Origin of the sequence: Mycobacteroides saopaulense (assembly GCF_001456355.1) — a bacterium.
GTDB classification, from domain to species: Bacteria; Actinomycetota; Actinomycetes; order Mycobacteriales; family Mycobacteriaceae; genus Mycobacterium; species Mycobacterium saopaulense.
On record NZ_CP010271.1, the window covers coordinates 4145771 to 4258838 of the forward strand.

The 113068-nt window shown below is 65.2% G+C and carries 111 protein-coding genes and 1 pseudogene (2 of these 112 cut by a window edge); 62 read left to right on the plus strand and 50 right to left on the minus strand.

Going from position 1 to position 113068, the window contains the following annotated elements:
* Together MYCSP_RS20640 and MYCSP_RS20645 are read left to right on the plus strand one after the other, a co-directional pair.
* Positions 1–143: the 3' portion of an acyl-CoA dehydrogenase gene (locus tag MYCSP_RS20640; RefSeq protein WP_088414967.1), read on the plus strand. Its footprint begins 2053 nt before the window's first position; the window shows 143 of its 2196 coding nt (coding positions 2054–2196); the start codon falls outside the window, past its left edge; the stop codon is at positions 141–143.
* Positions 133–1074 carry an alpha/beta fold hydrolase gene (locus MYCSP_RS20645; RefSeq protein WP_088414969.1) on the plus strand — a complete coding sequence of 314 codons (942 nt, stop codon included), beginning with the start codon at positions 133–135 and terminating at the stop codon, positions 1072–1074. The genes MYCSP_RS20640 and MYCSP_RS20645 overlap by 11 nt, the downstream gene beginning before the upstream one ends.
* On the opposite strand, the gene MYCSP_RS20650 is transcribed toward MYCSP_RS20645, so the two are convergent.
* The 3 genes from MYCSP_RS20650 to fadD2 are packed head-to-tail and all read right to left on the minus strand — an operon-like array spanning position 1071 to position 4518.
* Positions 1071–1535, minus strand: a complete 465-nt coding sequence (locus tag MYCSP_RS20650; protein WP_088414971.1) for an SRPBCC family protein — start codon at positions 1533–1535, stop codon at positions 1071–1073. The genes MYCSP_RS20645 and MYCSP_RS20650 overlap by 4 nt on opposite strands.
* A gap of 28 nt (positions 1536–1563) precedes the next feature.
* Positions 1564–2844, minus strand: a complete 1281-nt coding sequence (locus MYCSP_RS20655) for a saccharopine dehydrogenase family protein (RefSeq protein WP_083014375.1) — start codon at positions 2842–2844, stop codon at positions 1564–1566.
* A gap of 3 nt (positions 2845–2847) precedes the next feature.
* Positions 2848–4518, minus strand: a complete 1671-nt coding sequence (fadD2, locus tag MYCSP_RS20660; RefSeq protein WP_083014373.1) for a long-chain-fatty-acid--CoA ligase FadD2 — start codon at positions 4516–4518, stop codon at positions 2848–2850.
* Positions 4519–4639: 121 nt separating this feature from the next.
* Here fadD2 and ligD point away from each other — a divergent pair, with 121 nt between their 5' ends.
* Complete coding sequence (ligD, locus tag MYCSP_RS20665; protein WP_162266387.1) at positions 4640–5836, plus strand: non-homologous end-joining DNA ligase; 1197 nt, start codon at positions 4640–4642, stop codon at positions 5834–5836.
* Here the strand turns inward: ligD and MYCSP_RS20670 are convergent.
* The 5 genes from MYCSP_RS20670 to MYCSP_RS20690 all read right to left on the minus strand — a co-directional run bounded on the left by MYCSP_RS20670 (position 5833) and on the right by MYCSP_RS20690 (position 10474).
* Positions 5833–6228: a hypothetical protein gene (locus tag MYCSP_RS20670; RefSeq protein ID WP_088414975.1), complete on the minus strand. Its 396-nt coding sequence runs from the start codon at positions 6226–6228 to the stop codon at positions 5833–5835. The genes ligD and MYCSP_RS20670 overlap by 4 nt on opposite strands.
* Before the next feature lie 138 nt (positions 6229–6366).
* Entirely contained in the window at positions 6367–7125 is a 759-nt protein-coding gene (locus MYCSP_RS20675) for a MerR family transcriptional regulator (RefSeq protein ID WP_083014368.1), read from the minus strand.
* Entirely contained in the window at positions 7122–8621 is a 1500-nt protein-coding gene (locus tag MYCSP_RS20680; protein WP_088414977.1) for a flavin-containing monooxygenase, read from the minus strand. The genes MYCSP_RS20675 and MYCSP_RS20680 overlap by 4 nt, the downstream gene beginning before the upstream one ends.
* Positions 8622–8632: 11 nt before the next feature.
* On the minus strand, positions 8633–9553 hold the full coding sequence (locus MYCSP_RS20685) for a reductase (RefSeq protein WP_016887021.1): 921 nt from the start codon (positions 9551–9553) through the stop codon (positions 8633–8635).
* 36 nt (positions 9554–9589) lie between these two features.
* Positions 9590–10474, minus strand: coding sequence for an SDR family NAD(P)-dependent oxidoreductase (locus MYCSP_RS20690; protein ID WP_088414979.1), 885 nt, complete (start codon positions 10472–10474; stop codon positions 9590–9592).
* 59 nt (positions 10475–10533) lie between these two features.
* Here MYCSP_RS20690 and MYCSP_RS20695 point away from each other — a divergent pair, with 59 nt between their 5' ends.
* Positions 10534–11595 (plus strand): ferredoxin--NADP reductase, encoded by a 1062-nt coding sequence (locus MYCSP_RS20695; RefSeq protein WP_088415694.1) that lies wholly within the window; start codon positions 10534–10536, stop codon positions 11593–11595.
* A 6-nt stretch (positions 11596–11601) separates the two neighbouring features.
* Here the strand turns inward: MYCSP_RS20695 and MYCSP_RS20700 are convergent, their stop codons facing one another.
* From MYCSP_RS20700 to MYCSP_RS20715, 4 genes are all read right to left on the minus strand, one after another.
* Entirely contained in the window at positions 11602–13485 is a 1884-nt protein-coding gene (locus tag MYCSP_RS20700) for an acetoacetate--CoA ligase (protein WP_083014358.1), read from the minus strand.
* Positions 13475–15115, minus strand: coding sequence for an AMP-binding protein (locus MYCSP_RS20705; RefSeq protein ID WP_088415695.1), 1641 nt, complete (start codon positions 15113–15115; stop codon positions 13475–13477). The genes MYCSP_RS20700 and MYCSP_RS20705 overlap by 11 nt, the downstream gene beginning before the upstream one ends.
* A 90-nt stretch (positions 15116–15205) precedes the next feature.
* Positions 15206–16033: an HpcH/HpaI aldolase/citrate lyase family protein gene (locus MYCSP_RS20710; protein ID WP_088414981.1), complete on the minus strand. Its 828-nt coding sequence runs from the start codon at positions 16031–16033 to the stop codon at positions 15206–15208.
* Positions 16030–16533 (minus strand): MaoC family dehydratase, encoded by a 504-nt coding sequence (locus tag MYCSP_RS20715; protein WP_083014354.1) that lies wholly within the window; start codon positions 16531–16533, stop codon positions 16030–16032. Before MYCSP_RS20715 ends, MYCSP_RS20710 begins: the two co-directional genes overlap by 4 nt.
* A gap of 142 nt (positions 16534–16675) precedes the next feature.
* Here MYCSP_RS20715 and MYCSP_RS20720 point away from each other — a divergent pair, with 142 nt between their 5' ends.
* Positions 16676–17434 carry an IclR family transcriptional regulator gene (locus tag MYCSP_RS20720; protein ID WP_083014352.1) on the plus strand — a complete coding sequence of 253 codons (759 nt, stop codon included), beginning with the start codon at positions 16676–16678 and terminating at the stop codon, positions 17432–17434.
* On the opposite strand, the gene MYCSP_RS20725 is transcribed toward MYCSP_RS20720, so the two are convergent.
* Positions 17431–18306 (minus strand): LysR family transcriptional regulator ArgP, encoded by an 876-nt coding sequence (locus MYCSP_RS20725; RefSeq protein WP_083014350.1) that lies wholly within the window; start codon positions 18304–18306, stop codon positions 17431–17433. The two genes, MYCSP_RS20720 and MYCSP_RS20725, sit on opposite strands and share 4 nt — an antisense overlap.
* Positions 18307–18377: 71 nt before the next feature.
* Between MYCSP_RS20725 and MYCSP_RS20730 the strand changes: the two genes are divergently transcribed.
* From MYCSP_RS20730 to MYCSP_RS20775, 10 genes are all read left to right on the plus strand, one after another.
* Entirely contained in the window at positions 18378–18971 is a 594-nt protein-coding gene (locus MYCSP_RS20730; RefSeq protein ID WP_083014425.1) for a LysE/ArgO family amino acid transporter, read from the plus strand.
* A 66-nt stretch (positions 18972–19037) separates the two neighbouring features.
* A complete protein-coding gene (locus tag MYCSP_RS20735) occupies positions 19038–19514 on the plus strand; it encodes a DUF4334 domain-containing protein (RefSeq protein WP_083014348.1) in 477 nt (158 codons plus the stop codon).
* Positions 19511–20578, plus strand: a complete 1068-nt coding sequence (locus tag MYCSP_RS20740) for an NAD(P)-dependent alcohol dehydrogenase (RefSeq protein ID WP_083014345.1) — start codon at positions 19511–19513, stop codon at positions 20576–20578. The genes MYCSP_RS20735 and MYCSP_RS20740 overlap by 4 nt, the downstream gene beginning before the upstream one ends.
* 41 nt (positions 20579–20619) lie before the next feature.
* Entirely contained in the window at positions 20620–21165 is a 546-nt protein-coding gene (locus MYCSP_RS20745; RefSeq protein ID WP_165609602.1) for a TetR family transcriptional regulator, read from the plus strand.
* Positions 21166–21235: 70 nt separating this feature from the next.
* Entirely contained in the window at positions 21236–22216 is a 981-nt protein-coding gene (locus MYCSP_RS20750) for an ABC transporter substrate-binding protein (RefSeq protein WP_070911891.1), read from the plus strand.
* Positions 22216–22608 (plus strand): hypothetical protein, encoded by a 393-nt coding sequence (locus MYCSP_RS20755; RefSeq protein WP_083014343.1) that lies wholly within the window; start codon positions 22216–22218, stop codon positions 22606–22608. Before MYCSP_RS20750 ends, MYCSP_RS20755 begins: the two co-directional genes overlap by 1 nt.
* A 10-nt stretch (positions 22609–22618) precedes the next feature.
* Entirely contained in the window at positions 22619–23332 is a 714-nt protein-coding gene (locus MYCSP_RS20760; RefSeq protein WP_070911889.1) for a queuosine precursor transporter, read from the plus strand.
* A gap of 39 nt (positions 23333–23371) precedes the next feature.
* Positions 23372–24007: a 5-oxoprolinase subunit B family protein gene (locus MYCSP_RS20765; protein WP_088414983.1), complete on the plus strand. Its 636-nt coding sequence runs from the start codon at positions 23372–23374 to the stop codon at positions 24005–24007.
* Entirely contained in the window at positions 24004–24879 is an 876-nt protein-coding gene (locus tag MYCSP_RS20770; RefSeq protein WP_083014338.1) for a 5-oxoprolinase subunit C family protein, read from the plus strand. The genes MYCSP_RS20765 and MYCSP_RS20770 overlap by 4 nt, the downstream gene beginning before the upstream one ends.
* Positions 24880–24897: 18 nt before the next feature.
* The gene (locus MYCSP_RS20775) at positions 24898–25449 is read left to right on the plus strand and encodes a GNAT family N-acetyltransferase (protein ID WP_070911886.1); all 552 of its coding nucleotides are present in this window, start codon (positions 24898–24900) and stop codon (positions 25447–25449) included.
* Positions 25450–25514: 65 nt separating this feature from the next.
* On the opposite strand, the pseudogene MYCSP_RS23660 reads toward MYCSP_RS20775, so the two are convergent.
* From MYCSP_RS23660 to MYCSP_RS20790, 3 genes and pseudogenes are all read right to left on the minus strand, one after another.
* A pseudogene (locus MYCSP_RS23660) lies at positions 25515–26066 on the minus strand (VC0807 family protein); the annotation flags it as partial.
* A 131-nt stretch (positions 26067–26197) separates the two neighbouring features.
* Positions 26198–26869 (minus strand): VC0807 family protein, encoded by a 672-nt coding sequence (locus MYCSP_RS20785; protein WP_083014334.1) that lies wholly within the window; start codon positions 26867–26869, stop codon positions 26198–26200.
* A 20-nt stretch (positions 26870–26889) separates the two neighbouring features.
* Complete coding sequence (locus tag MYCSP_RS20790; protein WP_070911884.1) at positions 26890–27549, minus strand: VC0807 family protein; 660 nt, start codon at positions 27547–27549, stop codon at positions 26890–26892.
* Between the two features lie 218 nt (positions 27550–27767).
* On the opposite strand from MYCSP_RS20790, the gene MYCSP_RS20795 reads away from it, so the two are divergent.
* Positions 27768–28196: an Hsp20/alpha crystallin family protein gene (locus MYCSP_RS20795; RefSeq protein WP_083014423.1), complete on the plus strand. Its 429-nt coding sequence runs from the start codon at positions 27768–27770 to the stop codon at positions 28194–28196.
* Positions 28197–28218: 22 nt separating this feature from the next.
* On the opposite strand, the gene MYCSP_RS20800 is transcribed toward MYCSP_RS20795, so the two are convergent.
* Together MYCSP_RS20800 and MYCSP_RS20805 are read right to left on the minus strand one after the other, a co-directional pair.
* On the minus strand, positions 28219–29187 hold the full coding sequence (locus tag MYCSP_RS20800) for an acyl-ACP desaturase (RefSeq protein WP_083014331.1): 969 nt from the start codon (positions 29185–29187) through the stop codon (positions 28219–28221).
* Between the two features lie 256 nt (positions 29188–29443).
* The gene (locus MYCSP_RS20805) at positions 29444–30121 is read right to left on the minus strand and encodes a TetR/AcrR family transcriptional regulator (RefSeq protein ID WP_234809123.1); all 678 of its coding nucleotides are present in this window, start codon (positions 30119–30121) and stop codon (positions 29444–29446) included.
* Between the two features lie 93 nt (positions 30122–30214).
* Here MYCSP_RS20805 and MYCSP_RS20810 point away from each other — a divergent pair, with 93 nt between their 5' ends.
* The 4 genes from MYCSP_RS20810 to MYCSP_RS20825 all read left to right on the plus strand — a co-directional run bounded on the left by MYCSP_RS20810 (position 30215) and on the right by MYCSP_RS20825 (position 35650).
* Entirely contained in the window at positions 30215–30688 is a 474-nt protein-coding gene (locus MYCSP_RS20810) for a DUF4383 domain-containing protein (protein WP_133054121.1), read from the plus strand.
* Positions 30689–30739: 51 nt separating this feature from the next.
* Entirely contained in the window at positions 30740–31489 is a 750-nt protein-coding gene (locus tag MYCSP_RS20815) for a cutinase family protein (RefSeq protein WP_083014327.1), read from the plus strand.
* Between the two features lie 171 nt (positions 31490–31660).
* Entirely contained in the window at positions 31661–34846 is a 3186-nt protein-coding gene (locus MYCSP_RS20820) for a bifunctional cytochrome P450/NADPH--P450 reductase (protein ID WP_088414987.1), read from the plus strand.
* 75 nt (positions 34847–34921) lie between these two features.
* Positions 34922–35650, plus strand: a complete 729-nt coding sequence (locus MYCSP_RS20825; protein WP_083014321.1) for an isochorismatase family protein — start codon at positions 34922–34924, stop codon at positions 35648–35650.
* Positions 35651–35712: 62 nt separating this feature from the next.
* On the opposite strand, the gene MYCSP_RS20830 is transcribed toward MYCSP_RS20825, so the two are convergent.
* The gene (locus MYCSP_RS20830) at positions 35713–36240 is read right to left on the minus strand and encodes an alkyl hydroperoxide reductase (RefSeq protein WP_083014318.1); all 528 of its coding nucleotides are present in this window, start codon (positions 36238–36240) and stop codon (positions 35713–35715) included.
* A gap of 15 nt (positions 36241–36255) precedes the next feature.
* The gene (locus MYCSP_RS20835) at positions 36256–36843 is read right to left on the minus strand and encodes a peroxiredoxin (RefSeq protein ID WP_070911878.1); all 588 of its coding nucleotides are present in this window, start codon (positions 36841–36843) and stop codon (positions 36256–36258) included.
* A gap of 99 nt (positions 36844–36942) precedes the next feature.
* On the opposite strand from MYCSP_RS20835, the gene MYCSP_RS20840 reads away from it, so the two are divergent.
* Positions 36943–37881, plus strand: coding sequence for a hydrogen peroxide-inducible genes activator (locus MYCSP_RS20840; protein ID WP_083014315.1), 939 nt, complete (start codon positions 36943–36945; stop codon positions 37879–37881).
* Here MYCSP_RS20840 and MYCSP_RS20845 read toward each other — a convergent pair.
* From MYCSP_RS20845 to MYCSP_RS20860, 4 genes are read right to left on the minus strand one after another with little or no spacing between them, the layout of a single operon-like run.
* Complete coding sequence (locus MYCSP_RS20845; protein WP_070911876.1) at positions 37878–38630, minus strand: isocitrate lyase/PEP mutase family protein; 753 nt, start codon at positions 38628–38630, stop codon at positions 37878–37880. The two genes, MYCSP_RS20840 and MYCSP_RS20845, sit on opposite strands and share 4 nt — an antisense overlap.
* Before the next feature lie 29 nt (positions 38631–38659).
* The gene (locus MYCSP_RS20850) at positions 38660–39352 is read right to left on the minus strand and encodes a GntR family transcriptional regulator (RefSeq protein ID WP_083014313.1); all 693 of its coding nucleotides are present in this window, start codon (positions 39350–39352) and stop codon (positions 38660–38662) included.
* Entirely contained in the window at positions 39333–40082 is a 750-nt protein-coding gene (locus tag MYCSP_RS20855; RefSeq protein WP_083014310.1) for a maleate cis-trans isomerase family protein, read from the minus strand. Before MYCSP_RS20855 ends, MYCSP_RS20850 begins: the two co-directional genes overlap by 20 nt.
* Positions 40082–40837, minus strand: a complete 756-nt coding sequence (locus MYCSP_RS20860) for a maleate cis-trans isomerase family protein (protein WP_070911873.1) — start codon at positions 40835–40837, stop codon at positions 40082–40084. Before MYCSP_RS20860 ends, MYCSP_RS20855 begins: the two co-directional genes overlap by 1 nt.
* Before the next feature lie 91 nt (positions 40838–40928).
* On the opposite strand from MYCSP_RS20860, the gene MYCSP_RS20865 reads away from it, so the two are divergent.
* Together MYCSP_RS20865 and MYCSP_RS20870 are read left to right on the plus strand one after the other, a co-directional pair.
* Positions 40929–41861, plus strand: a complete 933-nt coding sequence (locus MYCSP_RS20865) for a D-2-hydroxyacid dehydrogenase (RefSeq protein WP_083336078.1) — start codon at positions 40929–40931, stop codon at positions 41859–41861.
* The gene (locus MYCSP_RS20870) at positions 41854–43245 is read left to right on the plus strand and encodes an amidase (RefSeq protein WP_070911872.1); all 1392 of its coding nucleotides are present in this window, start codon (positions 41854–41856) and stop codon (positions 43243–43245) included. Before MYCSP_RS20865 ends, MYCSP_RS20870 begins: the two co-directional genes overlap by 8 nt.
* Here MYCSP_RS20870 and MYCSP_RS20875 read toward each other — a convergent pair.
* Both MYCSP_RS20875 and MYCSP_RS20880 read right to left on the minus strand, forming a co-directional pair.
* The gene (locus MYCSP_RS20875) at positions 43242–43736 is read right to left on the minus strand and encodes a DUF3830 family protein (RefSeq protein ID WP_088414989.1); all 495 of its coding nucleotides are present in this window, start codon (positions 43734–43736) and stop codon (positions 43242–43244) included. The two genes, MYCSP_RS20870 and MYCSP_RS20875, sit on opposite strands and share 4 nt — an antisense overlap.
* Positions 43736–45013, minus strand: coding sequence for an aspartate aminotransferase family protein (locus MYCSP_RS20880; protein ID WP_162266277.1), 1278 nt, complete (start codon positions 45011–45013; stop codon positions 43736–43738). The genes MYCSP_RS20875 and MYCSP_RS20880 overlap by 1 nt, the downstream gene beginning before the upstream one ends.
* A gap of 110 nt (positions 45014–45123) precedes the next feature.
* Between MYCSP_RS20880 and MYCSP_RS20885 the strand changes: the two genes are divergently transcribed.
* The 9 genes from MYCSP_RS20885 to MYCSP_RS20925 all read left to right on the plus strand — a co-directional run bounded on the left by MYCSP_RS20885 (position 45124) and on the right by MYCSP_RS20925 (position 52691).
* Positions 45124–46545 (plus strand): NAD-dependent succinate-semialdehyde dehydrogenase, encoded by a 1422-nt coding sequence (locus MYCSP_RS20885; protein ID WP_207565760.1) that lies wholly within the window; start codon positions 45124–45126, stop codon positions 46543–46545.
* The gene (locus MYCSP_RS20890; protein WP_070911869.1) at positions 46542–47594 is read left to right on the plus strand and encodes an isocitrate/isopropylmalate dehydrogenase family protein; all 1053 of its coding nucleotides are present in this window, start codon (positions 46542–46544) and stop codon (positions 47592–47594) included. Before MYCSP_RS20885 ends, MYCSP_RS20890 begins: the two co-directional genes overlap by 4 nt.
* 110 nt (positions 47595–47704) lie before the next feature.
* Entirely contained in the window at positions 47705–47977 is a 273-nt protein-coding gene (locus tag MYCSP_RS20895; RefSeq protein ID WP_043076317.1) for a hypothetical protein, read from the plus strand.
* On the plus strand, positions 47974–48783 hold the full coding sequence (locus tag MYCSP_RS20900; protein WP_088414993.1) for a hypothetical protein: 810 nt from the start codon (positions 47974–47976) through the stop codon (positions 48781–48783). Before MYCSP_RS20895 ends, MYCSP_RS20900 begins: the two co-directional genes overlap by 4 nt.
* 46 nt (positions 48784–48829) lie before the next feature.
* The gene (locus MYCSP_RS20905; RefSeq protein WP_083014297.1) at positions 48830–50743 is read left to right on the plus strand and encodes a fumarate reductase/succinate dehydrogenase flavoprotein subunit; all 1914 of its coding nucleotides are present in this window, start codon (positions 48830–48832) and stop codon (positions 50741–50743) included.
* A gap of 1 nt (position 50744) precedes the next feature.
* Complete coding sequence (locus tag MYCSP_RS20910; RefSeq protein ID WP_070911866.1) at positions 50745–51491, plus strand: succinate dehydrogenase/fumarate reductase iron-sulfur subunit; 747 nt, start codon at positions 50745–50747, stop codon at positions 51489–51491.
* A 13-nt stretch (positions 51492–51504) separates the two neighbouring features.
* The gene (locus tag MYCSP_RS20915) at positions 51505–52113 is read left to right on the plus strand and encodes an SRPBCC family protein (protein ID WP_083014295.1); all 609 of its coding nucleotides are present in this window, start codon (positions 51505–51507) and stop codon (positions 52111–52113) included.
* A 74-nt stretch (positions 52114–52187) separates the two neighbouring features.
* Positions 52188–52343, plus strand: coding sequence for a hypothetical protein (locus MYCSP_RS23365; protein ID WP_070911864.1), 156 nt, complete (start codon positions 52188–52190; stop codon positions 52341–52343).
* Positions 52344–52424: 81 nt separating this feature from the next.
* Positions 52425–52691, plus strand: coding sequence for an ArsR/SmtB family transcription factor (locus MYCSP_RS20925; RefSeq protein ID WP_070911863.1), 267 nt, complete (start codon positions 52425–52427; stop codon positions 52689–52691).
* 8 nt (positions 52692–52699) lie between these two features.
* Here the strand turns inward: MYCSP_RS20925 and MYCSP_RS20930 are convergent, their stop codons facing one another.
* Complete coding sequence (locus MYCSP_RS20930; protein ID WP_088414995.1) at positions 52700–53176, minus strand: winged helix-turn-helix transcriptional regulator; 477 nt, start codon at positions 53174–53176, stop codon at positions 52700–52702.
* Positions 53177–53265: 89 nt separating this feature from the next.
* Between MYCSP_RS20930 and MYCSP_RS20935 the strand changes: the two genes are divergently transcribed.
* Positions 53266–53961: an SDR family oxidoreductase gene (locus MYCSP_RS20935; protein WP_088414997.1), complete on the plus strand. Its 696-nt coding sequence runs from the start codon at positions 53266–53268 to the stop codon at positions 53959–53961.
* A gap of 34 nt (positions 53962–53995) precedes the next feature.
* Positions 53996–54430, plus strand: coding sequence for a tautomerase family protein (locus tag MYCSP_RS20940; RefSeq protein WP_083014291.1), 435 nt, complete (start codon positions 53996–53998; stop codon positions 54428–54430).
* On the opposite strand, the gene MYCSP_RS20945 is transcribed toward MYCSP_RS20940, so the two are convergent.
* Positions 54427–54915 carry a flavin reductase family protein gene (locus MYCSP_RS20945; protein WP_070911860.1) on the minus strand — a complete coding sequence of 163 codons (489 nt, stop codon included), beginning with the start codon at positions 54913–54915 and terminating at the stop codon, positions 54427–54429. The genes MYCSP_RS20940 and MYCSP_RS20945 overlap by 4 nt on opposite strands.
* Before the next feature lie 28 nt (positions 54916–54943).
* Here MYCSP_RS20945 and MYCSP_RS20950 point away from each other — a divergent pair, with 28 nt between their 5' ends.
* A complete protein-coding gene (locus MYCSP_RS20950) occupies positions 54944–55741 on the plus strand; it encodes a crotonase/enoyl-CoA hydratase family protein (protein WP_070911859.1) in 798 nt (265 codons plus the stop codon).
* Positions 55742–55811: 70 nt separating this feature from the next.
* Here the strand turns inward: MYCSP_RS20950 and MYCSP_RS20955 are convergent, their stop codons facing one another.
* Complete coding sequence (locus tag MYCSP_RS20955; protein WP_070911858.1) at positions 55812–56123, minus strand: hypothetical protein; 312 nt, start codon at positions 56121–56123, stop codon at positions 55812–55814.
* An 87-nt stretch (positions 56124–56210) separates the two neighbouring features.
* Entirely contained in the window at positions 56211–57176 is a 966-nt protein-coding gene (locus MYCSP_RS20960; RefSeq protein WP_162266389.1) for an isopenicillin N synthase family dioxygenase, read from the minus strand.
* A gap of 108 nt (positions 57177–57284) precedes the next feature.
* On the opposite strand from MYCSP_RS20960, the gene MYCSP_RS20965 reads away from it, so the two are divergent.
* Positions 57285–59048, plus strand: a complete 1764-nt coding sequence (locus tag MYCSP_RS20965) for a serine/threonine-protein kinase (RefSeq protein WP_088415001.1) — start codon at positions 57285–57287, stop codon at positions 59046–59048.
* On the opposite strand, the gene MYCSP_RS20970 is transcribed toward MYCSP_RS20965, so the two are convergent.
* Positions 59045–59614 carry a DinB family protein gene (locus tag MYCSP_RS20970; protein ID WP_083014287.1) on the minus strand — a complete coding sequence of 190 codons (570 nt, stop codon included), beginning with the start codon at positions 59612–59614 and terminating at the stop codon, positions 59045–59047. The genes MYCSP_RS20965 and MYCSP_RS20970 overlap by 4 nt on opposite strands.
* Before the next feature lie 249 nt (positions 59615–59863).
* Here MYCSP_RS20970 and MYCSP_RS20975 point away from each other — a divergent pair, with 249 nt between their 5' ends.
* The 3 genes from MYCSP_RS20975 (at position 59864) to MYCSP_RS20985 (ending at position 63466) form a co-directional block, all read left to right on the plus strand.
* Positions 59864–61699, plus strand: a complete 1836-nt coding sequence (locus tag MYCSP_RS20975) for an acyl-CoA dehydrogenase (RefSeq protein ID WP_070912046.1) — start codon at positions 59864–59866, stop codon at positions 61697–61699.
* Positions 61700–61796: 97 nt separating this feature from the next.
* Positions 61797–62750: an alpha/beta hydrolase gene (locus tag MYCSP_RS20980; protein WP_083014285.1), complete on the plus strand. Its 954-nt coding sequence runs from the start codon at positions 61797–61799 to the stop codon at positions 62748–62750.
* A gap of 32 nt (positions 62751–62782) precedes the next feature.
* Positions 62783–63466 (plus strand): DUF1361 domain-containing protein, encoded by a 684-nt coding sequence (locus MYCSP_RS20985; protein WP_083014283.1) that lies wholly within the window; start codon positions 62783–62785, stop codon positions 63464–63466.
* 17 nt (positions 63467–63483) lie between these two features.
* Here MYCSP_RS20985 and MYCSP_RS20990 read toward each other — a convergent pair whose 3' ends face one another.
* Complete coding sequence (locus MYCSP_RS20990) at positions 63484–63927, minus strand: AAA family ATPase (protein WP_083014281.1); 444 nt, start codon at positions 63925–63927, stop codon at positions 63484–63486.
* A gap of 38 nt (positions 63928–63965) precedes the next feature.
* Here MYCSP_RS20990 and MYCSP_RS20995 point away from each other — a divergent pair, with 38 nt between their 5' ends.
* Complete coding sequence (locus MYCSP_RS20995) at positions 63966–65459, plus strand: molybdopterin-dependent oxidoreductase (RefSeq protein ID WP_088415002.1); 1494 nt, start codon at positions 63966–63968, stop codon at positions 65457–65459.
* Here the strand turns inward: MYCSP_RS20995 and MYCSP_RS21000 are convergent, their stop codons facing one another.
* Together MYCSP_RS21000 and MYCSP_RS21005 are read right to left on the minus strand one after the other, a co-directional pair.
* Positions 65460–66590: an NDMA-dependent alcohol dehydrogenase gene (locus MYCSP_RS21000; protein WP_088415004.1), complete on the minus strand. Its 1131-nt coding sequence runs from the start codon at positions 66588–66590 to the stop codon at positions 65460–65462.
* On the minus strand, positions 66591–67616 hold the full coding sequence (locus MYCSP_RS21005) for an oxygenase MpaB family protein (protein WP_088415006.1): 1026 nt from the start codon (positions 67614–67616) through the stop codon (positions 66591–66593). It lies immediately after the preceding gene.
* Positions 67617–67693: 77 nt separating this feature from the next.
* Here MYCSP_RS21005 and MYCSP_RS21010 point away from each other — a divergent pair, with 77 nt between their 5' ends.
* The gene (locus tag MYCSP_RS21010) at positions 67694–68317 is read left to right on the plus strand and encodes a TetR/AcrR family transcriptional regulator (RefSeq protein WP_234809122.1); all 624 of its coding nucleotides are present in this window, start codon (positions 67694–67696) and stop codon (positions 68315–68317) included.
* 218 nt (positions 68318–68535) lie between these two features.
* Here MYCSP_RS21010 and MYCSP_RS21015 read toward each other — a convergent pair whose 3' ends face one another.
* On the minus strand, positions 68536–69861 hold the full coding sequence (locus MYCSP_RS21015; RefSeq protein ID WP_088415008.1) for an acetyl-CoA C-acetyltransferase: 1326 nt from the start codon (positions 69859–69861) through the stop codon (positions 68536–68538).
* Between the two features lie 110 nt (positions 69862–69971).
* Here MYCSP_RS21015 and MYCSP_RS21020 point away from each other — a divergent pair, with 110 nt between their 5' ends.
* From MYCSP_RS21020 to MYCSP_RS21040, 5 genes are all read left to right on the plus strand, one after another.
* Positions 69972–71330, plus strand: coding sequence for a 3-oxoacyl-ACP reductase (locus MYCSP_RS21020; RefSeq protein WP_070911847.1), 1359 nt, complete (start codon positions 69972–69974; stop codon positions 71328–71330).
* A 2-nt stretch (positions 71331–71332) separates the two neighbouring features.
* Positions 71333–72175, plus strand: coding sequence for a MaoC/PaaZ C-terminal domain-containing protein (locus tag MYCSP_RS21025; RefSeq protein ID WP_070911846.1), 843 nt, complete (start codon positions 71333–71335; stop codon positions 72173–72175).
* A gap of 250 nt (positions 72176–72425) precedes the next feature.
* Positions 72426–72992 (plus strand): TIGR03086 family metal-binding protein, encoded by a 567-nt coding sequence (locus tag MYCSP_RS21030; protein WP_083014269.1) that lies wholly within the window; start codon positions 72426–72428, stop codon positions 72990–72992.
* A 97-nt stretch (positions 72993–73089) separates the two neighbouring features.
* Entirely contained in the window at positions 73090–74208 is a 1119-nt protein-coding gene (locus MYCSP_RS21035; protein ID WP_083014267.1) for a sulfate ABC transporter substrate-binding protein, read from the plus strand.
* Entirely contained in the window at positions 74209–75969 is a 1761-nt protein-coding gene (locus MYCSP_RS21040; RefSeq protein WP_088415010.1) for a SulP family inorganic anion transporter, read from the plus strand.
* 4 nt (positions 75970–75973) lie between these two features.
* On the opposite strand, the gene MYCSP_RS21045 is transcribed toward MYCSP_RS21040, so the two are convergent.
* Positions 75974–76591, minus strand: a complete 618-nt coding sequence (locus tag MYCSP_RS21045; RefSeq protein WP_005063985.1) for a TetR/AcrR family transcriptional regulator — start codon at positions 76589–76591, stop codon at positions 75974–75976.
* A 185-nt stretch (positions 76592–76776) separates the two neighbouring features.
* Between MYCSP_RS21045 and MYCSP_RS21050 the strand changes: the two genes are divergently transcribed.
* Positions 76777–77664, plus strand: coding sequence for a TerC family protein (locus MYCSP_RS21050; RefSeq protein ID WP_070912044.1), 888 nt, complete (start codon positions 76777–76779; stop codon positions 77662–77664).
* Here MYCSP_RS21050 and MYCSP_RS21055 read toward each other — a convergent pair.
* Positions 77661–78956 (minus strand): cytochrome P450, encoded by a 1296-nt coding sequence (locus tag MYCSP_RS21055; protein WP_235629504.1) that lies wholly within the window; start codon positions 78954–78956, stop codon positions 77661–77663. The genes MYCSP_RS21050 and MYCSP_RS21055 overlap by 4 nt on opposite strands.
* Positions 78953–79843: a metal-dependent hydrolase gene (locus tag MYCSP_RS21060; RefSeq protein WP_083014263.1), complete on the minus strand. Its 891-nt coding sequence runs from the start codon at positions 79841–79843 to the stop codon at positions 78953–78955. Before MYCSP_RS21060 ends, MYCSP_RS21055 begins: the two co-directional genes overlap by 4 nt.
* A gap of 79 nt (positions 79844–79922) precedes the next feature.
* Here MYCSP_RS21060 and MYCSP_RS21065 point away from each other — a divergent pair, with 79 nt between their 5' ends.
* Complete coding sequence (locus MYCSP_RS21065; protein ID WP_083014261.1) at positions 79923–80663, plus strand: MerR family transcriptional regulator; 741 nt, start codon at positions 79923–79925, stop codon at positions 80661–80663.
* Between the two features lie 2 nt (positions 80664–80665).
* Here MYCSP_RS21065 and MYCSP_RS21070 read toward each other — a convergent pair whose 3' ends face one another.
* The 3 genes from MYCSP_RS21070 to MYCSP_RS21080 form a co-directional block, all read right to left on the minus strand.
* Positions 80666–81028 carry a YciI family protein gene (locus MYCSP_RS21070; RefSeq protein ID WP_083014259.1) on the minus strand — a complete coding sequence of 121 codons (363 nt, stop codon included), beginning with the start codon at positions 81026–81028 and terminating at the stop codon, positions 80666–80668.
* A 1-nt stretch (position 81029) separates the two neighbouring features.
* Positions 81030–81386: a YciI family protein gene (locus tag MYCSP_RS21075; RefSeq protein ID WP_070911838.1), complete on the minus strand. Its 357-nt coding sequence runs from the start codon at positions 81384–81386 to the stop codon at positions 81030–81032.
* A gap of 126 nt (positions 81387–81512) precedes the next feature.
* Positions 81513–83348: a fatty acyl-AMP ligase gene (locus MYCSP_RS21080; RefSeq protein ID WP_088415012.1), complete on the minus strand. Its 1836-nt coding sequence runs from the start codon at positions 83346–83348 to the stop codon at positions 81513–81515.
* A 294-nt stretch (positions 83349–83642) separates the two neighbouring features.
* Between MYCSP_RS21080 and MYCSP_RS21085 the strand changes: the two genes are divergently transcribed.
* Both MYCSP_RS21085 and MYCSP_RS21090 read left to right on the plus strand, forming a co-directional pair.
* Positions 83643–84983 carry a cytochrome P450 gene (locus MYCSP_RS21085; protein ID WP_083014253.1) on the plus strand — a complete coding sequence of 447 codons (1341 nt, stop codon included), beginning with the start codon at positions 83643–83645 and terminating at the stop codon, positions 84981–84983.
* 57 nt (positions 84984–85040) lie between these two features.
* Positions 85041–86330, plus strand: a complete 1290-nt coding sequence (locus MYCSP_RS21090; RefSeq protein ID WP_083014251.1) for a cytochrome P450 — start codon at positions 85041–85043, stop codon at positions 86328–86330.
* Here MYCSP_RS21090 and MYCSP_RS21095 read toward each other — a convergent pair.
* On the minus strand, positions 86327–87454 hold the full coding sequence (locus MYCSP_RS21095; protein WP_088415014.1) for a glycoside hydrolase family 3 N-terminal domain-containing protein: 1128 nt from the start codon (positions 87452–87454) through the stop codon (positions 86327–86329). The genes MYCSP_RS21090 and MYCSP_RS21095 overlap by 4 nt on opposite strands.
* 18 nt (positions 87455–87472) lie before the next feature.
* The gene (locus MYCSP_RS21100) at positions 87473–88699 is read right to left on the minus strand and encodes an RNA polymerase sigma factor (RefSeq protein WP_088415016.1); all 1227 of its coding nucleotides are present in this window, start codon (positions 88697–88699) and stop codon (positions 87473–87475) included.
* Between the two features lie 87 nt (positions 88700–88786).
* On the opposite strand from MYCSP_RS21100, the gene MYCSP_RS21105 reads away from it, so the two are divergent.
* Positions 88787–89119 carry a TfoX/Sxy family protein gene (locus tag MYCSP_RS21105; protein ID WP_070911832.1) on the plus strand — a complete coding sequence of 111 codons (333 nt, stop codon included), beginning with the start codon at positions 88787–88789 and terminating at the stop codon, positions 89117–89119.
* 15 nt (positions 89120–89134) lie between these two features.
* On the opposite strand, the gene MYCSP_RS21110 is transcribed toward MYCSP_RS21105, so the two are convergent.
* Both MYCSP_RS21110 and MYCSP_RS21115 read right to left on the minus strand, forming a co-directional pair.
* The gene (locus MYCSP_RS21110) at positions 89135–90811 is read right to left on the minus strand and encodes a sulfatase-like hydrolase/transferase (RefSeq protein ID WP_083014245.1); all 1677 of its coding nucleotides are present in this window, start codon (positions 90809–90811) and stop codon (positions 89135–89137) included.
* A 69-nt stretch (positions 90812–90880) separates the two neighbouring features.
* On the minus strand, positions 90881–91936 hold the full coding sequence (locus MYCSP_RS21115) for an NADase-type glycan-binding domain-containing protein (protein WP_070911830.1): 1056 nt from the start codon (positions 91934–91936) through the stop codon (positions 90881–90883).
* A 266-nt stretch (positions 91937–92202) separates the two neighbouring features.
* Here MYCSP_RS21115 and MYCSP_RS21120 point away from each other — a divergent pair, with 266 nt between their 5' ends.
* Both MYCSP_RS21120 and MYCSP_RS21125 read left to right on the plus strand, forming a co-directional pair.
* The gene (locus MYCSP_RS21120; protein ID WP_005063958.1) at positions 92203–92376 is read left to right on the plus strand and encodes a DUF2613 domain-containing protein; all 174 of its coding nucleotides are present in this window, start codon (positions 92203–92205) and stop codon (positions 92374–92376) included.
* A 43-nt stretch (positions 92377–92419) separates the two neighbouring features.
* On the plus strand, positions 92420–96652 hold the full coding sequence (locus MYCSP_RS21125; protein ID WP_157886205.1) for a DUF3367 domain-containing protein: 4233 nt from the start codon (positions 92420–92422) through the stop codon (positions 96650–96652).
* On the opposite strand, the gene MYCSP_RS21130 is transcribed toward MYCSP_RS21125, so the two are convergent.
* A complete protein-coding gene (locus tag MYCSP_RS21130; RefSeq protein ID WP_083336075.1) occupies positions 96535–97722 on the minus strand; it encodes an acyltransferase family protein in 1188 nt (395 codons plus the stop codon). The two genes, MYCSP_RS21125 and MYCSP_RS21130, sit on opposite strands and share 118 nt — an antisense overlap.
* Before the next feature lie 212 nt (positions 97723–97934).
* Here MYCSP_RS21130 and MYCSP_RS21135 point away from each other — a divergent pair, with 212 nt between their 5' ends.
* Complete coding sequence (locus MYCSP_RS21135) at positions 97935–99116, plus strand: DUF3068 domain-containing protein (RefSeq protein ID WP_088415018.1); 1182 nt, start codon at positions 97935–97937, stop codon at positions 99114–99116.
* A 52-nt stretch (positions 99117–99168) separates the two neighbouring features.
* On the plus strand, positions 99169–100806 hold the full coding sequence (locus MYCSP_RS21140) for a hypothetical protein (RefSeq protein ID WP_162266390.1): 1638 nt from the start codon (positions 99169–99171) through the stop codon (positions 100804–100806).
* A gap of 74 nt (positions 100807–100880) precedes the next feature.
* Here MYCSP_RS21140 and MYCSP_RS21145 read toward each other — a convergent pair whose 3' ends face one another.
* Positions 100881–102110: a glycosyltransferase family 4 protein gene (locus MYCSP_RS21145; protein ID WP_088415022.1), complete on the minus strand. Its 1230-nt coding sequence runs from the start codon at positions 102108–102110 to the stop codon at positions 100881–100883.
* An 81-nt stretch (positions 102111–102191) separates the two neighbouring features.
* Between MYCSP_RS21145 and MYCSP_RS21150 the strand changes: the two genes are divergently transcribed.
* The 6 genes from MYCSP_RS21150 to mmsB all read left to right on the plus strand — a co-directional run bounded on the left by MYCSP_RS21150 (position 102192) and on the right by mmsB (position 109179).
* Positions 102192–102962: a class I SAM-dependent methyltransferase gene (locus MYCSP_RS21150; protein WP_083014234.1), complete on the plus strand. Its 771-nt coding sequence runs from the start codon at positions 102192–102194 to the stop codon at positions 102960–102962.
* Between the two features lie 95 nt (positions 102963–103057).
* Positions 103058–104218: a phosphotransferase family protein gene (locus MYCSP_RS21155; RefSeq protein WP_083014231.1), complete on the plus strand. Its 1161-nt coding sequence runs from the start codon at positions 103058–103060 to the stop codon at positions 104216–104218.
* Positions 104215–105342: a hypothetical protein gene (locus MYCSP_RS21160; protein WP_088415024.1), complete on the plus strand. Its 1128-nt coding sequence runs from the start codon at positions 104215–104217 to the stop codon at positions 105340–105342. The genes MYCSP_RS21155 and MYCSP_RS21160 overlap by 4 nt, the downstream gene beginning before the upstream one ends.
* Complete coding sequence (locus tag MYCSP_RS21165; RefSeq protein WP_088415026.1) at positions 105339–106796, plus strand: aldehyde dehydrogenase; 1458 nt, start codon at positions 105339–105341, stop codon at positions 106794–106796. Before MYCSP_RS21160 ends, MYCSP_RS21165 begins: the two co-directional genes overlap by 4 nt.
* A gap of 81 nt (positions 106797–106877) precedes the next feature.
* On the plus strand, positions 106878–108230 hold the full coding sequence (locus MYCSP_RS21170) for an MFS transporter (protein WP_088415028.1): 1353 nt from the start codon (positions 106878–106880) through the stop codon (positions 108228–108230).
* A gap of 4 nt (positions 108231–108234) precedes the next feature.
* Positions 108235–109179 carry a 3-hydroxyisobutyrate dehydrogenase gene (mmsB, locus tag MYCSP_RS21175; protein ID WP_088415030.1) on the plus strand — a complete coding sequence of 315 codons (945 nt, stop codon included), beginning with the start codon at positions 108235–108237 and terminating at the stop codon, positions 109177–109179.
* On the opposite strand, the gene MYCSP_RS21180 is transcribed toward mmsB, so the two are convergent.
* Positions 109167–110135 carry a cytochrome c oxidase assembly protein gene (locus MYCSP_RS21180; protein ID WP_083014221.1) on the minus strand — a complete coding sequence of 323 codons (969 nt, stop codon included), beginning with the start codon at positions 110133–110135 and terminating at the stop codon, positions 109167–109169. The genes mmsB and MYCSP_RS21180 overlap by 13 nt on opposite strands.
* Positions 110136–110288: 153 nt before the next feature.
* Between MYCSP_RS21180 and MYCSP_RS21185 the strand changes: the two genes are divergently transcribed.
* Positions 110289–110513, plus strand: coding sequence for a hypothetical protein (locus MYCSP_RS21185; protein WP_070911819.1), 225 nt, complete (start codon positions 110289–110291; stop codon positions 110511–110513).
* A 57-nt stretch (positions 110514–110570) separates the two neighbouring features.
* Here the strand turns inward: MYCSP_RS21185 and MYCSP_RS21190 are convergent, their stop codons facing one another.
* Together MYCSP_RS21190 and MYCSP_RS21195 are read right to left on the minus strand one after the other, a co-directional pair.
* Entirely contained in the window at positions 110571–111404 is an 834-nt protein-coding gene (locus MYCSP_RS21190) for an LLM class F420-dependent oxidoreductase (protein ID WP_070911818.1), read from the minus strand.
* A 56-nt stretch (positions 111405–111460) separates the two neighbouring features.
* Positions 111461–113068, minus strand: partial view of a phosphoenolpyruvate carboxykinase (GTP) gene (locus MYCSP_RS21195; RefSeq protein WP_088415699.1) — the 3' portion only. The gene runs 213 nt beyond the window's last position; only the last 1608 of its 1821 coding nucleotides appear in the window; its start codon lies beyond the right edge, outside the window — the gene reads right to left on this strand; it ends in the stop codon at positions 111461–111463.

Genomic DNA, 113068 nt, shown 5'->3' on the forward strand with positions numbered 1-113068 from the left:
CCATCGGCGATTCCGAACAGGAGCAGGGCCGCTGGGCGGACTATCTTCTAGCTAGCCGTGCCACCACCATCTACGGCGGCACCTCCGAGGTGCAGCTGAACATCATTGCCGAGCGACTGTTAGGACTGCCGCGTGACCCGTAATACCGCTACCGAGACCGCGTGGCGCCAGCGCGAGGACTTCTTCACCGCCCTCGACGGCACCCGAATCGGGTTCTCCGACACCGGAAACCGCTCAGCCCTCGTCACCGTGCTGTTCCTGCATGGCTGGACCCAGAACCGCGAGGCGTGGGATGACGTCGCGGGTCCCCTGCATGAGCGCCATCCCGAACTGCGCATCGTCGCGCTCGACCACCGGGGCCACGGCAAGTCCGATCCAGCCCCGGGCGGAACCGTGAACGTGCCGCAGCTCGCCACGGACGCCGCCGACTTCATCAAGGCCGAGATACCCACCGGCCACATCGTGATCGTCGGCCACTCGATGGGCGGCATGACCATGATGGGTCTCGGGGAGTATCACGCCGACCTGGTGGCGCAGCGGATCTCCGGCGCCGTATTCGTGGCGACCTCCGCGGGCCGGCTCCTGCATCGGTTGCGGGTCGTGCCGCCGGTTTTCGAGGTCGTCAAGGCGGTGATTCTCGGTGTGGTGGCGCAGGGCTGGTTCCTGCAGCAGGGCTACCTCATGCGCCCCATCATCTCGACACTAGTCTTCGGCCGTGACCCACGGCCCTACGACGTGAGCCGGGTCTGGGACCAGATCCGCTCGGGTACGCCACGCAGTTACAAAGACGCCGCCGAGAGCATGGTGCTGCACGAGGACCTGACCGAGGGCCTCAGCGCCTACCGCGGTAAGCCCGCCGCGGTGCTCGCAGGCTCTCGCGACTTCCTCACTCCGGCAGGCGACTCCCGCATCATCGCGGCGGCGCTGGAGACCAACGAACTGCGCACCTACCCGGGCTCGGGACACATGTTGCCCAACGAGCGCGCCAGTGAGGTCGTCAACGAGATCGTGACGGTGCTCGAGGCCCTGGGTGCCGAGCAGGAGACCCGGGCTACCCGAGAATCCACCGGCTAGCTGTACCGGTCTTGAAGTCGCTGCAAGGTGGCCTCAATTCCCTTGGCGTTAGCCTTGATGAAGCCGGGTAGCTTGTAGTTCAGCAGGTTTCGGATGGCCCCAGCGCTGCGGAAGTCGAAAGTCTCGGTGACACGGGTGCTCGTCGGTGACAGCGCGACAAACTCCCAGCGCCACCGGTGCCCCAGGGGATGGCGCCATTCGACGACCGCGTCGGGATCGAACTTGGTGACGGTGCTGGTGATGCGGTACGGAAGTCCGAACATCCGCATCCCGGTGGAAAAGCGCGAGCCGACCTCCAGATGGTCGGGCGTACGGATGTTCTGGCCGACCGTGCCCGACCCGTCCAGTTCGTGATGACGGCGCGGGTCCGCCACGATGCCGAACAATTCCGTTGCCGGAGCAGATACCTCGACCGAGCGACTGACCTGCTGAGGTCCCGCGTCAATTACCGATACAGCCATACCTACCCCTTTCCTCTGGCGGAGAAACCTAGAGCCGTTCGACCTCGACCGTCACACCCTGAGCGGCGCGCAGCCGTTTCAACAACGGATCGCCCATCGCGGCCGCGGGTGTCAAAACCCCCAGCCGGTCCGGCAATTCGGCGCGGTCGAGCGCGAGTGTCAATCCGCTCTCCCCGAGCAGTACCGCGGTGGCCTTGTATCCGGGATCGCCTTCTTGGGCGATGACCGCGCGATACCGCACGCCCTCGGTTGTGGTGGTGTAGGTCTCGACGCGGTAATGGCCCCGCTCGCGGGTGCGTTCACTCGGCCCGGTGCCCGGCTTCGGAAGTAGCCGCTGGGAAATGAATTTGGGCATCGGCACGCGTGTGCCCAATCCGAAGCCAACCGCCAGCGCACCGGTCACGGCCGCCGCCGCCACCGGGGCGACCACCGAACTGCCCAGGCTCATCGCCTCGCGGTACCGCATCCGGGTGCCATACGCCCAGTCGAGCAGTGCGTTGCTGCGCCGCACGATGCGGGTGTTGACCGGCCCCATGAAGAACGCGCCCAGCCACTTGCCCGCCAGTTCGGGTGCGACGGATTCTCCTCGGAGCGTTTGAAACTCGCGCTGTCGCCCTATTTCGGGTTCGGCGGGACGATCCGGGCTCAGCGAGTAGGGATCCTGGGAGTTGCGCCGCACCTCCGGATCCTCGGCACTGGCCTCCATCACCTCGACCATCGACGCGGCAGTGCCGCCGCTGACGCCGCCGCGGAACTTGCTCAACACATAGGTGGTCTCCAGCAGTTCGCCGGTGCCGTCCTCCTGCGCCTGCCGGTACAGCGCATACACACTCAAATCCGATGGAATGGAGTCGAACCCGCAGCAATGCACGATCCGGGCGCCGGTGTCGGCGGCCTGCTTGCCGTACACGTCAATGCTCTCCCGGACGAAGTTGACCTCACCGGTCAGGTCCGCGTAATCGGTGCCCGCCTCGGCACACGCCGCCACCAGCGGCAGCCCATACTTGGTGTACGGCCCCACCGTGGTGAGAACCACCTGCGTGGACGCCGCCATTGCCGCCAACGTCGCAGGCCGCGTCGTGTCTGCTTCGATCAGCGGCCAGTCTCGTGCCGCTGGGCCGCACGCATCACGCACTGCGGCAAGCTTTTCGGTGCTGCGGCCGGCCAGCGCGATCCGCGCGCCGGTGGCCTCCACCCGCCCGGCCAGATACAACGCCGTCAACTTCCCGACGTATCCCGTCGCCCCGTACAGCACGATGTCATGGTCCCGGGGCGTAGACGAGCCACTGGGGCGAAGACCGTCAGACACGCCCTATACCTCCAGCTCGCGCAGCTGGCGCTTGAGGATCTTTCCGGATGGATTGCGCGGCAAGATATCCAGGAAGATGACGTCGCGCGGGACCTTGTACCTGGCCAGGTTCTCGCGCACGTAGGCGCGGATCCCGTCGGCATCCACCGACGACTCGGGATGACGGACCACGAACGCGCGCAAGCGCGCTCCCCACTCGGGGTCGTCGACACCCAGGGCGGTGGCCTCGACCACCTCGGGATGGCCGCTGATCAGGTCCTCGACCTCAGCCGGAAAGACGTTCTCGCCGCCCGAGACGATCATCTCGTCGTCACGGCCCGAGACATACAGCAGCCCGTGCTCGTCGAAGTAGCCGACGTCACCGCTGGACATCAGTCCGTCGATGATCTGCTTGTGTCCACCACCGGTGTAGCCGTCGAACGGGATGGCATTGCTGACGAAGATCCGACCGACGGTGCCCTGCGAGACCGGCTTGCCTTCGTCATCAAGGATTTTCACGGTCGCGCCCTTGACGACGGGGCCCACCGTGGAGGGGTTGATGGCCAAGTCCTGCGGGCGGGCGATGGTGGCGAAGGCGACCTCGGTGGATCCGTACAGGTTGTAGATCACCGGCCCCAGCGTGTCCAGCGCGCGAGCGGCGAGCTCGCCGCCGAGTTGCGATCCCGACACGAAAACGATGCGCAGCGAGGACAAGTCGGGCCGCGTGGGCAACTCGTCCAATGTGTTCAACAGGCGGTTGAGCATCACCGGCACCACCACGATCGCCGTTACCTTGAACTTCTCGATATCGGTAAGCACGTTCTCGGGCTTGAACTTCCGGTGCAGGATGAGCGTGCACCCCAGCGTCAGCGCCAGGCTCTGGTGCAGGTACCCCAGCGCGTGGAACATCGGGGCCGGCACCGATGTCACCTCTCCCGAGCGGAACGGCACGTGCGAGAACATGCCCCCGACGGGAGCCAGGGTCAACGCCAGCTTGCGCGGGGCGCCCTTCGGCGTGCCGGTGGTGCCGCTCGTCAGGATCACCAGCGACGAGTACTTCGACGGGCGGGGCGCCGGTGAGGTGCTGTTGCGCTTGATGACCGACGCGATGGTCTCGTCGGTGGATGCGGGCTGATCGGGACTGTCCGGGTTGGTCGGCAAGGCCATGATCCGGCCCAGCTCGGGGCTGTACCCGTCCAGGAACTCGGCGTACTCGGCGTCGTAGATGAGCACGCGCGCGCCCTCGCGTTCGGCGACCTCCTTGGTCTGCGGTCCCGAGAAGTCGGTGTTGAGCAGAATCACCCGGGCACCGGCCCGGTGAGCGGCGTAGTTCGCGATGATGAACCAGCGGTGGTTGCGCGCCAGGATCGCGACCCCATCACCGCCCTTGATGCCGAGTCGGCTCAGGCCGTGCGCTAGGGCGTTGACACTGTCGTTGAGCTCGGCGTAGGTGAGCGAACCCTCGTCGTCGATGATCGCGGTCCGCGACGGGCTGCGGTGCGCACCGAACGCGGGCACCGCGCCGATCTCGCCGAACCGATAGAAGTCGCGGACTATCCCCGCAAGCACGTTCGGCGGGTCCAGTTTGAGCATGCCCGCCTCGATGACCTTGCGGAGATAATGCAGCTCAGCGCCACCGCGCTTCGCAAGAGTCTGAAGTTTCGAGAAGAGCGGCCGTTCGGCGGTGATCGACATGTTCGACAGCCTATGTGACCTCCCTCTCAGCGGCACAGCCAACCGGTCGGTCGGGGGCAGGTCACCAAGTACACCCGGGAAAGTCGGTCTACAGCCCTACGATGGCGCCATGCCAGACCTCGTGCTGCAGGTCGCGGGGCGTGACGTCACCATCACGCACCCCGACAAGGTCGTCTTTCCTCCGGGAGACGGCACAGCGGGCATCACCAAGGCTGATCTGGTCCAGTACTACCTCGATGTCGCCGACGGGGCGCTGCGCGGAGTGCGTGACAGGCCGATGATCCTGAAGCGATTCGTCAAGGGAATCTCGCAGGAGGCGGTGTTCCAGAAGCGCGTCCCCGAGAAACGCCCCGACTGGATCGCCTCCGCCGAGTTGCACTACGCACGCGGCACCTCGGCCCGGGAAGCCGTGGTCACCGATGCCGCATCGCTGGCGTGGGTGGTCAACCTGGGTTGCGTGGACCTCAATCCGCACCCGGTGCGCGCCGACGATCTGGACCATCCCGATGAGCTGCGTATCGACCTCGATCCGGTGCCCGGGGTGCCGTGGAGCCAGATCCTCGACGTTGCGTTCGTGGTGCGCGAGGTTCTGGAAGACCACGGACTGACGGCGTGGCCCAAAACAAGCGGGTCCCGGGGTTTTCACATCTACTGCCCTGTCGCGGCGCGATGGACGTTCCGGGAGCTGCGACTGGCCGCGGAAACAGTGGCTCGCGAGGTGGAGCGCCGCGCCCCGGAGCTGGCCACCAGCCGATGGTGGAAGGAGGAACGCCACGGGGTCTTCGTCGACTTCAATCAGAACGCCAAGGACCGCACGGTGGCCTCCGCCTATTCGGTGCGTGCCACCCCGGACGCGCGGGTATCGACGCCACTGCGCTGGGATGAGGTGGCCCGCTGTCGTCCCGAGTCCTTCACCTTGTCGACGGTCCGGGAGCGCTTCGCCGACATCGGCGATCCGTGGCAGGGCATGGACGAGGCCACCGGCGGGCTGGATCGGCTGCTGGAGTTGGCGGCCGAGCTGGGGCCCGCCGAGAAAGCGCCGAAAGGCGCGACGCGAGATGGGCGCCGACAGTCGACGATGCCGTTGATCGAGATCGCTCGGACCAAGACCAAGCCCGAGGCACAGTCGGCGTTGGAACAGTGGACCTCCCGGTATCCCGACACAGCGAAACTCCTTGAACCGCAGGATGTTCTGATCGACGGCATGCGCGGCCCCAGCTCGGTCTGGTACCGGGTGCGGATCAATCTCGTGCACGTTCCCGAAGCGCAGCGGCCCGCACAAGAAGAGCTGATCGCCGATTACTCGCCGTGGGGTTAGCCTTCTTGCGGAGGCAGGGCAGCCAGTGAGATGGCGCCCATCGCGACAGCGGCGAGCGCCACCCCGGTACCGAGCGTCGAGCTGAGCTTGCTGATTTCCCCTCGACGGCCCGCCGCCGCCAGCGCCACCGCGTCGACCGCATCGGTCAGTACGTTCAGTTTCAGGAACGTCCTGGGCGCTGCAAATGCGTCGAGGCGGGCCAGGCCGAGCGCCAGCAGTGCGTTGCGGATGCCGAACATGCGGCCCATGGGCACGGTGGCCGTCCCAGCGACCTGTATCCCGAAGACCCGAAAGAACACGTGCGGCGTCAGCAGGCTGCTCGAAGCGACGACGCTTCGTCCCACGATGAACATTTTCAGGGGGGTTGAGCGGCGGGGCTGCTGTGCGGGCATGAATCCTCCTCGTCGAGTTCTGCCGATAAGGCGCTGCCGTACAAGGCAATCAGCGCATCGAACAGATGTATACCGATTGGTATACTAGGCGGAGCTTTCGGCACCTGCAAGACCGGAGAAGAAAGGGGCGTCCGGCTCTTACGAAGGATCGGTGGGCAGCTGCGCCTGCTCTCGGTACAGATCCATCTCCGCGCGCAACGCATCGTCAAGCGCGCGGTTCATGGCGGAATGCGAGGTATGCGTCGCCGCGCGCCGCATCGTCGCGATAAGTTCTGTTGCCCAAGCGAGTTCGTCGTCGGTGGAGGGCACCCAGCCGGGCCCACGCTGGCGTGCGACCTCGTCGCGCGCGGCACCGATGAGCACCCGCGCGGCGTCGTCGAGCTTCTCGTTGGTTCTCACGTGGATGTCGGCGAGGTCGGTCACCCTCATTCCCAGGGAGATCAGTGCCGCGAAGTTGTCGATGGTGTCCAGATCGGTGACGAGATAGAGATCCGAGCCATCGACAGGCTGAATCAGCCCGGCTTCGACAAGGCGCGTCTGAGCCGCCGCGTCGATCGGGCCCAGTGTCTCCTCGAGCTCTGCCAACGAGAGTTTTCCCTGAGCCGCATTCGAGAACCGCTTCTCCAGCAGGCCCTCAAGATCCGACAGATCGAGTACATCGGCGAGCTGGGCACCTCGCTGCAGTCCACTGAGGAATTTCGTGATGTGTTTGAGCGTGAAACCCTCGCTGAGTAGCCGATTGATCGCCTTCAGCTGCCGCAGATGCCAATCGTTGTAGATGGCTGTCCTGCCCCGACGCAACGGCCGGGGCAGGAGGCCCCGTTCTTGATACCCACGAATGTTCCGGGTCGTCGTCCCCGATGCCCGCGCGAGGTCGTCGATCCGGTACTCGGTCATGGTTTCGAAGCTGGCCCTGTCAGTATCGGTTCGTCACTGGCGGTCGAGACAGTGATTTTATAGTCCTGCAGGTCGAATCTCTTGAGTTGGTTGACATACTGCGTGGCGAATCCAGGGAACATGGTCGCGTTGAAGCCGTCGTCGGTGAGATACCAGCTTTGGCACCCCGAGTTCCACGTGGTGGATTGCAGGCGCCGCTGGATGTCCTGGTTGTAGTCCTCCTGGATTTCGGGACGAGGCTCCACCGATTTCCACCCGTTGCTGATCAACGCCGCGATCGCGTCGGTGATGTAGTTGATCTGCGCCTCCATGTACACCAGCGCCGAGCTGTGCCCAGGCCCCGAATTGGGGCCGAAGGTGAGGAACAGGTTGGGATAGCCCGCTACCGCCACGCTGCGGAAGGCATAGGCCCCGCCCGCCCACTCGGTGGCCAGGTCCCGTCCGCCGATGCCGGCAACCGGGAAGGGCGTGCCGGCCTTGCACACGTCGAAACCCGTTGCGAACACGATGCAGTCGAAATGGTGCTCGATACCCTCGACGGTGCGGATACCTTTCGGCGCCAGTTTGGCGATGGGCCAGGTGACCAACTTGCAGTTCTCTGCCTGCAGTGCGGGGTAGTAGTCGCTGGTCATCAGCAGGCGCTTGCAGCCGGCCGAGAAATCGGGCTTCAGCTGACGACGCAGCCACGGATCCTTCACCTGCATACGGCGGTGCGCGGAGCTGACCGCCTCGACAATGCGGGTGAAGGGGGTGTCCCAGACGACGCCCATCGCCACCGACTCATGTCCCCAGAACCACGCGGCCCGTGCCAGCCGCTGGCTCAACGGCCACTTGCGGTACAGCTCCTTGAGCCGCCCACCCGTCGTGCGATTGACGCGCGGCAGCACCCAGCCGGGCGTGCGCTGGAACACCTTCACCATCTCGGCGTACTTCACCAGCTCCGGGATGATCTGGACGGCGCTGGCCCCCGTACCGACCACAGCCACCCGCTTTCCGGTGAAGTCATAGTCGTGATCCCAACGGGCACTGTGGATCTTGTGACCCTCGTAGCTCTCAAGGCCCGGGATGGCGGGGAAGCTCACATTCGCCAACGGACCGGAGGCCATGATGACGGTGCGGGCGCGCACCGGCTCCCGGCCCTCGAACTCGACGGTCCACTCCCCCGCGGCCTCGTCGTAGGTGAGCCCGATGACGTTGTGGCCGAAGCGGATATACGGTGCAAGTGCCGACGACTCGACCATCTGGTCGATGTAGCCCAGGATTTCGCCGCTGCCGGAATATGTGTGCGACCACTCGGCATTCGGGGCGAAGCTGTAGGAGTACAGCCGGGAAGGGATGTCGCACGCCGCCCCGGGGTAGGTGTTGTCGCGCCAGGTGCCACCCACCCGGTCGCCGCGCTCGAAGATCGCGAAGTCGTTGATTCCCTTGCCTTTCAGGCGGATCGCTGCACCGATACCGGCAAACCCGGCACCGATGATGGCTACGGAGATGTTCATGCTGGCTGCTTTCAGGCGACGGGTTCGTAGGTGAGTTCCTGGGACCAGGTGGGCTTGTTCTCCACCAACCGCATGGGAATCCTGCTGGTCAACTTGACGAGCAGGTCAGCGGTGATGTGGTACTTGGACTTGCGGTTGATCACCTTCATCGCATGCCAGGAGATGACGCGGTAGTTCGGGAGCCGCCGGACCTTCTCGTTGCGCTCGCCGACACTCTTGTACCGTTTCATCGCGCCGTAGAGGCGCTCCTCGTCGACACCCATCGCCACGATGTTGTCGCGCATCTTGTTGAGCAGCGGCACATAGCTCAGCACGCCGATCAGCAGGCTGGGCTTGAGCCAGCCACCGACGAACTCGATGAGCATCTTGCGCATCTTGGCATGGCCGAGGATGTCCATGACCTCGAAATCCACCGCAAGGTGCCGTGATTCGTCAGAGTTGATCCGCTTGAACGCTTCCTGCGCGATCGGGTCCTTGACCTCGTCGGTGATGAATTTGATGAGCGCACCGTCCAGGGCCACCTCCAGCATCGGGATGACCGTCCCGAGGAAAGACAGCGACATCCCGTCGGAGTATTTGTCAAGCCAGTTGATCACCAGCTGAACATTGATGCTCGGGGAAGGGATCTCGTCATTCTCGAGCATCCCCCACCGGCGCATCAAGGCGAGCTCGGCGTTGGCGTGCTTCTGCTCCTCGGCGTGGAAGTGCTCGTAGATGCTCTTCAGAGTCGGGGTCGGCGCCTTCTTGGCCAGGGCCGCGAATCCGCGTGCCCCGACATTCTCGATCCACATCAGATCCGCGATGAACGGCTTGAGCTTCGCGTGCAGCTCGGGCTCGATCAGCTCGGCACCGGGCGCTTCCCAGTCGATGTCGGCCAGCGCCCACTGCTTGTCTTTGATCATCTGCAGCATGTTGTCGAGATCCATTGCCATGGAATGTCTTTCCTTTCGGTGAGGTAGATACGACGCTCAGTCGGCGGGAAGGAGCCGGCCCAGCAGGCCGGCTCCGCGGGTATAGGGGGTCGGAAAATGCCGCTTGAGATGCCAGATGACATTCGCGTCGAACTGCGGCAACACATAGAGACGGCCGCGATCGTGCGCGTCGAGGGTCCGGACAGCGACCTTCTCCGGCGAGAAGCCGGTGAGCTCGATGATCCGGTCCAAGAGCCCCGATGCGCCGACCTCCACCCCCGTGAGTCGGCCGTCCTTGAAGATGTTCGTCTTGACAACGGTGGGGCACAGCACGGTCACGTTGATGCCGGTGCCACTCAGCTCGGCGGCGAGCGTCTCCGACAGCGACATCACCCCAGCCTTCGAGACGTTGTACGAGGCCATCGAGGGGCCTGCCGCGAACCCGGCCGCCGAGGCGACGTTGATGATCCCGCCACGCCCGGCGCCACGGAGCAAGGGCGTGAACAGCTCGCATCCATGGATGACGCCCCACAGGTTGATGCCCAGCGCCCAGTTCCAATCGTCCAGGCCGATCTCACCGACCGGCTTGCCGCCGATGCCGACGCCCGCGTTGTTGATCACCAGAGTGGGCGGCCCGGAGAAGAAGTCCTGCGCCTCGAGCACCAGTGCCTCGACCTGACTCCGCGACGCGACATCGCAGGTCACGGCGCGTGCACAGCCCGCAGAAAGCCGGTTGATCTCGGCAACGGTCTCCGCGGCCCGCTCGGCGTTGATGTCCGCGCACAAGACGAGGCCCCCGCGGCGAGCCAGTTCGACGGCGAACGCACGCCCGATACCACTGCCCGCGCCGGTGACCACGGCTTTTGCTTTCACCGAGATCGGTGGGCGTCGGAAGACGTCAAGGAGCCCCATGACGAAATAGGACAACAGCAACTGTGCCATTTGTCAATGGCACAGTTGATGATGACAATGAGGTGTTCACCACTCCGGAAGGAACGCGTATGCCGACGCAGGCCGCCAGCGCCCCCAGTGCCTACGCATTGGAAGTGCTCGACGTCATCACCGAGACTCCCGATGCGGTATCGATCGTGTTCGCACCCCCGCCGGATGCCCGGGCGGACTTCGCCTACAAGCCCGGGCAGTTTCTGACCCTGCGCGTGCCGGCCGGCGCGGATGCCGAGGCTGTGTCACGGTGCTACTCGCTCTCCAGCGCACCGGATATCGACGAGCACCTCAAGGTCACCGTCAAACGCACCACCGGAGGCCAAGCCTCGAACTGGCTCTGCGATAACGCACACGCTGGCATGGTGCTCGAATCATTGCGCCCCGCCGGAACATTCACAATGCGTGACGGCGCGGCGATTCCCTTGTTCGTCGCGGCCGGCAGTGGAATCACGCCGATCATGTCCATGATCCGCACGGTGCTCTCCACCGCCGCGCAGGATGCCGTCCTCGTCTACGCCAACCGGGATCGCGATTCGGTGATCTTCGATGCCGAGCTGGCGGCGTTGCAGTCAGCGCACGGGAGCCGGCTGACCGTCGTGCACTGGATCGAGGCCGAGGTGGGGGTGCCCACCGCTGACGGTCTGCGCGCACTCCTGCCCTCCCCCGGTACCGGAACAGTTGCATATCTCTGCGGCCCAGCCGCTTTCATGGATGTGGCGTCGGTCGCGCTCGGTGATATCGGCCTGGCACGCGAGGACATCCACCGCGAGGTCTTCGTGTCGCTGAGCGCCGATGCGTTCGCCGCCGCGCCCGCATCCGTGGACGACCCAATCGATTCGGACGCGGTGAGCGCCACCGTGGAGATCGACGGCGACACCCACCAGATCTGCTGGCCGAGATCGCAGATCCTTTTGGATGTCCTTCTGGGACTGGGCATCGATGCGCCCTACGTATGCCGCGAAGGCAATTGCGGTGGCTGCTCCTACACCCTGCGCGACGGTGAGGTGACGATGCAGGTCAACGACATTCTCGACGACCACGAGCTGCGCCACGGCGTGCGGCTGGCGTGCCAGTCCCTGCCTCAGACGGGCAAACTCACCATCGCCTTCGACCGCTAGGCCCCACTACCAGTGGTGGCCGCGCCCCCGATCGCGGTACCACTCAACAAGATCAGGATGGTCGATCGACCGCGGATCCAGGGACACATCGGTGCGACCGGCCAGCACGCCGCAGATGGGGACCTCGAGCTTCTTGCCGGTTCGGGTGTGTGGGATTCCGGGTGCCTCGATCACTTCGTCGGGCACGTGCCGGGGTGAGAGTCGCGCGCGAATCTCCCCGGCGATTCGGGCACCCAGGTCGGCGTCGAAGGTGTGACCCGGTGCCATGGTGACGAACAGCGGCATCCAATAGGCCCCGTCGGGACCGTCGACGCCCAAGACGAATCCCTCGGCGATCTCGTCCATCGACTCCACCACCTCGTAGATGTCCGCCGAGCCCATCCGGATTCCATTACGGTTCAAGGTCGCATCGCTGCGGCCGTGGATGATCAGCGACCCACGTTCGGTGACGGTGACCCAATCGCCGTGGCGCCAGACTCCCTCTGCACGACCATCTGCCCATTCATGCTCGAAATAGGCAGCCCGATAACGCGATCCATCGAGATCGTCCCAGAATCGGATCGGCATGCACGGCATGGGTTTCAGGATCACCATCTCGCCCACCTCTCCGATGAGTGCGCGGCGATCGGGCGACCAGCTCTGCAGGTCCACACCCAGATAGCGGGCGGGCAATTCACCGGGGTACGCAGGAACTCCCGGAGTGCCACCGGCGAAGGCGGTACAGACGTCGGTGCCGCCCGACAGTGAGGACACCACCGCCCCGACATGTGTACCCACCCATTCGAACAGATCGGCAGACAAGGGAGATCCGCTGCTACCCAACGTTGTCAGCCTGCTCAGGTCATGTTCGGCAGCCGGTTCCAGCCTTGCCTTCTTGGCGGCTTGCAGATGCCCGGGGCTGGTGCCGAAATAGCTCACCTTCTCCGATTCCAGCAGTGCCCACAGCCGATCCGCATTGGGGTACAAGGGATGTCCGCTGTAGCAGACCACGGTGGCGCCGACCAGCAGCCCGCTCAGCCGAAAGTTCCACATCATCCACGACAACGCGGTCTGCCAGAAGAACACGTCACCCGGCCCCAGGTCACAGTGCAGCCCGACACCCTTGAGGTGCTCCAGCAGCATGCCGCCGTGGCCGTGCACGATGCCCTTGGGTTTGCCTGTCGTACCCGAGCTGAACAGCACCCAGATCGGATGATCGAAGGGCACCATCTCGATGGCGGGGTCTTCTCTGCCGGCGGGTAATTCGACCAGCAACGCGGGGTTTCCGGGCAGCAGACCATGCAACTCGGCGGTGTCGGCGGTCTTGTCCACCCAGCGACCGTTGTACCGATACCCGGGGCAGGAGATGAGCACCTTGGGGTTGAGCTGACCCAACCGGGCGGCCGCTCCCTCGGGGGCATAGTCCTGGCCGCATCCCGACCAGATGGCGCCCACGGAGGCGGTGGCCAGGAAGGCCACCATCGCGTCGGGCACGTCCGGCAGGTACGCGACCACGCAGTCACCGCGACCGACCCCGAGACGACGCAGCTCCGCAGCCACCGCCGCGATCCGACCCGGAAGTTCACGCCAGGTGATCTCGGTGCGCTTCCCCTCCTCGTCGACGCCCACGATGGCGGCACCGTCTTGATGTGCGTGACGCAGGACGGGGCTGACGTAGTTGAGCTCTGTGCCCGGAAACCATTGCGCTCCAGGCATCACCGGGTTGACCAGTACTCCCGTGTCACCGTCGCGCAGGCCTCGACCGGGAACCTCGAAAAACTCCCAGAGCGCGCGCCAGAACTGGGGAACAGCGTCGACGGACCAGCGCCACATGTCCGTATAGCCGTCCGGCGAGAGCGCATGGCGCTGCGATACATGGTCGACGAATCGCTCGTAGGTGCTATTTCCCATGCGACTGTCCCGGCTCCCGCAGTCCAAGCAGTTCCATGGCTTGCGCGCGCATGTCTACCTTGCGCACCTTGCCCGTCACGGTCATCGGAAAGCTCTCGACCACGTGGACGTAACGCGGAATCTTGTAGTGGGCAAGGCGGCCGGAGGCGAAGGCGCGGACGGCGGCCACATCGAGGGCCACTCGGTCCGCCCTCATCCGGACCCACGCGCACAGCTCCTCGCCGTACTTCTCATCGGGCACCCCGACCACCTGGACGTCCTCGATGTCGGGATGGGTGAGCAGGAATTCCTCGATCTCACGCGGGTAGATGTTCTCGCCGCCGCGAATCACCATGTCCTTGATGCGCCCGATAATCGCGCAGTAGCCGTCTTCACGCATCACGGCAAGATCCCCGGTGTGCATCCACCCCTCGGCATCAAGCACCTCACGGGTGTGATCCTCGTCGTTCCAGTAGCCGAGCATCACCGAGTAGCCGCGCGTGCACAGCTCTCCAGAATGTCCACGTTCCACCGCTTCTCCCGAGCCCGGATCCACGATCTTGACCTCGATGTGCGGGTGGACCCTGCCGACGGTCGTGGTGCGACGATCCAGGTCGTCGTCGAAGAGCGTCTGACAAGAGACCGGTGAGGTCTCTGTCATGCCATACGCGATCGCGACTCCCGTCATGTGCATGTCGTCGATGCACCGCTTCATCACCTCCACCGGGCACACCGATCCCGCCATGATTCCCGTGCGCAGCGACGACAGGTCGCGCCGCGCGAAATCGGGGTCCGCGAGCATGGCGATGAACATGGTGGGCACCCCGTAGACCCCCACGCAACGCTCATGCTCGATCGCCTCCAGCGTGCGCACGGGATCGAACCCCGGCGCCGGTACCACGATGGTGGCGCCGTGCGTCGTACATCCGAGATTGCCCATCACCATTCCGAAGCAGTGATAGAAGGGCACCGGAAGACACAGCCGGTCACCGGCTTCGAGGTGGATCGACTCCGTCACGAAGTAGCCGTTGTTGAGCACGTTGCGGTGTGACAGCGTCGCAGCCTTCGGATAACCCGTTGTCCCCGAGGTGTATTGGATATTGATGGGGTCGGTGTTCGACAGCTGCGACATCCGCTCGCGCAACGCGACCTCGGTAACCTGCTGGGCTCCCGCCACCAACTCGTCCCAGTCGGCGGTACCGATGAACACCACGTGCCGCAGTGCGGGGACCTCCGGCCGTACCAGGTCCACCATCGCCACGTAGTCGGAGGACTTGAACGCCGTGGCACAGATCAGCGTGCTGACTCCCGAGTGATTGAGCGCATAGGCCAGCTCGTGCGTGCGGTACGCCGGATTGATGTTGACCAGTATCGCGCCGATCTTCGCGGTGGCGTACTGCACCAGAACCCATTCGGCACAGTTCGGCGCCCAGATCCCGACCCGATCGCCCGCCGCGATCCCCCGCGACATGAGACCGCGCGCAACGCGATTGACCTCGGCGTCGAGCTCGCGGTAGGTCCACCTGCGGCCGCCCGCGACATCCACGAGGGCATCGACATCGGGATGGGTGCGGGCCACGCGCTCGAAGTTCTCCCCGATCGTCTCCTCGATGATCGGGGAGACCGTCGGCCCGGCGTCATAAGACTTCATCGTCTCGCTTTCACCACGTACACCGAACACGAATGTATCGACTCGTCCGGTCCGGCACCCGGATTCCGGTCCGTTGTAACCGAACGTTTCTCATCCGCTCTGCCCGTCGGGCATGACGCTCAATTGGACGATCCGCTCAGCGCGCCGGAGCACGGGCGCGTCAATCATCGCCCCTTCGAACTGGAAGGCGCCACGTTCCTGCCCGGCCTGCTCAAGCACCCCGTGTGCCCACCGCAGCTGCTGCGGGGTCGGGCGGTATGACGCGCGAATGACGTTCACCTGGGTGGGATGGATGGCCACCTTGGCATCGAACCCGACGGCCACCGCATCGTCTGCCTCCGCACGCAGTCCATCGAGATCCTCGATATCCAGGTACACCGAGTCCAGCGCCGACCGGCCGAATGCCTTTGCCGCCAGCAGTGTTTGAGACCGCACGTGCTGTGCCACATCGCGATAGCCGCCGTCGGGCCACCGGTTCGCGGTACCCCACATGGCGGCGAACAGATCTTCGGCACCCCACATCGCCGCCACGACGTTATCGGGCCGCACCAGCTCCACGACGTTGAGCGCTCCCAGCGGGGTTTCCACGAGCACCACCACGTCCAGCGGCGTCAGTGCCGCGACCTGATCCGCATGCTCGCTCTTGGCCAACATCACGGTGGTGTACCCGGTCCGCGCCAACGCTTCCACATCGAGCGCGTGATCAGCGGTGCAGGCGGGGCTGAGACGAACCACCGTGCGCGCGGGATCGAGCGGGGTGCTGACGAGCGCCTCGCGGGCGGCGGGGCGATCGGTGGCGGCGACACCGTCCTCGAGGTCCAGGATCACCACATCGGCTGCCGCGGCAGCCTTTCCGAAACGCTCGGGGCGATCTGCCGGACAGAACAGCCAACCGGGCCCGGCGGTCAGCGGCGTCATGACAGCGACCCGTTGGGCCGCTTGCGCACCAAGGTTTTCCGTGACGCTGTGGCCACTACATCGCCGTGCTGATTCCTGCCGGTGTGCGCGAAGGTGACAATGCCTTCTCCGGGGCGGCTCTTGGATTCGCGCTTATCGAGCACCTCGGACTCCGCGTAGAGGGTGTCACCGTGGAACAGCGGCTTGGGAAAGGCGATTTCGGCGAATCCCAGATTCCCGACGATGGTGCCCTGGGTCAATTGCGCCACCGACAACCCGACGAGCGTCGACAGGGTGAACATCGAATTCACCAGGCGCTGGTTGAACGGCGGGAGCGCATCGGAGAACGCCGCGTCCAGATGTAAGGCCTGGGTGTTCATGGTCAAGGTGGTGAACAGGACGTTGTCGGCCTCGGTGATCGTCCGGCCGGGCCGGTGCAGATACCGCACCTCGGTCTCGAACTCCTCGAACCACAGACCGCGCTGCTCGACGATCCGCTTGCCGCTCACAATCACCTCCATACCAGGCCTGGCGTCCACTTGCCGGCGCACCGACACCATGGCTGAAAGCGATGTTGCACGGCAAGGATGCTGTACAAACCTCTCGCCGGGTGAACAACATGCGAGCCAAACGTCCATTCAGTGGACGCGTACTCTGAGCCGGGTGAGCGAGGCGCCGAGCGTGGTACATCGCACCGCGGCGCTGTTGCGCGCGGTCTCGGCCGACACCGGCACCGGCGTCAGTACCACCGAACTCGCCCGCCGCACCGACATCCCGCGAGCCACCGCGCACCGCCTGTTGGAATCACTGGCCGGCGAGGGGCTGGTGGAACGCGATGCCCGCTCCGGTCAATGGTTCCTGGGTCCAGAGATCTATGTACTCGGTGCCGCGTCTGCCCCTCGGTACAACATCACCGAGAAGGCGTCCGCCGATGTGGCGGCGCTGGCTCGGGAGACCGGTGAAAGCGCGTTCTTCTCACTGCGCCGTGGCGATCACACGGTGGTACTGCTGGGTGAGGACGGCGACTTTCCGATCCGCTCGCATGTGCTCTTCGAGGGCGCACGCTTTCCACTCGGGGTCGTCTCCTCCGGAATGGCAGTGCTGGCCCACCTGCCCGATGAGGCGATTCACGCATACCTGGACAGGGCCGACCTGTCATCGGAGTGGGGCAAGGGCTTTCGGACCGAGGCCGTGTGGGAGCGCATCGGTGCCACCCGGCAGACCGGCTGGGCCGTCAATCCCGGCCAGGTGGTCGAGGGTTCCTGGGGCATGGCCGCCGCGGTGTTCGACGCCAACCACAGTCCCATCGGCGCACTCACCCTCACCGGGATCGAATCCAGGTTCAACGCCGAACGCCAGCCCGTCCTGGGGCAACTGCTCCTACGCCACGCGCACCGGCTCAGCCGCACCGTGCATCGTTAGCGGCCGCGGCGCAGGACCGACGCGGCTTCGTGCACCGCCGAGGTGATTGCATGCAATGTCACGGACTCGAATTTCCAATGCTGCCAGTACAACGGCACATCGAGATACCGCCCCGGCGCCAGGTCGACAAGACCGTCCCGATCCAACTGCTCGGGCATCATTCCCCAGCCCAGTCCCACCCGAAGTGCCTCAGTGTTCCCCACGGTGGTCGGCACATAATGTTCGGGGATGACCAGATCTCGCCGAAAAAGCTTGCGCAGAAACTGATCCTGCAGGGCATCACGCCGATCCCACCGGATCATCGGAGCCCTCCGAACCTGGTCTATGCCCGCGCCGAGTAACCCGCCGGGCAGGTGGCGCTCGACGTACTGCGATGATGCCATCCCGAAATAGCGCATGGCGCCCAGCGATTCGGAGCGGCATCCCGCGATGGGTTTGGGCTCGGTGGTCACCGCGGCCATCACGACCCCCGCACGCAGCAGCTCGGCCGAATGATCCTGGTCCTCGATCCGGATATCGATGAGCACGCCATCGGGAATCCGCGACAACACCGAGCGCATCCAGGTGCCGAACGAGTCGGCATTCACGGCGATCGCGATGCGGATCGCGGTGTCGTCGACGCCCATGTCTCGCAGCGCCTCGCGCTCCAGGGTGCCGATCTGCGCTGCGAGCCGCATCAACGAGGAACCCGCATCGGTTGCCACACAGGGCTTTTCCCGACGAATCAGCACCTGCCCCACCGACTGCTCCAGCGCCTTGACACGCTGACTCACCGCCGAGGGGGTGATGACCAGCCGCCGGGCGGCAGCGTCGAAGCTGCCCTCCTCGACGACAGCGGCGAAGGCAACGAGCTGCTGCGAGTCCAGACTCACATTAGAGATTCTAATGCACCGTAAGAATCATTAGCTGGACTACATAACTGCACGTCCCTAGCGTCAGCATGGTGACCGTCCTCTTCCTCGGCTTCTTGACCGGAATGTCCCTGATCGCCGCCATCGGCGCCCAGAACGCCTTCGTGCTGCGCCAGGGCATCCGCAGTGAGCACGTCCTGCCGGTGATCGCGGTGTGCATCACCGGTGACTTCCTGCTCATCGCGGCGGGAATCGGCGGACTCGGCGGCCTGATCACCGCCACACCGAGCCTGCTCACCGTGGCCAAGGTGGGCGGTGCCGCATTCCTGATCGGCTACGGACTGATGGCCGCCCGTCGCGCACTGCGCCCCGGAGTTCTGGTGCCGGCCGAGTCCAACCCGGCCCGACTCGGTGCGGTGTTGTTGACCGCGTTGGCCATCACCTTCCTGAACCCACACGTCTACCTCGACACCGTGGTCTTGCTGGGCTCACTCGCCAACGCACACCAGGACGCCCGCTGGCTGTTCGGAGCGGGCGCCTTGACGGCGAGCGTCACCTGGTTCGTCGGGCTCGGATATGGCGCCCGGTATCTCGCCGGAGTGTTTCAGCGCCCGGGAACGTGGCGGGTGCTCGACGCCGTCATCGCCGTCGTGATGATCGCGTTGGGCCTCTCACTGGTCGTCTGATCACCCTTGCCGAACCATTTGGTTCGGTGTTAGCGTCCTTCCCAAACCAACTGACTTGGGAGAGACATGGACACATCGGATGTCGACAAGGCCCGTGCCCGCTTCGCCGAACTTCGTGACCAGAAGGACGTCAGCCCCGCCGACCTCGACGAGATCTGGGCCGTGTTCGACACCGTCCGTCCCGAGGACATGTTGGGCAATTGGAAGGGCGATGAGTTCCACACCGGGCACAAGATGAACGGTCAGCTGGCCGCCGCTCGCTGGTACGGCAAGATCTTCACATCCATCAACGACGTCGAACCCATCGTCTGTTACGACGAGGACGGAAAGCTGTTCTCCAACAACCAGTTGAGCCTGGGCGGGGCGACCCTCTGGGATATCGAGTTCCGCGGCGAGGTCACCGCGACCATGGTGTACGACGGCCAGCCCACCTTCGATCACTTCAAGTGGGTGGACGAGAACACGCTGATGGGGATCATGAACGGCAAGCGGCAGCGTGCCAGCGGCAACTACCTCTACTTCATCCTCGAACGCGATCAGTGAAAGTCACTGCAGCGCTCAGCCGCTCGGCGCAGTCGCCATTCACGCTGGAGGAAATCGAGCTCGACGGGCCACGGCCCGATGAGGTGCTCGTCAAGGTCCATGCCACCGGCCTCTGCCACACCGATCTGACATTCAAGTCGCAGGTTCCGGTACCTGCGGTGCTGGGCCACGAGGGCGCGGGAGTCGTTGAAGCGGTGGGTGATCAGGTGCATGGCGTCAAGCCGGGCGATCACGTGGTGTTGAGCTACCGCAGCTGTGGCGACTGCCGCCAGTGTGATGCGGGCGATCGGGCGTACTGCTCGCGTGCGGCCCGGCTCAATCTATCCGGCACTCGTCTCGACGGCTCATCGACGCTGTCTCAGAACGGAACCAGTCTGTTCGGCTCGTTCTTCGGTCAGTCCAGCTTCGCCCAGTACGCGCTCGCGGCCGCGGACAACACCGTCGTGGTGGACCCGTCCACCGATCTCACCACGGCGGCACCATTGGGTTGTGGTCTGCAGACCGGCGCCGGCTCGGTCCTCAATGTGCTCGCGCCCGAGCCGGATTCGCATCTGGTGATATTCGGTGCGGGCGGAGTCGGGCTGGCCGCGGTGATGGCCGCCAAGGCGATCGGTGTTCAGCGGATCATCGCCGTGGATCCGGTCGCCTCGCGCCGCGACAAGGCGGCCGAGCTCGGAGCGACCCAGACCGTCGACCCCACCGTCGAAGACGTGGCCGCGGTGGCGCGCGGCGCCACCCATGCACTGGACACCACCGCGAATCCCGACGTCATCGCCGCGGCACTTGGGCTGCTGCGACAGCGCGGCATGTTGGTTCTGGTGGGGCTCGGTGCCGCCCGCGGCACGATCGACCTCACCGATCTCATGTTCGGAGGCAAGGTCATCCGTGGGTGCATCGAGGGAGACGCCAACCCTCAGGAATTCATCCCGGAACTACTGAGGATGCACGCGCAGGGGCGCTTTCCGATCGAGTCGCTGATCAGCACCTACCAGGCACGCGATATCGGTCAAGCCGTCGCCGATGCGCGATCCGGCAGCGCGATCAAACCGGTGCTGCTCTGGTGAGCGCCATGCGCGCCGCGGGCCAGGCCACACACGACCGGATCATGGTGGCGGCCAAAGCGGAGTTCACCGAATACGGCTTTGCCGGAGCCCGGTTGAACCGGATTGCCACCAGCGCGAATGCGAGCAAGGAACGGCTGTACAGCTACTTCGAGAGCAAGGAGCAGCTGTTCGAAGCCGTTGTGACGCAATGGATCAATGATGCGCCGTACAAGGTGCCCTTCAGCGCCGAGGACGTGCCGGGCTATGTCGCGGGGCTGTTCGACAACATCATCGCCGACCCTCAGGGTGCCCGGCTGCAACGCTGGATCGAATTGGAAGCTCCCGACGGGATGTTCGACAACCACGTGCTGCGTCGCATCTTCCGGGCGAAGCTCGACGAGATAGGCCGCGGGCAACGCTCCGGCCTCATCGACCCCATGTGGGACCCGATGAGCCTGCTCATGATGCTGATCGACATCGCCTACTCGATGGCCGCGAGCGGGTTCGGTATCGACCGGATTGTCGGTGAACCACTGCGCGACGAGATGCTCGCCGACCGTCGGGCCGCTGCCGCGGAGGCGGCACGCCGACTGGTACGCCCTACCTAAGGCGCCCGCCGCGAATCGCAAAGCCCCCTGGCTTGCTCACGCCAGCTACTCTCGATGTGTGCCACCTGGGATGATCACTCGCCGCGGACTTCTTGCCGCCGGCGCCGCTCTCGCTGCGGGCACCGCACTGGCAGCCTGCTCGAAGAACACGCCCCCGACGTCGGAACGCGACGGCACCGCCTTCATCAAGCATGCGTTCGGCACGACCGAGGTCAAGGCGCCGCCGACGCGCATCGTCAGCGCCGGGTACACCGGGCACGACTATCTGCTGGCGCTGGGCATCATCCCGATCGCGGTCACCGAGTGGTACGGCGGCTTCCCCTTCGCGACCTGGCCCTGGGCCACCGACCGGCTCGGCGCTGCCACACCCGAGGTACTCACCCTCACCGACGGTCTGATGGTCGACAAGATCGCCTCCCTGAAACCCGACCTCATCCTGGCGACCGATGCCGGGCTGGACAAGGACACCTACACCCAGCTGTCGGGCATCGCCCCGACCATTGCCCAGTCGGGTAGGTACGCGTTCTTCGAACCGTGGAAGGACCAGGCCAAGGCCATCGGCCAGGCGGTGTTCAAGCCGTCGGAGATGGACGCCGTGGTTCAGGGCGTTGACGGCAGGTTCAGCGCTGCGGTGTCCGCACACACGGGCTTGAAGGACAAGAAGGTCATCTACCTGCAGGGCGAACTGCTGGACGGGCAGGCCATCGCGTACCGATCCGGACCGCGCACCGGTTTCCTCGCCTCGCTGGGGCTGACCATTCCCGCCGAGTTGGACAGCTACGCCAAGGGCGATCAGCTTGCGTATATCCCGTCCGAGCAGCTCTCCAGCGTGCTGGGCCAAGCCGATGTACTGCTGTGGGGCACCGAATCTGACGAGCAGAGCGCCGCGCTGCGCGCCGATCCCGCGATCACCAAGCTGGGCTCCACCCTGCAGAACCGCAGCATTTTCACCAGCAAGGAGTTGGCCGGCGCCATCAACTTCAGCTCGCCGCTGAGCCTGACCTATGTGGTGGACAACCTGGTCCCCGCGCTGGCCCGGATATTGGGGTGATGAACTACCCACCCGCCCGACCGGCCCAGCCGTATTGGGCTGACGTTGTGATTCGCGTGGTCGGCGGCATCGTCGGGGCGACCGCTCTCGGCGTCTTCGGACTGGCGGCGTACATGGTGCTGTCGTCTCGGTTCTCCTCGAATCCCCTCACCGACCCGCATGGCTATGGGCTGATCATCGGGATGGTGCTCGCCATCCCCTTCGGACTACTGGCCGCCGGCACCTTGCCGCTGGCGCTTCCCCGCGGGCAACGGCTTCGCGCCTTCACCATCGGATTCGTCGTGTGCCTCGCGGCGGTGGTGGCGTTGATCTACTCGGCCGCCACCATGCCGACCCGCATCCCGCCCTGCGCGACGAATCCACCCGCACCCTTCTGCAAGAACGCACCCTAGACTTCGCGGAATGGCGACAAGCGAGGTCGAGACAAGTTCCCAGGATCAGGTGGTCTTCGCCCAAGTGGGTCGCAGCTACTATCCGCTGCTGTCCGCTGTCTTCGTCGGCGTCGTCCTCATCTCTAACGTGGCCGCCACCAAAGCAATTGGTTTCGGCCCGGTCGTCGGCGACTGGTCGCTGATCACCGACGGTGCGTTCGTGCTGTTTCCGCTGAGTTATGTGATCGGCGATGTCCTCAGTGAGGTCTACGGCTACCGCGCCACCAATCGGGTGATCCTGCTCGGCTTCGCCATGGAAGCACTTGCGTGCCTGGTCTTGTGGACGGCCAAGATACTGCCGCCGGCAGAGTTCTACCCCAACCAGGAAGCCTTCGCCACCATCGTCGAGAGCATCACCACACTCATGGTGGCCGGACTCGCGGGATACCTTGTCGGGCAGACGCTTAACGCTCTGGTCGTGGTTCGGATGAAGAAGCGATCCAAGGAACGACACCTTTGGGCGCGACTCATCGGCTCGACGGTCGTCGGTGAGTTCGCCGATTCACTGGTCTTCTGCTCCATCGCAGCCACCGCACTGGGCATCCACACCTTCGGCCAATTGGCCACGTACACGGCACTGGGCTGGATCTTCAAGTCGGTGGTGGAGATCGTGATGCTGCCGGTTACCTATCGGGTGATCGCCCACATCAAGAAGCACGAACCGACTTATACACAAGCGGGATAAATGCACCCCTGGGCACAGCCACGGGGGTACCGTCGAAGTATGAGTACCGCAACGGATTTGAAGGTGCGGGATCACGGGGATCGGGCGTTGCTGCTCGAATGCACATCCGTGCACGAAGTGCTGGCGTGGACGTCAGCACTGAATGCCGACCCAATCGACGGCGTCACCGATATCGTTCCCGCCTCCCGCACCATCCTGCTCAAGCTCCGCAGCCCGGCCGACCAGGCCATGGTGCGGCACCGGCTGACACAGCGCGGCGTGTCACCGGGCACACGCGAGGGCACCGCGGCGCCGCCGGTGATCATCCCGGTCCGGTATGACGGCCTCGATCTCGAAGAGGTCGCCGAGCACACCGGCCTAGGCGTAGACGGTGTCATCGCGGCGCACACCGGCACCGTCTGGACGGTCGGATTCTGCGGATTCGCACCGGGATTCGCATACCTCGTGGAGGGCGACCCACGTCTGGCGATCCCACGGCGTGCCGATCCCCGCACCAAGGTGCCGGCCGGTGCGGTGGCCCTCGCCGGCGAGTTCAGCGGGATCTACCCCCGTGAATCACCCGGCGGCTGGCAGCTGATCGGCACCACCGACGCCGTCGTCTGGGATCTCGACCGCAATCCCCCTGCGCTGCTCACGCCCGGCACGCGGGTCCAGTTCGAGGAGGTGAGCGCATGAGGCCCACTCTGGAAGTCATGCGCACCGGTCCCCTTGCGCTGGTTCAGGACCTCGGACGCGTCGGCAAGGCCGCCATGGGTGTCGGACGCTCGGGCGCCGCGGACCGCAGATCACACTCCCTGGCCAACCGGCTGGTGGCCAACCCCGACAACCTGGCCACCATCGAGGTGACCCTGGGTGGCATGTCGTTCCGGGTGACCGGCGGCGACGTGGTGGTAGCCGTCACTGGCGCCGACACCGACCCGTCGGTCAATGGAATCCCCTTCGGCACCAATAGTATTGCCCAGGTCCAGGAGGGTGATGTGGTGTCGCTCGGCGCCCCTCGCAGCGGGTTGCGCAGCTACGTGGCGGTACGCGGCGGGGTCAGCGTAGCGCCGGTGATGGGATCGCGCAGCTTCGACATCATGTCCGGTATCGGACCCAAGCCGCTCCAGGCCGGAGACAGACTGCCCGTCGGACCGCGGTCGCCCTCCTTCCCCGCCGTCGAACAGGCGCCGGTGGCCACCATCTCCGATGACATCGTGGAGCTCAAGGTGGTACCCGGTCCGCGCGACGAATGGTTCACCGATCCCGATGCGTTGATCCACGGCGACTGGATTGTCTCCGACCGCAGCGACCGGGTGGGTACTCGTCTGATCGGCAAGCCGCTGGAACTGCGCGATCCCGCCCGACAGCTGCCCAGCGAGGGTGTGGTTCGTGGCGCCATTCAGGTGCCACCGGGCGGCCAGCCCGTTATTCTGGGACCTGATCATCCTGTCACCGGGGGCTATCCGGTGATCGGGGTGATCACGGATTACGACGTCGATCTGGCCGCCCAGGTGCGGCCCGGCCAAACTGTTCGATTCCATTGGTCACGACCGCGGCTGAACTAGGAGCATCTCGTGTCTACGATGCCGACCGTCCCCGTCATCCGGACTCACACCGCGCGACTCATCCACACTGCCGATCTGGATAGTGAGACACGTTGCGCTGCTAGGGAATTACTTGTCGAAGCATTCGAGGGCGAATTCACCGAAGAAGACTGGGAACACTGCCTCGGCGGGATGCACGCGCTCATCTGGTACCACGGCATACTCATCGCCCATGCGGCCGTCGTCCAGCGCCGCCTGCTGCACCAGGGCCGCACGCTGCGCACCGGGTATGTGGAAGGCGTTGCGGTAGATAGTGATTGGCGGGGAAATGGGCTGGGTACCGCGATCATGGACGCCGCCGAACAGGTCTTGCGCGGCGCATACGAGCTGGGTGCACTGAGCGCCGGCGACGATGTCGCCCCGTTCTATCGGGCCCGCGGCTGGGTGCCGTGGCTCGGATCCACTCCCGTCATGACGGCCGACGGTATTGTGCCCGCCGTGGACGAGGGTGTGCACGTGCTGCCGATGAGCTCCGGGGTCGACCCCTCCGGCTCGCTGACCTGCGACTGGCGCGGCGGCGACGCCTGGTGATGGCCACGACGGCGCAGGAAGATCCAGATGATGGCGATCACGAACGCCAGCCTGGCGGCACTACCCGCCGTCGCCAGTAGGCCGTTGAACACCTGGGCGATATCGACCGGGTAGCGCAGGATGATGCCCGCCATCGCGGCGGCCTGCACCAATTCGAGCGTGCCGACGATCACGCAGAGACGCACATGCATCCGGTGATAGGCACGCAGATCGGTATCACTCCAGTGATGACGCGCCACCCAGCCCGGCCGTATCAGATCGACGATGAGCTCGGTGAGCGGTCGTTTGGTCAGGCAGCTGCCGATGTAGAACGCCCCGAACAGCACCACCGGGACGACGTGGGTGAGCTGCGCCAACTGCGGTGAGCTGGTCAGCAGGGCGACCACCAGCGTCGCGCCGTGCATCAGCATGATGAATCCGGCGACCAGGTCGAAGCGTTTGTCCCGCACCGCGGTGTAGATGACGCGCAGCGCCGACACCACCGCCGCCGCCATCAATGCATGCAGCTCCGAAGCACCCAGCAGACGCATGCCGTAGTACGTTCCCAAGCCGAGTGCAGCGCTGACCAACGCATGACCGAGTGTGAATTTCCCTGCACCCTGACCCAACCCACTCACCTCAGTGACGGTACCGGCGCAATCTGAGAGAGCCTGAGAAAACGAGGCCGCTTAACCCGCGCCGAGATGACATTCAGGCGAGTGTTATCCCGTGTTTTGCCCGCATAGATGTCATCTCGCCAAGTACGGAGCTACCGGTCGGTGAGGGCTCGTTCCTTGCGGCGCAGGTACATCCGGATCGCCACCACCACGCCGACGATGAGGCCACCGGTGGTGAACATGGACACCACCGGATTGACGGCCTGCACCACGTCCACGGAGAAGCTGTAGATGATCACCACCATCAAGCCCGAGAACAACAGGCTGAAGATGCCGCACCAGAAACTGACGTGGACATGCAGTCGGTGATAGGAGCGATGGTCGACGTCAGCCCAGGCCTGCTCGTCGGCCAACTTCTCGACACCGCCCGGCCAGAGCTTGGTGACCAGTAGTTCGGTTAACGGCTTACCGATGAGCGCACTGACCAGAAAGTACGTGCCCAGCAGCATGCCGGGTACTTCGTTGGTGACCTGCGACAGACGCGGGTCGCGGGTGAGCCAGGCGATGATCAGGCTGACGCCGAAGATCGGCACCACCAACAGCGACACGGGGTCCAGTGCCCGCTTCCACGCCATCTTCACCAGGGCCTGAGTGGCCGATACCGCGGTGGCCGCCATCAGGGCGTGCAGCTCCGAGAATCCGACCAGGCGCAGCCCGAAGTAGGCGCACAGGGCGGGCCCGACGTTGAGCAGGCCCTCGATCAACAGCTGACGCGGTGAGATCCCGTTCTCGGTATCGGGCTGCTGCTCGGTACTCAGGGACACCGCGCGACTGTATCCGTTCGTCAGGCCGCAGGCGAGTCGTACGTCATGCGTTGCAGGTAGCGACGGATGACCACAATCATGCCGATGATCAGGCCAATTGTGGTTACCAGAGAGAAGATCTGGTTGACGGCCTGGGCGATGTCGACCGAGAAGCTGTAGATGATGACAATCGAAATGACCGACAGCAGCAGGCTGATGGCACCACACCAGAAACTCACCTGCACATGCATGCGGTGATACGCCGTGAAATTCGCTTCGGTCCAGTGATGTTCGGCCGCGAGCTCTTCCACGCGTCCGGGCCGGGCCTTGGCGATCATCAGCTCGGTCAGCGGCCGGCCTATCAGCGCGCTGCCGATGAGAAACAGCGAGAGCAGAATTCCGGGCACGGTATTGGACACCTGCGCCATGCGCGCATCCGAGGTCACGAGCGCGATGACCAGGCTCAGCCCGAAGTTGAACATCAGAAAGCCCGACAGGACGTCGAACTTACGATTCTTGGCCACTTTGACCAGCACCTGGATGCCGGAAACCATGGTGGCGGCGATCAACGCGTGGATCTCGGGTTGTCCCAGCGCGCGCAAGACGTAGTACGTGCCAAGGGATGGCCCGGCGCTGATGAGGGCGTGCCGAAGCACCACACGCGCGGATGCTTTCTGGCTCTCGGCTGGCTGCTCGGGCACGCGGCGAGGGTACCGGGCGAAACTGGGAATCGACGGCTGGCACGCAGCGCCGGCCGCCACTACAGGAGCAGTCCCGGAAACGTTTCGATGAGCAGCCCGCGGGCGCTGTAGGGCCTGTTCGCCCTGGGCGTACGGAAATCGGAACTTAAGCGCCGGGCACTCAAGTTTGTATGGATGACGGCCGGCCAGAGAATCCGGCCCCGTATGAGGAGACAGCTATGAGCAATCTGGTCTGGACACGCCGCAGCCCGTTCGCCGAGTTCGACGCCCTGGTACGCCAGTCCTTCGGCCCGGCCACCAGCTGGCCCACCCCCGGTTTCGTTCCCGCCGCCGAGGTCGTCAAGGACGGCGATGACGCCCTGGTACGTGTCGACCTCCCCGGTGTCGACGTCGACAAGGACGTCACGGTCGAGGTCGAGCGCGGCACGTTGGTGATATCCGGTGAGCGCCGTGACGAGCGCGCTGAGCAGACCGAAGGGCGCACCCTGCGCGAGGTCCGCTACGGCAAGTTCCGTCGCACCTTCACCCTGCCCACCCACGTGACGGGTGACGCGATCACGGCGAGCTACGACGCGGGCATCCTGACCGTCAAGGTCGCCGGTGCCCACGCCAACGCCGAGGCACAGAAAATCGAGATCACCAAGTAGTCAGCCAGACGAGAGGCCCGCGCTATCCGGCGCGGGCCTCTCGCTTCATGGCTTCGCGCGCCAGCATTCGGTCACGCTGCTCTTCGAACTTAACCACTTGGAGCTTAAGGTCTTCCACGTATGCGGCGAGTTGCTCGCGGCGCTGCTCGCCCTTGGCGCTGAAATCGTTGCGCTCGAAAATCCGCCACTTGCGCAGGTTCGGCGTCACCACCTCTTCGAGGTGCTGGCGCGGGTCATAGATGCCGTGCTTGGCCATCAGCACGCCATTACGGCGGAAGTTGGGCATGCCCTGGCCCGGCATCCGAAAGTTCTCGATCACCGCACCGATCGCCTCGATAGCCTGATCCGGCACCAGATCCAGTGCGGCACTGCACATATTGCGATAGAAGATCATGTGCAGGTTCTCGTCGGCCGCGACGCGCTGCAACATCCGGTCGGCAACAGGGTCGTCGCACACCTTGCCCGTATTGCGATGGCTGACGCGGGTCGCCAGTTCCTGCAGCGTGGTGTAAGCCACCGACAACAAGAAGTCGGTCTTGTGCACCGACTCTTCCTCGTCGGTCGCGTCGAACCCGGCGGTCATGTGCTCCATGCGGGCGCGCTCCAACGCCACAGGGTCCACGCCACGCGTCACGACGAGATAGTCGCGGATGACGATGCCGTGCCGGTTTTCCTCGGCGGTCCAACGACCCACCCAAGTACCCCAAGCACCGTCTAGACCGAAGAACTTGGCGGCCTGCCGGTGATACGAGGGCAGATTGTCCTCGGTGAGCAAATTGGTGATCATCGCCGCCTTGGCGACCTCGCTCAGCTGTGACTGCTCGGGATCCCAATCCTCGCCGCCCATCGCCGCGAAGTTCCTACCCCGATCCCAGGGAACGTAGTCGTGTGGATGCCACTCCGTGGTCACGGACAAATGCCGGTTGACGTTGGCCTCAGCAATCGGCTCTAGCTCGCTGAGCATCTCGAGGTCAGTCAGCTCTCTCGGCATTTCACCTTGTCTTTCACATTGACACCCCGAGCCCAGAGACAGGTTAACTTACCTGAGCAATCCTTTTCGCTGACTCACCTGCGGCAAGTGGTTACAGGCAACTTTCACCCCGGCCGCACGACCGGACGGGCCATCACGCCCGCTTCGGCCCCCGCAACTGGGCAACGGCACGTGACAGACCCGATATTCGAACCGGCTTCGCAGCACCCTAACCCGGTGAGAGCAACATCACTAACTCGGCCGTGTCGCATCGCCCTCACACCGGGGAATTGCGGCCCGAGTCCAACATCGGAGCCAGGTAGTCGCGCGCGAATCCTCGCGCCTGTTCCGGAGTCTCCAGCCCTATCACCGTCTGCCGGGTGAGGATCAACGACAGCGCAATCCGTATGTGCAGCTCGGCAACCACCCGCAAATGGGTGACGTCTTCTGCCGAAACCGCTGCATCACCATAGATTTCAGCCTTCCAAAGAGCCGCACAGAACTCACGGAACGTCTCGACCAGTGGCCCGGCCTCCACCGTGAGCGCGGGCAGGATCGACTCCGGTTCGGTTTCCAGCAGCCTGCGCAAGAGCGGGTGATCGAGAATAAATTCAACTGTGTAGGAAGAACTTTCGGCCATACGGTCGGCCAGCGTCATCGAGCGGCCTTCCACACGGGAGGCCACGCCGGCCATGTACTTCCGCAGCTCCGCGTACACAACCGCTTCGGTGAGCGCCTTCTTGTTCGGAAATCTCCGGTACACCGTCGCGCGACTGAGTCCCGCGCGTTTGGCGACGTCATCGACGGTGGATCGGCGCCAGCCCGCCACCGCAATCTGTTCGGACGCCGCCGCCAGTACCCGTTCGGTGAGTTCGTCGACGTCACCGGGCAGTTGCAGCGACGCGAGATCGGCCGATGCCAGCGTGTCGAGCAGTGTGTCCTTGGTCACTTGCATTCCACGCTCCTTGTCACTCGTCAGGGTGCCGACGATACTTCAGAAACAAAGATATAAATATTGTCTCATAGTCTCAGCATACAAGGAGGGCTCGTGGTCAGAGCGGCTTTTTCTCGCTACATTCAGGAAGTCTGTGCAACCCGGGTGCAGTTCCTCACCTTCCTCATGGGGGTCTGGTTCACCCCGCAAGGGCCCATCGGGCTGATGATCAACCACGACTTCCCGATGCACTCCACCCATGAGATGTACCGGGCGTCGTTCTACGCATTCGGCGTCATCCCGGTTGGCGTCAATGGCTGGCACGCCCTGTTCCACCTGGCCACCGGTGTTGCTCTGCTCATCGGCGCCCGCACCCGCATCGGAGCCATCCGCTACGCGGCCGTGGTGGCGCTGCTCTACTGGGCGATGGTGGCCGTGTGCATCCTGGGCGGCATGGCCGTGTGCAGTGTGATGGCCGTCGACACGGTCGGCAACTGGGTCCACAGTTCCGAAGGGCTGATCCTCGCCATGATCGCTGCCTACGGCCTGGTCAGCAGCGACGAGCACGCGGCGGTTCCGGCCACCTAGGAGGATCGCCGCCGCTGGGCGGGGCGATCGAACGATCGGTACGTTGAACAAGTGCGAAATGCGATGTCTCGCGCGGCCGTTGCCGCCATATTCCTGTTCTTATCCGGCAGCTTCGGGGTGTCCGCGGCGCAGACCGCGGATGCGGCGGCCTGCGCCGACATCGACCTGTCCTTCGCGCGCGGCACCAACGAGCCGGCGGGCCTCGGGGATGTCGGCAAGTCCTTCACCGATGCGGTGAAAAAGCAGCTACAGGGTGCCAAGGGAATGAGCATCGATACATACGGAGTGGACTACCCCGCCAGCGTCGACTTCATCCAGGCCGGCAAGGGCTCGGACGACCTGAGCAAGCACATTCAGAAGGCTGCCGCCGACTGTCCGAAGAAGAAGTTCGTCGTGGGCGGGTACGCACAGGGCGCGGCGGTGGTGGATGTGCTGCTGGGCAACACCCCTCCGGGGACCTACACCTTCACCAATCCGCTACCCGCCGGGCTGGAGGACCGCATCGTGTCGATCGTGCTGTTCGGGGATCCCAAGAACATCCGCCCGCCCGGTGTAGAGGTGAACCTCGCTATCCGGGAAGACTTACTGCACAAGGTCGTTGACGTGTGCAACCCCGGCGATTTCTTCTGCGATCCACAGGGCGGAGACATCGTCTCGCACACTACCTACGCCAAGGACAAGCTGACCGACAGCGCCGCGGACACCGTGGTGCAGCGGTTGGTCGCCCTGCTGGGCAACCCGTGCCACCAGAGCGCCAACGGCGCCGCGGCCGCCACCACGACCTGCCCGCCCAGCGCGTAGCCCAAGACGGGTATCCATTTCGCCGGTTCCAGCGCGCACGGACGCCTCCGCGCAGAACAATCGAGACACTCAACCGCGGCTTTGCCTGCGATGTAGTCGCATGTGTACAGTCGTGGATGGCCATGGCGTAGACAGTCGACTACACCGGCGGGAGCGGAGGGTGCAGCAGACATGAGCGGCGATATTCGTGTGGTGGAGCCGGGCGAATACACGTCACCCGCACACCCTCCAGAGCTCAAAGACATTCCCTGCGCCGACGGACGACGGCTGCCACCGGGTCCGGTACCCGGCCGCCCCTATGCCTTGCCTGCAGATCTTCTCGTCGAAGAGTTCGGTCCGCTGTTCTACGCGGATTTCGGGATTTCACGCCGGCTGTACGCCTGCTCGCTGGAACTGGTCGAGGAGCTGTGCGACGAAAGCCGGTTCATGAAGGGCATCACCGACCGGCTTGACCGATTCCGGCCACTGGCGGGCGACGGGTTGTTCACCGCCTACCCGGGCGAGGCCAACTGGCAGAAGGCCCACGATGTTCTGCTGCCCGGCTTCAGCTTCAGCGGTCTGCGCAACTACCACCCCGCGATGCTCGATATCAACCGTCAGCTCATTGCCCGCTGGGACGAGAGCGCAGGCAGGCACCTCGTGGACGTGGCCGAGGATCTGGGCAAGCTCGCCATGGACACGGTCGGGCTGGCCGGGTTCGGGGCGAGGTTCGACTCCTACCAGCAGGAGGGTCTTGCGGCCATTCCGGCGAGCTTCGCCATTGCGCTGCACCAGATGCTGGCTCCGGAAGGCGAGAACAGCGACCTGTTCGCGGCCGAACAGCAGAAGCTACACACCTTCATCGACGAGCTCATCGCACGGCACGAGGACGGTGCGGATGAGCATGAGAACCTGCTCGGGCTCATGCTCGCACCCGGCACCCCCCAGACCCCGGCGCTGGAGCTGAGCAGTGTTCATTTTCAGGTGCTGACGTTCTTGATCGCCGGCCAGGACACCACTTCCACGGTGATGCCAACAGCGCTCTACAGCCTGGTCAAAAACCCTGCCGTGCTGCACCGGGCACAGGCCGAGGTTGACGCGCTCTTCGGGCCGGAAGACGAACACACCCCCACGTTCGACGAGATCGGCAAGCTCCGCTATATCCGTCAGATCGTGGACGAGACGCTGAGGCTTTCGCCCCCGGTCCGCGAATTCGACCGAATGGCAACAGAAGACACCCTGCTCGCCGGGCGCTACCCGGTGCGGAAAGGCGAGGTCGTCACCGTCCTCACCACCGCGCTGCACCGGCAGCCCCAATGGGGCGACAACGTGGAGACTTTCGATCCAGACCGGTTCTCGCCGGAAAGATCGGCAGGGCGGCCGGTGAACCTGTTCAAGCCCTTCGGCACCGGCGCCCGGTCTTGCATCGGGCGGCAGTTCGCGCTGCACGAGGCGACGATGGCCATCGCGGCACTGGTACACAGATACCGCTTCATCGACTCCGAGCACTACCAGTTGCGAACCCAAAGTGATCTCATCCGGAAACCGGTGGGCTTTCGGATGAGCTTGGCACGACGCACTTCCCAAGACCGCCAGCATGAATCGGCCGCCACAGCCGCCGTTATGCCGCAGGAGTCCCCGCTATCGGTGCTCACCGCCGCGCCGGGATCGGCGCTGACCGTCTTCCACGGCTCAAACCTGGGCACCTGTCGAGCACTGGCGCACCAACTGGCCGAAGAAGCTTCCGATCTCGGCTACCGGACTACCGTCGCCCCGCTGAACGAAGCGACACAAGCCCTGCCCGGCGAGGGCACCATGGTTGTCGTGGCCGCCTCCTACAACGGTCAACCCACTGACGATGCCCGGCAGTTTCTCACCTGGCTCGATAGCGCAGACGCTCGTGTGGACGGCGGGCTGCGCTATGCAGTGCTCGGCGTCGGGGATCGGAACTGGGCCGAGACGTACCAGGCGGTGCCTCGAAGAATCGATGAACGACTCGCCGCGATCGGCGGCACGCCGATTGTTTCCCGTTGCGAGGCCGATACTTCCGGTGATTTCGCGGGTAGCGTCGAGTCTTTCTCGCAGGCACTCTGGACCTCGTTGGGCACGGTTGCCGGTGCGGATACACCCACCGGCACCCTCGAGGGGCCCCTGTACGAACTCCGCGCCATCGACGGGCCCGTGACAGCGGCAATCGATGCTCGGTTCGAAGTGATACCCATGACGGTTCTGGAGAACCGGGAATTGGTTGGCGCCAATAACCCACTGGGACAGGCCAAGCGGCTGGTACGTGTGGCATTGCCCGTCGACGTCGAGTACCACACCGGGGACCACCTCACCGTCCTCGCAGATAACCTGCCCGAAGTCGTGGACAAAGCTGGCGAGTTACTCGGCCTCATCCTGGACCGGCGCATCTCCATCAACACCCGGCGTAACAGCCGACGAGCCATTGCACTGGACCGCGAGGTAAGTGTGCGCGAGCTACTCACCCACTTCCTCGAACTGCGCAAGCCGGCCACCAGAACGCAGCTGCTCCGCCTGGCCGCGGCGAATCCCTGCCCACCGGAGCGATCCGCGATGGAGGCGCTCGCCGAGCATCCGGAGACGCGATCGCTCGGTATCGCGGGGTGTCTCATGGAGTTTCCCGCCACCACGCTGTCTCGCGCCGAGCTTCTTGAACTGTTCGAACCGATGACACCACGGCACTACTCGATAGCGTCCTCTGCCCGGCAAAGCCCGGGGATCGTCGAGCTCGTGGTCAGCGTGCTCGATGCCCCCGCCCGCTCCGGCTTCGGAGATTTTCAAGGAGTGGCATCCAACTATCTCGCCAATATCAAGCCAGGACAACAGATTCGAGCACGGGTCGACCAGGCCCGGCAGGCATTTCGGGCCGGGGCCGCCCCCGCCCGGAATGTCATCTTGGTCAGTGCCGGTACCGGAGTCGCACCGTTCCGGGGATTTGTCGGTGACCGGCTGGCCGCACAGCGCGCCGGCGAGCCGTTCGCTCCGGCGCTCTGCTTCTTCGGCGTCCGGCATCCGGAAGTCGACTACCTGTTCCGAGACGAGTTCGCAGCCGCGGAACAGTCGGGCGTGGTCCACATGCGCCCGGCGTTCTCCCGCGCATCCGAGAACGGCATCAAGTACGTACAAGACCGGATTGCCGCCGACGCGGACGACATCTGGGATCTGCTCGGCGATCCTGCCAAGCAGACGCACGTGTACGTCTGTGGCGATGGCGGCAAGATGGCCCCTGCCGTCCGAGAAGCATTCTTGGATATCTACCGGAGGCACACCGGCGCCACCGAGCCTCAGGCGCGAAACTGGCTTACCGGCCTGGTCGAGGCCGATCGCTATGTGGAGGATGTCTGGACCGAGTGAGACCCATGGCAGCCCGGTCTCGGCGGCACGTAGTGTTTGTTGAAGGTCCCTGACTCTTCAAGCGGGAGTACACCGATGCGCAGACGCACCTTTCTCCGATCCGGCTCCGTGGCATTGCCCGCTGTGGCTCTGGGCTTGTCCACAACCGGAACCGCCCACGCCGATGTTCGCCCTACCGGGTCAATTGCGTACCCGTTCAGTGCCATTGACGTACCTGCGAAAAGCGCGCCGTGGACCCTGGAAACGGACCGCGCTGCGCTGCTGGTTCACGATATGCAGCACTACTTCGTGAAGGCATATGCGCCACATACCGATCCCATCGGCACCGTGCTGAAGAACATCAGGAGCCTGCTCGACGTCGCGCATGCACGCGGCATGCCGGTGCTCTACTCAGCGCAGCCCGGAGGTATGACACCGGAGCAGCGCGGACTCTTCGGCCAGCTGTACGGGCCGGGCATGCCAGATGACGACGCCGAGCGCGCGATTGTCGATCCCATAGCGCCGATGGCCACGGATACCGTTCTGACGAAATGGAAGTACAGCGAGTTCTTCCGCTCTGAACTTCTGGAGATTCTGCGTAACGCCAACCGCGATCAGCTGATCATCGTCGGCGTCTACGCCTTCTCCGGAATCACCGTGACATCCGCCGATGCGGTCCAGAACGACATTCAGGCGTTCATCGTCTCCGATGCTGTCGCGGACTACACCGCTGCGGGGCACAACCAGGCGCTAGCCTGGTGCGCGGAGCGGACGGCCAAGATACTGACCACGAAGTCGGCGCTCGCCGCGCTCGGCAGCTCGTAGTCACCCGCCGACATCACGAAGGCCGCCTGCATATCTCACGCAGGCGGCCTTCGTGATGTTGCCTAGACCAGTGCGGGCACCGTGGCCAGTGCCTGGGCGACACCGGAGACGATCGCGGCGATCTTGAGTGCCTCGAGCACCTGCTCGCGTGTCAGTCCGGCTTCACGCAGCACCTTCTCGTGCGAGCCGACACAGAAGTGACAGCCGTTGATCGTCGAAACCGCGAAGGACCAGAGCTCGAACTCGGCCTTGTCGACACCGGGGTTGCCGATGATGTTCATCCGCAGACCCGGGCGCAGGTCGTCGTAGGCTCCGTCTAGGAAGCCGCGACCCCGGTAGAACACGTTGGTCATCGCCATGATGGACGCCGCGCCCAGCGCAGCATCGAGGGCCTCCGGAGCCAGGATGCCCGCGGCCTCCTCGCGGATCTCCTTGAACACCTGCTCGTTCCGAGTGGCGGCCGCCGTGGCGACCAAGGTGCCCCAGAGCTGACTCTGCGAGAGCACGGTGCCGCGGGCGACCGTGCCGAGGTTGAGCTTGAGGTCCTTGGCGTACTCGGGCAGCGCTTCCTTCAGGTTTTCAATAGACACAGTTACCCAATCCTCCTAAACACCCGCGCTCATCAGTTCGCCCGCGTCGATCGTCGGATCACCCTTGCGCCAGTTGCAGGCGCACAACTCATCGGACTGCAGCGCGTCGAGGACACGCAGCACCTCGTCAACGTTGCGACCAACGGAACCCGCTGTGACGGAAACGAACTGGATGATGTTGTCCGGATCGATGATGAAGGTCGCGCGGTCCGCCACGCCGTCGGAGTTCAGTACACCGGCGGCCTCGGCCAGCTCACGCTTGAGGTCGCTGAGCATCGGGAACGGCAGGGTCTTGAGGTCCTCGTGCTGAGCGCGCCACTGGAAGTGCACGAATTCGTTGTCCACCGAGGCACCCAGCACCTGGGTGTCGCGATCGGCGAACTCGTCGTTCAGACGGCCGAACGCGGCGATCTCGGTGGGGCACACGAAGGTGAAGTCCTTCGGCCAGAAAAAGATCACACGCCACTTGCCGGGGTGGTCGTCACTGGTGACGGTGGTGAAGTAGTCGTCGGGCTGCTGCGCGTTCACCTTCGACAGATCGCCGCCGATGACCGCAGTCAGGTTGTAGGCCGGGAATTCATCGCCGATGGTCCGCAGAGTCACGATCCTTCTCCTTTACGTATTCGCTGAATGCTTACTGGCACCATCGTGCCGGAAATCTTTCGAAAATAAAACGTGATTGTTGGCACTATATTGATAGGTATGTCCGATCGTAGTTATCAACCGACCCTGGTCGGCCTGCGCGCTTTCGTGGCTATTGCACGGAAACGCCACTTCGGCAGCGCCGCCGCCGAGCTCGGGGTGAGTCAGCCCTCGCTCTCACAGGCCCTCTCCATGCTCGAAGAGGGATTGGGCGTGCGACTCATCGAACGCAACACCCGCACGGTGCTGCTCACCCCCGAGGGCGAGACACTGCTGGGAAAGGCCGCCTCCACCCTCGACGCGGTCGATGAATTCACCTCTGCAGCAAGCGGAGTTCGCGATCCCTTCGCGCAGACACTGCGGCTCGGCCTGATCCCCACGGTGGCGCCCTATGTGTTGCCCATGGTGCTCAGCGGCCTGTCCCGTGAGTTCCCCGAGATGTCGTTGCGGGTCACCGAGGACCAAACCGGACGGCTGCTGCGGTCATTGGCCGACGGATCCCTGGACGTGGCCGTCATGGCGCTGCCCGCGCAAACTCACGGCATGGCGGAAATCCCCATGTACCGGGAGGACTTCGTCCTGGCGCTACCGTCCGGGCACCCGCTGGCAGGCAGCACGAACGTCGAGCCCGCCGATCTGGCCGATATGCCGCTGCTGTTGCTGGATGAGGGGCATTGCCTTCGCGATCAGGCCCTGGAGGTCTGCCAGCTCGCCGGTGTGCGCCCCGATCTCGGCCACACCCGCGCGGCCTCCTTGGCCACCGCCGTGCAATGCGTCGAGGGCGGGCTGGGGGTCACGCTGATCCCGGGCACCGCCGTCACCGTCGAAACCGCGAGCGGCGGACTGGCCACCGCGACCTTCGCCGCACCGGTACCGGGGCGACGGATCGGTCTGGTGTACCGCGCGATCAGTGGACGCGAGGACGCCTACCTGCGGCTGGCCGAACTACTGACCCGACTCGTCTCGGCCGTGCATCCGGTATCCGCCGAAGCGGCCTAACGCCAACGCGCCAGGATCTCCTCGGCCCGCGTCGACAGCGCCCGCTGAAAGAAGGGCCCGAAGCTGATCCGTCCCACACCCAGCGGACCGAACGAGGCCGGGTCATCCACGTCCGGCAGCGCGATCGCGTTGACCGGCAGCGGAAGTTCAGAGGTCAAGCGCCGCTGCACATCCGGCTCGTGCCGACCGACCGGGTACAGCGAATCGGCACCGGCCTCGGCGGCGAGCTTCAGTCGCGCGATGGCCCGATCGACGCGATCGGATTCGTCTCCGATCTGCCGCAGCAGAATGTCGGTGCGCGCATTGAGCACCAGCGGGACACCGGCTTGATCGGCAGCGACACGAAGTGCGCCAACCAGATCCGCGTGCTCCTGCGGTTCCCGAATCCGGCCGCCCTCGCTGTGCACCGTGTCCTCGATGTTCAGACCGGCAGCGCCCGCCTCGATAAGCCCCTCAACAATGCGCTGCGGCGTCTGGGCATATCCGGACTCGATGTCCACCGACACCGGCAGGTCGACCGCTGCCGTGATCTGCGAGACCCGAGCCAGCACGTCCTCGAACGACATGCCCTCGCCGTCGGGCTTGCCCACGGAATCGGCCAGCGGATGCGACCCCACGGTCAGCGCCGAGAATCCGGCATCCGCGGCGAGCTTGGCCGACCACGCATCCCACACCGTGGGCAGGAACACCGGATTACCGGGAACGTGCAGTGACTTCAGCAGAGAGGCCTTGGCAGCGAGATCTGTCATGCCTACATCCAACCCTGTTGCGAGCGGATTTACTCCAGCGATTCGGACACGGAGCCACGACGCGCCATGAGACGCGCGACCGCGTCGTGCATGTGCTCGTCGATGAGTCGAAACGCGGCGGGCGCATCGCCGGCACCGATGGCCGCACAGAGCACCTCGTGTTCACGAACCTGCTCAGTGAGATCCGAGTAGGTGCCCTGCAGCTCGCCCAACAACATCCGCGTCTCCAGCAGCAGCGTGCGCATCGCCCGGCGCAGCCGCGGGCTGCCGGAGCAGTCGACCAACACCTCGTGAAAGTCCTGATCGGCGTCGGTGACCGCGACGAGGTCTCCGCGCGTCGCCGCCTCTGTCATCACCGCCACCGGGACGAGCAGGCGCCGGTAGGCAGTGACGGTGTCGCCGGACATGATGCATTCCAGCGCAGCGCGCTCGATCGCCGCCCGAGACCGGTAGACGTCGTGCACGTCCTCATCGGTCAGCTCGATGACGAAGATGCCTCGATTGCGCTCGCTACGCAGCAGACCCTCGGACACCAGACGTTGCATGGCTTCACGCAGTGGCCCGCGCGACACCGCGAACTGCGCCGCCAGCGACGCCTCCCCCAACTGCGCGCCGGGCGCCAGCACGCCCCGCATGATCGCGATCCGCAACCGCTCGGCGATCAGCTCCGCCGTCGACTGCCGTTCCAGGGGCGCGAACTCCTCAGGTACCAGCGTCGTCATGTCGTCTCCTGAAAAGCCGCCCCAAACCCGGAAAATCGGGCACCTCTTTGATTAATCGCAAACCTTCCCACACCGTCACCTGGTTCGCGGTCAATACCGCCTTGCCCAGCCGCGATTCGAGCCGCTCGACATGCGCGATGGTGTGCATGGCGGTATCCGGGATCAACAGCGCCTCGGCGTCCGGATGATCATGAGCATCGGCCAGCTCGTCGATCTGATCCGCCGTGAGCCGGCCTACCTCGGCAGCGGTGTCAATGCCCGCCTCGCCCATCGACACCACCTCGATACCGTGCGCGGCCAGAAACGCGACGAACAGCTCCGCGATGTCCCGCGGATAGCTCGCCGCCACCGCCACCTTCGAAACCCCCAGTGCGGTGGCTGCATTGACGAAGGCGAAGGACGTGCTGGACGCGGGTGTACCGCTGTGCTCCGACAGGCCCGCCACTTGCTCGGCCGCGCCCTGCGGGCCGTACACAAAACTGCCGGAGGTGCACGCCCAGACGACAGCGCCGGGCTCGTGGGGACGCAACAGTCGAGCACCCTCGGCGAGCCTTTCGGGGCTTCCCAGATCCAGCAGTTCGGGAACCGCGTGCAGGTCCGTGCCGTAGATGTGCACGACGGGGAAGTTCATATCCAGCTGCCGGGCCACCAGCGGGTAGTCCGACTCCGCAGCGTGATCCGGGTAGATGAATCCCACCGTCGGCGCGAAGGGCCGTCCACCGGACACCATCAGGTACCTCCTCCGAATACGTCGCGGAGCCACTTACCGGGCCCCATCATGGGAAGACTCATCCGGTCCAGACAGGCCCAGATGGTCAGTTGATTGGCGGTCAGTACCGGCTTACCCAGCAGCCGCTCCAACGGCTCGATGACGTCGTAGGTCCGCAGGTTGGTGCAGCTGACGAAGATCGCCTCGGCATCATCGGTATCGGCGGCCAGAATCCGCTCGGCGACGGTGCGGTAGTTCACCTTCCAGATGCCGCCGCCCAGGCCCAGGTGATCCGTACGCACCACCGTGACGCCCAGCTCCCCCAGAAACTTGGCCAGCAACTCGGTCAACTCGGCGTCGTACGGGGTGATGACGCTGATCCTGCCGATACCCAAGGCGGTCACTGCCTCGGCCAGCGCGCCCGAGGTGGTGACCGCGGACTTGGCGCCTGCCGCCATGATCGCCTCGACCAGCGATCGCTCGTGCTCGACTCCCCGGATAAAACTGCCCGAAGTACACAGGTATGCAACGACTTCCGGTTCGACGTGCAGAACATCGCGGGTGGCCGCCTGCAGGTGGCCGGTGTTGGACACCAGCTCGGCCATGGCGCGGCTCACTGGCACCGGCTCATAGGGCGTGCGGGCCAGGTGCAAGGACACCTCGGCCGGCACCCACCGCCACAACTCACGTTCCAGCGCCAGGTCGAAGGGCGCAATGATGCCGATGCCACGCTGGTCAGCCGCCTCCGAGAAGTCGGGAAGAGACGAAAAATCCACCGGCAAGACCTAACACTCGCAGCATCGCTCTACGCTCCGAGCCACCACTCAGATTGTTGACAATCATACGATATCTTCATACGGTGTCAACGTGAGCGCGCGCCCGATTGTTGCGGTGCAGCACGCCGCCACAGCGGTACCCGACCGTCTCGCTCCCGTGACCGCGGCCGCCGAAGTACGCCTCGTGGAATCCGATCAGTTGGCGACGGCGCTGCCCGGAGCCGAGATCCTCTTCGTGTACGACTTCCGCTCGTCCGCACTGCGCGAAACATGGTCTGCCGCAGACTCGCTGCGCTGGGTGCAGATCGCATCGACCGGTGTCGATCCGGTGCTGTTCGACGGGCTCGTCGAGAGCCAGGTGGTGCTCACCAACTCGCGCGGACTCTTCGAGCGGCCCATCGCCGAGTACGTGCTGGCACAAATCCTGGCCTTCGCCAAGGATATTCGCCGCTCCACCCGCGCACAGGCAGCGCTGAGCTGGCGACACTTCGAGTCGGAGTCCATCGCGGGCTCGCCCGTCGCGGTGCTGGGAACCGGACCCATCGGCCAGGAGATCGCCGCCCTGCTGACCGCCGCGGGCATGCAGGTCACGGTGCTGGGCAGGGCCGAATCTGCCGATTTGCCTTCGCATGTGCGCGAGGCCGAGTACCTGGTGCTGGCAGCACCCCTTACCACGCAGACGCATGGAATAGTCAATGCGCGCGTGCTCTCGGCGATGCGACCGACCGCCCGGCTGATCAACGTGGGGCGGGGAGAACTGGTAGGCACCTGGGATCTGGTGTCCGCACTGAACCGAGGCGATATTGCCGGCGCGGCTCTGGATGTCACCGATCCCGAACCGCTGCCGGTCGGACATCCCCTGTGGCGCACACCGAATACGTACATAACGCCGCACAACAGTGGTGATGTCCACGGTTGGTCCGACCGTCTTCAGGACCAGTTCGTCGTCAACTTCGAGCGCTATCTCCGGGGCGAGGAACTTCTGAACATCGTCGACAAGGACAGGATGCACGGCAATGCATAAACCGACCGACCCCACCGAGATGACGGCCCTGGAGCTGGTGGCCGCCTACACCTCGGGAGAGCTGTCTCCGGTGGAGGCAACCGCGGCGGTACTGTCCCGGATCGCGCAGACCGACAGCACCATCAACGCCTACTGCCTTGTCGACGAGGAAGCAGCCCTGGCCGCCGCCACCGAATCCGAAGAGCGCTGGCGCGGCAACTACACCCGCGGGCTGCTCGACGGTGTGCCGATTTCCATCAAGGACGTGTTCCTCACCCGCGACTGGCCCACCCTGCGGGGCAGCGGACTGGTCGATCCGGCCGGGCCATGGGAGGTGGACAGCCCTGCCGTACAACGAATCCGGGCCGACGGCATGGTCATGGTCGGCAAGACCACCACCCCCGAGTTCGCCTGGAAGGGCGTCACCGACAGTCGTCAGCGCGGGGTCACCCACAACCCGGTAGACCCCCGCCGCACCGCCGGCGGATCGTCAGGCGGCAGCGCGGCTGCGGTGGCCGCGGGCATGGCGCCCATGTCCATCGGCACCGACGGTGGGGGCAGTGTCCGCATACCCGCCAGCTTTTGCGGCGTGGTCGGTTTCAAGCCCACCCACGGTCGCATCCCGATGTACCCGATCAGCCCGTTCGGCCCGCTGGCGCATGGCGGTCCGATCACCCGGACCGTCGAAGACGCTGCGTTGCTTATGGACATCATCAGCCTGCCGGATCACCGCGATCCCACCTCGCTGTCGCCGACCCTGACGACCTACCGCTCACAGGTATATCGCGATATGACCGGGCTCGACATCGCGTACTCCCCCACGCTCGGGTATGTCGACGTCGACCCCGAGGTCGCCGGCTTGGTGGAGAATGCGGTGAACGCACTCAATGATGCCGGGCTGCCGGTCACGCACGCCGACCCCGGCTTCACCGACCCGATCGACGATTTCGAAACACTATGGGCCGCAGGCGCGGCCGCCAGCCTGAACAACTACGGCTCCGTCGATGACGTGCGCGCGGGCATCGATCCCGGGCTGGCCCAGATGTGGGACGCCGGACTCGGCGCCTCGGCCACCGAATATCTGGCAGCGCGCAACACCTGCGTGCGGCTGGGCGTCATCATGGGCGCTTTCCACGAGGTGCACAACGTGCTCATCACGCCGACCGTGCCGATCCCCGCCTTCCCTGTCGGCGCGGACGTCCCGCCGAACTCCGGGATGCGCTGGTGGGCCGAATGGACACCGTTTACCTACCCGTTCAACATGACTCAGCAACCTGCGTTGTCCATCCCGGTGGGCAACACCTCGGCCGGCCTGCCCGTCGGCATGCAGATCGTGGGCCCACGGCACAGCGATGATCTGGTGCTCGCGGTGGGCCATTTCGCCGAGCGGGTGCTCGCGGGCTAAGCCCGCGCGAAGGCCAGCTGCTCGCCCTGAACCCCGGTGAGCCACAGGTCCTGGCAGGCGGCGGCGACATCGGCCAGGCCCTCTTCGATGGTTGCGAACACGTTGCCGGGCACCCAGCCCGCGTCGCCATTGATCAACAGATTGTTCCGGCCGTAGAAGATCGCCAGATCGGTGGCACCTTGTGCCGAGTGGGCTTCCGACCCGGGCTCGTACCCATAGGCGGGGTTCCCGATCTCCCAGGGTTCGAAACCGAAGAAGCACACGTCGCCGGGTATCGGCGTGACGGTCGGGTTCTCACGACCCGGCGCCGGGAGCAGCGGCGGAAGCAGCGTGTACACCTCGTTACGCGCATACTTGGCGTGATAGGCCTGCCCGGCCAGTGGTAGCGAATTCCACACCGTTTCACAGGTTCTCGGTGCTTCGGCATCCAGTAGTCGCGCGCGGCAGGTGACGCCCCGCTGGGTCAGCGTGATGGAGATGTAGCGATCCATCACAGCCCCGCCAACACGGTGCTCCAGATGCCGAGGGCATCGGATACCTGGTCGGCGGTCACCACCAGAGGTGGAATCATCCGCACCACGTTCATGTGTGGGCCACACATGAGCAGCAGCAGACCGCTTTCCGCCGCCGCTGCCTGCGCACGGGCCGCCAGCTGTGCCGCCGGTCGGCCATCCTGGCTGAACTCGACACCAACCATCAGCCCGAGCCCGCGCACATCACCGTCGATTCCCCTATCCGCGGCGATCTTTCGCGCACCGTCGAGAAGTTCCCGACCCCGTGCCCGCGCGTTTTCGACAAGGCCTTCCTCTTCGATCACGTCGAGAGTGGCCAGCGCCGCCGCGCACGCGACGGCGTTGGCGCCGTAGGTGCCGCCCTGCGATCCCGGCCAGGCGCGCCCCATCACCTCGGCAGAGGCAGCGATGCCTGATATGGGGAATCCGCTCGCGATTCCCTTGGCCATCACCAAGATATCCGGCGTGACGCCGAAGTGCTGATGTCCGAAATACTCTCCGGTGCGCCCGAATCCGGTCTGCACCTCGTCGAGCACCAAGAGGATGCCGTGCTCGCGTGCGCGCTCGGCGATACCGGTGAGGAACTCGGTATTGGCGGGAATGTACCCACCCTCGCCGAGCACCGGTTCGATGACCATCGCCGCCACCTGGTTGGGTGCGGTAGCGGTGGCGAACAGGTAGTCGAGCTCTTGCAGCGCGAACCGGGTGGCCTCGCCCTCACTCCAGCCGTACCGATATGCGGTGGGGAACGGTGCGGTGTACACACCCGCCATCAGGGGGCCGATGCCCGAAGAGAACCGCGGCCCCGACGTCGTCATGGTGGCGGCGGCCAGCGTGCGTCCGTGAAATCCGCCTTGAAATACAACGATATTGGGCCGCCCGGTAGCCTGGCGCGCCAACCGCATCGCGGCCTCGACGGCCTCACTGCCGGAGTTGGCGAAGAACAGCGAGTCCAGACCCGCCGGCAGCACGTCGCCCAGGCGCCGCACCAGGTTCTGCAGGGGACGATGCATCACGGTGGTGTACTGCCCGTGAATGAGCGTGGCCACCTGGTGCTGTGCCGCCTCCACCACCCGCGGGTGGCAGTGGCCGGTGCTCACCACACCGATACCCGCGGTGAAATCCAGGTATTCGCGGTCACTTTCGTCGTACAGATAGCAACCCTGGCCTCGCGCCGCCACCACGGGGGTGGCCTGCTTGAGAACGGGCGATAGCGCGGTTGCGGATGAGCCGCTTGCGCGAAGACCGACAGGCACGGCATCCCTTCCCTTGATCCAGCAGACCTATTGTCGATTGTTGACAATCTCCCTAGCATGGTGGCATGCATCCCGGCACAGTGTCTACCCCCCTGTCGGCCAGCACGTCGGTGGTCGCCAGCGCCCTTACCCACCAAGATCAGGCGGGGCACGGCCCCACCTTCGCCGTCGTGGACCCCGCGACCGAGGAGGTGCTGGCCGACGTCGCCGACATGGACGGTTCCGCCGCGGTCGCCGCGCTGGACAATGCCGCTGCCGCGCAGCGGTCCTGGGCCGCAACGACCCCGCAGCAGCGTTCCGACGTGCTGATGCGCGCCTACACGCTGATGATCCAGCGCACCGAAGACCTGGCCCTGCTCATGACCCTGGAAATGGGCAAGCCGCTGGCCGAATCGCGCGGCGAAGTCGCCTATGCGGCAGAGTTTTTCCGCTGGTTTGCGGCAGAAGCGGTGCGTCTGGACGGAGGCGTGATGCTGGCGCCCGACGGCCAGTCCCGGCTGATCGTGACGCACCGGCCGGTGGGAACGTGCCTACTGATCACCCCGTGGAACTTCCCACTGGCCATGGGGACCCGCAAGATCGGCCCCGCGCTGGCCGCGGGCTGTACCTGCCTGGTCAAGCCGGCCGAACAGACACCGCTGTCGATGCTCGCCCTCCTGGGCATTCTGCGTGAGGCAGGAGTGCCCGACGGAGTGGTATCTGTCGTCACCACCTCACACCCGGGATCCACCATGGCGCCACTGCTTGCCGATCCCCGGGTCCGCAAGCTCTCCTTCACCGGGTCCACCGAGGTCGGCCGCCATCTGCTGGCGCAGTGCGCCCCTACCGTCAAACGCACCTCCATGGAGTTGGGCGGTAACGCGCCGTTCATCGTCTTCGACGACGTCGACCCTGACGAGGCCGCCGCCGGCGCGCTGATCGCGAAAATGCGCAATATCGGCCAAGCCTGTACCGCCGCCAACAGAATCTACGTGCAACGCGGCATCGCAGGAGCATTCACCGAGGCACTCACCGCGAAACTCGGCGCACTTCGGGTGGGACCCGGCACCGAGCCCGGGGTGGACGTGGGGCCGCTGATCGACCCCGACGCCGTGGCCAAGGCCGACCGACTGGTCACCGACGCCCGGAAGCGCGGGGCCACAGTGCGACTGGGTGGAGAGGTGCCCGACGGCACCGGATACTTCTATCCTCCATCCGTGCTCACCGACGTGCCCGATGACAGCGACATGATGCGCACCGAGATCTTCGCCCCGGTCGCGGCGATAGCGAGTTTCGAGACGGAGGCGGAAGTGATCGCGCGTGCCAACGACTCTGAATTCGGTTTGGTGGCATACCTGTACACCAACGATGCCCGACGCGGATGGCGGGTTTCCGAAGCGCTGGAGAGTGGCATGGTGGGCCTGAATCGGCCCGTCGTATCCACACCTGCCGCCCCCTTCGGCGGGGTGAAACAGTCCGGGATCGGGCGCGAAGGCGGTTTCGCGGGAATCGAGGAGTTCACCGAGACCAAGTACATCGGCGCCGCCGTATGAGCGCGCGAATGCGGGTGGCCACCATTCCGGGCGACGGCATCGGTGTCGACGTCACCAGGGAGGCGGTCAAGGTGATGGACGCCGCCACCGGTGGCCGCATCGAATGGACCGAATTCGATTATTCCTGTGAGAGATACGCCAAGACTGGCGCCATGATGCCGGTCGACGCGCCGGAGACGCTCGCGGGGTTCGATGCGATTCTGCTCGGGGCCGTGGGATACCCGGGTGTTCCCGACGACGTGTCGCTGTGGGGTCTACTGATCCCCTTGCGGCGCGCGTTCAACCAGTACGTCAACCTACGACCGGTGCGCCTGTTGCCGGGCATCGCCTCACCCCTGGCCGGAATGCCCGCAGACGCCCTCTCCATGGTCATCGTGCGCGAGAACACCGAGGGTGAGTACTCGCCCATCGGCGGCGTCCACAATCGCGGCAGCCAGAACGAATTCGCGCTCCAGGAATCCGTTTTCACCCGCATCGGATGTGAACGCATCATCAGGTACGCGTTCGAACTCGCGGCCTCGGCGGGCTTTCGGGTCTGCTCGGCAACCAAATCGAACGGCATCATCCATTCAATGCCGTACTGGGACAGCATCTTCAACCAGATAGCGGCCGAATACCCGACGATTCCTTCCGTGTCCATGCATGTCGATGCGTTGGCCGCACGGATGGTCAGCGATCCCGGCAGCCTCGACGTCATCGTCGCCTCCAACCTCTTCGGCGACATCCTTTCCGATCTGGCGGCCGCCGTCACCGGCGGGCTCGGCCTGGCCGCATCCGGAAACATCAACCCCGAACGCACAGCGATCTCCATGTTCGAGTCGGTGCACGGATCGGCCCCGGATATCGCCGGACAGGGCATCGCCAATCCCGTCGCACAGATACTCGCCGGTGCCATGCTTCTCGATCACCTGAACGAGTCCGGCGCGGCCGACAAGATCCGCCTCGCCGTCGACCAGGTCCTGAGGGAAGGGCGCGTCCGTACTCCCGACCTCGGGGGCACCAACACGACCGAACAACTTGGCACGGCAATCGCAGAAACCGCTCGGTGATCTTGAATTAACTGACGACATCAGTGACTTGTGTCACTTTCGGTTCGGCTGTCCTGGCAAGATGGTTGTCGTAGCCTGTGATCCACGACACCTTCAGCCCAAGGAGTCCGATGTCGACGAAGACGGAGCTCACCGAGCTCAACCAAGCACTTGGCAGCCTGCGCCGCTGTGTCCACTCTCTGCAATCTCGTTATGGCGACCTGCCGGCCGTGCGCCGGATCGTCAACGACGTAGAGCGGCTGGACATCGACGCCGCTGACCTGGACCTCGCGCCGCACGAGCACCGGCTCGCCAGCAACGAGAAGATCCAGATCCCCGACACCGAGTACGACCGGGAGTTCTGGGGCGACATCGACGACGAAGGAGTTGGTGGCTACAGATGAGTCAAGCCACCGGGGTCTTCTCGCCTTCGCGTGCCCACATTCCGGAGCGCACACTGCGCACCGACAAGTGGTGGCTCGCACCGCTACTCACCAACCTCGGCCTGGCGACGTTCGTCATCTATGCCACCGTGCGGGCCTTCTGGGGTAGCGCGTACTGGGTGCCGCAGTATCACTACCTGACACCGTTCTATTCGCCGTGTGTCAGCACCGCGTGCGCCCCCGGGGCCAGCCATTTCGGACATTGGGTGGGCGAGCTGCCCTGGTTCATCCCGATGGCATTCATCTCGCTGCCATTCCTGCTGGCCTTCCGGTTGACCTGCTATTACTACCGCAAGGCCTACTACCGATCGGTCTGGCAGTCACCGACGGCGTGCGCGGTCGCCGAACCTCACGCGAAGTACTCCGGTGAAACGAAGCTGCCGCTGATCATGCAGAACATCCACCGCTACTTCTTCTATGCCGCGGCGCTCATCTCTGTCGTCAACACCTACGACGCCATCGTCGCCTTCCACTCCGAGGAAACCGGCGGCTTCGGGTTCGGGCTGGGCAACGTGATCCTGGTGACCAACGTGGTTCTGCTCTGGGTGTACACGTTGTCCTGCCACTCCTGCCGCCACGTCACCGGTGGGCGACTCAAGCATTTCTCCAAACATCCTGTCCGATATTGGATCTGGACCCAGGTCAGCAAGCTGAACACCCGGCACATGCTGTTCGCCTGGATCACCCTGGGCACTCTGATCCTCACCGACCTGTACGTCATGCTCGTGGCCAGCGGGACCATCTCCGACCTGAGATTCGTTGGTTAGCAATCAAAGTCATATCCACATCCGCCAAACACACTGGGGTTAATTAATGGCTGAACTCGAACGGCACCAATACGACGTGGTCGTGATCGGTGCCGGCGGCGCCGGCCTGCGCGCCGTCATCGAGGCACGCGAGCAGGGCTTCAAGGTCGCGGTGGTCTGCAAGTCACTGTTCGGCAAGGCGCACACCGTGATGGCCGAGGGCGGCTGCGCGGCGTCGATGGGCAACGCCAACGACAAGGACAGCTGGCAGGTGCATTTCGGTGACACCATGCGCGGCGGCAAGTTCCTCAACAACTGGCGGATGGCTGAGTTGCACGCTCGGGAGGCGCCGGACCGGGTCTGGGAGCTGGAAACCTACGGCGCGTTGTTCGACAGGACCAAGGACGGCCGGATCAGTCAGCGCAACTTCGGCGGCCACACCTATCCGCGGCTCGCGCACGTCGGTGACCGCACCGGTCTGGAGATCATCCGCACCATGCAGCAGAAGATCGTCTCGCTGCAGCAGGAGGACTTCGCCGAGACCGGCGACTACGAGGCGCGCATCAAGATCTTCGCCGAATGCACGGTCACCGACCTGCTCTTGGACGGTGACCGCATCTCCGGCGCGTTCGGATATTGGCGAGAGAGCGGCCGTTTCATCCTGTTCGAGGCTCCCGCCGTGGTCTTGGCGACGGGCGGAATCGGCAAGTCGTTCAAGGTGTCGTCGAACTCCTGGGAGTACACCGGCGACGGACATGCGCTGGCGCTGCGCGCCGGCGGGACGCTGATCAACATGGAGTTCATCCAGTTTCACCCGACGGGCATGGTCTGGCCGCCCTCGGTCAAGGGCATCCTGGTCACCGAGGGCGTGCGCGGCGACGGCGGTGTGCTCAAGAACTCCGAGGGCAAGCGGTTCATGTTCGACTACATCCCCTCGGTGTTCAAGGGGCAGTACGCCGAAACCGAGGAAGAAGCCGACCAGTGGCTCAAGGACAACGACTCCGCGCGCCGCACCCCCGACCTGCTGCCGCGCGACGAGGTCGCCCGGGCCATCAACGCCGAGGTCAAGGCGGGCCGCGGTACCCCGCACGGTGGCGTGTACCTGGACATCGCCTCGCGTATCCCCACCGAGGAGATCAAGAAGCGACTGCCGTCGATGTACCACCAGTTCAAAGAGCTGGCCGAGGTCGACATCACCAAGGACGACATGGAAGTCGGTCCGACCTGTCACTACGTGATGGGTGGCATCGAGGTCGATCCCGACAGCGGGGCCGCGACGGTGCCCGGCCTCTTCGCGGCCGGTGAATGCTCCGGCGGCATGCACGGGTCAAATCGGTTGGGCGGCAACTCCCTTTCCGACCTGCTGGTGTTCGGGCGCCGCGCCGGCCTGGGGGCTGCCGACTACGTCAAGGGACTCACCTCTCGCCCACAGATCACCGAGGCCGACGTCGACAAGGCCGCCGCGCTGGCGCTGGCGCCCTTCGGCGACCCGGCGGCCGAGGGTGCCGAAAATCCGTACACCCTGCACACCGACTTGCAGCAGGCCATGAACGACCTCGTCGGCATCATCCGCACGGACGTGGAGGTCCAGGAGGCGATCAATCGCCTGAACGAGCTCAAGGAGCGCTTCAAACACGTTGCGGTGGAGGGGCACCGGCAGTTCAACCCGGGCTGGCACCTGGCCATCGACATGCGCAACATGCTGCTGGTCAGTGAGTGCGTGGCCAAGGCTGCACTGCTGCGCACCGAGAGCCGAGGCGGGCACACCCGCGATGACCATCCCGACATGGATGCCACTTGGCGCAAGACCCTGCTGGTGTGCAGCACCACCGGCGGCGATCCGGCGGTGCCCGATGTACTCGTCACACCCGAGCCGCAGATCCCCTTACGCCCAGATCTTTTGGAACTTTTCGAGATCAGCGAGCTGGAAAAGTACTTCACGCCCGAAGAACTGGCGGACCACCCAGGAAGGAAGTCCTGACGTGAGCTACGACGCGCACCTCCGGGTCTGGCGAGGCGACGACGACGGCGGTGAGCTCATCGACTACACCGTTCCGGTGAGCGAGGGCGAGGTGGTGCTCGACATCATCCACCGCATCCAGGCCACCCAGGCCTCGGACCTGGCGGTGCGCTGGAACTGCAAGGCCGGCAAGTGCGGCTCCTGCTCGGCCGAGATCAACGGCCGGCCCCGGTTGATGTGCATGACCCGGATGTCGACGTTCGACGAGTCCGAGACCGTCACCGTGACACCGCTTCGCGCCTTTCCCGTGATCCGCGACTTGGTCACCGATGTGTCGTTCAACTACCAAAAGGCCAGGGAAGTCCAGTCGTTCACGCCTCCCGAGAACCTGAAGCCGGGCGAGTACCGGATGCAGCAAGAGGACGTGGAACGGTCGCAGGAATTCCGCAAATGCATCGAATGCTTCTTGTGCCAGAACACCTGCCACGCGGTGCGCGATCACGAAGAGAACAAGAAGGCCTTCGCCGGGCCGCGCTACCTGATGCGCGTGGCCGAACTCGAAATGCATCCGCTCGATGTCGCCGACCGGCGCGAAGTGGCGCAGGAGGAACTTGGCCTGGGCTATTGCAACATCACCAAATGCTGCACCGAGGTATGCCCCGAGGGCATCCACATCACCGACAATGCGCTGATCCCGATGAAAGAACGCGTCGCCGATCGCAAGTACGACCCGATCGTGTGGTTGGGCAACAAGCTATTTCGCCGTTAGCTAGGTTGTCGCGATGGAAACCTGGCTGGTCATCGTCATCTCCATTGCCGTTCTGGCAGCGGCGGGCGCCCTTGCGGGCCTGATCCTGCTGGCGATTCTGGCCGCGGGCGGCATCTCCGCAGCGCGATTCAACCTCACCCCGGTGGCGGCCGACCAACTGCGCGAGTACCTGGACTCCGAGGCCTCCTTCGCACTCTCGGTGCAGCGTGACTTCTTCAACCCTCCCGAGCAGGTGTTCAAGGCACTTCTGGACGAGCGATTCATGAGCTGGACCCCCTTCACCAGGGGCGTGGACTACGCCGGTACGGCCCTGCGCGACGTGGGGACCAAGCGCGCACTGGTCAATACCTTCGTCGTGCTGGCCGAGCAGATCGTCGTCAACGAGCCCGGGTACGCGCTGGGTGTCACCGCGACCGCGTGCTCTGTTCCGCTGGTGCTCGACTCGGCCGCAGAGGTCTTTGAGGTGGCCGACAACGGAACCGGCGGCACGCGGCTCACCTGGCATGTGGGGGGCACCCCCCAGTGGGTGGGTTGGCTCCCGCTGCGTCTGGGTGCACCCCTCGTGCGTCCCATCGCCAAATGGCAGCTCGGCAAGCTCCGTTCGATCATCGGGCACCGCTGAGCTCCAAGTAGTCGGCCAGGACTTTGTGACTGGTTGCCAATGCCCATTACTGGCGATGCGGGCAGCATCGGAATATGGGTGACACCGTGAGCGTCGCGGATATCCGTACCGCGATCAAAGAACTCTCGTTACGTGCCGATCTCGCCGAGCGCGAAGGTCGCGACGACGATGCACGGGAGATTCGCGATCGCGTCCGTGCGTACCAAGAAGAGCTCGCCAAGCGCCCCTAGGCTGCCCCGCCCCGGGACGCAGTTTTTACAGCTGCCCTATATGTAATTGCATCTATATAGATGTAATGCGATACTCGAAGTATGGACGCCTTCGAAGCGGTCGCCGAACCCAACCGACGGATCCTGCTCGATGCGCTGGCGGGTGGCGAATGGACCGCCGGGGACCTCGTTGCGACACTGCCCGGCCTCACACAACCCACCGTCTCGCGGCATCTGCGCGTATTGCGTGAGGTGGGGATGGTCGACGTCAGGGCGGACGCACAACGGCGGATTTACGCGCTGCGAGCGGACGGCCTGATCCCGATCGATCAGTGGATCGACCCGTACCGGCACTTCTGGAACGGGTGAGCCCGGCCTCAGCCAGCCGCGGGACGGGCGAAGCGAACCTCAATTCCGTCCGCCGACACTGCCTGACCAGGCTGCGAGGTCACCTCGACCCCGATTTCCCGACCGGTCTTCTTGTCGATCAACGTCAACGGCTTACGGCCGTCCTGTAGGTACTCGTCCCCCCACTTGAGCAGGGCCAACAGCACAGGAAGCAGATCCTCACCCATTCGCGTCAAGACATACCCGTCACGCTCGCGTTGACCCGGCTCCCGATAAGGCACCTTCTCGACGACGCCCGCGGCTTCCAGCTGCTTGAGGGCGCGCGACACCGCGGGGGCCGATACCCCGATGCGGTCGGCGAATTCATCGAATTTCGTCGAACCATAGAAGCATTCGCGGACGATCAAGAATGCCGTCTTGGTGCCGAGCAGGTCCAGTGCCTTCCCGATAGAACACGCGTCGGTGTTCCAGCGGGACCGGTCCCGCAGTAGGCGCTCGAACTCCATGCTCACCTCGCCATTGTAACTAACGCTTGCGTTATCCAGCTAGTCCGGCTAGCGTTCTGACTAACGTATTCGTTAGTTAGGAGATGGGAATGATCGAGAACAAGGTCGTGCTGGTCACCGGGGGACGCCGCGGGTTGGGTGCCGCCCTCGTCGACGAGGCGCTGAGCCGGGGAGCACGCAAGGTCTACAGCACCGCACGGGCACCGTTCGAGGATTCCCGCGAGCAGGTGGTCACCAAACAACTCGAGGTTTCCTCCGAGGCTTCGGTCGCGACCCTGGCCCACGATCTGACCGATGTCGAGATCGTGATCAACAACGCCGGAGTGCTGCATCCCGACTCACTGCTCAGCGGCGACTTCGACAAAATCGATGCGACGTTCCAGACCAACGTCTTTGGCCCATTGCGGGTCGTGCGGGCATTCGCGCCCATCCTCAAGGACAACGGCGGCGGCGCGATCGTGAACATCCATTCGGTGCTCTCCTGGTTGGGCGGCGCGGGTGCATACGGGGCGTCCAAGGCAGCCATCTGGTCGGTGACCAACACGCTGCGCCTGGAGCTGGAGGCACAGCACACCCACGTGCTGGGCGTGCACGCTGGATTCATCGACACCGACATGGTCACGGCGCTGCCCGTACCGAAGACACCGCCGGCGGTGATCGCGGCACGCATCATCGACGCGCTGGAGAAGGGCGACAACGAGGTGCTGACCGACGAACTCACCGTCCAGATCAAGTCTCAGCTGGCGGGCCCGGTGGAGAACCTCGCCTACCGCCCAGGCCACTGACCACTACCCGGCCAAACGAACCCAAGGACCCGACATGCCGCTATGGACGATCTATCACACGCCAAATGCGTTTTCCGACAACGAGAAATCTGAACTCGCCAAGAGCATCACCGAGGTCTACGTCGCCGTGGGACTACCACGGTTCTACGTGGTCACGGTGTTCAAACAGATCGAATCGGCCGACTTCTACGTGGGCGGCGAAAGGACCGAGGCCGCCGTGCGGATCGTCGTCGATCACATCGCGCGCACCCTGCCCGACAAGGCCGGGCGCGAGCGCATCACCCGGCATCTCGGCAGCGTCCTGAAGCCCCATCTCGACAAACCGGGCCTGCATTGGGAGTTCCACATCGACGAGACCAGCGAGGAACTCTGGATGATCAACGGGCTGGTTCCGCCCCCGATGAACTCGGCAGCGGAACTGGAATGGGCCCGGACCAATCGGTCCGGCCCGTACGCCGTACCGGTCTAACCCAGCAGCTTGCGGAACTTGCTGCGGTGGAACACGATCGGCGCGACGGATGAATGCACCGTCAACCCGTGAATGTTCAGGATGACGATCGCATGATCACCGGCGGGCACCTCGGACTCGATGGACGTCTCGATCCAGGCCGTGGTGCCGCCGATGAACACCGCACCGGTGTCGGTGGTGGAGGTATCCAGTCCGGCGAACCGGTCCCCGGTCTTGGCCGCCAGGGTGCGCGCGGCGTCGTCATGCGCCTCCCCCAGCACGCTGATGCCGAGGCGGGGAGCCACTCGCAGATTGGGCCATGTGGTCGAGGAGTTCTGTACGCAGAACGCCACCAACGGTGGATCCAGGGACACCGGCACGAACGTGCTGGCCGCCAATCCGGTTCGCGTACCGCCGATCTCTGCGGCAATGGCAACCACGCCGGTCGGGAAGTGCCCGAACGCCTCCCGCAGCGTCGCCGCGTCCAAAGTGGTATCGCTCGTCATAACTGGATGTCACCTCTAGTCTTGCTTCATGACGTCACATGTGACCCTACGCGTCGATGGACAGGTAGCTCGCGTCACCTTGTCTCGGCCCGAGAAGCTCAACGGCCTCACCATCGACATGCTGGGCGGGCTGACCGCCGCCGCCCGCCATATTGCCTCGGACACCTCGATCCGCGTGGTGGTGTTGTCCGGTGAGGGGGACGCATTTTCTACCGGACTGGATTTCGCGGCCGCCGGCAAGGACCCGGCGCGCGTCGTCGCGAACTTCATTCCGCTCCCATGGCTGGGCACCAATGGTTTTCAGGAGGCGTGCTGGGCGTGGCGCCGGCTGCGCATCCCGGTGATCGCCGTCATCCACGGCCGTTGCTACGGCGGCGGGTTACAGCTGGCACTGGCCGCGGACTTCCGGTTCACCACGCCCGACGCGGAGTTCTCGATCCTGGAAGCCAAGTGGGGCCTGATCCCCGACATGTCCGGAAGCGTCACGCTGAGTCAATTGATCGGAATCGATACCGCCAAACGGCTCACCATGACCGGTGAGATGTTCGACGGCTTCTACGCCAAGGAGATCGGGCTGGTCACTCAGGTGAGCGCCGATCCCGAGGCCGACGCATCCGAACTCATCGACCAGATCCTCATCCGATCTCCCGATTCGGTGGCCGCCACCAAGACCCTGTTCGACAGGGCATGGTCGATGGTGCCGCGCCGCGCCTTCGGCCTGGAGCGTCGTCTACAGCTGCGGCTCATGCGCGGAGCCAACTTCGCGATCGCACGCAAGGCGGGCATCGAGAAGACCGAACCCCAGTTCAAAGCCCGCAGCATCTAGCGCGGGTGAGCGACAGGAGCGCCAGAGCGTTGCCTAGTCGATCACCTGCCGAGTGATCTTGTTTCGCTCGCTAGGCCGCGGGTACGCAGTCGCGAAGCTCCGGCGCCATGCCGTACGGCCCCCACATCTGCCGTTCCGCGTCTTGACGCGCCTCGCCCTCGTTACTTCCGCGGCCAATCACCGTGCCCGCCCACTGCTTCATCCCGAATCCCATACCCGGCATGCTGCCTGGCCCAAACCCAGGGGGACCGAAGTTGTTATTGGCATACACCTGGCACTGGACCGCAACCGGGCCGTCTCCGGGAATGGCCGACGCAATGGGCGCAGCGAACACGGATGCCGCCAAACCGAACCCCACCGCCACCGAACAGATCGTTCGCATGGTTCTCCTCCTCAGTATGTGGAAATAGTTTGCCACAATCCGAGTATTACCCGCACTACTGGTTCGCGGAGCAGAACCGAAGGATCGCTAGCCCCCGCGGTGCCCGTGCGCCGCAGCCACATCCGGGTGGGCACGCAGCCGGCTCTTCCAGGCGTTCTCGCCATACGTGGCGTGGATGGGATCGCCAGGATCGGCACGGATCCCCCGGGCGCGGTCCCGAAGTTGCGGTGGCAGCTCCAGTGCCGGGATGTGCGCGTCCAGCCTCGGGTTGAAGAAATAGGCGACCGAAATCCGAGGCGTACCCGTCAAGGTCACTCGGTGGCGGGTGGCGCGCAGGTACCCACCACTGGCCCGTTCCAGGAGCTCACCGATGTTCACGATGAACGCGCCTGCGCGTCCGGGCGCATCCAGCCAGGTCCCGTCCACCTCGACCTGTAGTCCCCCGGCATCCGGTTCGGCCAGCAGCAGGGTCAGCACACCGGAGTCACGATGCGCGCCCACGCCCTGCTCGGTGGTGCCGGTCGCGGGATATCGGATGACCTTGATCAGCGTCGCGGGTTCGGTGCCAAATGCCTCGTCGAACACTCCACCGACTGAGCCGAGGGCAATGGCGCATTCCCGCAGCAGCTTTCGCCCCACATCCGCCAGGGCGTCGTCCCAGCGAGCCAGTGCCGTCCTCAGCTCGGGGACGGCCTTCGGCCACTGGTTGGGCCCTTGCAGCCACAGGTAATCGCGCCCCCGTACCGGCGCAGTGACCGCGCGTTCCGGCCCGACGTCGATCTGCTCGCGCCAGTCGGTGAGCCCACCGGTCAGTTCGCCGCCCAACCGGGTAAAGCCGCGGAAGTGGGGGCTGCGCACCATGGCGACGGCGTCCTTGTCCGCGTCCGGAAGGGCAAAAAGCCGGCGGGCAGCCGAGAGCACCTCGTCGACCAAAAGCGGCGAAACCCCGTGACCGGTGAGATAGAAGAACCCGACCTCATGGGCCACCTCACGCAGCGTCGCGCGTAGCTGGTGCGGATCACTCGACAGGTCGACAACGGGAAGCTCACCCACAACCCCATGGTCCTCGACAAGCACCAAAGGGGCCACGGTCTTGACCGCCATGAGGAAATATCCCAAGTACGATGGCCAAACCGTCGGGCGAGAGGGACGCGCAGGGGAATGACGTCATCGGAGAGGCCCTCACCGGGTCCGGGTAGCCAGCACGCCGGGGACCTACCACCGGGGACGGTCATATCCGGGTACCAGATAGAGCGTGTCCTCGGCCGCGGCGGCATGGGGACCGTGTACCTGGCCTCGAATCCGAACCTGCAGCGTTCCGAGGCACTGAAGATCCTCAGCGCCCAGGCTTCACGGGACCCCGCGTTTCGCGCACGGTTCATGCGGGAGGCTTCACTGGCCGCGTCCCTGGACCATCCGAACATCGTCACGGTGCACAACCGCGGCGAAACGCCGGAGGGCGATCTGTGGATCGCCATGCAGTACATCCAGGGCAGCGACGCGCACTCGGAGTCCGTGAACGGACGCATCTCCCTGACCCGGGCGGTTCACATCGTCAGCGAGGTGAGCAAAGCGCTGGACTATCTACACACCCGCGGGCTGGTGCACCGCGATGTCAAGCCCGCCAACGTCCTGATTTCCGAGGGTGATCGCCGAATCATGCTGGGCGACTTCGGTGTTACTCGGGCGCTCGACGACAGCAACACCGTCACCTCGGCCGGGAACGTCACCGCCACCATCGCCTACGCCGCCCCGGAGGTGCTGTCCGGCGCGGCAGTCGACGGCCGCGCCGATGTTTACGCCTTGGGCTGCACGCTTTTTCGAATGCTGGCGGGTCAGCCTCCGTTCGGCTCCGGCGCCTCGCTGCCCGCGATCATCAACGCCCACCTCTCCGCGCCTCCACCCCGGATATCCCAGTTCGCCTCGGTTCCCGAATCGATGGATGCGCTGATCGCCAAGGCGATGGCCAAGAATCCCGCTGATCGGTATCAAAGCGCCGGAGAGTTCGCGCTGGCCGCCCAGCAGATCCTGGCCGACCCGGCCCAACATCGGCAGACGGTGACTCAACCCGTACCGACCACGACGCCTCGCCCCCTCGCGCAGACCGCCGCGCCCCTTGCGGTGGCGGACACGGCGCGGACATTGAGCAAGCACAAGCGAATTGCGGCCATTGCGGGTGCCGCCATCCTGCTCATCGCATCGGCTGTCGTTGCCGTCGTGATCTGGCCTCGTCACGACCGCGGAACACGTCCCGGCGCCCATTCCGCGCCCAGCCCCTCCAAGGTGAAGCCCGGCGAATCATTGGCCGGGCAACCCAACTCCATCCTCGACACTTTGTTGCCCGGACAGTTCGACTATCCGGACGGGTGGGAGAAGAACCCGGCGCCCACCTTCAAGTCCGGCGAGTTCAATCCGGCGGTGCCGCCCGGTTCGGCCACCAGCATCGGCGGAACTCCCGTGGGCTGCAACACCATTGACCCGGCCTGGACCTTACGTTCCAAAGATCGCGAGACGTCGACGCTGTATCTGCGCGACCGCAAGAAACCCGAGCGCGAGATCCTGATCAGAATCGTCCCGGCAGCCGAAGCCCTCTCTGCCGACGGCGCGTCCGACACGTTGAAGAAGTGCGACGCCATTGCTTACACGATCCCCGGCGGCAGCACCACATGGCGATGCTCGTTCGAATTCGACGAGCCGGCCCCGGTCCAGGACGGCCAAAAGGAGCTCACCACAACGGAAACCTGTTTCATGTTTCCGTCAGGGGCAAACGGAGTTCGTCAGCACGTGTCGTTCAATGTCGTGCGCGGACTGCTCGTGTACATCCTGGCCAGCGGCGCGTCCAACCGGAACGACGCCGCCGGGTCACTCAGCGCCACCGCGCTGAATTTCGCGACCACCATGAGAATCCTGCGCTACGGCCGCTAGCCCTTGGGCGTCCAGGGCTTGAGCCAGTCCGTCGGCTCCCAGCCCTCAGCGGCCGCCAGGAGCTCGTACGTGGTTGCGCCATCGATGGATTCACGGACGATGTCCGCGTGCCCCGCATGCCGGGCCAGTTCCTCGATGAGGTGCAGCGCCACCCATCGCACATTCCACGCCTCGACATCCTTGGGAAACCACGGTGCCGACGGAACGGGTACGGGTGTTTCCAGCCCCTTCTCCTTGATCGCGGCGAGTGTGGTCGCGCTCTGCACGGTGAATGCCGCCAAGGCGCCGGCGAGTGTCTCGTCCTCACGCAAGAGGAACTCGTCGTCGGCCCGCTGACGGTCGGGTCCCGCACCGGGCGCAGCGAGAATCTTGTCCGTCCAAGCCGCCTGCATGTTGGTGACATGCTTGATCAACCCACCGACGGAGAGGGTGCCGGCGGTCGGGGTCAGGCGGGCCTGCTCGTCGGTCAATCCGAAGGCCACGATCCGGAACGCGTCTTGCTGCTGGGCGATGTACTCGATCAGCCCGTCCAACTCATTCGCAACGGGCGGGGGCATGGCGGGCATACGAGGTTCCTCTCATGGGCTGTGAGCTGGCACGCACAAGCCAACACCACCGGTCTGACATCACTCGCCCAAATGCGAAAAAACCAGCCCTGACCTGCGATATCGAATTGTGATCACAACCACAAGGCCAGGACTTTTGTCACACGGTACTCGGCGGTATAGTTCAGTTGTTACCGGTGGGTAACTTAATCAGAAGTAAGAACCCAACCGAATATCAGAACAGCCCCCAAAGAAAAGGCAATGACGCACATGGGCCACTACAAGTCGAACGTCCGCGACCTGGAGTTCAACCTCTTCGAGCTCTTCAAGATCCAGCAGGTATTCGGCGGCGAGGAATTCCCCGAGCTGGACGAAGACACCGCTCGTACCTTCCTTGCCGAGATGCGCACCCTCGCCGAGGGCCCGCTGGCCGACTCGTTCGCCGAGGGCGACCGCAACCCACCGGTCTTCGACCCGGAGACCCACTCGGTGGCCATCCCCGAGGCTTTCAAGAAGTCGGTCAAGGCCATCACCGAGGCCGGCTGGGATCGCGTCGGTCTGCAGGAGGAGCTCGGCGGCACCCCCGTTCCGCGCGCGCTGTCCTGGGCCATCCAGGAGATGATCCTGGGCGCCAACCCGGCCGTCTGGATGTACAGCGGCGGCGCCGGTTTCGCTCAGATCTTCTACAACGTGGCCACCGATGAGCAGAAGAAGTGGGCCGAGTTCGTCGCCGAGCGCGGCTGGGGTGCCACCATGGTGCTCACCGAGCCCGACGCCGGTTCCGATGTGGGCGCCGGACGCACCAAGGCCGTCAAGCAGGACGACGGCTCCTGGCACATCGACGGCGTGAAGCGCTTCATCACGTCGGCCGACTCGGACGACATGTTCGAGAACATCATGCATCTGGTGCTGGCCCGCCCCGAGGGCGCCGGCCCCGGCACCAAGGGTCTGTCGCTGTTCTTCGTGCCCAAGTTCATCCCCAACTTCGAGACCGGCGAGCCGGGCGAGCGCAACGGCGTCTTCGTCACCAACGTCGAGCACAAGATGGGCCTGAAGGTTTCGGCCACCTGTGAGCTGAGCCTGGGACAGCACGGTGTTCCCGCCAAGGGCTGGCTTGTCGGTGAGGTGCACAACGGCATCGCGCAGATGTTCGACGTGATCGAGCAGGCCCGCATGATGGTGGGCACCAAGGCCATCGCCACCCTGTCGACCGGCTACCTGAACGCGCTGGAGTACGCCAAAACCCGCGTGCAGGGTGCGGACATGACCCAGCTGACCGACAAGACCGCCCCGCGCGTCACCATCACGCACCACCCGGACGTGCGCCGCTCGCTGATGACCCAGAAGGCATACGCCGAGGGCCTGCGCGCGCTGTACCTCTACGCCACCACCTTCCAGGACGCCGTTGCCGCCAAGACCATCAACGGTGTCGAGGCCGAGGATGCGGTCAAGCTCAACGACCTGCTGCTGCCGGTCATCAAGGGTGTGGGTTCCGAGCGCGCCTACGAGAAGCTGACCGAGAGCCTGCAGACCTTCGGTGGTTCCGGCTTCCTGCAGGACTACCCGATCGAGCAGTACATCCGCGACGCCAAGATCGACTCGCTGTACGAGGGCACCACGGCCATCCAGGCCCAGGACTTCTTCTTCCGGAAGATCGTCAAGGACCAGGGCAAGTCACTGGCCTACGTCTCCGGCCAGATCGAAGAGTTCGTCAAGAGCGAGACCGGCAACGGCCGCCTGAAGGCCGAGCGCGCACTGCTCGCAACGGCTCTGGAGGACGTGCAGGCCATGGCGGCGACCATGACCGCCAACCTGATGGCCGCCCAGCAGGAGATCACCCAGGTCTACAAGGTGGGCACGGCCTCCGTGCGCTTCCTGATGAGCGTCGGCGACCTGCTGATCGGCTGGCTGCTGCAGCGTCAGGCCGCCGTGGCCATCGAGGCCCTGGATGCCGGTGCCACCGGCGCCGACAAGTCCTTCTACGAGGGCAAGATCGCGGCTGCCTCGTTCTTCGCCAAGAACATGCTGCCGCAGCTGACCTCGACGCGGGCCATCCTGGACAACGTCGACAACGACATCATGGAGCTGGACGAAGCCGCCTTCTGATTCGTCGATCACGAAGCCCCCGTTCTCCCGCTGGGAGACGGGGGCTTCGTGCATTCCGGGGTACCGCCGTACTCAGACGACACATAGGGTTGCCCGTATGCCTCGCTACTACCGCGACCAACAAGCCTGGAAAGACCTCCAGATGTTCCTGCCCGAACGGCTGCGTCTCGACGAGTCCTCGGTGCCGCAGGAGGAGTTCTGGGAGTGGCGCGGCAACCAGGTGCATCTGGACCGCTACGCCGATTCCGCGGCGTCGGTGAAGGTGGTGCTGCTGCACGGCGTCGGCACCAATGGCCGCCAGATGTCGCTCATCCTCGGTGCTCCGTTGGCGCGCAGGGGCTTCGAGACCATCGCCATCGACAACCTGGGCTACGGCCTGACCGACGTGGCACCGGGCACGGTGCCGGGGTACGGCGACTGGGTGGATCTGGTGGTCGACTACCTGGAGTACGAACGGCGCCGCGACGTGCGCCCCATCGTGCTGTACGGGCTCAGCGCCGGCGGCATGCTGGCCTACCACGTGGCCGCGAAGGCGCCCCGCGACACGGTGCGTGGCATCATCGGCATGACGTTCCTGGACCAACGGGTGCGCAAGGTGGCCGACGGCACCGCCCATGATCTGCTGACCGCGCGGGTGGGCGTGCCCTTTCTGCGGCTCGCTGCCAAGACCCCCGCTCGGCGGGTCCGCTACCCCATGTGGCTGGCCGCGAAGATGAGCACACTGGCCAACAGCCGGGCGGCCATGAAGGTCTTCATGAAGGACCGCACCTCCGCCGCCAACTGGGTCAGCGTGAAGTTCCTGGCCGACTACATGAGCTACGCCCCCGCCATCGAGCCCGCCGATTTCGACGTGTGTCCGATCATCCTCACCCAGCCCGAAGAGGACCGGTGGACCCCGTACGAGTTCAGCAAGCCGGTGCTCGATCCCATCACGCAAGTTCCGGTGACGGTGGTGCCGCTGGAGGGTGCAGGGCATTACCCCCTGGAGGATCCCGGACTACAACAGCTGGAAGAAGCGGCCGTCGGGTTCATCCGGGCCGTCGCCGGCTGACGTCTACGGCCACCTTCGGGCAAACTTGACGGATGACCGAAGCCCGACGTGCCGTGCTGGTTCTTTCACTGGTCGCAACCAGCCTGCTGACCTTCCTACTCGGCGTCACCGACCCGGCCGCCCCCATGTTCTATCCGACGCGCTTCCTCATCTGGAATCTGTTCCTGGCGTGGCTGCCGGTCTTCGCCGCGCTGGCCTTTTCGGCGGTCCGGCACAAGATCTGGCTGATTCCGATCGGGCTGGTGTGGCTCGCCTTCTTGCCCAACGCGCCGTACCTCGTCACCGACCTGGTGCACCTGATCGACGGCATCGCGTTCTGGCGGCACGTCCTGCAGTACGGTGTGGCGGCCTGGACCGGAATCGTTCTCGGGGTCGTGTCACTGCGGTTGGTGCACAGGAGAATTCAGCGCGACTTCGGCGTCGTCACCGGGTGGATGGTCGTCGTCGTCTCGGTGGGCCTGTGCGCCGTGGGTGTGGTGATCGGACGCTTCCAGCGCTGGAACTCGTGGGACCTGATCCACCGCCCCGGCGCCGTCGCGGCCAGCACCCTGGAATGGGTCAGCTCCCCGTTCGCGTTTGTCGCACATACCGGAGTCGCGGTGGCCGTCGCCGCGTTCTTCGGGCTCGCATATCTGACCGTCTGGTCGCTGTCCCCACCCGACACAAGCGCCGAGATGACATCCACGCGGGGAAATCTCGCGACAACACCCACATAGATGTCATCTCGACAGCGTCAAAGGAGCACTAGCTTCGCGACGCGGTCGGCCAGCTCGGCCACCGGACGGCGCCCGTCCAGTTCCACGGAGGCGCTGTCGCGCAGCAGGGGTTCGACCTCCTCGGTGTTCCGCGCTATCTCGGTTCGCTCCGCCGCGGTGCTGCCATACGGATTGTCGGTGCGCGAGCTCACGCGTGCGATCGCCACATCCAGCGGCACGCTGAGCAGCACCACGTGGCCGAACCGGTCGTAGAAATCCACCTGGTTGTCCGTTGTGCCGGACACGATGACATCGGGATGCTGGTCGAGCAGAGCCGTCATCCGCGTCGCGTCCCAACTCCCATCGGCCAGGGTCCAGCCGTCATAGTCGGTATCGACGGTGCGAAAGCCGCGACGGGCCAGCTCGTGGAGCAGCGTGGTCTTCCCGGTTCCCGACATGCCCGTCACCAACACGCTCGCCATGCCTCGACGTTACCGGCACGTGGGTGCACAGTGGACGCATGAGCGGTGCACCCCAACGGATCATCGCGGGCTTGATCGCCGCAGTGGCCGCACTCGCGGCCGGGCAACTGGCTGCCGCCGCCGTGGCACCGGATTCCGCGCCCTTCTTCGCGGTGGGGAACACGGTCGTCGACCACACGCCGGCCGCCGTGCGCGAGTGGGTGATCGGGGTCTTCGGCACCTCTGACAAGGCGGTGCTGTTCGCGTGCCTATCCGCGATCATCGCCCTGCTCGCGGCGGCGGCCGGTCTGCTGGAGCGCGAGCGGCGATACGGCACGGCCATCATCGCGGCACTCGGTACCTTCGGTGCGATCTCCGCCGCGACCCGCCCGACGGGAGAATTCAGCTGGATCTGGCCCTCGGTGATCGCGGCCGCGGTGGGAGTGCTCGTGCTGCGCGCGTTGGTGGCCCGTGCCGACACCCAGGATGCACCGGATCGGCGCAGGTTCTTCGGGGCGGCAGCGATTTTCGCGATCGGATCGGCAGGGGTCTACTGGCTCGGCAGCCGCTGGAGCAAGGGCGCCGTCGTCGCCGAGGAACGCCGGGACGCCGCGCTGCCCGCACCCGTGGCACCTGCCCCTGCCCTACCCGCGGGCATCAACGTCAAGGGTGCGGTGCCCTACATCACCGGCAACGCGGACTTCTACCGAATCGACACCGCATTGCGGGTGCCCCAGGTGTCCACCGCCGAGTGGCAGCTCAACATCCACGGCATGGTCGACCGTCCGCGCACCCTGACATGGGCAGACCTGAACGCCATGGCGGCGACCGAACGCGCCGTCACCCTGACATGCGTCTCCAACGAGATCGGTGGGGACCTCATCGGCAACGCCATGTGGACCGGCTTTCCCATCAAACCGATTCTGGAATCCGTTGGTGTTCACGCAGATGCGGACATGCTGATGTCCACGAGCGCCGACGGCTGGACGGCGGGCACTCCCCTCGACGTGCTCACCGACGGCCGCGATGCCATTCTCGCCGTCGCGATGAACGGCACACCACTGCCCGTCGAGCACGGTTACCCCGTCCGCCAGGTGGTACCCGGGCTGTACGGCTACGTGTCCGCGACCAAGTGGGTTGTCGACTGGGAGATCACGCGATTCGACAAGGCGCAGGCGTACTGGACGGTCCGCGGCTGGTCGGCGCGCGGCCCCATCAAGACGGGCTGCCGCATCGACACGCCTCGGGTCGGCGATCGGCTGGGCACCGGCATCCAGATCGTGGCCGGAACGGCGTGGGCACAGCATCGCGGAATCGCGAAGGTGGAGGTACGGGTCGATGACGGTCCGTGGCAGCCGGCGCAGCTTGCCCCGGAGTACTCCGTGGACACCTGGCGGCAGTGGTGGTTCGGCTGGCAGGCAACACCGGGTGAGCACATCATCACCGCACGCGCGACGGACGGCAGCGGCGCGGTGCAGACCGATCAGATCGCATCGCCGGTGCCCGACGGAGCGACCGGATACCCGAAACGCCTCGTGACCGTGGCGGCCTGACTAACCGAATTCCACGATGCTGCGAATATTCCTGCCCTGCTTCATATCTCGATATCCCTGTGCAATATCGTCAAGAGCATAGGTGCGGGTCACCATCTCATCGGTCTTGAGCTGGCCGCCGGCGTAAAGACTCAACATGGACGGCACCGCCTCGAACGGGCTCCAGTTGCCGTAGATCACGCCCTTGATGGTCTTCTGCATCAACGTCACCATGCTCAAATCCAGCGACACCTTCTCGGGCTGGAAGGCGCCCATGCTGGTCATGGCCACCGTGCCGCCCTTGCGAATGGATTCGACTGCATCGCTGAGGTTGTCGGGTTCCATGCGTCCCACCGTGATCATGGTGGAGTCTGCGCCCTGGCCGTTGGTGTAGGAGCGGGCCCTCTCGGCGGCCTCGTCCATCGTCGCGAAGACCTCGGTGGCACCGAAGACGGGCGCCACCTCGCGTTTGTAGGCCACCGGATCCACCACCAGGATGTTGGCCGCCCCGGCATGCGCGGCGCCTTGCACCGCCGCCGCCCCGACTCCGCCCAACCCCATCACGATCACCGTGTGGCCGGGTTTGACCCCCGCGGCATTGACGGCAGTGCCCCAACCCGTTCCCATCGCACATCCCAACAGGCACAGCCGATTCAGCGGCAAGTCCTTGGGCACCTTGTACGCCGATTGCACCGAGACGGTGGTGTACTCACTGAATGCCGAGAGCCCCAGCTGCTGGCCGCAGGGCTGTCCGTCCAGGCGCATCCGGTAGCTGGTCGGGTCGTCGAACCTGGATCCGGTGAGCGCGTATGCGCCCGCGTCGCAGAGCTGTTGCATCCCACGCGAGCACCACAGACAGCGCCCACATGCGGGCAGAAAGGTCAGCACCACGTGATCGCCGATGTCGAATTGTGTTGTGCCCTCGCCGACTTTCTCGACGACACCGGCGCCCTCGTGGCCACCGCACATCGGCAGCATCTCTACCGGGAAGTCGCCGGTGGTGATGTGGTCATCGGAGTGGCATAGTCCCACGGCCACCATCCGGACCATGATCTCGCCGGGGCGCGGATCCTCCACTTCGAGCACACACGGTTCGTATTCCCCTGGCGCACTGCGTAGAACGGAGGCGTGAGACTTTCGATAGGTCGTCATTCACTGCCCTCGCCGAGCGCGGCGGACGGAGGTCGGTTCGCCCTTGTCGTGTGCCGCGAAGTCCGTCAGCTCTCGACCTCGCATGGTGTTGATCACCCGCTGGTGTCTGCGCGCGTAATAGGCGAGCGGCGAATAGGTGAGGCGCTCGGGCAGGACTCGGTAGGCGATCCGGTAGGCCGCGAAGAAGCGCTTCAGAAGTCGCTCGTCGCGCCGTGACCATTGGACGCCGAGGATGTCGCGGACCCGCTGATCCATGGCACCAAAGGTCAGGACGAAGAAGAGCCGGGACGAGGGCACCCGCGCCGGCTTCAGCGCGCCGGTCACCACGTCCGACGGAATCCACGCCGGCATCCGACGCACCAGCGGTGAGTCCGCGACGGCAGCCAGCGGATCGACCAGCTTGCTCAAGTTCTCCGCGATTGCGGGATGGTTGACGAGCACCTTGTCGACCATCCGGTCGTAGTACTCCCCGAATTCCGCACGCGTCCTGGGGTATCCGCGCTCGGGGACTTGAGTGATGCGGGCCAGCAGCCGGTTGTCCTGAAACAACTTTTCGTCTTCCGCATCGGTGAGGTCCCGTCCCAGGAACCATGGCGCCGCCCGACGACCCGCCGCATACGCGGTGGCGATCACCCAGGCGTACGCCTCCGGGTCCAGTGCACTGATGTGCTTGCCCTGCCGGTCGCCGGTCTCCCCTTGCATCTGCAGCGGCCGGTGCATCGTGCGCAACCAATACCCCTGCTCGATGGCGGCCTTGCCGCCGAAGACCCATTGCTGCGTGGCGTCGAACGACCGGATCGCACGGCCCGTCGGATCCCGGTCGGCCACCGAATAGCGATCGGTCACATCGCCGATCACCGGATGCATGCCCTGCATGATGAACGCGGCGCCCACCGCGGGCAGATACAGCCATTGCCCCGACAAGGTGGCGGTCAGACCCAGTGGATCGAACAACTCCGGCACCGGTTGCGCCCAATCGCCCGTTCTCGACTCCTGCGTCGCCGCAGGCTCCACCACAGCAGTCACAACGAAACCTCCTTGTGTCGTTGCCCGAAAAGCTAACCTGAACTCCAGGTCGCATATAAGTCTTATTTGAGGGATCCATGACGGCGGAACATCGCAGTTCACAGCTACGCAAGGCGCCACAGCAGCGTCGGTCCCGGGAATTGGTCGCAAAAATTGTGGCGGCCACCGGGAAGCTGCTGCTCGCCGAGGGCCCCGATGCCATCACCACGAATCGCATCGCCGACATCACCGGTATCAGCAAGGGCTCGATCTATCAGTACTTCGGCACCAAGGACGACATCATCATGGCCGCCATCAGGGATGCCGCCGAGCGCCAGCTGCCGGCCATCCGCAGCGCGCTGACGACGCACGCACTCGCGCCACCGCACCAGATGATCGATGCCGCGATCGACATATTGATCGAGTTCACCACCCAGAATGCCGCCACGATCCGCTATCTACGCAAGAATCCCGAGTTCGCCCGTGAGGTCGAGGCCAGCTCGAGCATGCCGGTGTTGATGCAGACGATGGTCACACTGCACGTTCGGCAGTATCGCGATCAGTACTGCGCCGATCTTGAGCCCGAGACCATCGCGTGGCTGTTCATCAACTCGGCGATCGCCACCACAACGGCGTACTTCGAGACCGGCGCCCCCGTCGACCTCGAACAGCTGCGAACGGGGCTCAAGCGAACGGCGTCGGGTCTGCTGGCCGGCGCATAACGAAACCCGAGACTCCCCGAAAAATTAGGTAGCCCCGCGCCGCCGTCGGGTCGGGGGGTCGGACGGTGGCGCGAGGCTACCCATGTATCGACACCCACTCCAGGAGCGTTACACCCTCGCCGAAAAAAGTTGAAACTTTTTTTCACGACGTTCCCAGAATGCCAAAACCCCCGGTCACAGGCTTGCCGCCCATGGCCGGGGGTTTGGGATTAGGTCGCTCAGGCCTCCAGGATGGCGGTCACGCCCTGGCCTCCGGCCGCGCACACCGAGATGAGGCCACGGACCGGCTTGCCGGTCTCGGCCTTCTTCTCGGCGAGCTGCTTGGCCAGCTGGGCCACGATGCGGCCACCGGTGGCCGCGAATGGGTGCCCGGCAGCCAGTGAGGAACCGTTGACATTGAGCTTGGACCGGTCGATCGCACCGAGAGGTGCGTCCAGCCCGAGGCGCTCCTTGCAGTAGTCCGCCGACTCCCACGCCTGCAGCGTCGCGAGAACCACCGATGCGAAGGCCTCGTGAATCTCGTAGAAGTCGAAGTCCTGCAGGGTGAGACCGTTCCGGGCCAGCAGACGCGGCACCGCGTAGGTCGGGGCCATCAGCAGACCGTCGGGACCGTTGATGTAATCCACGGCCGCGGTCTCACCGTCGACGAAGTAGGCCAACACCGGGATGTTGCGCTCGGCGGCCCACTCCTCGCTGGCCAGCAGCGCCACCGAGGCGCCATCGGTCAGCGGGGTGGAGTTACCCGCTGTCATGGTGGCGTCGCCGTGCTTCACGCCGAACACCGGCTTCAGCGTCGCCAGCTTCTCCACGCTCGAGTTCGGGCGCAGGTTGTCGTCGCGGTACAGACCCAGGAACGGGCTGATCAGGTCGTCGAAGAAACCGCGATCGTAGGCAGCGGCCATCTTCTGGTGGCTGGCGGCGGCCAGGGCGTCCTGCTCGGTGCGCTTGACCCCCATCTGCTTGGCGGTGATGGCGGCGTGCTCGCCCATGGACAGGCCCGTGCGCGGCTCACCGTTCTGCGGGATGTCGACGCCGAGCGCCGCGGGCAGCTTGCCGAGCAGCTTGAGCCGGGTCACGTTGTCCTTGGCTCGACGGATCGCCAGCAGGGTGTGGCGAAGATCATCGCCGAAGTTGATGGGTGCATCGGAGGTGGTGTCCACGCCACCGGCGAGCACCGACTCGTAGCGGCCGAGCGCGATGCCGTCGGCACCGACGATGGCGGCCTGCAGACCCGTGCCACAGGCCTGCTGCAGGTCGAATGCCTGGGTGTAAGGCGACAGCGGGCTGCCCAGCACCGATTCGCGGGTGAGATTGAAATCACGGCTCAGCTTGAGCACCGCACCGGCGATGACGGCGCCCAGGCGCTCGCCCTTGAGGTTGAAGCGATCGGACGCGCCGGTGATGGCGGCGGTCAACATGTCCTGGTTGGAGGCGTTCGCATAGGCGCCGTCCGAACGTGCGAAGGGGATGCGGTTACCACCGAGAACCGCGACGCGGCGGCGACCTTGCGAAGCGTCTGACTTGCGTGCCGAGCTAGTTGCCACTTGTCTCTCCACTGTTGAGGGGGCAGGATTACCGAGCATTCTTACTCTGGAGTAAGTTCTTTGTCGAATTCACCCTAGACCAATTACGAATAACCACTAAGGAACGGCACATGTCCCCCAAGCTCACTGACGACCTGTACGCGCTGCTGGTCAACTCCGGGCCCGGCAACCTGCTCGCCGGCCGCCTGGGTATCCCGCAGCCCGAGAACCTGCGCCGCTACAAGAAGGGCCAGCCCGCACTGGCCGGGCCCGTGCTGATCGGCGGCGAGGGCCGCCTCGCCGAGCCGCTGCGCGCCGCGCTGGCCGACGACTACGACCTGGTCTCCAACAACCTCGGCGGCCGCTGGGCCGACAAGTTCGGCGCCCTGGTCTTCGACGCGACCGGCATCACCACCCCGGTCGAGCTGAAGCAGCTGCACGAGTTCTTCACCCCGCTGCTGCGCAACGTCGGCAAGTCGGGCCGGCTGCTGGTCATCGGCACCACCCCCGACAAGGCCGCCACCACCGACGAGCGCATCGCCCAGCGTGCCCTGGAGGGCTTCACCCGCTCGCTGGCCAAGGAGTTCGGTAACGGCGCCACCGTGCAGCTGGTATACCTGCACCCCGACGCCAAGACCGGTGCCACCGGCCTGGAGTCGACGGTCCGCTTCATCCTGTCGGCCAAGTCGACCTACGTGGACGGCCAGGTGTTCTACGTGGGCGCCGACGACTCCACCCCGCCCGCCGACTGGGACAAGCCGCTGGCCGGCAAGGTCGCCATCGTCACCGGTGCCGCCCGCGGTATCGGTGAGACCATCGCCGAGGTGTTCGCCCGCGACGGCGCCGCCGTCGTCGCGATCGACATGCCATCTGAAGAACTGAACGAGCTGGCCTCACGCGTCGGTGGCACCGCCCTGGCCCTGGACGTCACCGCGGCCGACGCGGTCGACCAGATCACCGCGCACGTCAAGGAGCACCACGGCGGCAAGGCCGACATCCTGGTCAACAACGCCGGCATCACCCGCGACAAGCTGCTGGCCAACATGGACGACGCCCGCTGGGACTCCGTCATCGCCGTGAACCTGCTTGCGCCGCAACGCCTCACCGAGGGACTCATCGAGAACGGCACCATCGGGGACGGCGGACGCATCGTCGGCCTGGCTTCCATCGCCGGCATCGCCGGTAACCGCGGCCAGACCAACTACGGCGCCACCAAGGCCGGCATGATCGGCATCACCCAGGCGCTGGCCCCCTCGCTGGCCGAGAAGGGCATCACCATCAACGCCGTCGCGCCTGGCTTCATCGAGACCAAGATGACCGCCGCGATCCCGCTGGCCAACCGCGAGGTGGGTCGCCGCATCAACTCACTGAACCAAGGTGGCGAGCCGGTGGACGTCGCCGAGACCATCGCCTACTTCGCCAGCCCGGCATCGAACGCGGTGACCGGCAACGTGGTTCGCGTCTGCGGCCAGTCCTGGTTGGGAGCGTAGCGATGAGCCAGCCTTCCGGGCTTCAGAACATGGTGATGGCGGCAGTGGGTGCACTGCCGTTCATCCCTCGCCCAGACGTATTGCCGTCCAGGGTTGTTCGCACCCACGGCGTGCAGATCGATCCGGCTCATGTGGCCGCGTACGCCAAGGTGACGGGTCTGTCTTTCACCGACAAGGTGCCGGTCACGTATCCGTTCGCCTTGCAGTTCCCGTCGGTGATGTCGTTGGTGGCGAGCCTGGACTTCCCGTTCCCGGCCATCGGCACGGTGCACCTGGAGAACCACATCACGCAGCACCGCGCCATCACCGCGACCGATACCGTCGACATCGAGGTGCGTGCCGAGAATCTGCGTGAGCACCGCAAGGGGCTGCTGGCCGACATCGTCACCGATGTCTCCATCGGCACCGAGACGGTCTGGCAGCAGACCATGACGTTCCTGCGCCAGCAGCGCACCAGCCTGTCGGACGGCGTCAAGCCGGAGCCGCCGAAGGCCGTCAAGCTGCCGCCGCCGAACTCGACGCTGCGGATCAGCGGCGGCCAGATTCGTCGCTACGCCTCCGTGGGTGGGGACCACAACCCGATCCACACCTCGTCGATCGGCGCCAAGGTGCTCGGCTTCCCGAAGGCGATCGCCCACGGAATGTTCACCGCAGCAGCCGTTCTGGCCAATATTCAGGGCGAGATCCCCGATGCGGTGCGTTACGACGTCAAGTTCGGCAAGCCGATCCTGCTACCCGCCGCGGTGGGTGTGTGGATCGAGAAGGACGGCAACGGCTGGGACATCGCCGTGCGCAATCCGAAGAAGGGTGACCCGCACCTGACGGGCAGCATCACGCCGCTCTGAGAAGCATCTCGCGAGGGCCCGCGACTGATAATCCGGTCGTGGGCCCTTTGCGTGGCCGGACCGGAAACACAACCGTGAGTGCCCGGCTACGAGCGACATGTTCGGGTACGACAAACGGTGTCGCTCAGAGGCGGGCACTAAGCACACGCTGGGGGACGTTCGCACTCGACGAGAGTGCGATGAGTTGTCGGATCCGGGGAGGTCTCTTCGTCATAGGGGTAGAGATCCACCTCTAGAAACAGGAGCCATCATGACCACAGCACTGCACCCGCTACAGACCGTCGCCCATGCCCGTGCCGCGCTGCACGAGGTAGTCAGCCATCTCACCGACGCGGACAACGACAAGCAGACGCCCAACGCCAAGTTCACGGTCGCCCAGCTCACCGAACACCTGCAGAACTCCATCGCGCTGCTCGGTAGCGCCGCCGGTGTCGACATCGACGTCGCCGGTGCGGGATCCGTGGCCGAGCGCATACTCGCGCAGTCACAGGCAGCCGTCGACGCCTGGCAGTCGCGTGGCATCGACGGAACGGTGACCCTGCCGATCGGCGAGTATCCCGCCGAGGTCGCCGTACGCATTCTCGGCGCGGAGTTCCTGGTCCACGCCTGGGATTACGCCGTCTCCACGGATCAGGAATTCGATCCGATGGACGAGCTCACCGACAGCGTCCTGGAGTCGGCGCGGATGATCATCCAGCCGGAGCGCCGCGACGGAGACTTCTTCGCCGACGAGGTGCCCGTATCCGATGACTCGTCAAACCTCGTGAAGCTCATCGCCTTCACCGGCCGCAACCCGGAGTGGTCACCGGCAAGTTAGCCGGAGTAATACTCACGCTGATCTCGACGGCTGTACTTCGGCGAACCACTCGTTACGATCGCTCGTCATTTCTTGCAGCAAATTCGAGGAGCGCGTCGTGTCAGCGGACGAGGATCATCGGGAAACGCCATCCGCCGACTGGCGGGCACTGCTGCGTCAGCTCCCGCTGTTGAACATTCTGGGCGTGGTCGCCGTCCTCGTGGCGGCGACGCTGGTGGTAGTCAAGAACCTGCCCGACCACAGCACCGATCAACTGCTCAACGTCTCGTACGACCCGACGCGCGAGCTCTACAACGTCGTCGACGGCACCTTCACCAAGCAGTACAGGGACAAGACCGGCAAGACGATCGAGATCAAGCGCACGAACGGCGGCTCGTCGCGACAGGCCCGCAGCGTTCTGGACGGCAGCCAACGCGCGGACGTGGTCTCGCTGGCCTCCGTCAGCGACGTGGACACGCTCAGCCTGCGCGGACTGATCGCGCCGAACTGGCGTCAACGGCTGCCGAACAGCTCTGTCCCCTACACCTCCACGATCGTGTTCGTCGTCCGCAAGGGCAACCCGCGCGGCATCCACGACTGGCCAGACCTCGTCAAGGACAACGTCTCCGTCGTCACCCCGAACCCCCGCACCTCCGGCAACGGACAGCTCTCCGTGCTGGCGGCCTGGGGCTCGGTCGTGACGCGGGGCGGGAGCGAGGCCGACGCCCGCGCCTATTTGACCGCCCTGTTCCGGAATGTGGCGGCCCTGGACAGCGGCGCACGCGGCGCCACCAACACGTTCTCGGTGCAACGCCTCGGTGATGTGCATCTGACATGGGAGAACGAGGCGATCAACGAAGTCGACGCCAACAAGGGCGAACTCGAGCTCATCTACCCACCGGTGAGCATCCGGGCCGAACCGGCCGTCGCGTGGGTGGATGCCAATCTGAGCGACCCCAAGCGGGTCGCGCTGGCCAAGGCCTATCTGGAGTACCTGTTCACCGACGAGGCCCAGGAGGTCGCCGCGCAGCGCGGTTACCGTCCTTTCAAGCCCGAAATCCTTGCCCGGCATAGCAATACGCTGCCCGCGATCACCCAGTTCCCCATCACGGCAATCGCGACCAGTTGGGACGACGCACGCCAGAAGTTCTTCTCCGACAACGGCATCTACGAGACCATCCCGCGCAACACCAACCGGGGCACCACCACGTTCGCTTCCGACAGACAAGGACGCTAGATGCCTTCGGCACTGGGACTATTCGAGACCTACGACGCGATCAAGGCTCGTCGCGACATCATCGCCGGCCTGACGGTGGCGGCAATCTCACTGCCACAGGCCATGGCCTATGCGCTCATCGCCGGCGTCGATCCGAAATACGGCGTCTACTCCGCGATCGTGGTCGCGGCCATCGCGTCGATCTTCGGGTCCTCGTCACACCTCATCAACGGACCCACCAGCGCCATCTCGCTGCTGGTGTTCAGCTCGCTGGCCTTCCTGGACCCGGAGAACCGCACCGGACTGTTCGAGGCGCTGTTCCTGCTGGGCGTGCTGGTGGGTGCGATCCAGATCCTGATCGCCGTCTTCAAACTCGGCGACCTCACCCGGTACATCTCCGAATCCGTGGTGATCGGATTCATGGCCAGTGCGGCCCTGCTGCTGGCGATCGGCCAGCTGGCCAACGCAATCGGCGTGCGGGACAAGGGCGACGGGCACATGCAGGTGCTGCAGCGCGCCTGGCTCACCCTGTTCCACGGCGACGCCGTGAACTATCGCGCGCTGGCCTTGAGCGGCACAGCTGTGGTGTTGGCGGTGCTGTTGCGCCGGCTGGTCCAGCGCTACGGTCTGCCGCAGATCGACATGCTGCTGGTGCTGATCGTCACCGCCATCATCGCCTACGCCTACGGCTGGTCGGTGCCGGACGGCACCGGCCACACCGATGTGAAGATCTCCGGAAAGATCCCCGCCAGCCTGCCGGAATTCCACATCCCCGAGGTTCAGGTGAGCACCCTGGGTGAGCTGTCGCACGGCGCGCTGGCCATCGCGTTCATCGGACTGATCGAGGCCCTGTCCATCGCGCACCACACCGGGCAGCAGATCGACTACAACCGTCAAATCCTTGCCGAGGGTCTGGCCAACCTCGCCGGTGGCTTCTTCCAGAGCCTGCCGGGCTCGGGTTCACTGTCGCGTTCTGCCATCAACTATCAGTCCGGTGCCGCGACACGGTTCTCCGGAATCGTCAGCGCGGCAACGGTAACCATCGCGCTGTTACTCTTCGCGCCCCTGCTCCGCTACATCCCGCAGGCCGCTCTGGCCGGCCTGCTGCTGGTCACCGCGGTGCGGCTGGTCGACTTCCGGCGCCTCGCCTACGCGGTGAAGGCCTCCCGGTACGACGCCGGGCTGGTCATCATCACCGCGGTGGTCGGTGTGGCCGTCAACCTGGACACCGCCGTGCTCGTCGGCGTGGTGCTGTCGATCCTGTTGTTCGTGCCCCGGGCGGCCAAGCTCAAGGCGGCCGAGCTCGTGGTGACCCAGGAGGGCGTCATTCGGGAGCGCACACCCCAGGACACTCCGCCCGGCGCGGGGTCACCGGTCATCTACGACCTGGAGGGCGAGCTGTTCTTCGGCGCGGCACCCGAACTCGACCGCTATCTGGACGCGCTACACACCAGGATCCGCGACGAGAACCTGAAGGTGGTGATCCTGCGCCTGAAGCGGGTGCGCCATCCCGACGTCGTCTGCATCGAACGTCTTGAACACTTCATCAAGGAGCAGCAGGAACTCGGCGTCACCGTCCTGCTCGCCGGGGTGCGCTCGGATTCGCTTGCGCTGCTGCAGAACGTCGGATTCACCGACTGGCTCCCGGCCGAGCAGGTTTTCCCCGAGGAGGACCGGGAGTTCTCGGCGACACTGCGAGCCGTGCGGTATGCGCAGACCCATCTGCAGGAAGTGCCCTCGGACCCGGCGGCGACCCGCGAGAAGCTCTACTACCTGGTGTGAGGGCCTAGGCGCGCTTGGCCACCGGCTCGTCGCGCGGACGGCCACGCAGACCGCGCCAACCGAGGTTGAGCAAGGTGTCCTTGGCGCTCTCCACCTTGATGTCGCCCGTCGCGACACGGGAAGCGACGGCCTCGCCGCCGCCGACGAGGGCCACGGCCATGGCGTCGTAGTCGGTCTCGGGGTCGATCTCGGGTGAGGCGGCCTTGATCAGCCGCGCCACCAGTTCGATGATCCGATCGCGCCCCTCGCGCACCTGCTTGGCGAACAGTTGCGTGCTGGTGGCTTGCCCATAGATCACGATCCACGAGGCCCGATGGGTATCGACATAGTTGAGGAAAGATACGACCGTGGTGCTCAACACATCTCGAGGCGACTGAGTCAGATCGATGTCGCCGCGGACCGCTTCGACAAACCGGCCGAGCTCGCGGCGCAGGCACGCGACGAAGAGGTCTTCCTTGGAGCCGTAATACAGGTACAACATCGGCTTGGAGATCTTGGCCGCCGCCGCAATGGCATCCATCGAGGTATCCCGGAAGCCGTTCAGCGCGAACTCTTGCACCGCGGCATCCAGCATCTGCTGCTCCCGAACGGCACGGGGCAGCCGCTTGGTACCACCGGCCATGGCTGCCTCCGAGCTTGGAACGTGAACGCGAACTTACTCCAGAGTAAGCTACTGGGTGGTTCGACTATTGCATACGCCCCACGGACGCGGGCTGCGTCTGCCCAAATGGAGTGTTTTTCTCTCCGACTCCAGGGTAGCGCGCAAACGTCACTCTCCCGATACCCCCACCCCGTACCATGCGCGGCGTGGACTTCACTCTCGCGCTGACCCCCGATCTGGTGGCCGTCTTCCTCACCCTGTTTGTGCTGGAGGTGGTGCTGGGGATCGACAACGTCATCTTCATCTCGATTCTGGCCAGCAAGCTGCCCAGCGGCCAGCAGGCACGAGCACGCAATCTGGGGCTCACGCTGGCAATGGTCATGCGCGTCGGCCTGGTGTTCCTGGCCGGCTGGATCATCACCCTCAAAGAGGACGTTGTGGAGCTATTCGGCCACGGCTTCTCGATCAAGGACTTCATCCTGATCGCGGGCGGACTGTTCCTGGTGTACAAGGCCGTTCACGAAATACATCTCAAGCTCGAAGGCGTCGCGGAGGAAAGCGAATCATCCTCGGCAACAGCGACATTCAGGTCCGTTCTGGTGCAGATCCTGCTACTGGACCTGGTGTTCTCACTCGACTCGGTGATCACCGCGGTGGGCATGACAGGCAACATGATCATCATCGTCACAGTGGTGGTGCTCTCCTTCGGGATCATGCTCTTCGCCTCCCGCTTCGTCTTCGCCTTTGTCAACCGGCACCCGACCGTCAAGATGCTGGCGTTGTCCTTCTTGCTGCTCATCGGGGTGTTCCTCATCGCCGACGGATTCGGCATCAAGATCGACAAGGCGATGATCTACGGCCCCATGGCGTTCGCGATCCTGGTCGAGGCCCTCAATCTGTTGGCCGCGGCACGGAAAGCCCGGCAGGACAACACGACTCGCCAGCCTGTCGCCCTGCGGCCGAGTTATCCGGGTGTGGACGAGTCCGTCGCGATCGCGGCGGCCACCTCCACCAGCCCGGACGCCGGGTCGGTCGGCCTGTCCCGTAAGCCGGTGGACGGTCTCGGCGGTGATGAGCGCGCGGGCCTGGGCTAGAGCGACACGAGCCGCACCCGAAGCTCCTCCAGCCCCCGCAGGGAGCTGTTGGTGGTCCACCGGGGCGTGCCCGTGATGTCGATGCGGTCCACGCGGCGCACAAGCTCGCGCAGCACCGCCTGACCCTCCATGCGTGCCAATCCGGCACCCAGACACAGGTGCACGCCGGACCCGAAGGCCACGTGCTGACCGACCGGCCGGGCCGCGAGAAAGCGATCGGGCTCGTCGAACTCGCGGGGATCGCGATTGGCCGCGCCCCACAGCAGGGCCACGCGCGCCCCGGCGGGAATGATGGCATCGCCGACGCAATAGTCCTGCGCGGCGGTGCGATAGAAATTCTGGATCGGCGAGGAGAACCGCAGCTGCTCCTCGACCGCACCGGCGACGAGGCCGGGATCGGATCGGATGAGCTCGAACTGATCAGGGTTCTCCGACAGTGTCAGGAACATGGTGGACAGCAGGTTGGTGGTGGTCTCATTGCCCGCCAGGAGCAGCAACAGCGCAAGGAAGAACAGCTCGTCGTGACTGATCTCGTTCTCCCCGGCTTCGCCGACGAGCTTGCCCAGCAAGGTGTCCGGCCCGAGCAGATTGCCTTTGTCCAGCTGGGTCAGAAAGTAGTCGTGCAGATGACGTACCCCATTGAGAGTCGCCGGAACCTGGCCCACGCCCTTCAAGGAGAACTGCACATCGGCGACACGGACGGATTCGTTAGACCAGTGCCGGAAGAACGCCTCGTCCTCGGGCGGGATGCCGAGGACGTGCGCGATCATTCGCATGGGTAGCGGAACTGCAAGGTGTTCAACGACATCCACACCAGGATTGTCGAGCAGATCGGTCATGAGCTCATGGGCCAGCCGATCCACAGTGGGCGCCCAGCCCTCCAACGCACCGCGGGTAAATCCGGGCAATGCCTTGCGGCGCAGTTCGGTGTGGCGGGGCCGATCCATGTTCAGCAGCACGGGCACCTCGAATCTGGCCCGCACCACACCATCCCGATTCGACAGCAGTGCATCGTTGCGCGCGGCCGCCCGCACGTCCTCGTAGCGGCACAGGATGAAGATGTTGCGCTTGCGGTTGTAGTGCACCCGGCCGCCCGCCAGCAGTTCCCGATAGCCCGCATGGGGATTGGCCGCGGTCTGCGGATCCATGGGATCGAAGGCGGTGTCCTGCACACCGGGGAACGGACGGCGGCGCACCTTGGCCCGCAGCTCATTCGACGCGTTCGTCACGATGGATCGGACCACCGGTCTGGTGGTGGTCCGAACCAGCCGCATGTCGTGCTTGAGGGTCATTTCAAGTGACCGACGAGTTCACCATCGGTGCCGAACAGCTTGTCCTGCCATTCGTTCAACAGCGCGTTGGTATCGATGTCGTCGGGATGAAATCCCTTACGCATGAACGGCTTCATATCGCGGTAGATTCCCCGGAACAGCGGTCCGCGCACCATGGCGACAGTCTCACGCAGCAGCCTCAATGGTTGGCGCCGGCCGACCGGGTCGGTGGTCACGACAGAGATCCAGGAGGCCAACGTGATGGCCGGGACCGCAATCGTGGAGAGGAACCGCATCATGCGGATGCGGAGCTCTTCCGACGCGCCGATTTCTCTGTAAACGTCGAAGGCCACCGACTTGTGTTCGAGCTCTTCCAGCGCATGCCAATTGAGCATGTTCCGAATTTCAGGGTCCGACAACAACTTCTGGATGTCCGGCCTTCCCAAGACGTTCTCTGCGAACACCGCGGTGAAGTGTTCGGCCCCGACGGTGAACGCCAGCAGCAGGTGCCGAATCCTGCGACACTGATCCGGGTCCGGGTACTGCTTGTCGAGGAACTTCTCCATGCGCTCGGTGCTCTGCAGGAAGTACTCGAACCATGCCGTGGGGTAGCCCATCTCGGCCAGCTGCTCGTTGAGCTCGCGATGCTGCAGCCCGTGGGTCATCTCCTGGCCGATGAATCCCGCCACGCGCTTCTTGAGCTCGGGATCGGTGATCTTGTCGCGGTAGCGGCGCACCGAGCGGACGAAGATGTCCTCCCCCGGCGGGAAGATCGCCGACAAAAACGCCACGGTGTGGCTGAACACGATGTCGTCCTGCGCGAAATGCTTGGGCCCCGACGGGGTCTCGGTGAATCCGAACTGGATCCGCCGAGTCTTCGGGTAGCTCACCGGGGCAGTGACGGTCATTACAATCCTCTCCGTTGACGTTCCATAGATAAACGTAACGGAAATTTCCGTAACGGACAATGGGGTAATCTTTTCCCTGATGGACCTGACAATCGACCAGCTGGCGCAGCGGGTGGCCATGACGGCGCGCAACATCCGCGAGTGGCAGACGCTTGGACTAGTCCCCCCTCCCGAGAAGCGCGGACGCGTGGGGATCTACTCCGACGAGCACGTCGCGATCATCAACCACGTCAAGAACTTGAAATCTCAGGGCTTTCCGCTGGACGTCATTCGCCGGGTCATCGATTCCGGCAATGGCTCCGAGGACAGTGTCCGCAAGATGGTCGCCGAGGCCCTCAGCCCCTTCTCCACCGGCGAGCCGGTGGTCATGCCGCGCGCTGAGTTGATCGCGCGCGTCGGCCAGGGCGCCGATGTCGCACTCGCAACCGTCGAGCTGGTCACCGACGTCGACGCGGCGACCGTCTCGATTCGCGATGCCGAGACTCTCGACGCGGTGGAGCTGTTGGTCGCCGCGGGCATGTCCCTGTCCCGCATCACCGAGACCCTGCGCGAGGTAGACAAGCTGCAGCATCAAATCGCGCAGCTGCTCCTCGGCGCCTACGTGACCGATGTGTGGCAGCCATTCGTCGAATCCGGTTACGCGTCGGAAGACTGGGAAAAGATCGCCGAAAATGCCTCGCAGGCAAAGCAACTGACCGTCACGCTGGCCTCGCGACTACTGGCTCGGGCGCTCGATGACACCGTCGATCCGATCCTGCTGCAACAGGCCAACGAGGCCGAGGCGGTGCTGGAACGCGACCGCCCCGCCTCGTCGGCCTGATCTCAGTCGACCTCGCCGCAGCCCCGGTCCAGGCCGCGCACTTCGATGGGGCACCACACCGCACGGGATACCTCGGCCGCCCAGTGCTGAGCATCGGCCAGCGTCGGCACGTCGATGATGCTGAATCCACCGAGCTGTTCCTTGGTTTCCGTGTACGGCCCATCGGTGGCGGTGTGCCCGGAGGCGTTGGCGGTCACCACGGTGGCCGTATCGGCAGGCTGCAGTCCGGCCGCGAACAGCCACACCCCCGCCTCTTGCATGCGTCGGGTAACCGCCTGCACGTCGGCACCGATGGTTTCCAGCGCGGCTTCGTCGGGCTGAACCGAGCCGGGTGCGTAGACGATCGACAGTAGGTAGCGGCTCATGTCAGGCCACCTCGTCCTGGAAGGGGCGCACCTCGACGGGCTCACGGCAGGCTGCCGATCCTTCGGCAGCCCACTTCAGGGCCTCGTCGAGGTCGGCGGCGTTGATGATCCAGAAACCGCCGAGGTGCTCCTTGGTCTCCAGGTACGGGCCGTCGGTGGCGGTGACCTTGCCGTCCACACTGCGGACCACCGTGGCGTCCGACGGCTCGGTCAGCCCGTTGGCGAAGACCCAGACACCGGCTTCCTTCATCTTCTCGTTGACCGCGCCGGTATCGGCGTATAGCTGCTGCACGTCCTCGTCGCTCCAGTTGACCGCGTTGTCCGCGTAGCTGTGGACCGAAAGCAGGTACTGCTTCATGGCCGTCCTTTCCTATCCGTATCTGGTGTTCGGGCGCCCTATCGGCTTCCCTTCAACCTCACCACGAATAGACCTCTGCGGAATCGACAGCTCATCGGAAAATCGGCGAAAAGATCGCCGAAGATCTCAGAGCTTGCCGTTGAGGTAGTTCTGGCGACAGGCCCGACGTGCGATCTTTCCGCTACTGGTCCGGGGGATTGCCCCCGCTTGCACAAGCTGGACGTCGGCGACGGGCAGCGTGTGCCGGCGAGAGACCGCGGCCCGGATCGCCTCCACGATGGGGGCGGGCTCGGCTCGCCCGGCCCCTGCAGCCCGCTCGGCCACGATGACCAACTTCTCTCCGGTGCCGTCCCCGGCATCGACATTCGCGGGCAGTTCGTTGGCGGGCACCGAGAAGGCCGCCACGAATCCGCGCCGCACGACCGGGGAAGCCTCTTCGACGGTGGCCTCGATGTCGTGCGGATAGTGGTTACGCCCGTCCACGATCACCAGATCTTTCACGCGGCCGGTGATGTACAGCTCGCCGTCCACATAGACGCCGAGATCGCCCGTGCGGAACCAGGTTGCGCCCGGCTCGGTGCCGGCCGCGTGGCTGCCCGCCTCAAGGCGGGCCTGCAGCTTGTTACGGAAGGACAGATCTGTTTCCTCGATCCGTCCCCAGTACCCACGGCCGATGTTGTCGCCGTGCAACCAGATCTCGCCCACGCGCCCGTCGGGCAGCTCCGTCTCGTCGCCGGGGTTCACGATGACCGCCCACTGGCTGCGGGCGATCTGTCCGCAGGACACCTGCGGCACCGCGTTCTCGTGAGCAGCATCCACATGGACCACATGTCCGCCACCGAGCTGCTCCCGATCCACGTAGATGACGGAAGCCTCCGCGGCAGGGGCGATGGAGGACACGAACAGCGTCGCCTCGGCCATGCCATAAGAAGGCTTGATCGCGTTGGACGGCAACCCAAATGGGACAAAGGCCTCGTTGAATTTGCGAATCGAGGCGATGCTGACCGGCTCGGACCCGTTGATCAGTCCGGCCACGTTACTCAGGTCCAGGGTCTCTCCGTCCTTGGGCAGGCCGCGCTCGGCAGCCAACTCGAAGGCGAAGTTCGGCGCCGCACCGAAGGTGCGGCCCAGATGGGTGGCGGCCGCGAGCTCTTTAATCCAGCGGCCGGGCCGGCGCACGAACGACATCGGGGACATGAGCGTCATCCGGCCGCCGCACAGCGGGAACATGAGCATCAGCAGGCCCATGTCGTGGTACAGCGGCAGCCAGCTCGCTCCCCGCACATCGACATCCAGACCAACCGAGATGATCATCTGCAGCACGTTGGTCATGACCGCCCGGTGAGTGATCTCGACACCGGCGGGCACCCGCGTCGAGCCGGAGGTGTACTGCAGGTAGGCGATGTCGTCGGTATCCGGCGTCACCTTCACGTATGTGGCACCCACCGAATCCGGAACGCCGTCGACAGCCAGGACCCGGGGGCGGCGATCGCGCGGCAGCCTGCGGATGAAGCCGCCAACCGATTCAGCCGACCCCTCGTTGGTCAGCACGACCGTCGGTTGGGCGTCGGCAAGCACCGCGTCGAGCCGTTCGGCGTGCCCGGGAAGCTCCGGGGCAAACAGCGGCACGGCGATGTTCCCGGCCTCGATGGCCGCGAAGAAGCCGACCACGTAATCCAGGCCCTGCGGCGCCAGTATCGCGACCCGATCTCCCGGTTTGGTCACTTGCTGGAGCCTCGCCGCCACCGCACGAGAACGCGTACGGAGCTGCGGCCAATTCATATCCACCGGTTCGCCATCGGGGTTGCTGCTGTAGTCCACGTAGCGGTAGGCGAAGGTGTCCTGCGGCCCGTCGACGGCGCACTCCAGATAATGGTTCACGGTATAGCCGTCCGGCAGCGATATAGCGCCCGTCTCGTCCAGGTACTCCTCGACCCGCAACCCCGACACCAGTGCCTTCATTGCAACCTCCGCGTAGCCTCAACTACGACAGCCGGTCAACAAGCAGCAATGAATAAGCCATCACGCTTTTGCTACGGTCCCGACCGAACGTAGATGGTACGTGACGTACCAGATGCAAACGGTACTCGAAGTCTCAATAAGACGCCGCGTCTAGAAAGCCCTGAGAGCAAATTGTTCACTGTGCCCTTAGACACCTCGGTGAAGCGATGTGACGGGTGCGGCATTTTCGGCATTCCCTTCCCGCCGGACCGCTATTAGACTCGTGACAAATAGCATCCAGCGTCGGAGGCGAATATGCGGACCAGCGACCACATCAAGTACTGGTCACGGTGGGCCACCATGCACGGCGTCAGCCGCGTCGCGTTACTCACGCAGGTGAACAAGCTGCCGTTGGCCGCCTTCTTCCTCGGCCCCGACCGCGCCAACAATCACTATCGATACATCGAGCAGATCCGGGCAACCGGATCGGTCGCGCCCACCCGGGCGGGCGGCCTGGTCTTCACCGGGCTGGCGCTGACGCGCGAGGTCCTGCGCGATCACCGCTTCATCACCATGGCGCCGACGAACATGCCGTCGCCCATCCTGCCCGCAGCCTTCAGCCGCTGGGTCTACACGCGAACCGAGCCGGGCCTGCCCAATCCGGTCGAGCCACCCGCGATGCTTGCCGTCGATCCGCCCGAACACACCCGATTTCGAAAGCTGGTGTCCAAGGCCTTCACGCCGCGCGCGGTGAGCAGACTGGAGGACCGGGTCCGCGAGGTGACCGTCGAGCTACTCGACAACCTGGAACGCGACGAACGCGCCGATCTACTGGGCGACTACGCCTCCCAACTGCCCGTGGCGATCATCGCCGAGATGCTGGGTGTCCCAAGGGCAGACGCCCCCTTCCTCCTGGAATGGGGTAACCACGGCGCGGCGCTCCTGGACATCGGCATGCCGTGGCCGGCATATCGAGACGCCACCAAGGCGCTCTCCGAGATCGACTACTACTTCGATGCCCATCTGCTCCGGCTGCGCCGTGAGCTCGCCGCGGATCCCACCGTCGACGGCATCCTGGCCAGCATCGTGCGGGACGGCGATCTGGACGACCGCGAGCTCAAGGCCACCATGGCACTGCTACTCGGCGCAGGATTCGAAACGACGGTCAACCTCATCGGGAACGGCATCGTCGCCCTGCTGCGGCACCCCGAACAGCTTGCGTACCTACGGGAGAATCCGGAGGGCTGGCCCAACGCCGTCGAAGAGGTCCTGCGTTACGACTCCCCCGTGCAGGTCACCGGACGAGTCGCCACCGAGACCGTCGAATTCGAAGGGCACACACTGCCTGCCGGCTCCATGGCCGTGCTGCTGCTCGGCGGAGCCAACCGCGACCCCGCCGTTTTCGATCGGCCCGACGTGTTCGACGTGACCCGTCCCAATGCCCGTGATCACGTGGCGTTCGGCAGCGGTATCCACGTCTGCCTCGGGGCGAGCCTGGCCCGGATGGAAGGCGTCGTCGCACTGCAGTCCCTCTTCGAGCGCTTCCCCGAACTCACCTTGGCCGCCAATCCCACTCCGGGTAAGCACGTGAATCTGCACGGCTTCGGCAGTCTGCCGGTAAACCTCGGCCGTGCTCGGGTACGGGCCAGCAGCTAATCTCGATGTTGCTCGTGTCCATCCGGCATCGAGCGAGCCGACACGGGGATCGGATGGATGCACGACCGGATCAAACAGCGCACGCATTGGGTGGTGACGCACGGCATGGCTCGCGCGTACCTGAAAAGGCTTGCCCGCAGAGGAGAACCCGTCGCACAGCTGGGCATCGACACCGCCCACGCCGCGGATATCTACACGTTCATCGACAAAATCCGGGCACGCGGGCGGCTGTCGAAGTTCGGAGACGGCTGGTTCACGGCGGACGCCCAGATCGTTCGGACGATCTTCCGCGACAATCGGTTCGTCACCTTCAAGCCCGAACACCGATCATCCTCGCCGCTCATTCAGAGACTGGCCGCGTGGAGCGATCCCCAGCTGCTCAATCCCGCTGAGCCCCCGTCCATCCTGATCACCGATCCCCCGGACCACGGACGACTGCGACGTCTTGTCGCCGCTCCCTTCACCCCGCGCGCGATCGAAAGCCTGCGCGGCCGCATCCAAGACGTGACCAACGGCCACCTGGATGCGCTGCAGCAGTCTCAGAGTCCAGACCTGATAGCGGATTTCACCGCGAAGATCCCGATCGCCGTGATCGGCGAGATGATCGCCGTGCCGCCACAGGACTACTCGAGGCTGTATACGGTGATGAACCGCGCCATCCAGCTGATTGCGACCACGGCACCCTCCTGGCGTGAGTATCAGGACGGCACGGCAGCTTTGCGTGAGATCAACGAGTATCTCGAGACGCATGTCACCCGGCTACGCCGGGAAGGAACCGAAAGCGAACTGGCCACAGCACTTCTCGGCAGCGATCTGAGCCATTTCGAACTCAAGATGTATTTCGCGGTGTTCCTGGGAGCGGGCTTCGTCACCACCACCCATCTGATGGGCAAGGCGATCGTCACGCTGCTGCGACACCCCGAACAGCTGGCGGCGCTACAGGCGGATCCGAGTCTGTGGCCCAACGCCATCGAGGAACTCATGCGCTATGACACCTCGAATCAGTGGTCGGCCCGGGTGGCCACCGAAACCGTCGAGATCGAAGGCCACACCATCGAGGCAGGCCAGTCGGCGCTGCTCCTTCTCGGCGGGGCCAACCGCGACCCGGCGGCGTTCGAGAACCCCGACGTCTTCGATATCACCCGGCCCAACGCGCGCGAAAACATCACGCTGGGCACGGGGATCCACGTGTGTCTGGGCCAGGTGTTGGCGCGCGTCGAGTTACACACCGCACTGCAATCGCTCTTCGAGCGCTTCCCGCGGCTAGCCCTTGCCGGTGAACCGGAGTACTTCAGCGGCATGGGTATCCACGGGTTGCGACGACTTCCCGTCACACTGGGGGCTTAACCGCAGGCAGGTACACCCTTGAACGCCAGTACCCGGCGCACCGAGGCGTTGATCGCATCGCCGTTCAGTTCGCCTGCGTTGTAGGCAGCTTCGAGACGATCGAGAACCGCGCCGACTTTCTCGGTGCTCACCCACAGCGCCCAGTCGACGCCCGCTTTGATCGACTTGAGCACCGCTTCCTCGATCGGGAACCGGTCGGTGATCGCAGCCATCGAAGACAGATCGTCGGTGAAGACGACCCCTTCATAGGCCGGGGCCCCATATCCGGTTCCCTTGCGCAGCAAGTCAACCGCGGCCGGGCTCAGGCTGGACGGATCGTCACCGGTGAGTCCCGGCACCTGCATGTGGCCGATCATCACCGCGGCTCCGCTGGTAACCAGCGAGCGGTACGGCACCAAGTCGTTGTCCTTCAGCTGTTCCAGCGGCGGCGTCACCACACCGTTGGTGTGCGAGTCGCCCGACGCGTGGCCGTGGCCGGGGAAGTGCTTGACCACGGCGCGCACGCCGCCGGCCTGATACCCCCGCACCGCGGCCTCGGCGTATTCGGTGACCTTCTGCGGATCGCCGCTGTACGAGCGGTCTCCGATCGCACCATCGGGATCGCCATCGGTCACATCGGCGTCGGGCGCGAAGTCGATGGTGATTCCCAGCTCCTTCATCTTCTGGGCACGTTCCTGGCTGAGTGCCTGCACCTGCTCCGGCGTCTGGGTAGTGGCCAGCTCCCGGGCAGAGGGCGCCGGGCCGATGAGGTCCTTGAGACGCGATACCCGGCCGCCCTCCTCGTCAACGCTCACCGCAGCCGGGATCGGGCCCGCGGTGACGACATCATGCAGGGAGCCGTCGGTCAGCATCTCCTTCTTGGTCCAGCTGCCGACGAAGATGCCGCCGACGTGGTGGTCACGGACCAGCGCACGGGCGTCGTCGGCGTCCTTGACGCCCACCATGAGCAGCTGCGCCAACCGGTCGCGGGTGCTCAAACAAGCCAGATCGGCGGCGGGTGCGGCCGTTGCCGGAGCCTGCGCCTTCGTCGAGGACGTGCTCTCCTTCGCGGGCTCCGAGGTATTGCCACCGCAGGCGGTAAGCGCCGCGACGACGAGACCGGTCAGTACTGTGCCCGCACGCATTCTCATGAGGCCATGGTGTCATGTGCCGGGTTCGAGCCGGGCCAGCCGGTCTCCGAGATACCTGCGGAACACCTCGTTGTCGGTGATTTCCAAGGCTTTTCGATACGCCTCGGCCGCCTCGCGGTCTCGGTGGAGCCTGGCAAGCAGATCCGCCCGCGCCGCATGTAGTGGGTAGTAGCGGTCAAGGTCGTCGCGCAACGGTTCGATGGCTGCCAGCCCGGCTTCCGCACCGTCGCGTTCGGCGACGGCCACGGCGCGATTCAGGGCCACGACGGTGGTGGGCGTGTAGCGCACCAGCTGGTCATACAGACTGACGATCTGACTCCAGTCGGTCAGCGCCGCCGAGGACGCATCGTCGTGGACGGCATTGATCGCCGCCTGGATCTGATACGGACCTGGAGCGTCCCGGCGCAGGCACCGGCGCACCAGCTCGTGCCCCTCGGCGATCATGGCGCGGTTCCATCGGGTGCGGTCCTGATCGGCAAGCAAGACCAGTGCGCCGTCGGCGTCGGTGCGCGCGGGGCGGCGGGCCTCGGTCAACAGCAGCAGCGCCAGCAGGCCCAACGCTTCGGGTTCGTCGGGCATCAGATCCGCCAGCAGCCGCACCAGCCGGATCGCCTCCACGGATAGGTCCGTGCGCGTCAGCGAGGCACCCGAGGAGGCCGCGTAACCCTCGTTGTAGACGAGGTAGAGCGCAGCCAGCACCGAAGAGAGCCGTTCCGGCAGATCGTGATCCACCGGCACCCGGTAGGGAATGCCCGCCGCGGCGATCTTCTTCTTGGCGCGAGTGATGCGTGCTGCCATGGTCGATTCGGAGACCAGGTACGCGTTGGCGATCTCCGGCGTGGTGAGCCCACCGAGCAAGCGCAGCGTCAGCGAGACCTGCGCCTCCGGCGACAGCGCCGGGTGGCAGCACGTGAAGATGAGTCTCAGACGATCATCTTGCACCGGCCCCACCTCCCGCGGCTCGGGCTGAGGCTCTTCGAAAGCCGTTGCTTCCCGGGAGAGTTCGTCGCGCCGCTGATCGCGGCGCAATTTGTCGATGCCGCGGTTGCGTGCCGTCGTGGTGATCCAGGCACCGGGATTGGGCGGGATGCCGTCCTGCGGCCACTTGGCGATGGCCACCTCGAACGCCTCCTGCACGGCGTCCTCGGCGAGGTCGATGCTGCTGAAATAGCGGATCAACGTCGCCACGGTGCGGCCGTACTCCTCGCGGAAGATGCGACCGATCTCGTCGTGCGCCACGGTTCAATGGTGCCTCTCTGCTGTTGGGTGTCCCGCAGATACCACGAACAAGCGGTGCGGAAATCGACAGCACGCCACAATTGAGCCGTGGCCTACGACGAGGACCTGGTTGAACGCATCCGCGAGGTGATCGCCACGACCAAGGGCGTCACCGAGAAACGGATGTTCGGCGGACTGGCCTTTCTGGTGCATGGGCATATGACGGTTGCCGCGAGACGCGGCAGTGGGCTGCTGGCACGCTGCGATCCTCAGGACACCGAAGCGCTGGTCACCAAGACGCACGTGAGCCGGATGGTGATGGGCGGCCGCGAGATGGACGGATGGCTGAGCATCGACGCCGAGGGGTTGCGCACCAAGCGCCAGCTGGAGCCCTGGGTGAAACGCGCGTTGGCCTACGCCGCTTCTCTGCCACCCAAGTAGCCCGCGCCGGATGCGCTACCCGCCGCGCACCGCCATCAGCTTTTGCATATCGGCCAGGCCCTGCTCTTGCGCCTGCCCCAGGAAGGTCGGTAGCGGTGCTTGCACCTCCGGCAACACCTCGTTGTCGATGAGAGCTTGCAGCTCGGTTTCCTTGCCGCCTCGTCCGGCCTGATTCTCGATCTCCTGCTGGCCGGAAGGCGTTGAATAGTCGTAGAATTCGCGATCCGAGGGCCGCGCGGTGTCGATCTGCATACCGCCGGGCTTCCAGTACGAATAGTTGGCCAGCTTGGCTTCGGCGGTACGCACCGCGACGATGTGACTCGGTGCCGAGGTGGGGATCTCGGTGGGTGCGTTCTCGCCCATCACCGCGCGGGTTCGCGGATCCTTGAGAAAGGTGACCATCTCCTCCACCGACATGTCGTCGGTGACGTGCGCAATCCACTTGCGTCCCGCCGCATTGTTTTCGGCGATGTCGGCGATATCGGCGCGCGCGGACAGGTATGAGAAACGTGGATCCGAACGCCACCCGTTTCCGCCGGATCCGATGGTCAGCAGCAAGGGTGCGAGGTCGACACTGGAGGTGAGCTGAGTGCGCGTCTCGCCCGGCTTGGGCGTGAGCACGCCGTGCGGATCGCGAATGTACAGCGGAACCCGGATGGCCTCCTCGTAGGCGGCTGCTCCCTTGCCGCGCAAGCCATGTGAGCCCGCGTACTCGCCATGATCGGAGGTGAAGACGACGACCGTGTTGTCGTCGATCTCTGGACGTGACGCCAGCTTGTCGAGCACCCTGCCGATCTGGGCGTCCACCTGTTGTTGCAACCACAGGTACATATCCAGACAACGGGCCCACTGACGCGCCAGGTCCGGGCCCGAGTAGGTCACTTCGCCCGTCATGATCGGCGACATGAAGTTCGCGTAGTCGATCTGCAGCTGCGGCTTGCGATGCTGCCGCAGCTCATCGGGTGTCTGGAAGTTGACGGGCACCGCATCGAACCAGTGCGGAACATCGTCCGGGAGAGGATTCTTCGGCCACCAGCAGATGTCATGGGGGTTTACCAGAGAGACGGTGGTGCACCATGGCCCCTTACCGGCCTCCGCCTCGAACCACCCTGCGAACTGGTCGACGATCCCGGGGTCCTTCTGCAGGCCCTGATTCGGCATGCCGTTCGGCGAGGGGAATGTTCCACCCGAGAAGCCGTGTGCATCAAGACCTTCAGGCGTGTTATCGCTCCAGTTGCCCAGATGCCACTTGCCCCACCACCAGGTCCGGTAGCCCTGCTGGCGCAGCATGGTGCCCCAGGTGGGGAACTGTGGAGCCAGGCTCGATTCGGTGGGCCCCTCACCGGTGAACAGGCAGCCGGTCTGGTGCGAGTACAGCCCCGTCGTCATGGCGCCCCGCGATGGGGTGCACATGTTCGACGCGGTGTAATGCGAGGCGAAAGTAACGCTGTCCCTTTGCAATCGACTCAGGTTCGGCAAGATGCTGGTGAGCTTTTGGATATCGGGGAACCACTGCGGGGCCCTCATCTGATCCACCACGATCACCAAGATGTTCGGCTTGCTCCCGTCGGATGCCGACGAGTCGCTGCGCCCCGGCTTGCGGAGCAGTTCGTATCCCCCGAGTCCGACAGCGGCGGCACCAGCCGCAATTGCCCCGGTGGTAAGTACGGTCCTGCGGTTGAGCTCGGCCATGGATCCAACGTAACCGCAATTCGGCGGCAATGAACTCAGAGGAGCTCGGCTGGTTTTGGGTACGAGCCGCTACGGTCGCGGAGGCGCCGGAGGTGAGGTCGGCGCGGCAGGAGCCGGCGACGGTGCGGGAGGCGCCTGCCCCGGTGTCGGCATCGCCGGCGGGGCGCCCACCGGAGGCGCCGGCGGCAGGGCAGGCGCTGGTGCGGGTCCTTCCCCGACAGGGGGCTGTGTGCCCATGATCTCGATCTCGCTCACCGAGACCAGTCCGTTGAAGGCGTCCTGGCGCTGGCCACTCTTGTTCACAATCGAGACGCCAGGCTCGGTGGCCTCGATGACCATCGTGACTGAATCGGTCACCACGTTCACCTTGATACTCGCCAACGCACGACTCACCGGCACCTGCTGCTTGACCGAGCTGCCGTCACCGAATTCCCAACGCACCCTGGTGATCTTGCGGTTCTGGGCAAAGCGGTCCGATCCGTCGATATCGGTCTTGGCATATCCGGGGATCAGCCCGACCGAGGTGATCAGCGTCGGGTGATCGAACTTGGCCGTGATCGACTGACCGTCCTGTTCCTTCCACTGGCACCGCCACGCGGTCAGTGGGTCGTTATCGAATGCCTTGGCGGGGTCGTAGACGTACTTGACTCCATTGCTGTCGGTACCGTCCTCGGCCTGAACGCAGTTGGTGGACACATCCACCGGCTTGACCGGGCTCGATTGCACCGGCGGTGGCGCGGTGGTGGTCATCGCGGCACTGCTGCTCGTCGTCTTCGGGTCATTCGGTGGAAGCATCCCGTGTGTCTGCTGGGTGGTGCCGTCGCCACGTACCGCCATATACCCGACGTAGCCGAGTCCGACGATCACCAGCAGGCCGGCCAGCGTCGCGAAAGCCATGATGACCCCACGATGGGACCGCGCATTGGGATCGCGCCACGGATCGGAGAACTTCACCTGTGCGGCCAGGTTGGGCGGGCACGCGGGCAACTGCGCCAGGGCCTCACGCAGATCGGGGCGCGTATGCCACAGCCGCAACAGCTGATCCTGCGGTAGCGCCGGATTGTGCGCGGCGGCGAACTCCGCGTCGTAGTCCGGCGCCGGTCCGTAGTTGTAGGGACCGGTCATGGGCGGCCATTATTCCGCACGGACCGTCGTGGGCAACCACGTGCATGCGCTCGCCATGCCGATCTCTTCACGGTCGGACATGTCCCGTGTTCACCCAAACCGAGTACCCACAGGCCCCGCTGCGTCGTCATGTGTCGACCCCCAACCTTGCCGGTGATACCCAGCTAATGGTTCCAGTATCACGGCCGGTTGTCCGCCGGAGAATCGTTGCCGATCTCAAACGTGCTAGTTTGGCCGCTGTATCTGCGTGACCCAGAGGAGTTCCGATGACCAGATTTGTGGTGCCGGCCGCCGCGAGCGTGCTGATCGGGCTGCTGCTGGGCGCCGCTGCGGTCTTCGGCCTCACGCTGTCGGTCGAGCAGGACAAGAAGCCGGTGGTCACCGGCATCGATCCGTCGACGGCGATCCTCAACCGCCCGGATTACGGCAACCGGAGCTGACATCTCGCGGCTCCCGACCGCGCAGCGCCGCATTTCCTGAGCCGTGACGCACCGCCTTGACACCTCTCCGCTACACCGGCGGTGGCTCACGGTTGCCTCGGCACTCGCCCTCCTGCTGACGTTCTCTCAATCACCCGGGCAGATCTCCCCGGACACCAAGTTGGATCTCGCGATCAATCCACTGCGGTTCGCCGCACGCGCCTTGAACCTGTGGAGCAGTGACCTGCCATTCGGACAGGCACAGAATCAGGCGTACGGATACCTGTTCCCCCATGGCGCCTTTTTCTCGCTGGGCCACCTGCTCGGGGTGCCCGCCTGGGTGACACAGCGACTGTGGTGGGCCCTGTTGATCGTGGCCGGGTTCTGGGGCGTGATCCGGGTCGCCGAGGCACTCGGCATCGGCACCCGCGGCTCGCGAATTATCGCGGCGGTCGCATTTGCCCTCTCGCCCCGGGTACTGACGACCCTCGGCGCCATTTCCTCCGAGACTCTGCCGATGATGCTGGCCCCGTGGGTGCTGTTGCCGGTCATCCTGACGTTCCAGGGTCGCATGCCCCCCCGCCGGGCCGCGGCATTGTCGGCGGTGGCGGTCGCACTGATGGGCGCGGTCAACGCGGTGGCCACTGCCCTGGCCTGCGGAGTCGCTGCCATCTGGTGGTTGGCGCACAGGCCCAACCGCACGTGGTGGCGCTTCACGGCATGGTGGGTTCCCTGCCTGGCGCTGGCCACCACGTGGTGGATCGCGGCGTTGCTCATCTTCGGCAAGATCAGCCCGAAATTCCTCGACTTCATCGAGTCCTCCGGCGTCACCACGCAGTGGACCTCACTGACCGAGGTGCTGCGCGGGACGGACAGTTGGACGCCCTTCGTGGCGCCGACCGCGACGGCCGGTTCCTCGCTGGTCACCCAGTCGGCCGTGGTCATCGCCACCGCGATGGTCGCCGCCGCGGGTATGGCGGGGCTGGCAATGCGGGGCATGCCCGCCAGGGGAAGGCTGGTCACCATACTTCTCGTCGGCCTGGTGCTGCTGACGGCCGGATACACCGGCGCACTCGGATCGCCTGTGGGCCAACAGATTCAATTCTTCTTGGACGACAGCGGCACACCACTGCGCAATCTGCACAAGCTGGAGCCGTTGATCCGCCTACCGCTGATTCTCGGCTTGGCGCATGCGTTGTCGCGACTGCCGCTACCGGCCAGTGTGCCCATGCGGCAGTGGCTCGCGGCGTTGGCGCGACCAGAGCGCAATCGCGCGGTGGCCTTCGGTATCGCGCTGTTGGTGGCGCTCGCCGCGAGTACATCGCTGGCCTGGACCGGCCGGCTGGTTCCCCGCGGCGGCTTCGACGCGATCCCTGAGTACTGGAACGACACCGCGCACTGGCTGGCCGATCATGACGACGGCGGACGCGCACTGGTGGTCCCGGGCGCCCCGTTCGCCATCCAGACCTGGGGTCTCACTCGTGACGAGCCGTTGCAGGCACTGGGTCAAACCCCTTGGGGAGTCCGTGATTCCATACCCTTGACCCCTCCGGAAACCATCCGCGCCATCGATTCGGTGCAGCAGTTGTTCGCCGCGGGCAGACCTTCGGACGGACTGGCCGACACCCTGGCACAACAGGGCATCTCCTATCTGGTGGTGCGCAATGATCTGGATCCCGACACCTCCCGCTCCGCGCGCCCGATTCTGGTGCACCACACCATCGAGGGGTCTCCCGGGCTCACCAAGGTCGCCCAGTTCGGCGCCCCTGTCGGCGCCGGAACGGTGGAGGGCTTTGTCGCCGACAGCGACCTGCGACCCCAGTATCCGGCCGTCGAGATCTACGCCGTCGGTGCGCACAAGCGTTACGGGGATCCGTATCTCGTCGATATCGACAGCATGCCCCGGGTGGCGGGCGGCCCCGAGGCCCTGCTCCGATTGGGTGAGCGACGCCGTCAGCTGAACCAGCCACCACTGGGCCCGTCCCTGTTGGCCACCGATGCCGCGCAGACCGGTCTGCGCCCCGGACCTGCGATGGTCACCGATAGCCCGCTGGCCCGGGAAACTGACTACGGACGCGTCGACGACCACTCGTCGGCCATCCGTGCGCCCGGAGACAAACGCCGCACCTTCAACCGAGTCCCCGACTACCCTGCCACCGGCGTCCCACTGGTCAACGGAACGTGGACGGGCGGAACCATCACCGCATCCAGCTCCGCATCCGACTCCACCGCACTACCCAATGTGGCACCGGGCACCAGCACGGCGGCCGTCATCGACCGCGACAACGCAACGAGCTGGGTCAGCAGTTCCCTGGAAGCCGCTCTGGGACAATGGATCCGGGTTGACCTGGATCGACCGATCACCAATGCGATTCTCACCGTCACGCCGAGCGCCACTGCCCTGGGCGCGCAAGTGCGACGGCTGGAGGTCGAGACCGACAACGGCACCACCTCGGTGCGATTCGACGAGCCAGGTAAACCCCTGAACATCGCGCTGCGGCCGGGGGAAACCAACTGGATCAAGGTGACAGCCACCGGTACCGAAGACGGCACCTCGGGTGTGCAGTTCGGGATCACCGAGCTGTCTCTCACTCAATACGATGCTGCCGGATACGCCCACTCCGTCGATTTACGCCACAGCGCAATCATTCCCGCGCCTCCTGCGGGAGCCACGGTGCTCGGCTGGGACCTGGGATCGCCGCTGGAGGGGCGGCCCGGCTGCATGCCGTCGCCGGAAAGACTGCGCTGCGCGGGGTCACTCTCGCTCTCCCCCGAGGAGCCGGGCACCTTTATCCGTACACTGACTGTGCCCCAGCCTGTTTCATTGACGCCGTCGCTCTGGGTACGGGCCCGCTCCGGCCCGCAGCTGCGCGACTTGATCACGCAGCCCGGAACCACCACAGCCTCCGGCGACGCCGACCTGATCGACCTGCGGGGCTCGTCTTACGCGGCCACCGACGGCGATCCGGGCACCGTCTGGACGGCACCACAGAACTCGGTACTTCGCCAGCACCTACCCTCTCTTGTGGTCAAACTTCCCAAACCAGTCGCCGTCGGCGGTATTCGATTGCGCCCCAGTAGCACCGAGGTTCCCGCGCACCCCAAGCAGGTAGCGATCGACCTCGGGGATGGTCCGCAGGTGCGTTCCATCGATCCCAGGGCCGACGCCGCCACACTGTCTCTGCATCCGCGCGTGACCGACACCATCACCGTCACGGTGATGAACTGGACCGACATCATCGACCGGACCGCGCTCGGAACCGATCAGAACAAACCACCCGGTATTGCCGAGCTTGTCGCACTGGACACCAGCGGTCGGCCGGTCGCTCCCGCCGACGCAAACACCAACGACAATCGCGTGATCAAAATCGGCTGCGCGGACGGGCCGGTGCTGGCGCTTGCCGGGCGCTTCGTCCCCATGTCCATCACCACCACGGTGCGGAAACTGTTGGACGGCAGTGCTATCCAGGCCACTCCATGCGATACGACACCGATCGAAACGGGCGCGGGACCTCAGGACGTCACCGTCAACCCACGCCAGCAGTTCATCGTCGACGGTGTCCAGCTCACCGCACCGGGCACGGCACCGGCCGCCGCCACCGCAACAGCGGCGGTCAAGGGCAGATGGGATGCGGCACAGCGTGAGGTCTCCGCGGATCCGGCACAGCAGGACCGGGTGCTAGTAGTCCCCGAGAGCATCAACCCCGGGTGGGCGGCCCGAGATGCACAGGGGCACACGCTCGAGCCGATACGCGTCAACGGGTGGCAGCAGGGTTGGGTCCTGCCGGCCGGCGACGGCGGGAAGATCACGCTCACCTTCGGCCTCGACACCTGGTATCGCACCGGGCTCTTCGGTGGGCTGGCGCTGCTTCCCGTCCTGGCCCTGCTGGCCCTCTTCCCGGTGCGACGAAGCACCATCCTCCCTCCTGTGATTCCGTGGCGCTCGGGTCCGGCGGCGGGTGCGGCCGTCGTGGCGGCACTCACCGCGATCAGCGGTATCGCCGGGGTGCTCGTGGGCCTGACGACACTGGCGTTCAAGGTGTGGACACGCTGGCCACTGCGCACACTCACCGCGGCCGGGACCTACATCTCGGGCGGTTCGCTTCTGTTGGCAGGGGCGGCTCTCTCACGACATCCGTGGCGATCGGTGGGCGGCTACACCGGTCACTCGTGGTGGATTCAGCTGCTGGCGCTGATTTCCGTGGCGACCGTCGCCTTCGCCGCGGTACGGATGCCGTCGCGCCGCTTCTGGAAGCGGCGCAATGCCTCCCGTGACGGGGATTCCACCAGTGCATAACTGACCGCGGCCATCGCGAAACCGAAGATCAGCGTCAGAATCAGCACCAGCGGGAAATGGCCGCTGAACGGAAAGTGGCCGATCACGGTGAACACCATGTTCAACGCCGCCAAGTGCCAGATGAACAGGCCATAGGACCAGCGTCCCAGCGTCACCATGAGCGGTCTGCCCAGCACGCGGTGCGAGGTCCCCGGGGCATCCAGCGTCAACGGCATCAGCAGCGCCCACGCCAGCGTCGCACCCATCGCGATCTTGACGGCGTACTGATGCGGTGGCGCCTGCGTCAGCCCCTCCGGCCCGGCCAGCGGTGATGCCGCCACACCGAACGCGATGAGGGCCACACCCCCGAGCAGCACCCGGCGACGCGCCAGGCGCAGCGTCCAGGCGGGCGGAGCCGAACTCCACTCCGCCAGCAGCATGCCCGCCACGAACCAGGAGAAGAACGCGGGCGGCCACGTCAGTGGGTTGATGCCCGCCGCAGTGTGGAACGGAATGAACGACCACCCTAGGCTGGCCACCCCGGCCGCCAGCAGCAGCGGTGCACGCCAGCGCACCGGGGCCCTGCGCATCACGAGCGCGATGGCAGGCAGCGCAATATAGAACGCCACCTCCACCGCCAGGCTCCACATCTGCGTCAAGCCGGCCGTCAGTGTTAGCGGGACGTACAGCTGGGTGAGCGTCAGGTTGGCCAGCCAGACGACCCAGCGTGCTCCCGCCGCATCCGGCAACAGCAACAGGACGACGAAGACGGCGGCCAGGTAGGCCGGGACGATGCGCACGAACCGCGACGCGAAGTAGCGCCCGGTGGAGGCCGGGGCGGGCCCGCCGTGTGCTGCCAGCGCATGTGGGCGCCACAGCAGAAATCCTGATAGCGCGAAGAAGACGGCCACCGCCAGATCGAAGCGGCCCAGGATGCGGCCGTCGATACCGCCGTTATGGCCGGTCTGGAACGCGGTGTGGGTGACCACGACCCCCATCGCCGCGCAGGCACGCATGCCCTCCAACGCAGGTACGAACCCCCGCGCATGGAAGGCGGGGCCGGCCGGAGCCGATGCGCGCGCTGTCGTCACCCCGCCGAGGGTACGGTTCTAAGTCGATCCGGCGGCATTCGGCCAGAACCAGGACCTGCGAATCCGTACGATCGCCGAATGACCACCTGGCGGCCGCGGCTGTTAGGGTCAGACAGATTTGCCCTGGGCATGCCATACCGTCAAGCACAGGGTTACCGCACGTTAAGGAGGGTTCGGCGACCGATGAGGCGCTTGCGCGAAGAGGGTCAGCAGTGAACCGCGGGGTCATGATGCGTATCGCAGCGTGCGGGCTGCTGGGGCTCGGTTCGGCTCTTATCATCGCCGCACTGTTGCTGAGCACATACACCAGCAATCGGCTTGCGAAGATTCCGCTCGACTGGGACGCCACGCTGGTGAGCGAGGGCAAGGGCCGCGCTCTGGATCCCGCCTCGCTGTCCGGCCAGAAGTTCATCGCCGACCCGGACAAGCCACTGGTGCTGCAAGAGCAGATCACCACGGTCAGCCCCGCCGACGCCACCAAGGTCGGCCTGCAGGCCGGTATCACCCTGAAGCGCACCGACAAGCAGGGCGACGCCGGGCTGGTCCTGGCCACCGTCGACACCGTCACCGTGGACCGTCACACCGCCGAGGCCATCTCCAGCGATGACAACCCGGGTGGCAGCGTGCAGAAGCCGCGCGCCATCGAGGATGAGACACCGCCGACGACGATCGCGCTCAAGCACGAGGGGTTGAGCTACCGGTTCCCCTTCGACACCGAGAAGAAGACGTACCAGTACTTCGACGTGGTGGCTCAGCGGGCCTTCGACGCCAACTACACCGGCGAAGAGGACGTCAACGGACTCACCGCCTACCACTTCACCCAGAACGTCGGCTATGACGCCAACGGCAAGCTGGTGGAGCCCGTCGCGTACCCCTCGCTGTACGACAAGGACGAGGACTCCAAGGTGACGGCCCGTGCTCAGCAGTGGGGCGTGGAGGCCGAGCGCGAGGACGAAGAGATCACCATGACCCGCTACTACGCGGCACAGCGCGAGTTCTGGGTCGACCCGGTCAGCGGCATCATCGTCAAGAGCAAAGAGCATGCGCTGCACTACTACTCACGTGACGCGCTCAAGCCCGAGGTCCCGATGGTGGACTACACCGTGCAGTCCAACGACGAGACCGTCGAGAAGCAGGTGAAGGCGGCCCGCGATACCCGCGACAGCCTGTCCATCTGGTCGAACATCCTGCCGATCACCTTCGCGGCGCTGGGCGTCGTGGCGCTGGTCGGCGGCGGCCTGCTGGGGTCGTTCAGCCTGCGCGCCGAATCGGCCCTGATCGACCCCGGTCTCGACACGGTCGATCACGGGTTCTTCGGCCGTCGCGGTCCGGAGAAACCACCCGCCAGCGAGGCCGACACCGATAAGTTCCCGTCGCCCCGAAACCACCTCTAGCCGGGACGTCTTGCGCCGCACAGGCAATATCGCGCCGCTGTACGCGCTGGCCTTGGCGGCGGCGATCACCGCCCCGTTGGCGGCACCCGGCTATCTGCTGATCCGCGATGCCGTCTCGACGCCGCGCTCGTACCTGACCGATGCCGCACTGGGGGTCGGCGAGGCGGCACCGCGCGCCGTCCCGCAGGACTTCTTCATCGCGGTCGCCACCGTGTTGGTTGACGGCGGAATCCTGGTCAAAGCACTTCTCGCGCTCGGCTTATGGCTCGCAGGATGGGGCGCGGCACGTCTGGCCGCCCACCTGGTTCCCACTGCCGGCGTCCCCGGGGAGCTGGTAGCGGCCACCATCGCGGTCTGGAATCCCTATGTGGCCGAACGACTTCTGCAGGGGCATTGGAGTCTGCTGGTCGGCTATGGCTGTCTCCCCTGGGTCGCGCTGACCGTCCTGCGACTGCGCTCGCGGTCCGACGTTGTCTCGTGGTGCACTCTCGCCTTCTGGATCGCGCTGGCCGGATTGACGCCCACCGGAACCGTGCTGGCGCTCATCGTCGGGGTCGCCGTGGCAATCGATCGCCGGTCACGGCTTGGCGTGCTGACGATCTCTATGCTTGCGGCACTGCCGTGGCTGGTGGCCTCGGGCCTGGGAACCGCCGTACCCGCCGGGGATGAGGCCGGGGTCCACGCCTTCGCGGCGCGGGCCGAGCCGGGTCTGAGCACCTTGGGCAGCCTGGCCTCCCTGGGCGGCATGTGGAATGCCTCGGCGGTGCCTGCCTCCCGCACGACGCTGTTCGCGCTGGCCTTTTCGGCGGTGCTACTCATCGTGGTGGCAGTGGGCTCGGTGGTACTGTGGCGCAGCCGTACGGCGCTCGGACTGCTCGGCATTGCCCTTGTGGCCGTGGTTGTTCCGGCACTGCTGGCAACGGGGCCGGGGTTGAGCCTGACCACCTGGCTCATCACCGAAGTGCCCGGACTGGGCATCGTGCGCGACGGCCAGAAATGGGTGGCACTGGCGATGCCGGGGTACGCGGTGGCGGGCGCCGCGTCCCTCACCGTGCTTCGTGAACGTTCATCGCAATGCGTGGCGGCCGGGCTGGCCTGCGCCGCACTGGTGGCCACCCTGCCCGACCTGGCATGGGGTGTTGGCGGCCGGGTCGAGCCGGTGACCTATCCGGCCGGATGGACCGCCGTCGCCGCTCACATCAATGCCGAACCCCATCCCGTGGCCGTGCTGCCGCCGGCGGCCATGCGGCACTATCCATGGGGACCGTCGGCCATCCCGGTGCTGGACCCCTTTCCGCGCTGGATCCGCGCAGACACGGTGAGCAGCGGCGACCTGCGGGTCGACGGACAAGACGTGCGCGGGGACGGCAACCGCGGCCGCCACGTCGAGGAACTGTTGCGCGGCGGGGCCGCACCCCGCGAGCTCGCGGAACAGGGCATCGGCTGGGTTGTCGCGCAGGCGAACACCCCAGGCCAACAAGAGTTCTCGCCGTCATCGTTGGCGCAGCTCGAGCCGGTCTACCGAGACGGTGACATCGCGCTCTACCGGGTGCCGGGCCCGTGGACCCCCATCGGAGCGTCCCCGGGTCGTCGCACCACCGTCATCGCGGCGCATCTGGTGTGGATGGCACTACTCCTCGCGGGCGGCGCATCGGCCGCCGTTCGCCTGCGTGAGTCCCGACGAGCGTAACCACACGCACGTTTTCTCGCCCGGATCTGTACCTGCGGTTACTGTCGGCGAATCATGAACCGCAACAAACGATGTCAGGCCGGGACTTCGAGCTGCGGAGTCACGACGGGCTCGTCACCGATGATCCCCGACACCGGGACGCCGACAACCGCCGCCTTGAGGACCGTCGAAACGCCGGCCGCGCTGCGCTGCCAGGACAGATCTGCACAGCGGGCCCGTGCCGCCTCTCCCATGCGGTAACGAAGCTTGTTGTCCGCCAACAAAGTCGCGGTATGCCGGACGAACTCATCCTGATCGCGACACAGCAGGCCGGTGATGCCGTCGGTCACCGAGTCGGTGAGTCCGCCGGAGGAGCGATAGCCGATCGTGGGCACGCCGTGCTGCGCGGCCTCGGTGACCGCCAGGCCCCAGCCCTCCTTGCGCGAAGGCATCAGGTGCACCCAGGCGCGCTGCAGCACCCGATGCTTGGACTCTTCGTCAAGGTATCCGTGGAACGTCACCGCATCGGAAATACCCAGCCGGGCAGCATGTTCCACCAAACGATCCATCCACCAGCCATCGCCGACGACATCGAGGTGCACGTCGGGTACGTGGTCACGCAGCACCGCCAAGGTGGTCAGCGCGTGCTCGATCTGCTTGTGCGGCACCAAGCGCGACAGCACCACCGCACGCGGCGTCTCGCTGCGCGTGTCCAGTACATCACCGGAAGCATGGTGGGCAACCTGGTCGATGCCATTGCGCACCACCGCGATCCGCCCGGGCTCTATGCCCAGAGTCATCAGGTCGGATGCGGACGGCTGCGAGACCGTCAGATACTGGTTGCGTCGGTGCATCCGGGGGGACAGCCGCGATTCCAGCCACCAGCCCAGCCTGCCGACGAGCGGTCCGGCCACCGGCCACTGCTCCCGGTGACAGTGATGTACCAGCACCACCACGGGTGCGGTCACCACGGCGCCGGCGAAGAAGGGGATGCCGTTCTGGGTGTCGATGACGACGTCGGGGCGCAGGTCACGCAGCGCACCCAGACCCATCCGGCCGGCCAGCAGCGACAGCAGCGCCCGTGGGTACACCGTGAAACGGCCGCCCGCCCGCGAGATGTGCACTCCATCGACAACCTCACGGCGCGGGGCGCCCGGGTAGGCGGCACACCGCAGGGTCACTTTGACCCCGGATGCGGCCAGCTCAGCCCCGATACGCTGTAGGTATGTCTCGCTCCCGCCACCCTGAGGATGATCGGTATCGCGCCAGCACAGCATGAGGACCTCCCGCAGGAGGCCCGGCTGATCTGACAGTTCGCTAAACACCGCTAAGCACCCTAGGCCGTTAGGGTGGGCCTCCAGAAATTCCGTTTCCCTTAATAAGGAAACCGAGCAGAACGAGAACCCGTGCCGGAGATCACCGACGTATTTGCACATCGAGCCACCCTTCGACGTTCTACCAGCTTGTTGGCATCCTTCCGCTTTGAGCAGAGTGCGCCAGAGCGGTTCTACGGCACCGTGGCACAGGACACAGTTCACCTGGTCACAGACCTGTGGCGACAGGCGACCGACGACCGATTGCAGAACCGCACCGTGCTGGACGTGGGCGGCGGGCCGGGGTACTTCGCCTCTGCCTTCGTCGAGGCCGGAGCGCGGTACATCGGTGTCGAACCCGACCCCCGGGAGATGCATGCAGCGGGGGACGGCATCAGAGATCCGCGCGCGACGTATCTGCGCGCGTCCGGAATGGCCCTGCCGATAGCCGACGACAGCGTCGACATCTGCCTGTCCTCGAATGTCGCCGAGCATGTACCGGAGCCCTGGCGCCTCGGCACGGAGATGTTGCGGGTCACCCGGCCGGGCGGGCTGGCGATTTTGTCGTACACCGTCTGGCTGGGCCCGTTCGGCGGCCACGAAATGGGCCTGACGCACTACTTCGGGGGTGCCCGCGCCGCCCGCTGGTACACCCGCAAGCATGGCCACCCCCCCAAGAACAACTACGGGTCGTCACTTTTCCCGGTATCCGTGCGCGACGGGCTGCAGTGGGCCGAAAGCACCGGCGCGCTGGTCGGCGCATTTCCCCGCTACCACCCCAAATGGGCATGGTGGATCACCAGAGTTCCCGCTGTGCGGGAGGTTCTGGTGAGCAATTTGGTGCTCGTCCTGCGCCCCCGCTGAATCCAGAATTGCAACAGGTTCCACTTCCCCTGACTGCCCGGTAGTGTTGCGTGCGTCACGCAACGAGGCGGACATGAAACGGAAGTCACGACACCTTGACTGAGCAGACAGCGACGCATGAGGACGTTGCACGTCCCGCGGAATCTCAACGGGACCCGGAAACCTTGCGCGGCGCGCTCGCCGAGTGGATCTCCGCCCAACTGCCGGCCGATGCCGCGCTGAGCCTGGACCACGCGGAGCTGCCGAGCGCCAACGGCATGTCCAGTGAGACGATCCTCGCCGACGCACAGTGGACCGAGAACGGCCAGCGTGCTGCCCACCGCCTGGTGATCCGGACCGCGCCTCAGCCCGATTCGAGTCCGGTGTTCCCGAGCTATGACATGCGCCGCCAGTTCGACGTCATGGACACCCTGGGCCGTCATTCCTCCGCCGTGGTTCCGCCGGTGCGCTGGTACTGCGACGACACCACGGTGCTCGGCGGCGAGTTCTTCGTGATGGACCGGGTGGACGGCGAGGTGCCGCCGGACCGCATGCCGTACACCTTCGGTTCTTGGGTGACCGAGGCCGCCGAGGCCGACCGTCGCAAGATGCAGCGCCTCACCGTGGAGCAGCTTGCCCGCATCCACGCCGCACCGGTGGAGAACTTCTCCTTCCTCGACGACACCCGGGACGGCGAGACCGGCCTGGACGCCCACGTACGCCGCACCCACGAGTTCTACGAATGGGTGCGCGGCGACGGGCCGACGATCCCGCTGATCGACCGCGGCTTTGAGTGGCTGCGCGAGAGCTGGCCCGAGGAGTCTCTGTCGGGCGTGGGACGCCCCATAGATGTCGTCAGCTGGGGCGACTCGCGTCCAGGCAATGTCATCTACCGAGACTTCGAACCGGTGGCACTGTTGGACTGGGAAATGGCGGCCATCGGACCGCGTGAGCTGGATCTGGGATGGATTATCTTCCTGCACCGCTTCTTCCAGGACTTGGCCGAAGTGGCGACGCTGCCGGGTCTCCCGGACTTCTGCCGCCGCGAAGACATCGCCGCCGAATACGCCGCCCTCACCGGGCATCACGCCGCAGACCTGGACTTCTACACCGCCTACGCGGCATTGCAGCACGCCGTCATCATGGTGCGGATCCAGATGCGCGCCATGGCATTCGGGCAAGCGCAGATGCCGGACAACCCCGATGACCTAATCCTGCACAGGGCCACGCTGGAGAAGATGCTGGACGGGACCTACTGGGCGGGAATCAAGGCATGAGCCTGTCCCCCTTCGACGACTACCCCATCCACCAGATCGCCGATGTGGTGCGCCACGTCGGCACCTCGGACCGGAACTTCTACGACCGCTACTACTTTGGCTGCCACGGCGGCCGCGCCGACCTGCCGTATCTGATCACCGGACTGGGCGTCTATCCGAACTTGGGCGTCACCGACGCCTTCGCGTCGGTACGCAATGGCGACGACATCGTGGTGTTCCGGGCCTCTCGTGCGCTGGGTGACGACCGCGCCGATCTGAATGTCGGGCCGTACCGCATCGAGGTCGTCGAGGGCCTCAAGAAGGTGCGGGTCATCCTGGAGCCGGGTGACGACTATGACCTGGCTTTCGATATCACCTACACCGGCGAGATACCGGCGTCTCTGGAGCCCGGCCATTACCAGCGCCAGCTCGGCCGCGTCATGTTCGACACCTCCCGGTTTGCCCAAACAGGCACCTGGACAGGACAACTGACGATCGACGGCACCACCCACGAGCTGGACGGCGTCAACTGGTCGGGTAACCGCGATCGATCCTGGGGCATCCGTCCAGTCGGTGAGGGTGAGCCCGCCGGACGGCGTGCCACGCTGGCCGGTGGCTTCTTCTGGCTCTACAACGTGATCTCGTTCCCCGAGTACTCGATCGTGTTCATCAATCAGGAGGATGAGCACGGCAACAAGGTGGTCAGCGGCGCGCGGCGGGTGTGGCGCGATCCGTCGAAGGGGATCGAGGAGCTCGGTCCCATCACACACGACATCACCCTGATTCCCGGCACGCGCGAAGCGCGTTCGGCGGTAATCACGTTGGGCGACATCACCATAACGGCCGATATCGTGCTGCCGCACTATTTCGGCTTCGGCACCGGGTACGGCCTGGACCCGGACTGGCGCCACGGCATGTGGCAGGGCGACCTCGTCGTGCAGGGCAAGCGGTACAAGACCGCGGAGCTCGATGCCACGCTCAAACTGCTGTGCCCCGTCGACAATCTCGCGACGTTCCGGCTGGTCGAGAACGGCGTTCAGACCCACGGCAGTGGACTGTTCGAGTTCGGGCCCATAGGCCCGCATAAACCCTCCGGCTTTACCGGGTTCGTTGATACACATCAGGAAAGAGACAACGATTCATGACCAATTACGACAAGCTCTTCATCGGTGGCGTCTGGACCGAGCCGGCCACCGACCAGGTGATCGAGGTCATCTCGCCCGCCACCGGCCAGAAGGTGGGCCAGTGTCCACTGGCCTCCCCCGCCGATGTCGATGCCGCGGTGAGCGCCGCCCGCCGCGCCTTCGACGACGGCCCGTGGCCCAAGCTGACCCCGCACGAGCGGCAGGCCGTACTGCAGAAGGCTGTGTCGCTGCTGGAGGCCCGCAAGGACGAGATCTGCAAGGCCATCGCCGACGAGACCGGTGCTCCTCCCATGGTCATCGAGACGCTGCAGTGGATGGGTGGCTTTGGCGCCATCCAGTACTACGCCAACGCCGCCGACGCCGTGAAGTGGAAGGAGCTGCGCAACGGCGCCTACGGCCAGACCGTGGTAACCCGCGAACCCGCCGGTGTGGTGGCCGCCATCGCGGCCTGGAACGTGCCATTGTTCCTGGCGCTCAACAAGATCGGACCGGCCTTCCTCGCGGGCTGCACCGTGGTGCTCAAGCCCGCCGCGGAGACCCCGCTGTCGAGCTTCATCCTGGCCGAGGTGTTCGCCGAAGCGGGCGTGCCCGAGGGCGTGCTGTCGGTGGTGCCGGGTGGAGCCGAGACGGGCCGGGCGCTGACCAACGATCCCGACGTCGACGTGTTCAGCTTCACCGGCAGCACCGCCGTCGGCAAGGAAATTGCAGCGATCGCCGCCAAGAACCTCAAAAAGGTCACGCTGGAGTTGGGCGGTAAGTCCGCGGCCATCGTGCTGGAGGATGCCGACCTGGCAGCAGCGCTGCCGATGCTGGTGTTCTCCGGCTTGATGAACGCCGGCCAGGGCTGCGTCAACCAGACCCGGGTGCTGGCACCGCGGTCGCGGTACGACGAGGTGGTGGATGGCATCGTCGGCATGGTCTCGCTGATGGGTGTCGGCCTGCCCGACGATCCCGCCACGCAGGTCGGCCCGCTGATCACCGAGAAGCAGCGCGCCCGCGTCGAGGGCTACATCGCCAAGGGCATCGAGGAAGGCGCGCGGCTGGCCTACGGCGGCAAGCGCCCCGAGGGGTTGGACGGCGGATACTTCGTGCAGCCAACGATTTTCGCCGATGTCGAGAACTCGATGACCATCGCACAGGAGGAGATCTTCGGCCCGGTGCTGTCGATCATCGCCTACGACTCCGTCGACGAGGCCATCAAGATCGCCAACGACTCCAACTACGGCCTCGCCGGCAGTGTGTGGACCACCGATGTCCCGAAGGGCCTGGAGGTGGCGGCGCAGATCCGTACCGGGACCTACGGCATCAACTGGTACGCCTTCGACCCCAGCTGCCCGTTCGGCGGCTACAAGCAGTCGGGTATCGGCCGAGAGAACGGGCCCGAGGGTATCGAGGAGTACTGCGAGCTAAAGAGTGTGCTCCTGCCGATGGGGTACACCCTCGATTCGATCTGATCCGCCGACACGCCGTCTCCTGGCGGATACGTCTCGCACAAGTTCGCCACGAGACGGCGTGTCGCTGGATAGGTTGGCGCAATGTCGCTGACCGCACCCCCGGACGAGCCCCAACCCGCGCCTGTGTCCGGTCTCCGCAAGGTGGTTGCCGCGTCCATGGCGGGCACTGTCGTCGAGTGGTACGAGTTCTTCCTCTACGCCACCGCGGCCACCCTCGTCTTCAACAAGGTCTTCTTCCCCGCCACCGGGGACGACCTCGACAACATCATCAAGGCCTTCCTCACCTACGCGGTCGGGTTCGTCGCCCGTCCCATCGGCGGAATCGTGTTCGGGCACTTCGGAGATCGCTACGGACGCAAACACCTGCTGCAGATCGCGATCGTGCTGGTGGGTGTCGCCACCTTCCTCATGGGTTGCCTGCCGACGTTCGCCCAGGTCGGCTACGCCGCCCCCATCCTGCTGGTGGTCCTGCGGTTCGTCCAGGGCTTCGCGGTGGGCGGCGAGTGGGGCGGCGCCGTGCTGTTGGTGGCCGAGCACTCTCCCGATTCACAACGCGGGTTCTGGGCCAGCTGGCCGCAGGCGGCGGTGCCGCTGGGCAACCTGCTCGCCACTCTGGTGCTGCTCACGTTGTCCTGGACCCTGTCGGACTCCGCGTTCCTGGCCTGGGGGTGGCGCGTCGGGTTCTGGCTGTCGGTCATCATCGTCGCGATCGGGTACTACATCCGTACTCGGATATCCGACGCGCCCATCTTCCACGAGGCCCGCAAGGAGATCGAGCAGAACAAGGCCAGCTCCTACGGGGTTGTCGAGGTGTTCCGCCGGTATCCGCGCGGCGTGTTCACCGCCATGGGCCTGCGGGTGGCCGAGAACATCCTCTACTACATGGTGGTCACCTTCTCGATCACCTATCTCAAGATCCAGCTGCACATGGACACCAAACGAATCCTGTTGCTGCTCTTGATAGCTCACGTGGTTCAGGCGGTCGCGCTGCCGATCGTGGGCCGGTACACCGACATCGTCGGACGCCGTGCGCCGTACGCCCTCGGCGCGGTACTGGCCGCCGGGTGGGGCTTCATCGCGTTCCCGATGTTCAACACCCGCGACGACTGGGTGATCCTGGCGGCCATCGTGATCGGACTGCTCGTGCACTCATTGATGTTCGCCGGGCAACCCGCGATCATGGCCGAGATGTTCCCCACCCGCATGCGCTATTCCGGGGTGTCGGTGGGTTATCAGGTGACGTCGATCTTCGCCGGATCGCTGGCTCCGGTCATCGGCACCGCACTGCTGAGCAGGTACCACAGCTGGGTGCCGGTGGCGATCTACCTGGCAGCCGTCGCTCCGATCACGCTGTTCGCGGTGTGGTCACTGCCGGAAACCAGGGGCACCTCACTGCACGAGCTCGATGCCGCCGACAGGGCGCGATTACATTGACACCATGACTGTGTCTGATTCTCTTCGCGCAAGCGGCTCATCGACCTATGGCTGGATCGGTTTGGGGAACATGGGCGGGCCAATGGCGGCCAACCTGGTAGCGGCCGGGCACACGGTGCGCGGTTTCGATCTCTCGGGTGACGCGTTGGCCGCCGCGGAGGCCAGGGGCGTGACCGCGGTGGAGGAGATCGCCGAGGTGCTGGCCGGCGCCGAGGTCGTGTTCACCATGCTGCCCAAGGGCGAGCATGTGCGCTCCGTGTTCGAAGGCCCCTACGGAATCTGGGAAAACGCCTCGCCGTCAACGCTTCTGGTGGACAGCTCCACCGTCGACATCGAAACCTCGCGATACTGTCACGCCGAATCGGCCCGGCGGGGGTTCCGATTCGTCGATGCCCCGGTCTCCGGCGGGATCAGCGGCGCGCAGGCCGCCACGCTGTGCTTCATGCTCGGTGGCGATCTCGAAAGTGCCGGTGCGGCAACCGACTACATCAAGCCCATGGCGGGACGAGTGATCCACGCGGGCGACGGCGGTGCCGGGGTGGCGGCCAAGATCTGCAACAACATGATGCTGTTCATCGACATGATGGCCAACTCCGAGGGCTCCCAGCTGGCCGAGCGACTCGGCCTGGATCCCAAGGTGTTCTGGGAAATCTGCTCGGTGTCCTCGGCGCGGTCCTGGGCGCAGCAGACTTGGTATCCGGTGCCAGACATCATCGAATCCGCTGCCGCCAACCGCAACTTCGATGCCACCTTCACTGTCGACTTGGCGCACAAGGATGCCCGCCTGGCGTTGGCCGCCGGAGAGGCGACCGGCGTCAAGCTGCCGGCCGCGACCATGGTGACCGAGCAGTTCCAGCAGCTCATCGACGAAGGACTGGGCGGCAAGGACTGCTCGCTGATCGTCAAGTACGCCACACCCGACGGTTCGGCGCGCGGCTACGCGCCCTGACCCGGTTCCTCGCCGTGCAAGTGCCGCAAGAAGCGGTTATACGAAGCTAATTCGTCTTCCTGACGGGCATCGTCGGCCTCGCGGGCCTCGGTTTCCTCCTGCTCCTCGCGCCGCCATCTGACGGCGAAGATCAGAGTGGTGGCGAGCGCGATGGGCTCGCCGTACGACCAGGCCAGCGCGCCGGCCACCGCTTGATCCTTCACCGGGTCGACGCCCCACTCGGCCGGCGGGTTGGCGAAGAGGCCGATCAACGGCCTGGGGGCCATCATCAGGACGACACCGATGAACACGTGCAGCGGCATCTCGACGAAGATGTCGAACATTCGACCCAGGTTGGTCTGCCGGATCGGCAGCGGATCGGTCGACAGGATCGGAATGGCGAATAGCAGGCCGCTGACCAAAAAGAAGATCTCTAATCCGTTGTGTCCCAACCAGGTAGCGGCAATAGTGTCGAACAACTGCGACAGGTACAGGCCGTAATAGCTGAAGAGGAACAGCGGGATGGTCACGGCGGGGTGCAGCAGGAATGCGGCGGTCCGGCTACGCAATCCGGCCAGCGCGGCGCCCAGCACTCGCCTGCCAAGCCCATGATGCGGCGTCGACCGCAGCAGCAGCCGCCCCGGCGAGCCCAGGATCAACAAGGGCGGCACCAGGATGGAGAGGGTGAGCTGCTGGAACATGAAGGCGCTGAACAGCCGGAAGCCGTAGCGCTCGATCGACAGCCCCATGACCGCGCCCAAGATCAGGCATCCGGACAGGAAGCACACCGTCGACCACCACGGCCAGGTGCGCCCCATCCGGCGCAGCCGGACCACGCTCGTCACGTACCAACCGGCCATCAGTACCGCGACTACCGGCAGCACCGGGATGGTCGGCGGGTTCCATGCAAGCAGGGACCACACGGACGGGGGTTCGGCCGGGATACCGGTCAGCCCGGTGAAGATCGCCTGGTTCATTAATTGCATTATGCGCATATTTGAATGAACTGACCATTCGGGGTCGCAAGCGGCCGTTCATCTGCAGTTCGGATCGTCGCTAGCCAAACGGCACTGGTTCACAGCTTCGGTAACTAGGGTGCGCGACGGGTGGGGCAAACCACAGGAGGAACTATGGCTGTATCCGTGAATCTCGAGAAGGCACTCGACAAGGCCTACGAGAACAAGGACCTCAAGGACGTCCTCGACGCACCCCCGTCGGCTCTCGCCGGTCTCACCGAGAAGCACGACGCGGCGCTGAAGGAGGCTCTGAACATCTCCACCGTGCGCGAGCTGGGCACCAACAAGTACATCGCGGTCGCCGCGGCACTGGCCGCTCTGGAGGCCAAGACCGGCTAAAACCCTGACCGAGAAGGCATCTGCGCAGACAACCACTGCGTAGATGCCTTCTGGCCGTCAGCCGCGAAGCGCCTCCGCCAACGGCTCCAGCACGGCCGGGTCATACGGCGGGGGCAGGTAGATGATCGCCAGATCGAGGCCCTCGGCACCCAACGCGGCAGCCTCGTCGACAACCTTCGCGTAGTCGCGATCCTCGCCGAGCCTGATATGGGCCGACAGCGTGATCTCGGCCGGATCCCGTCCGATGTCGCCGCAATGCGCGGCCAGCACATCGCGCTTGCGCGCGAACTCCTCGGGCGGTCCCCCCACGAAGTTCCAGTGCTGCGCGTACTTGGCGGTGATTCGCAGCGTCCGCTTCTCTCCGCTACCGCCGATGCAGATCGGCGGGTGCGGGCGCTGCGGACCCTTGGGCTCGTTGCGCGCGTCTTTCAGTTGGTAGAACTTGCCGTCGAAGTTCGTCGTCTCCTGGCTCAGCAGACCGGTGAGCACCTCGCAGGCCTCTTCGAACCGGTCGAAGCGCTCCTTGATGCTGCCCAGCTCGATGCCGTAGGCACCGGACTCTTCCTCGTTCCAGCCGGCGCCGATGCCCAGTTCCAGGCGGCCACCGGACACGATGTCCAGTGCCGAGGCCATGTTGGCCAGTACTGCCGGGTGCCGATAGTGGATGCCGGTCACCAACACCCCGACCCGTAGCCGCCGGGTGGCCTGCGCGAGCGCGGTGAGCGTTACCCAGCCCTCCAGGCACGGCCCGGTGGAGTCCGAGAAGATCGGATAGAAGTGGTCAAAGGTCCAACCGGACTCGAAGACGTCGATCTCGTCGGCCACCTTCCAGATGGCCAGCATGTCGTCCCAGGTGGTGTTCTGCGGAGATGTCTTGAACGCGAAGCGCATTCCACAACCCTAGGCAGAATTCACCTGGAGTGTCGACCAGATCAGTTCGGAAACCGCTACCCGAGTCGTTGTTTCAGGGCGTCGAACTCGTCCTTGACGCCGGTCGGCAGCTTGTCGCCGATGAACTCGAACCACTCCTCGATGAGTGGCAGCTCCGCGAGCCACTCGTCGTTGTTGACGGCCAGCGCCTCGGCCACGTCGGCCTCCTCGACGTCCAGACCGGACAGGTCCAGGTCCTCGACCCCCGGGACGGTACCGATCGGGGTCGACACACCGTTGGCACGGTGCTCGATCCGGTCGACGATCCACTTGAGCACGCGGCTGTTCTCACCGAATCCGGGCCACAGGAAGCGGCCGTCATCGCCACGGCGGAACCAGTTGACGAAGAAGACCTTCGGCAACTTGGACTCGTCGGCTTGCTTGCCGACGCTGATCCAGTGGTTCAGGTAGTCACCGACGTGGTAACCCATGAACGGCAGCATCGCCATCGGGTCGCGGCGCACGGTGCCGACCTTGCCCTCTGCAGCCGCGGTCTGCTCCGAACCCAGTGTGCCGCCGATGAATACGCCGTGCTGCCAGTCGCGGGCCTCGGTCACCAGTGGCACGGTCGTCTTGCGGCGTCCGCCGAACAGGATCGCCGAGATCGGCACGCCCTGCGGGTCATCCCACTCGGGAGCCAGGATGGGGCACTGGGACATCGGGGTGCAGTAGCGCGAATTCGGGTGTGCCGCTTTGGTCTCGGTCTCCCGCAGGACCCAGTCCTGGCCCTTCCAGTCGATCAGGTGCTCCGGCTCGCCCTCCAGGCCTTCCCACCACACGTCGTTGTCATCGGTACGCGCGACGTTGGTGAAGACGGTGTTTCCGGCCTCGATGGTCTTCATGGCGTTGGGGTTCGAGCTCCAGTTGGTGCCCGGCGCCACGCCGAAGAAGCCGAACTCCGGGTTGACGGCGTACAGGCGGCCATCCTTGCCGAAGCGCATCCAGGCGATGTCATCACCCAAGGTCTCTGCACGCCAACCGGGGATGGTCGGCTGGATCATGGCGAGGTTGGTCTTGCCACAGGCCGACGGGAAGGCCGCAGCCACGTAGTAGGCCTTGTTCTCCGGCGAGATGAGCTTGAGGATCAGCATGTGCTCGGCGAGCCAGCCTTCGTCGTGAGCCATCGCCGAGGCGATGCGCAGCGAGTAGCACTTCTTGCCCAGCAGCGCGTTACCGCCGTAACCCGACCCGTAGGACCAGATTTCGCGGGTCTCGGGGAAGTGGGTGATGTACTTGGTGTCATTGCAGGGCCACGGCACGTCTTGCTGGCCCGGCTCCAGGGGGGCACCGATCGAGTGCAGGGCCTTGACGAAGAATCCGTCCTCGCCCAGCTTCTCCAATGCGGCGGCACCCATGCGGGTCATCACGCGCATGGAGACGACGACGTACTCCGAGTCGGTGATCTCCACACCCAGCTTGGGATCGTCGGCGCCCAGCGGACCCATGCAGAACGGCACCACCCACATGGTGCGTCCGCGCATGCTGCCGCGGAAGAGCTCGGTCATGGTCCCGCGCATCTCGGTCGGGTCCACCCAGTTGTTGGTGGGGCCGGCATCCTCTTCGCGCTCGGAGCAGATGTAGGTCCGCGATTCCACGCGGGCGACGTCCGAAGGATCCGACAGCGC

Excerpts from the sequence above, each read along its gene's own strand:
- MYCSP_RS20970 (WP_083014287.1), bottom strand. The coding sequence starts at position 59,614 with ATGCCCGCCATGCCCCCGCCCGTTGCGAATGAGTTGGACGGGCTGATC.
- fadD2 (WP_083014373.1), bottom strand. The coding sequence starts at position 4,518 with ATGTCGATCACCGCCGAACGGCCGCTCTTCTCGAAACTTCAGACTCTT.
- MYCSP_RS20715 (WP_083014354.1), bottom strand. The coding sequence starts at position 16,533 with ATGGAGGTGATTGTGAGCGGCAAGCGGATCGTCGAGCAGCGCGGTCTG.
- MYCSP_RS20670 (WP_088414975.1), bottom strand. The coding sequence starts at position 6,228 with ATGCCCGCACAGCAGCCCCGCCGCTCAACCCCCCTGAAAATGTTCATC.
- MYCSP_RS20700 (WP_083014358.1), bottom strand. The coding sequence starts at position 13,485 with ATGGGAAATAGCACCTACGAGCGATTCGTCGACCATGTATCGCAGCGC.
- MYCSP_RS21030 (WP_083014269.1), top strand. The coding sequence starts at position 72,426 with ATGACCACAGCACTGCACCCGCTACAGACCGTCGCCCATGCCCGTGCC.
- MYCSP_RS20795 (WP_083014423.1), top strand. The coding sequence starts at position 27,768 with ATGAGCAATCTGGTCTGGACACGCCGCAGCCCGTTCGCCGAGTTCGAC.
- MYCSP_RS20685 (WP_016887021.1), bottom strand. The coding sequence starts at position 9,553 with ATGGCAATGGATCTCGACAACATGCTGCAGATGATCAAAGACAAGCAG.
- MYCSP_RS20870 (WP_070911872.1), top strand. The coding sequence starts at position 41,854 with ATGCATAAACCGACCGACCCCACCGAGATGACGGCCCTGGAGCTGGTG.
- MYCSP_RS20850 (WP_083014313.1), bottom strand. The coding sequence starts at position 39,352 with ATGACGACGCTGGTACCTGAGGAGTTCGCGCCCCTGGAACGGCAGTCG.
- MYCSP_RS20755 (WP_083014343.1), top strand. The coding sequence starts at position 22,216 with ATGAACTACCCACCCGCCCGACCGGCCCAGCCGTATTGGGCTGACGTT.
- MYCSP_RS20900 (WP_088414993.1), top strand. The coding sequence starts at position 47,974 with ATGAGTCAAGCCACCGGGGTCTTCTCGCCTTCGCGTGCCCACATTCCG.
- MYCSP_RS21180 (WP_083014221.1), bottom strand. The coding sequence starts at position 110,135 with ATGAACCAGGCGATCTTCACCGGGCTGACCGGTATCCCGGCCGAACCC.
- MYCSP_RS20820 (WP_088414987.1), top strand. The coding sequence starts at position 31,661 with ATGAGCGGCGATATTCGTGTGGTGGAGCCGGGCGAATACACGTCACCC.
- MYCSP_RS23365 (WP_070911864.1), top strand. The coding sequence starts at position 52,188 with ATGGGTGACACCGTGAGCGTCGCGGATATCCGTACCGCGATCAAAGAA.
- MYCSP_RS21170 (WP_088415028.1), top strand. The coding sequence starts at position 106,878 with ATGTCGCTGACCGCACCCCCGGACGAGCCCCAACCCGCGCCTGTGTCC.
- MYCSP_RS21020 (WP_070911847.1), top strand. The coding sequence starts at position 69,972 with ATGTCCCCCAAGCTCACTGACGACCTGTACGCGCTGCTGGTCAACTCC.
- MYCSP_RS20990 (WP_083014281.1), bottom strand. The coding sequence starts at position 63,927 with ATGGCGAGCGTGTTGGTGACGGGCATGTCGGGAACCGGGAAGACCACG.
- MYCSP_RS21040 (WP_088415010.1), top strand. The coding sequence starts at position 74,209 with ATGCCTTCGGCACTGGGACTATTCGAGACCTACGACGCGATCAAGGCT.
- MYCSP_RS20650 (WP_088414971.1), bottom strand. The coding sequence starts at position 1,535 with ATGGCTGTATCGGTAATTGACGCGGGACCTCAGCAGGTCAGTCGCTCG.
- MYCSP_RS20840 (WP_083014315.1), top strand. The coding sequence starts at position 36,943 with ATGTCCGATCGTAGTTATCAACCGACCCTGGTCGGCCTGCGCGCTTTC.
- MYCSP_RS20940 (WP_083014291.1), top strand. The coding sequence starts at position 53,996 with ATGCCGCTATGGACGATCTATCACACGCCAAATGCGTTTTCCGACAAC.
- MYCSP_RS21085 (WP_083014253.1), top strand. The coding sequence starts at position 83,643 with ATGCGGACCAGCGACCACATCAAGTACTGGTCACGGTGGGCCACCATG.
- MYCSP_RS20915 (WP_083014295.1), top strand. The coding sequence starts at position 51,505 with ATGGAAACCTGGCTGGTCATCGTCATCTCCATTGCCGTTCTGGCAGCG.
- MYCSP_RS20955 (WP_070911858.1), bottom strand. The coding sequence starts at position 56,123 with ATGCGAACGATCTGTTCGGTGGCGGTGGGGTTCGGTTTGGCGGCATCC.
- MYCSP_RS20895 (WP_043076317.1), top strand. The coding sequence starts at position 47,705 with ATGTCGACGAAGACGGAGCTCACCGAGCTCAACCAAGCACTTGGCAGC.
- MYCSP_RS21110 (WP_083014245.1), bottom strand. The coding sequence starts at position 90,811 with ATGGCCGAGCTCAACCGCAGGACCGTACTTACCACCGGGGCAATTGCG.
- MYCSP_RS20745 (WP_165609602.1), top strand. The coding sequence starts at position 20,620 with ATGGTGGCGGCCAAAGCGGAGTTCACCGAATACGGCTTTGCCGGAGCC.
- MYCSP_RS21185 (WP_070911819.1), top strand. The coding sequence starts at position 110,289 with ATGGCTGTATCCGTGAATCTCGAGAAGGCACTCGACAAGGCCTACGAG.
- MYCSP_RS20775 (WP_070911886.1), top strand. The coding sequence starts at position 24,898 with ATGCCGACCGTCCCCGTCATCCGGACTCACACCGCGCGACTCATCCAC.
- MYCSP_RS21160 (WP_088415024.1), top strand. The coding sequence starts at position 104,215 with ATGAGCCTGTCCCCCTTCGACGACTACCCCATCCACCAGATCGCCGAT.
- MYCSP_RS21045 (WP_005063985.1), bottom strand. The coding sequence starts at position 76,591 with ATGGCCGGTGGTACCAAGCGGCTGCCCCGTGCCGTTCGGGAGCAGCAG.
- MYCSP_RS21025 (WP_070911846.1), top strand. The coding sequence starts at position 71,333 with ATGAGCCAGCCTTCCGGGCTTCAGAACATGGTGATGGCGGCAGTGGGT.
- MYCSP_RS20845 (WP_070911876.1), bottom strand. The coding sequence starts at position 38,630 with ATGACAGATCTCGCTGCCAAGGCCTCTCTGCTGAAGTCACTGCACGTT.
- MYCSP_RS20750 (WP_070911891.1), top strand. The coding sequence starts at position 21,236 with ATGATCACTCGCCGCGGACTTCTTGCCGCCGGCGCCGCTCTCGCTGCG.
- MYCSP_RS21010 (WP_234809122.1), top strand. The coding sequence starts at position 67,694 with ATGACGGCGGAACATCGCAGTTCACAGCTACGCAAGGCGCCACAGCAG.
- MYCSP_RS20760 (WP_070911889.1), top strand. The coding sequence starts at position 22,619 with ATGGCGACAAGCGAGGTCGAGACAAGTTCCCAGGATCAGGTGGTCTTC.
- MYCSP_RS20930 (WP_088414995.1), bottom strand. The coding sequence starts at position 53,176 with ATGGAGTTCGAGCGCCTACTGCGGGACCGGTCCCGCTGGAACACCGAC.
- MYCSP_RS20805 (WP_234809123.1), bottom strand. The coding sequence starts at position 30,121 with ATGCAAGTGACCAAGGACACACTGCTCGACACGCTGGCATCGGCCGAT.
- MYCSP_RS20995 (WP_088415002.1), top strand. The coding sequence starts at position 63,966 with ATGAGCGGTGCACCCCAACGGATCATCGCGGGCTTGATCGCCGCAGTG.
- MYCSP_RS20925 (WP_070911863.1), top strand. The coding sequence starts at position 52,425 with ATGGACGCCTTCGAAGCGGTCGCCGAACCCAACCGACGGATCCTGCTC.
- MYCSP_RS20890 (WP_070911869.1), top strand. The coding sequence starts at position 46,542 with ATGAGCGCGCGAATGCGGGTGGCCACCATTCCGGGCGACGGCATCGGT.
- MYCSP_RS20965 (WP_088415001.1), top strand. The coding sequence starts at position 57,285 with ATGACGTCATCGGAGAGGCCCTCACCGGGTCCGGGTAGCCAGCACGCC.
- MYCSP_RS20980 (WP_083014285.1), top strand. The coding sequence starts at position 61,797 with ATGCCTCGCTACTACCGCGACCAACAAGCCTGGAAAGACCTCCAGATG.
- MYCSP_RS20690 (WP_088414979.1), bottom strand. The coding sequence starts at position 10,474 with ATGGCACAGTTGCTGTTGTCCTATTTCGTCATGGGGCTCCTTGACGTC.
- MYCSP_RS21165 (WP_088415026.1), top strand. The coding sequence starts at position 105,339 with ATGACCAATTACGACAAGCTCTTCATCGGTGGCGTCTGGACCGAGCCG.
- MYCSP_RS20985 (WP_083014283.1), top strand. The coding sequence starts at position 62,783 with ATGACCGAAGCCCGACGTGCCGTGCTGGTTCTTTCACTGGTCGCAACC.
- MYCSP_RS21075 (WP_070911838.1), bottom strand. The coding sequence starts at position 81,386 with ATGAAGCAGTACCTGCTTTCGGTCCACAGCTACGCGGACAACGCGGTC.
- MYCSP_RS20905 (WP_083014297.1), top strand. The coding sequence starts at position 48,830 with ATGGCTGAACTCGAACGGCACCAATACGACGTGGTCGTGATCGGTGCC.
- MYCSP_RS21190 (WP_070911818.1), bottom strand. The coding sequence starts at position 111,404 with ATGCGCTTCGCGTTCAAGACATCTCCGCAGAACACCACCTGGGACGAC.
- MYCSP_RS20710 (WP_088414981.1), bottom strand. The coding sequence starts at position 16,033 with ATGACGCCGCTGACCGCCGGGCCCGGTTGGCTGTTCTGTCCGGCAGAT.
- MYCSP_RS20950 (WP_070911859.1), top strand. The coding sequence starts at position 54,944 with ATGACGTCACATGTGACCCTACGCGTCGATGGACAGGTAGCTCGCGTC.
- MYCSP_RS20800 (WP_083014331.1), bottom strand. The coding sequence starts at position 29,187 with ATGCCGAGAGAGCTGACTGACCTCGAGATGCTCAGCGAGCTAGAGCCG.
- MYCSP_RS21080 (WP_088415012.1), bottom strand. The coding sequence starts at position 83,348 with ATGAAGGCACTGGTGTCGGGGTTGCGGGTCGAGGAGTACCTGGACGAG.
- MYCSP_RS21060 (WP_083014263.1), bottom strand. The coding sequence starts at position 79,843 with ATGACCGTCACTGCCCCGGTGAGCTACCCGAAGACTCGGCGGATCCAG.
- MYCSP_RS21115 (WP_070911830.1), bottom strand. The coding sequence starts at position 91,936 with ATGACCGGTCCCTACAACTACGGACCGGCGCCGGACTACGACGCGGAG.
- MYCSP_RS20855 (WP_083014310.1), bottom strand. The coding sequence starts at position 40,082 with ATGGTGTCCGGTGGACGGCCCTTCGCGCCGACGGTGGGATTCATCTAC.
- MYCSP_RS20675 (WP_083014368.1), bottom strand. The coding sequence starts at position 7,125 with ATGACCGAGTACCGGATCGACGACCTCGCGCGGGCATCGGGGACGACG.
- MYCSP_RS20705 (WP_088415695.1), bottom strand. The coding sequence starts at position 15,115 with ATGAAGTCTTATGACGCCGGGCCGACGGTCTCCCCGATCATCGAGGAG.
- MYCSP_RS20875 (WP_088414989.1), bottom strand. The coding sequence starts at position 43,736 with ATGGATCGCTACATCTCCATCACGCTGACCCAGCGGGGCGTCACCTGC.
- MYCSP_RS20765 (WP_088414983.1), top strand. The coding sequence starts at position 23,372 with ATGAGTACCGCAACGGATTTGAAGGTGCGGGATCACGGGGATCGGGCG.
- MYCSP_RS20770 (WP_083014338.1), top strand. The coding sequence starts at position 24,004 with ATGAGGCCCACTCTGGAAGTCATGCGCACCGGTCCCCTTGCGCTGGTT.
- MYCSP_RS20935 (WP_088414997.1), top strand. The coding sequence starts at position 53,266 with ATGATCGAGAACAAGGTCGTGCTGGTCACCGGGGGACGCCGCGGGTTG.
- mmsB (WP_088415030.1), top strand. The coding sequence starts at position 108,235 with ATGACTGTGTCTGATTCTCTTCGCGCAAGCGGCTCATCGACCTATGGC.
- MYCSP_RS21090 (WP_083014251.1), top strand. The coding sequence starts at position 85,041 with ATGCACGACCGGATCAAACAGCGCACGCATTGGGTGGTGACGCACGGC.
- MYCSP_RS21055 (WP_235629504.1), bottom strand. The coding sequence starts at position 78,956 with ATGACCCTCAAGCACGACATGCGGCTGGTTCGGACCACCACCAGACCG.
- MYCSP_RS20825 (WP_083014321.1), top strand. The coding sequence starts at position 34,922 with ATGCGCAGACGCACCTTTCTCCGATCCGGCTCCGTGGCATTGCCCGCT.
- MYCSP_RS20680 (WP_088414977.1), bottom strand. The coding sequence starts at position 8,621 with ATGAACATCTCCGTAGCCATCATCGGTGCCGGGTTTGCCGGTATCGGT.
- MYCSP_RS21070 (WP_083014259.1), bottom strand. The coding sequence starts at position 81,028 with ATGAGCCGCTACCTACTGTCGATCGTCTACGCACCCGGCTCGGTTCAG.
- MYCSP_RS20975 (WP_070912046.1), top strand. The coding sequence starts at position 59,864 with ATGGGCCACTACAAGTCGAACGTCCGCGACCTGGAGTTCAACCTCTTC.
- MYCSP_RS20735 (WP_083014348.1), top strand. The coding sequence starts at position 19,038 with ATGGACACATCGGATGTCGACAAGGCCCGTGCCCGCTTCGCCGAACTT.
- MYCSP_RS20945 (WP_070911860.1), bottom strand. The coding sequence starts at position 54,915 with ATGACGAGCGATACCACTTTGGACGCGGCGACGCTGCGGGAGGCGTTC.
- MYCSP_RS21000 (WP_088415004.1), bottom strand. The coding sequence starts at position 66,590 with ATGACGACCTATCGAAAGTCTCACGCCTCCGTTCTACGCAGTGCGCCA.
- MYCSP_RS21065 (WP_083014261.1), top strand. The coding sequence starts at position 79,923 with ATGGACCTGACAATCGACCAGCTGGCGCAGCGGGTGGCCATGACGGCG.
- MYCSP_RS20695 (WP_088415694.1), top strand. The coding sequence starts at position 10,534 with ATGCCGACGCAGGCCGCCAGCGCCCCCAGTGCCTACGCATTGGAAGTG.
- MYCSP_RS21095 (WP_088415014.1), bottom strand. The coding sequence starts at position 87,454 with ATGCGTGCGGGCACAGTACTGACCGGTCTCGTCGTCGCGGCGCTTACC.
- MYCSP_RS21120 (WP_005063958.1), top strand. The coding sequence starts at position 92,203 with ATGACCAGATTTGTGGTGCCGGCCGCCGCGAGCGTGCTGATCGGGCTG.